Source organism: Lysinibacillus sp. ZYM-1 (assembly GCF_001308875.1).
GTDB lineage: Bacteria > Bacillota > Bacilli > Bacillales_A > Planococcaceae > Lysinibacillus.
The window spans coordinates 614-115,956 of sequence record NZ_KQ465117.1 but is presented as its reverse complement, the minus strand read 5'-3'; the positions used below and the strand labels follow the sequence as shown (position 1 = coordinate 115,956).

Genomic DNA, 115,343 nt, shown 5'->3' with positions numbered 1-115,343 from the left:
TACGGGGCAGTGCTTGCAGGAATGCTATATCTTGCACCTACTACCGCTTCAGCAGAAGATATTTCGAAGCACTGGGCCTACCATGAAATGAACTATCTAATTACGAACGATTTAATGAAGGGTGATGAATTCGGCAACTATCGTCCAAATGATGCTGTTACTCGTGCTGAATTTGCAGCATTTCTAGTCAGAACAATTAACTTGCCAGTTGCTTCTAGTCATGCAACCTTCTCAGATGTCAAGAAAGGCGACTGGTATTACGGAGTCATCGAGCAAGCAAGCTATCATGGATTGATTAAAGGTGACGAGCAGGGCAAATTCAACCCGAACGCTCATATTAATCGTCAGGAAATGGCGGCTATGTTAAAAAGAGCCCTCAATTACCAAAACATCAACACATCTTCCTCCCCTATTAACTTTAGTGACAATGCTCGTATTGCCAAATGGGCCTATGCTGATGTACAAGCTGTTGTCACAACAGGGCTACTTGTCGGGAAGCCAAATAATCAATTTGCACCTCTCGCCCAAACAACACGTGCTGAAGCAGCGACCGTACTCTATCGTTTAATCCACTTGGAAGCACCCGAGACTGGTGGGAAGCAATACTCAACGACGAACTACTCACAAGATTACGCTTCCGTGGTTAATAAACAAGCTACCAATAATCCAAAGGTCGATGGTGCTGGCATTTTTACGGCTAGCGACGCACTAGTGTCATACTATGTACACCCTAAGAGCTTTATGCAAGATAGCCCATCTTTTTATCAATTTTTAAAATTATCTACGGTAGTCAATAATTTGAATGCCAAGGAACTGAACGATAAAGTGCTTGCTAATAAAGGAAGCTTGGCAAGTATGGCTGATGCCTTTATTCAGGCGGGTGTCGATAACAATGTCAATGCTATTTACTTGTTATCACATGCTTTACATGAAACAGCTAATGGTAGCTCTGCACTTATTAAAGGGATTGAGGTTGGCTTAGATACGAATGGAAAACCATTGATGGTGACCCCTGAAAATCGAGATAGTTTAACGACTATTCAGAAAACTTATAATGCATATGGTATTGGTGCTATTGATGCTGATGCCAATAAATATGGTGCTGAACGTGCTTATACAAATGGTTGGTTTACTGTACAGGATGCTATTATTGGCGGCGCACAATTTGTAAAGGATCAGTATATTAGTAAAGGCCAAGACACGTTGTATAAAATGCGCTGGAATCCTGAGAACCCAACCGTCCATCAATATGCTACACATGTCATGTGGGCAGTGATTCAGGCGAAGAAGATTTATGATATTTACGAATTAATTGGGGCAGTTACAACAACGAAATTAGTATTTGATGTTCCTGCTTATCAAGGTCAGCCTTCCGCTCCATCTTTACCTAGCGCTACGAAGCAATATGCTTTAGATCCATATTTGGCTGGGGCAACTGGAAAGGCTACAACTAATCTCAATATGAGAACGTATCCAAATACAGCTGATGCTGCATCCATTATTACGAATTTACCAAAGGACACATCCTTTAAAGTACTTGGCGAAAATGGTGGCTGGTTCAAAGTCAGTGTCAATGGACAGGAAGGCTGGGTGTTTGATGATTATGTTCAGCTTGAAAATGGTTTACAGATTGTCGATATGAACATCACGCTTAATGTTCGAAGTGAACCATCTACTACTGCTGCTATTTTAGGTACCGTTAAACCAAATGGCTTTATTATCGGTGCTGTAGATGATAAAGGTGAATTCATTAAAAATGGTGCCTGGTATCAGGTTATCTATAACGGAAAAACTGGCTGGGTGCATAGCGATTATATTGTAAAAAAATGATTACCCTGCGAAGATCCAAAAAAGAGTGCGACATTGTTTCGCACTCTTTTTTGTTGTATTTTTTCGCACCTACATAAAACGCTATATAATAGAAGAAACTCGGAATTTCCGGTTATGAACACCTCTATTGCCTCATGAAATTCAGGACATTTTTTAGTTCATTCTGCTGTTGATTTGTTTCCATATAAGTCATAGCATCTACCTGCCTATGACGATGGATATCCTTTTTATTTACCCTATACCAATAGGTAAACTCTTATCGAAAATTTCCTGTCAATATTGCTTTTATGGTATGATAGATTGCAGTGAAAAAGGAATTACAGAAAGGTTTGAACACTATATGAGGCATGTAACGATTATGGGCGTACCCTTTTTACATATAAGTCAGCAAGGGTTTGTAGATCTACTCGTTAATCGTATTGAACAGCAAGAAAAGACTTTCGTTGTCACAGCCAATCCTGAAGTTGTTATGCAGGCGAATGAAAATCCTACTGTGAAGAATTATTTAGAACAGGCAACCTACATTTGTGCGGATGGCATCGGTGTTGTGAAGGCTGCACAAATACTGGGGGATTCGCTTCCAGAACGTGTGACAGGCTATGATACAATGGTAAAACTTTTGGAGGCTGGACAGCAAAAACGCTTTAAAATTTATTTATTGGGCGCACAAAAAGAAACAATCGAAAAGACTATCGCCAATATTCATAAGAATTATCCAAATGTTGAAGTCGTAGGCTATCATGATGGATTCTTCGACTGGAATAACAATCATATTGCCAATGATATTGCAGCATTACAACCTGATCTGGTGTTTGTGGCTTTAGGCGTACCGAGACAGGAAAAATGGATTACTGAAAACCTGGATAAGTTTTCAAAAGGTGTATTTATCGGTGTAGGTGGTTCCTTCGATGTCATCGCTGGTACTGTGAAGCGTGCGCCAGTCATTTGGCAAAAGTTAAACCTTGAGTGGCTCTATCGATTGTTACGCCAACCAAGTCGATTTATAAGAATGCTCGTTCTTCCTCGCTTTGCTTTAAAGGTTTTCGCATTAAAGCTTAAAGGACAGGGCAAAACAACATGAGTCAATCAACATTTGTCAAAAGTACACTCGTCTTAACAGTTGCGACATTACTTTCAAAAGTAATCGGTAGTATTTTCCGTATACCGCTTCAAAATATTGCTGGTGATGAAGTACTTGGTATTTTTAGTCTTGTCTACCCTGTCTATATGGTGGCGTTGTATTTATCTGTTGCTGGTATCCCTATCGCTATTTCTAAGCTGATTGCGGAAGCTAACACGAGTCATGATACTGCCAAAATTAAGAAAATTTATGTGACCGCAAGAATCCTTGCCCTATCCTTTGGCGTCATTAGTTTTACAATCATTTACGGCTTTTCAGCACAGATAGCGAATGCACTTGGTGGACCATCAACAGAAATTGCGTTAATTATTGTGGCAATGACGTTACTTGTAGCTCCTTATATGGCTGTCTATCGAGGATTTTTCCAAGGCTTTGGAGATATGCGACCTACTGCCATCTCTCAGGTGATTGAGCAGTTAGTCCGTGTTGCTTTGATTTTAATTGTTGCATATTTCCTTGTTGCGATGGATTATTCGAATGATATTGTAGCTGGTGGAATTATGGCTGGTTCTGTTTTAGGAGCACTCGGATCACTTTGCTATTTACTCTATAAATATTTCCGTTCTTCGGTAAAAGTGAAAAGCAAGGAGAAATACTCCAGTAAGGATTTCTCAACATATAGTAAGACGATATTAAAGATCTCCATTCCGATTGCGATTGGTTCTATTACAATGGCACTTTTTAACTTTGTGGATTCCTTTACAGTCACATACGGGTTGAGAAATGCAGGAGCTGATGCAAGTGAAATTAGCTTCCTTTACGGGATCTATGGTCGAGGACTGACATTGGTTCAAATTACGACTGTTTTTGCTTCTTCGATTATTTTACCACTTGTGCCACTGATTACTACTAAGATTGCCGAACGTAAAATGGATGAAACACGCAGTATTATTGAGCAAACACATCGTATGACTCATCTCATATCATGGCCAGCTGCTATTGGACTGCTAGCCTTAACCTTGCCTTTAAATCTAGCTCTTTTCAAAGACTTAGAGGGGAGCTTAATGTTAGCCATGATTAACCTTAGCTCAGTCTTTACTTCACTGACGCTTCTTGGGACAGGCGTTTTACAGGGGATGAATGCTGCCAAAACAGGCGCCCTCATTATTTTGAGTGGTGTTGTTCTGAAGGTGTTTGCGAACATCTTCTTCATTCAAGCATTCGGTTTAGATGGTGCTGCCTATGCAACATTGTTGGTGTACTTTGTGTTATTTATTGTGAATACTGTCTTTATATATCGTAGGATTCGCTTTACTGTTCTTGGAAAAAATACGGTGAAAATGATTGTGTCTTCGATCGTAATGGGAGCAGCTGTTGGTTTACCAACGCTTTGGCTTGATTTTACACATTGGTCTCGTATGTGGGCAATGGGCTATCTGACTATTGCTATCATCGTTGGAGGAGCTATTTACTTCCTTTTACTATGGGTAATGAAAGCTATTCATAAACAAGATTTAAAGAAAATCCCTGTTATCGGAAAAAGATTTTCATAAATAAGAAAGGTAGGACACTTATGTCGAAACAGAAATGGCTTTGGGGAATCATTGTTCTTCTACTCGTCGTTTCCTCCACAGGTATAATGATGAGGTGGAACGCGGAGCAATCCAATGATGCTTATGAAGTTGTGATTCCCTATGATGAAATACAAACTGCAGATAAAAACAGTGATCTAACAATGGATGAAATCCTTTCCTCCTTAAAGGAAGCCGGACTCACAACTGTTAGTCTAGAGCCTTTAACGTTAAAGGAAATGGAAAAACAAAATTTGATTACTGTTTATAAAGAAAACGACTTAGCAGCACAATTATTGTTCACACCTTATAAAGATGCTGTTGATATTACAAAGAGTGGTTATTATATCCGAGTGCCTGATCATACAAACTATCAAAAACTCATCAAGGATAGCGTTGAGCCAGAGGAAGTTCAAATAGGAGAAGAAGCTTTTTATTTCCTTCCTACTTCTAACCATAACTTTGATTTAAAAACACCGATCGGCTACGATCAACCTGCACTTGATATGATTAGTAAGCATGGACTAGGCTACATCTTTAAAGTGGAAAATGCAGATAATGAAGTGGCTAACGAAAAGTTGGTGAATCAATTACTGGCATTAAAAGACGGTTCGGCTGGTCGCTTACTTGGCCAAGGTGACGAAGCAATTGGCTTTGGACAAGAAGATGGCAACCAATTAGTGGAGAAATTAAGCGATGCGGGTTATTACTTCTACACAATTGAAAGTAACCCATTGAAAGGCGAAAGTAAAATCGCTCAAATGACAGATTACAATATGATTCGTTTGCATAGTATTAATGTCAACCGAGAGACAAAATTAAAGTTAAATGAAAGTATTGACCGTACAACAAGAGCCGTGAAAGAGCGTAACATCCGCTCTATTTTCTATCATATTAAAACAACTGGCAATGCCAAGGAAAATGTAGAGCAGACAATTGACTACTTAAACGGTGTTCATAAAAGAATGCCAGATCATTTCAAACCAGGCGAGCCAAAGCTCTTTGATAAGGTGGCAGTACCTGCTTGGGTAACAGCAGCTGTATTATTGGCGGGTATTTTATTTACTTTTATCATCTCAGAATTAGTAAAATGGATGCCGCTTCGTATCGCAGCAACTGGATTTATGACGGTGATTGCTATTGCGTACTTCCTATTGAAAAGTACCCTATTCTTACAAGTATTCGCATTAATTATTGCAGTCCTTGCACCAACCTATGCCGTTATTAAAACTGCGCAAGGTTCTACGAAGATGTCAAAAATACTTGTCCAATATTTGAAGGCAGTAGCAATCAGTCTTATCGGGATTGTCATTGTGATTGGCTTATTAAATGGGAATGCCTTTTTGACAGGATTTGCTGTATTTAAAGGGGTTAAGCTTGTTTATCTAATTCCAATCATGGGCGTCTTACTATTTACGGTAATAGAGATTAACCGATTAGCTGATCAAAACATTAAAAAATCGTTAACCAATACTGTCACATTATTAAATAAAGAATTAAAATATTGGCATGTGCTGTTACTAGTAGTTGTGGCGGGTGTCGGATTATTCTATATTAGCAGGACTGGAAACTCTGGGTCTGTTAGTGATTTTGAATTAGTGTTTAGACAATGGCTAGAAGATACATTTTATGTTCGACCAAGATTTAAAGAATTTATTATTGGTTTCCCATTCTTTATTTTAGCGTTATATGTAATGGGCATTAATCGCAAATGGGGTAGTATCTTACTTGTACCAGGTGTTATCGGCTTCTTATCAATCGTTAATACCTTTACACATTTACACATTCCAGTAGCTGTTTCTGTATTACGTACACTTTACAGTGTTACTCTTGGTTTTGTTATAGGACTTGTCTTTATCCTAATCTTCAAAGTAGGTTATCGTTGGGTCTCTAAAGCAATCGCGAGGTGGTCGTAATGCACGTTGTTTTATCTGGTTATTATGGATTCGATAATGTCGGCGATGATGCCATTCTACTATCCATTATTCAGTCTTTAAAGAAATGGCAGAGTGATATCGAGATCACTGTATTATCCAATAACCCAACTGCTACTGAGCAAACATACGGTGTGAAAGCCGTCAATCGTTGGAAAATGAAAGAAATTCGTCAATTGCTTAAAACAGCTGATGGCCTCATTAGTGGCGGCGGCAGTTTGATGCAGGATCAAACAGGCATGAAAACCATTCCTTACTATGCAGGCGTTATTCAAATTGCAAAATGGTTGAAGAAGCCAGTATTTGTTTACGCCCAAGGCATGGGGCCGATCAACCACTCTCTTAGTAAATTCATTGTGCGTAAAACCTTTAACAAGGTCGAGCAAATTACGGTTAGAGATAAAGCCTCACAAACTCTTTTAACAGAGATTGGTGTGCGTAAAGAGGCTAAGATCGTCCCAGATCCTGTTATGGGCCTAAACGGTGGCGACTTTCATTGTAATTGGTTAGATCAGGAATCCCTAACTGCCGAAAGCTATATTTCTGTCAGTGTTCGTGATTGGCCATCTACAGTAGCGTATAAAGAAAAAATTGCACATAGTCTAGACCAATTAGTACGTCAGGGTGAGCAAATCGTTTTCTTACCAATGCATGGTGAGCATGATTTAAAAACTTCACAGGAAGTTGCATCACTGATGAAGGAAAAAAGTTTAATCGCTCCTTCCGATTTATCTATAGAGGAGAAAATTGCGGTGATTGGACAATCTCAAATATTAATTGGGATGCGACTACATTCCCTCATCTTTTCTGCAATTTACGCTACACCTTTTATCGCGATTTCGTATGATCCAAAAATCGATGCTTTTGCTGAAATTGTTGATCAACCGGTTATTGGACATGTCGAGATAGATGATTGGAACGGTGTTACATTGTTTGAACGAGCTATCGCGATCCTTGAATCTTATACGACCGTTCAAGAGAATATGCGTCAGGCTGTACTACCTTTACAACATGAAGCAACAGCAACCGCTAAATTAGCGATTGAGGTTTTCTCACAATAAACATAAAAAATGATGAATTTCAATAAATATTGAAATTCATCATTTTTTTCCGGCTTCTAATAATTTTAAAATGGACTGTGCTTGCTGCATATGCATCGCCAAAACATATTGACTTGCCTGCATTAGAATTTGAGCTTTCACCATATTCATCATCTCTTTTGCGATATCTGCATCGCGAATCCGTGACTCAGCTGCTTGTAAATTTTCTGCGGTGTTCACATTGGCATTGTAGGCATGTTCCAAACGATTTTGATAGGCCCCAAGGCGAGAACGTTCATTGGATACGCGTTTCAGAGCGTCCTCCATAGAAGATATAGCTTTATCCGCATCCTCACGAGTAGCAATTGAGACATCCTTCAGACCGAGTGCTTCTGAACCTACGCCATTGATAAACAGCTCAATGCTCTGCCCTGCATTGGCCCCTGCCTGTATTTTAATCCCATTTGTTTCATAATCACCATTAAGTAGTGTCTTTGTATTAAATTCCGTATCAGTTGAAATACGTTGAATTTCCTTCTTTAATTCTTGGAATTCCAGATCAAGTTGTTTCCGATCCTCATCCGTTAATGTATCATTGGCTGCCTCCACAGCTAGTTCACGCATACGCTGAATCATCGCATGTGTCTCGTTCAATGCCCCTTCTGCTGTTTGCACTAAAGAGATACCGTCTTGTATATTCTTGGCCGCCATATTCAACCCACGAATTTGAGCACGCATTTTTTCAGAAATGGCTAGACCTGCTGGATCGTCTGCTGCACTATTGATTCGATACCCTGTAGAAATTCGTAACATTGCTTTACTCATTGCCCCGTAATGTCGGTTCATATTATTCAGGATCGACATTCCCGTTGCTGACCACTTACCTAGCATTTACTCACCACCTTCTTGCCACTTATATCGGTTCTTTCCCAATCTTTTCAACGTTTCTCTCGGAAATAGTTTCCAAAATTTCAGGATTTATTAACAATTTGCCGACAAACAAATCTTAATCTTAAACTTTTGGCCTACTTATTATAATTATAATAAAAGCACCCCTTTCTCGTTTTAGGAAAAGTAGGTGCTTAATAGGCATGCCATCTATTCAATTTTGAAACCCTCCAAGTTGATGGTTCTTTTGCTGTAGTAGGTCAAAAAAGAGTGTTTTATTGTTTTCTAATAATGCCTGATCGATTAAATTATCAAAATTCCTGTCCTCTATCTCTGCAATAAGCTGATCAATTTCGCCTATGGTTACTGTAGAAACAAGCGGAATTTGTTGCTTCGGTGTAGCGCTTTCAAGAATTGGTGATAGATGTTCATGAACGTTCGTAATAAGCAGTAGTTGATAAAGTGGTAATCGAATAAAACGATTGCCCTTTTGGAAAACAAAAACCTCAGATAAATTTTCAATTTGTTGTGTCTTCATGTTGATAATCATCTCTTTACCTTCTATGGGAATGAAATGGAAAATCTCATTCTCTTTTAAAATAGAGAAATATTGATAAGCAAATACGAGACGCAATTTGTCCCCAGTGATTTTTGTATAAAACGGCTTCATGTATTGAACTTGCATCATCCTTCATCCCTCCTTAGTTATCTGATTATTCAGATTTTAACACAAATTAAAAGTCTTGTTAACTATCTTTGTTTCAATTTTTTTCTTTCTGATCATTCAGCTTATCATTGCCGCATTTTAATCGTATAATGGAAGGACAGTCTTTTTTCCTTTACTACATTTAATCAATGTTAAACATAGCCATACATGAAGAAAGGAGTGAGGTTATGGCATTGTCAATATCGCAATTGGCTAAAGAGCATCAAACATTCGTGCTAACTAAATTAAAAGAAGCTGAACATGATTTACATCCTTCCTCTACGGAAGATGAGGAACTAGTACGTCGTGCTGTCTTTTCTGTTAGAAATAAATCCATTATTTTTGAACGTTTTAATGGAGCAAGTTCTATATTATATGCAACTGTTCAGGATGTCAGACCCGCTTCTGTTGAAATTGATTTCTCCAAGGAAGAGCTACACTGTAACTGTCCTCAACAAAAATGGTGCCGTCATCAGGTGGGTGCTTTACTTGCTCTCTACCAGTATTTTGATTCAGTTCAAAATTGGTCGAGTGCTTGGCGTGCTCAAAAATCTGTCCAGTTAAAATCATTAGCTGATGAGCGTAGCCCACAAAGTTGGTCAATGATGGTTGAAGAAGTAATGAAAAGATTATTGCCAGCAGGGCGCGTTTTAGAAGGCTATGGCCTTTCTGCGATAAGGACAGATGCATTGGAACGTCTTCGTCGACATATGCCTTTTGAGCGTGAATGGCAACCACTTTATAAACTATTTATGGAGTTAGCCATTTTTAATTCTATCTGGCGACATTTGAATGAAACACCTGGCCATTCGTTAGATTCACCTTATATGAAGTACTTTATTGATCAAAGCAGCCAATCTTTTGAGAGTATTCTTACTGAGCTAACTAATCGATCTCGACTTTTTGCGACAGATCCATTTTATGATGCCCTCCAAGAGGAAGTAAGGAAATTTTTATTAGAACGACATGGGCTATTTCCAAATCGCCTTCGCCTGTACATGCTGCTTTGGGCAGTGCTTTTTTACGAGAAGCCTCGGCGTGAGCAGGAATTAGATTATTTAAATAATCTCGAAAATCCTTCGGCAGAAATCTCTTTAGAATCATTAAGGTTATTATTTTATGTGCTATTACAAAAAGAGGACTTGCTGCTTGAAAGTTTGACACATATTAATTTGCAACAAATGCAGGATTTATTTGAACTGGCTACTTTTGCTCAGCGTGCTGGTGAATCACATGCGCTGGCTATTATTTTACGAACAATCTTGCCAATGACAGAAGCATTTTTGCAGGAAGTTGTGCCAGTTGTACAACGAGCCCAGTATGTACGTCAATTTCAGCTTTTATTTGATGAAATACAGCTTACCGAGGGAGAGGAAGCCATCCTATACAGTGCCTTTGGTGTCTATGGCCTTCAACCATTCTCATCGTTTCTAATAAAAAAAGGGCGTTTTCGAGAATGGGCTGCGCTTCATCAATTAAATCCTTCCTCACTATCTTATTTAGAGATGTGTGGATTAAAGGATGTGTTACAGGTTGAACCCGCTACGGTTTTACCTTTATATCATGTTTATGCAATGGCGGAAATTGCCCAAAAATCACGCATGAATTATAAACAGGCTGTGCGCATTTGGAAAAGTATGCGTAGTGCCGCAAAACGCGCTGGTAAAACAGCTTATTTTGAAACATATATGCAAACAATTCGTGCAGAATACAAACGACTTCGTGCGTTACAGGAAGAAATCGAGAAAGGAAACTTAGTATGATGACAATAAATGCTCCTTCCCCTTTTTCTAAATCACAAAAGCTTCGTATTGATGTAGCTCGGGAAGGATATTTTATATTGCAGGGCCAAACTACAAATGGTACAACAATCGACGTAGATACATTAATATCTTCATTGTTCTTTACTTATGAAGCAAATGTCTATGGCTTACTAACAAATCGGGCTGATTTTACAATTGAGGTTTCTACTGCTGAGCTTCTTGATATTTTTTCATCAACTTATCAACATCCCTTTATCAGTTGGGTTGGTGCAAATGAAGACAGTAAGGAGTGGTTGGAAAAAGTATTGGCTTTACAGGAATATTGGCAGGAGCCGTCTCTTTGGTCACACGCTGTCCTAGCAGAGGATTTTTCCTCGCTAGCCTTCCCTATTAATGATATAGATTCTGCTTTATTAGAAACTGGGGTGCAGCAAAAGCTTGCACAAGTTGGGCTTATATTTTCTGATTTGCCAAAGCTATTGCCCTTTTTCCTTCGTGGTGGCTGGCCATTGGATCAAACTCGCCAAGTTGGTACCATTACGGTGTCATTACGATTAAGTGAGCCAGAAGAAGATTCCGATGTTTGGCTATTAGAAACAGTCCTTAGCACCGCTACGACTAAAAATTACTGGACACCTGCTATTCGAAAGCAATCATTACCGATAGAAGATGCACTACCCACAAAATGGCGAATGTTTGCAACTGATATTGAGCAGCAACAACGACAAATAGTAGATCTTCTATCCAACGATGCAATTAGTAGTGAAACTTTTATTCGTGTGACACTCGAAGACGTAGAAGTACGATCTTTTTTACGTGAGGACCTCGCCAGATTACAGGCACTTGGTTTTGATGTTGTGCTTCCTGCATGGCTAAAGGATTTAAAACAATCCAAATTCCGTGTACGTGTCACGACTAGCAATGTAGCCACAAGAAAAGTTGCTGGGTTAGATGATATTTTAACGTTTAAGTGGCAGTTTTCAATGAACGGACAGACGATTTCACCTGAGCAATTTAAAAAGTTGGTGGAAGAAAAACGTGAGTTTATTCGTATAGGTACAGAATGGTTCCGAGTAGACGCTAGTTGGATGCAAGAAATGCGAGCTCTGATGCAGCAAGCAGAAGATGAAAGCTGGACTGTACGAGAACTACTATTCAAGGAATTGCCTGAAGATTTATCTGCACCTCTTGAAGAAGAGGATGCTGACGATGCACTTAGAGATGATCCTCTCTTTGCATTGGAGATACAACACTCGTTAAAGGCATATATGGAACAGCTCTTAGACAAAAAAGGTTTACCTGCAGTACCGATTCCAGAGACTTTACAAACAGAATTACGCCCTTACCAAATTGAGGGCTTTGAATGGCTAGTCTTTATGCGTCAACAAGGTTTCGGTGCGTGCCTAGCCGATGATATGGGTCTTGGAAAAACCGTTCAACTGATATCCTATTTACTTCATATATATGAAGCAGTAGCTGATTACACTAAACCATCCATTATTATTTGTCCAACCTCAGTGCTTGGTAACTGGCAGAAAGAGCTTGCTCGATTCGCTCCTTCTCTGATTGTCCATACGCATTATCAGACGAACCGTGCAAAGGATGATGATTTTAAACAGCTTGTAGAAATCGACAAACCACATGTGATTTTATCAACCTATGGTACTGTGTCACAGGATACTGAATTTTTACAGGACATTGACTGGGCTACAGTGGTACTAGATGAAGCACAAAATATTAAAAACATGCAAACTTTACAATCAAAAGCCATTCGTAAATTACTGGGTGATCATCACATTGCCCTGACTGGGACACCTGTAGAAAATCGTCTATCTGAGCTTTGGGCTATTTTTGATTTTATTCATAAGGGCTATTTAGGAAGCTTTGGTCGATTTAATGAAGAATTTATTTTGCCCATTGAACGAGATGAATCTGAATCCCATAAACAAAAGCTACGAGCAAAAATCCAACCATTCTTATTACGTCGTACAAAACGTGATCCACATTTACAGCTTAACTTACCGGATAAGCTAGAATCGAACGAGTATTGCCCATTAACAGCCGAGCAAGCTTCTCTCTATGAAGGCTACATTTTAGAGACGCTTGATCAGCTAGAGCAGTTAACAGGCTTTCAAAAAAAGGGACGCGTCTTAAAAATGCTCAGTAAGCTAAAGCAACTATGTAATCATCCTGCCTTATATTTAAAGGAACCTTTCGAGGATGCCGAAACAATGCTTGCTCGTTCGGCAAAGTTAGAGCGCATTGTGCAAATGACAGCAGATATTGTGGACAATGGCGAGCAATGTCTGATCTTTACACAGTATATTGGAATGGGACAATTGCTACAGCATTGTTTAAGTGAATTATACAATGTAGAAGCACCGTTTTTAACTGGTGCCATGCCTAAGCAGCAACGAGACCGCTTAGTAGAGGCATTTCAGGCAGGAGATTTCCCTATATTTATTCTCTCCTTAAAAGCAGGGGGTACAGGGCTTAATTTAACAGCTGCTAATCATGTCTTACATGCAGATCGCTGGTGGAATCCTGCTGTCGAAAATCAAGCAACAGATCGTGCTTATCGCATCGGCCAAACACAATTTGTGCAAGTCCATAAATTTGTAACACTTGGCACGATTGAAGAAAAGATAGATAAAATGCTCGTGCAGAAATCAGCACTATCAGAAGAACTCATTCAATCAAGTCAGTGGTTGACTGAATTAGAGGATCAAGAACTTCGTGATCTCATTACATTAGACATATATTAATGACAAGCGCCAAGGGCAAAAGTTTCTTGGCGCTTTTTCAGTGGAACTTTGTTTACTTCTCTTCCCTACTTACTTCATTTTCATATTTAGTTGTATTAAAACTTATATTGCTGTGCGGTCTTCAGCAACTTTTTGTTAAAAGTTGGTCCACATCACTCCTTTCTGTTGCTACGGTGCAAGGAATATAAGGAGAATGGCGGATCAGACAATAACTTTTCTTGCGCCGTATGTAGCAAGCTATGGTAATACAAAGTCTTTTAAGTCTTCCTGTTCATTTGATGGAGGTGGCGTTACAATAGAAACTTCGTCACTATCCCTTTGTTTAAGTTGATAAAATCGAACATCTTCGACCACTACCTCTGTCATAAAAATCTTTGTGTTTTCTTCATTTACAAATGACCTTGTTTGAATACGGCCGTTTGCACCGATTAATGAGCCTTTACCGCAGTATTTGACAATATGTTCTGCAAGCCTTCCCCAAACTGTACAGAAAATAAAGTCCGTGTCTACCTCTCCACGATTATTTTTGAAATTGCGATTAATGGCGAGGGAAAAATGAGTCTGCACACGATTTCCAGATAAGTAGCGTAACACTGGATCTTTCGTAAACCTTCCAACCAGTCCGACTTGATTCATTCATTCACCTCCTTTGCTTTGGATTGCTCTCATCTTACAAAACGATTACCGTATTAGCAAAAGTGGAAAATGATAATTTCCATTGATTCTTAAACATAAACTAGGTAAATTAGCTGTTTTATTTTTCTATTTTTTCTTATTTTTTTAGCTGAATGCTTTAAGCAGTAATGGCAAATGCTATTTCATGAAATCATCAATTTCGCATTTTTAGAAATTAACTAGCAGGTGCGCACGACCAACAACCGTAGCCGCATGTGTTATACTAAAAGAATGACAGACTTAGGAGGAATATACATAATGAAAACATTTAAAATGCTTTCCTTTGACCTTGTCACAAAAGATGGCGTGCAACCATTCCCTTTAGTCGATGGCATAATTATTAATCAGGAGAATAGCCATCAATCTTGGGTACTTGAATTGTTTTTGGAAAAACAGTATCGCTCAACCTTTGATGAGCTCTTAGCGAATGCTACTGTCTTTAATGTACGTGCCGTAATTTCATTTCCAGATAATGAACCCGCTCCTTTCCAGGTAATCGTACATACTGTTCAAGAAATCGGTGACCATGTTTCAGTACTTTTAAAAGGTACACTCAAAATAAAACGCTCTAAATATGCTGAACAATTGCTTTCTGAGCTACTAGCTGAAGGTGTTTCTTTAGAAAATTTACTGGAACGCTTTACAAAAGATATGAAGCAGCGACCAAAATTGAAGAATGACTGACGATGCAAATTTCTGCATCGTTTTTTTATTGAACAATAAACATTTATCGTGAATAGTATGAATTATTATATCCAAATATTTTTCACATTACATAATTTACATTTTTGTTTGCTCTGCTTCTGAAGTTATTTTTCCACTCATGAAAAAAAGAGTGTTTTCCATTTAGGAAACACTCTTTTTAATATTATCGGTTGTTCATACCGTCACGATACTTTTCAGTGTCATTGACTTTTTCATCAACAATACCATTATTATTGTTTACGTTGTTGTCATTACGTTCAACACCGTTTACGCCATTTGCATTTGGTACGTTGTCATAGCCGTTTGTGCCGTTTATATCGGCATTTGATCCAGGTGTTGTTGCTTCAGGCAATGTTGTATTTTCGTTAACAGTACCTCGATCAACACCATTTACATTATTACGATCGTATGCATCATCACGATCATTTGGATCTAATGCATCCTCGACACGATCAACACCATTACGAACGTCTGTCTCGGCGTCTCTCACAGGGTGATCTTCAACTGCACGATCTCCCCAGTTACATCCTCCAAGGAATACAGTAGCCAGAATAATGGTTAAAAATGACATTTTCCACATAGTAAAAAACCTCCTTTCTTGGTACTATGTCATCAAATACATCATGTGTATTTGTGATCCTACATAGATTGCCCGGGAAAGGAGGGAACTATCCGATTTTTGTTCAAACTATTTTTGTTTTTCTTTTAATAACTGTTCAATATATGCTGCTTCTGCTTTACAGTCATAGCTATAGTTTGTGCCTAGCTCTTTTTGCAATGCCTCGATTGTTTCGATTTGTTGCGCTGTTGGTTCTTCATTTAAAATTTTGGCAATGACCTCATCAATTTTTTGTGCCATCTCTTCATGAAACTCTGCACTCATCAATGTTTCGGCTGGGATTTTTTCGATCCATGCTGCATTCTCCTGGAAATAAGTCTGCCAGCTTGCAATGAAGTCTTCCATGGAAAAGCGCTCTTCATCCCAACTAATACTTGCTAAGTATGTTTCAAAAGATGTTGAAATCGAACGAGTAATGCTAATTTTAATACCTGAAGACAATTCCTTATACATCTTAATAATCCTCCTACGTTTGTAAAACCTAAAAATCACATCTATTTCAATTCACAATCGCTTATTCGCCATCGCAATTTAAGAACCTACTAGTCTCAATTTTTGACTTGACTTTATATATTTTATATCTTTTGGTCTATAAATGCAAATTAAGCTTGTTTTGGCTGTTCTGGTCCAATTGCAAATAAAATATCGGCTTCACATACAAGTTCTCCATCTACAGTTGCTACACCATGACCTTTCCCCATTGCACCACGAAGCTTTACAAATTCTACTTCTAATTTAAGTTGGTCGCCAGGTACTACTTGACGCTTAAAACGACAGTTATCAACACCTGTTAAAAATGCTAAACGGCCCTTAAATTCTTCGGCATTTAAAAGAGCTACTCCGCCTACTTGCGCTAATGCCTCTACAATTAATACACCTGGCATCACTGGATATCCTGGGAAGTGTCCATTAAAAAAGTCCTCATTTATAGAAACATTCTTTAAGCCTACTGCACGTTTTCCTTCTTCTAATTCAATGATGCGATCTACAAATAAAAATGGATAACGGTGTGGTAAAATTGCTTGAATTTGTTCTGCTGTTAACATGTCATTTCCCCCTCAAAATAAAGTATGTATACACAAAGTAAGGTAAAGAATAATATTATTCTTTACCATTCATTATATCGAATATATGTTGCCATGTTTCTCTTTTGAAAATATCCATAGCATTTCCTTCTCCAATAACACTGAAGCCAAACATTGAGCCTAATGCTGCGGCAGCAACAACTAAGACGAGAACAATGACAATGCGTAACCAAATCGGAATCAGTCGGATTTGCACCCATCGAACATCGCGCTGCTCTCCATTTGAGCGGCGTTCTTTCTCTTCTGGTTGCGTATCGGTTTCTTGTGTCGGCACAGAACGTCGACGTGAATCGTTTGTCATAAATTGTACTCCTCTTCATTCCTTGCGTTTTAGGATGACTTCCTATCGGATACCATTAATGAGGCCCAGCATTTGATCTGCTAATGTAACCGTTCTTGCATTGAATTGATAGGAACGTTGTGTTTGAATAAGTTCTGTCATTTCCTTCGATAGGTTAACATTCGACATTTCTAAAGTACCACTTTGCATGCCAATTTGCTGACGATTAGCACCGACTAGCTGCGTTAGTACTTCTGCTTGTGTAAAGCCAAGCTCAGCAAGGTCATCTGGTAAACCAACGTAAGAACCAGAAACATGTTCCATTAATTGTGGCTTTTGGAACTCTGTAACAGCTAAATCCGTACGAATGATATCGCCATTTGGATAAGATGCTTCTAGTATACCACCATCTCGTACTGAAAATCTTTGCACATTATCTGGTAATGTAACAGCCTGTCCAGCAGCATTTGCTACAGGATATCCCTCTGCCGTTACTAGCATAACTGTTCCGTTATTTAACGGCGATAAATAAAAGTCACCTTGTCGAGTATACACTGTTTCAGTTCCATTTTCACCATTTGGCATTAAAATATTGAAATATTGTTTTGCTTTTGTAAAAGCTAAGTCCAAATCCCGATTAGTGGTCTGTAATGAACCTTGCTTTTGATTGGATTTAATTTGTCCAAGCATTGCGCCTGATCCATAACGAATACCAACAGGTGTTTGACGCTCAGCACGATCCTGTTTATCATTATTAAACTGTTGATAAAGTAATTCATTGAAAGAAGCTTCCTTCGCTTTAAAGCCCGTTGTATTACTATTGGCAATGTTATTACTAATCGTATCAAGTTTATTTTGTAATTGGCCCATTGTGTTGGTTGCTGTGATCATTGTACGTAGCATTTATAAAACGCCTCCTGTTCGCCTCGTTAAATTTTCCCGATTTCGTTAACAGCCTTTTCCATGCTGCGATCATAAGCTTGTAATACTTTTTGATTGGCTTCAAATGCTCGGTAGGCTGTCATTAAATCTGTCATTGTGCGACCAGAATCTACGTTTGAACCCTCTAAAAAGTTTTGACGTAGTGTAAAGGAAACACCGTTCGCTCCATAGGCTGATGGCAAGTTTTCACCATTTTCTGTACGGATAAGACCGTTATCCTGTTTCTGTAGCATGTTCGGATTGGCAGCATACGATACGCCTACACGCGCTACTTGCTGATTATTAATGTAAATGGCGCCACTTTCATCGAGGCGAAAATCATCATTAGGTAACTGGATTCGTTGTCCAGTATCATTTAATACATACAGACCTTGACCATTTACTAAATAACCTTGGCCATCCAAAGTAAAATTACCATTACGTGTATAAGCTTCTCCACCATCAGGATGTGCTAGTCTGAAGAAAATGGAGCCAGTAACGCCATCTTCATTTTGTGGTAAGTCTCCGTCAATCAATGCCATATCTGTTGTAAAATCAGTGTTATAGATTTGGCCTTGTATGTAATTTGGTAATGTTTCTTGTAAATATGTCCCAGTATTTAATGCACCTACTTGACTCATATATTCAGCACCAGCTTGTTGATTGGCAGGAGCATTTGTTTTCCCAATGCTAGACATCAACATATCTGGAAACGAACGAATAGTAGATTGGTCCGCCTTAAATCCTGGTGTATTCGCATTCGCTAAATTATTGGATAGTAATTCTGTTCTTCTTTGTTGCGTGATCATACCGGTTGCAACTGTATAAAACCCTTTAAACAAAGAAATCACCTCATTTTATTTTTATAAGGAAGCTGGCACACGATCAATATTTTCAAGCATAATACCTGTACCAATAGCTACACAATCCATTGGTCTCTCAGCAATGAAGACCGGTACCTTTAATTCTTCAATTAATAGCTGGTCCATGCCATGTAAAAGCGCACCGCCACCAGTAATAATTACACCACGATCAATGATATCAGCCGACAGCTCAGGTGGTGTTTTTTCTAAAACATTTTTTGCAGACTGAACGATCATAGCTACAGATTCGTGTAATGCTCGTTCGATTTCTTCAGAATGAATTGAAATTGTACGTGGTAAACCTGTCACCATGTCACGACCTCGGATATCCATCGTATCATTACGACTACCTTTGAAAACTGTTCCGATTGTCATTTTAATAGCTTCTGCTGTACGTTCACCAATTAGCAATTTATATTCTTTTTTAATATATTGCAAAATATCGTTATCAAACACATCTCCTGCAACTTTAATGGATTCACTTGTGACAATGTCACCCATTGATAGAACGGCAATATCTGTTGTTCCACCACCAATATCAACTACCATATTACCACTTGGTTGGAAGATATCCATACCTGCACCAATTGCTGCCACTTTCGGTTCTTCTTCTAAATATACTTTTTTACCGCCCGATTTTTCTGCCGCTTCACGGATAGCCTTTTGCTCAACACTTGTAATGTTCGTTGGACAGCAAATTAAAATACGTGGCTTTGCTAAAAATCCTTTGACATTTAATTTATTGATGAAATGTCTTAACATCGCTTCTGTCACATCAAAATCTGCAATAACTCCATCTCTAAGTGGGCGAATTGCTGTGATATTACCTGGCGTTCTTCCTACCATTTGGCGAGCTTCTTCCCCTACCGCTAATACTTTGTTTGTCTTTTTATCAATCGCCACTACAGATGGTTCATTTAGGACGATCCCTTTCCCTTTAACGTGGATTAATACGTTCGCAGTTCCTAAGTCAATGCCAATATCTTTCGAAAACATACTATAATTTCTCCTTCCCGCCAGTTCCAACTACATAACGTTCATTTTATCTCTTTATCTAGAATATTTTATCATATTCTATTGGTAATTTCACCTAAATTTAGTGAATATGACTGTATTCTTTTCGCGTTCTGAACGGCTATAATATAGAATTACTATGCCTTAGAAAATCGTATTATACGCTTATCCACACAACAAAAAAGAACGAATCAGTCTTGACTCGCTCTTTCTTTCCACTTGTTTTTCGTTGCTTCTCCTCCGCGAATATGACGTACGGCCTTATGGTAGGCGAGTATTTCCTTCACTTGGTCAGCTAATCCTTCATGAATTGTTGGTAATCGCTCTGTTAAATCTTTGTGCACCGTACTTTTTGAATAACCAGTCATTTTCGCGAGGACACGCACAGTCTCACGCGTCTCAATCAGTAATTCACCGAGGCGTATGCAGCGCTTCCGAATGTGCTCATGCACGTTCTTCGTCCTTTCCACACAATTTCACAAAATGCTTTGGCAATCAGATGCACATTTGCGCATTTCTTCACCTTATGTAAGGACAAAGCTATTCAGAACACGTTTTGCATTTTCCTAATAAAATGCTGATTTTTATGCGTTACTAGCTTTTCGATTTAAAAAGCTAGTAATTTTTTCGGATTCATATATTTTCCGTCTTCAACTACTTCGAAATGCATGTGGACGCCAGCCGCTTGATTCCACTCGTTATCAGTCGCTTTTCCTAAAGCTTGACCTTGAGTAATTTCATCGCCTTCTTTAACAGCGATGTCTTTTACAGAGCTATAGTGAGTTTGCATTCCATTTGGATGCTCGATGACAATTTTATTGCCTGTAAACGCGTCTAGTTTTACTTCTAGTACTTTACCACTCATAGCAGCTAGTACTTCAAATTCTTCACCATTCATAGCAATAGAGATACCAGAAGACGTTGTAAATGTTTGATTAAATACCATTAGTGCATTTTCACGAGATTCTTCATTCGCTTCTAGCTCGTAAAACTCTTGTAGGATTTGTACTTTACCAAGACTCTCTTCTTTGAATGGATACTTCATGTTTTCAGTGCGGGCATTTGTTTCTACTACAGGACCTGAATCAACTTCCGCTAAATCTGGTAAAGGAGCCTCTTCTACTTTAGATACGAGACTATTGTAACCAAATAACAATCCTGCTAGAACTAGTGCACCACCTGTGTAAACTACTGGCCAAAACCATGGTTTCTTTTGTAATTGACCATTTTCCTTCTGATTTGGATTTTGGTTTTGAGAAGCTTTATTATTTTTATCCTCTCTCATTTTCATCACCTCTAGTTGCAGTGTGAACAACTAGAAGTTATTTTAAACATGCATCTATTTTTTTTATTTCAATATCCTGATAATAATAGTGTAAAATTTCGGCAGCTGTTTTCCCTTCATTTGCCATGGCTTCTGCTCCATATTGGCTCATTCCCACTCCGTGACCATATCCTTGCGTTTTTACATGTACCTTTCTTGTAGTAGCATTATAGGCAATTGTAAAATCAGTAGATGGTATTCCAAGTAGCGTTCGAACTTCTCTTCCTGTCCAGACATTATTCCCTAACTGTAGACGCTCTACCCGTCCTGAGCCATTGTAAAATAGTTGTATACGATTAAAATCGCTAGCTTGCCATTGTACAGGCCATAGTTTATTCCATTGGGCTAGTGACCACTCTTGCTCTGCCTCATACTTTGGAGAGGTTTGATCTGATATACTTGAAACACTTTGCAAATATGGAATATCACTACCACTATATCCATAGGCACTTTCTGTTTGGCCATTGCTTGTTGAATGAAACATGGCTGTAATTAAGTCATTATTATAAAGAAGAACTTGTCCCTTCGTTTCATTTATTGCTTCGACAATTTTCTTTTCATTTCCCAGGAAATTGCTAGCCCAATTCGCTTTTCTTTGACTTTCATCATAAAAAACTTGCTTTGCTACAGTTGGTGCAATCGTTTTTTTACCGTAATTTGTCGTTTTCAACGCATATGTGCGTGCTGCAATCGCCTGAGCTTTCAATGCCTCCTTTTTAAAAGAAACAGGCATTTCTGCTGCAACTACACCTGTTATATACGTCTCTAAAGGGATTTTTTCCTTTTGTCCCTCCACTTCTATAAATATTTCGCAAGCTTTTACTTCTGATGTTGGAGGCTGCACATCCCCCCGTCTTTCGCTAATCCCTATAACAGGAAGCAAATACAATGCTCCAATTAAACAAAGGACACCTATACTAATCATCCATTTTTTCATAAGGAATAATATGCTAGGTTTCATTTAGTTATGAGAAATAAAAAACCCTCTGCTAATATAAGCAAAGGGTTTTGAAATAAAATTAGTTTGCAGGTAATTCAACAGTTGCATCTTCGATCGTCACAACTTCTTCCTCAGTAATACGCTCAATATTTGCACCAAGAGAAGCTAATTTGCCATGGAAATCAACATATCCACGATCTAAATGGTGAAGCTTTGTAACACGTGTTATACCTTCTGATACAAGACCTGCTAAAATCAGTGCAGCCGCAGCTCGTAAATCCGTTGCCATTACTTCAGCTCCCTGAAGTTCTACTGGCCCCTCAATAAACACAGAGCGTCCCTCTATTTTAGCACCTGCATTCATGCGTCGGAACTCCTCAACATGCATAAAACGATTTTCAAATACTGTTTCTGTAATGATACTCGTACCTTCTGCAGTTAGCATTAACGCCATCATTTGTGATTGCATATCTGTTGGGAAGCCTGGATGTGGCATAGTTTTGATATCCACAGCTTTTAATGTTTGAGGAACACGTACTCGAATACCTTCATCCAATTCTGTAATTTCTACACCCATTTCACGCATTTTCGCAATTAAGGCAGTCATATGTTCAGGAACTGCGTTTTCAATGACCACGTCTCCCTTAGTAATAGCTGCTGCAACCATAAATGTACCAGCTTCAATACGGTCGGGAATAATATGATGCTCTACTCCATATAATGTATCGACTCCTTCGATACGAATCGTATTTGTACCAGCACCTATTACACGTCCACCCATACTATTAATAAAGTTTGCAAGATCAACAATTTCAGGTTCTTTCGCAGCATTCTCAATCACAGTTGTCCCTTCTGCTAGAGAAGCTGCTGTCATGATATTTTCAGTTGCCCCCACACTTGGGAAGTCTAAATATACATTGGCTCCTTTTAAGCGACCCTCAGTCTTTGCCTCTACATAACCATGACCAAATGAAATCTTTGCACCCATTGCTTCAAAGCCTTTTAAGTGTAATTCAATCGGGCGAGAACCGATTGCACAGCCTCCTGGTAACGCAACACGAGCATAACCATTACGCGCAAGTAATGACCCCATTACTAAAATGGATGCACGCATTTTACTAACAAATTCAAATTGTGCTTCACTAGAAAGTTCTTTTGTGGCATCTATATATACGGCATTATCTTCAGGTATATATGTAACTGCTGCGTTTAAACTTTTAAGTACTTCGTTTATTGTAAAGACGTCTGCTAAGTTAGGGACTTCTTTAATTACATTCTCTCCCTTTGAAGCAAGTAAAGCTGCCGCAAGGATTGGTAACACTGCATTTTTTGCGCCCTCTACACGTACTTTTCCCTGTAGTTTATGGCCGCCAGTCACTATTATTTTATCCACCCTATGTCCCTCCGAATTCAATCTATTAACCTACCGAATTTTTATTTTAATAAAGAAGTATAATGTCATAATCAGTAAACAAACAACTCTATAGTACAACTTTTCTAACGCTCATTCAAGCGTCCAAATCACTATTTTAAGCCATTATTAGTTATTTTGCTATTTATTTATTGTACGCTTTCAAATTTTTTTTGTGAATGACCAATAACCCGTTCACATCTAATACATACCCAAAGATATATGAACAAAAAACAACTTTTCAAAGTTTTTTTATACATAGTTCAAAGGGCCACACAAAGGGTATTATAAAGTCCTTTGAAGTATGTAGGAGCATATGATCTTATTCAATATAGAAGCTATTCGGTTATGTCAGTGTTTAAAACAAATATGGAAGTTTGCCAGACCAGTTAGATATTTGTAAAAAGAAATTGGATACACCAGTGCCTATCGCAATACTCAATAAAATATAAATAAGCTGAACTTGAAAAACTCTATTTTTTTTAAATAATTTTTCTATCATAAAAGCTTGTAATGCGTAAAATGTAATAGCTATAAAAAATATATGCGATAAAATACCTAATAAAGCTTCTTGTCCAATCGCTTCATAAAGTTCCATGCTTCCCCTCCATCTGTCCTATAATTCAAGCACTTTAAAAAACGGGCAGATGCTATATCTGCCCGTTAAAAATGAATTAGATATTACCCTCATGAACGTTGATACGATTCAACGCACGTTTTAATGCTAGGTCAGCACGTTTGAAATCAATGTTGTCTTGTTTACCTTGAAGACGTCCTTCAGCACGTTTAACGGCTTCTTTTGCACGTTGAACATCGATATTTTCAGCAATTTCAGCAGAAGGCGCTAAAATTGAGATCTTTTCTGGACGAACTTCAATGAAACCACCGCTAACAGCAACAATATCAGTAGAACCGTCTTCTTTTTTTAGCTTCACTGCACCAATTGCAAGTGGAGCAACCATTGGAATATGGCCTGCAAGAACACCGATTTCTCCTGAAGTTGTTTTAGCGATTACCATTGATACTTCAGAATCGTATACTGGGCCGTCGGGAGTGACAATATTGACTAGAACTGTCTTCATATTTTTTCCTCCTCGTCCCTAGTATTAAACCTCTACGCCCATGCTTTTCGCTTTTTCAACTACTTCATCAATTGAACCAACTAGACGGAAAGCATCTTCTGGTAGGTGATCCCATTTGCCATCAAGGATTTCCTTGAATGAGCGAACAGTTTCTTTTACAGGTACATAAGAACCTTTTTGACCAGTGAATTGTTCCGCTACGTGGAAGTTTTGTGATAAGAAGAATTGAATACGACGAGCACGTTCTACTGTTTGTTTATCTTCATCAGATAACTCATCCATACCTAAGATTGCAATGATATCTTGTAATTCACGGTAACGTTGGATTGTACGTTGTACACCAGTAGCAATTGCGTAGTGCTCAGCGCCTACGATTTCAGGTGATAATGCACGTGAAGTCGAAGCTAATGGGTCAACCGCAGGGTAGATACCCATTTCTGATAATTTACGCTCAAGGTTAGTAGTTGCATCTAAGTGGGCGAAAGTTGTAGCTGGAGCCGGGTCAGTATAGTCATCGGCTGGTACATAGATCGCTTGGATAGAAGTTACAGATCCTTTGTTCGTAGATGTGATACGCTCTTGTAGTTTACCCATTTCAGTTGCAAGTGTTGGCTGGTAACCTACCGCAGAAGGCATACGACCTAATAGGGCAGAAACCTCAGAACCTGCTTGTGTGAAACGGAAGATATTGTCGATGAATAAAAGTACGTCAGCACCTTGCTCATCACGGAAGTATTCTGCCATTGTAAGACCAGTTAAAGCTACACGCATACGTGCACCTGGTGGTTCATTCATTTGACCGAATACCATCGCTGTTTGCTTGATAACGCCTGAATCGCTCATCTCGAAGAATAAGTCGTTCCCTTCACGAGTACGCTCACCTACACCGGCGAATACAGAGATACCTGAGTGCTCTTGTGCGATGTTATTGATTAATTCTTGGATTAATACTGTTTTACCTACACCGGCACCACCGAAGAGACCGATTTTACCACCTTTGATATATGGTGCTAGTAAGTCTACTACTTTGATACCTGTTTCAAGAATTTCAACTGTAGTTGAAAGTTCATCGAAAGATGGTGCTTCGCGGTGAATTGAATCACGACGAGCGTCAGCTGGAATCTCTTCACCTAAGTCGATTACTTCTCCAAGTACGTTGAATACACGACCTAAAGTAACTTCACCAACTGGTACTGAGATAGCTTTTCCTGAGTCTGTTACTTCTGCTCCACGTTGTAAGCCATCAGTAGATGACATTGCAATTGTACGAACAGAATCATCACCTAAATGAAGCGCAACTTCTAATGCAAGAATTGTTGGTTCTTCATTAGGACGTTCAATCTTAACTGTTAGTGAGTTATAGATTGCTGGTAATTGGCCATTGTTAAATTTTACGTCAACAACTGGACCCATTACTTGAATAACATGTCCTTTATTCATTACTGTGTATCCTCCTATCGTATTCTTATACGACGTTGGGAAGCTGAGCCTATTCTAAGGCTGCAGCTCCACCAACGATTTCTGTAATTTCTTGTGTAATCGCCGCTTGACGCGCACGGTTATATTGCAATGAAAGGTCTGAAATAAGATCAGATGCGTTATCAGTTGCATTTTTCATAGCCGTCATACGAGAAGCATGTTCACTTGCTTTTCCATCTAATAATGCGCCGTAAACTAAGCTTTCCGCGTATTGTGGAAGTAACACTTCAAGAATTGCTTCACCAGATGGCTCAAATTCGTAAGAAGCATTACTGCTAGCAGGTGCAAGATCAGTTAATGGAAGAAGTTTTTTCTCTGTCACTTCGTTAGCAATAGCGCTGACAAAGTGATTATAGTACATATAAAGTTCATCATACGTACCGTCAATGAACATACCAACAGCATTACGAGCGATTTCTTTAATATCAGCAAATGTAGGTTGATCCGGAAGACCGACAACATCGCTGACGACATTATGATCACGTTTCACAAAGTAGTCACGCACAACACGACCTACTGCTAAAATCACGTATTCGTCTTTAGATTTATGACGCTCGTCAATTGTACGTTGTACTTGACGTAGGATACTTGAGTTGTAAGCACCTGCAAGACCACGGTCAGAACCAATGACTAAGTAAGCTGTTTTCTTTACAGGACGAGCAGTTAACATTGGATGTCCACTGTCTTTTGTTCCTGAAGCGATCGCGCCTACTACGTCCTGGATTTTTTCCATGTAGGGAACGTACGCTTTAGCGTTTTGCTCTGCACGACGTAACTTAGAAGAAGAAACCATCTGCATCGCTTTCGTAATTTGTTTCGTACTCTTTGTAGAATTAATACGACCTTTTATTTCGCGTAAGTTTACCACTGGTATTTCACCACCTTTTGTTTTTTAATCAAGTGACTAGCTCGAACTTATTCTGATTTAGCGAAAGTTTTTTTGAACTCTGTTAAAGCTGCTACGTAATCCGCATCAGGAGCAAGCTCTTTTGTAGTACGAACGTGATCTAAAACGTTTGTGTGGTTTGTATCTAACCAGCTTAAGAATTCACCTTCAAAGCGAACGATATCTTGTACTGGAATATCATCTAAGTGACCTTTAGTTAATGCATAAAGGATCGCAACTTGTTTTTCAACTTTAAGTGGTTTGTTTAGGTCTTGTTTAAGAACTTCAACCGTACGTTTACCACGCTCAAGTTTAGCCAACGTGATTTTATCTAAATCAGAACCGAATTGAGCAAATGATTCCAGTTCTCGGAATGCAGCTAAGTCAAGACGTAGTGTACCCGCAACTTTTTTCATCGCTTTAATTTGAGCAGATCCACCTACACGTGATACAGAAAGACCCGCGTTAATCGCTGGACGTACACCTGAGTTGAATAAGTCAGATTGTAAGAAGATTTGACCATCAGTAATTGAGATTACGTTAGTTGGGATGTATGCAGAGATATCCCCAGCTTGTGTCTCAACGAATGGAAGAGCTGTAATAGAACCATTTTGATATGTTTCATTTAACTTCGCAGCACGTTCAAGTAAGCGGCTGTGTAAGTAGAAAACGTCACCAGGGTATGCTTCACGACCTGGAGGACGGCGTAGAAGAAGTGAAAGTTCACGGTAAGCTGATGCTTGTTTAGAAAGATCATCATACACGATTAAAACGTGCTTACCTTGTAACATGAATTCTTCTGCCATAGAAACACCAGCAAATGGTGCTAAGTATAGTAATGGAGCTGGTTGAGATGCAGCAGCAGTTACAACGATTGTATAATCTAATGCACCGTGCTTACGTAACGTTTCAACTACACCACGTACAGTTGATTCTTTTTGACCGATAGCAACATAGATACAAATCATATTTTCACCATCTTGGTTTAAGATTGTATCGATTGCTACAGATGTTTTACCTACTTGACGGTCACCAATGATTAACTCACGTTGACCACGACCGATTGGTACTAGAGCGTCAATCGCTTTGATACCAGTTTGTAGTGGTTCGTGTACTGATTTACGAGCCATTACACCGAAAGCAGGACTTTCGATTGGACGAGATTTTGTTGTGTTGATTGGACCTTGTCCATCCACTGGTTGACCAAGTGGGTTTACAACACGGCCAATTAGTTCTTCACCAACTGGTACTTCCATGATACGACCTGTACGACGAACTTCATCGCCTTCTTTGATGTCTGTGTATGGACCTAAGATTACGATACCAACGTTACCTTCTTCTAGGTTTTGAGCCATACCCATAACACCGTTAGAGAACTCTAGAAGCTCTCCAGCCATGGCGTTGTCGAGGCCATGAGCAAGTGCGATACCGTCACCAATACGGATAACTGTACCAACTTCGCTTACTTTAAGTTCAGATTCATAATTCTCAATCTGTTGTTTAATCAGACTGCTGATTTCTTCAGCCTTGATGCCCATGTATGTCACCTCTCACATTTCTAAATTATTAACCGATTAATTCACGTTTTAGGCGCTCAAGTTTGTTTGCTACTGAGCTATCATAAATATGATTACCGATTTGAACACGAATACCACCAAGAAGTGATGGATCAATTTCGTTTGTAATGTTTAATGATTGTTTCCCTACAAGTTTCGCAAATGTTGTAGAAATATTAGCGCTTTCTTCAGCAGAAAGTGCACGAGTAGAGAATACTGTTGCATCTGCAGTACCTTGTGCTTGTGCAGCAAGCTCAGCATACGCGTTCGCAATAAGCTTCACTTCGTTTACACGTTTTTTCTCAACAAGTAGTTGAACTGTATGTGTAACCTCTGGAGTTGCACTTGCAAAGATTTCAGCTACCATTTGTTTCTTACGTTCGATAGAGAACTTAGGAGCAGTTAAAAGTGTTAAAAAATCCGGAGATTCTTTAACAACCTTTGTTAGCTCGTTTAAGTCTGCTCCAACTTCAGCAAGAATGTTTTTTTGTTGCGCTAATTCAAAAAGCGCTTGAGCGTAACGTTTTGCTACAGTTGAATTACTCATCGAGCTTCCCCTGCCTTCGCAATCGTCTCTTCAATTAGAGCACGGTTGTCTGCCTCAGAAATCTCTTTGCTAAGGACTTTAGATGCTGCAAGTACAGATAATGAAACGACTTCATCACGTACAGCTGCAATAGCTTTTTCTTTTTCAGACTCAATTTCACGTAAAGCCGATTCTTTCAAGCGGTTTGCTTCATTACGAGCTGCAGTAAGAATTTCTTCTTTTTGTAGTTCGCCCTGCTTCTTAGCGCCTTCAACAATCGATTGTGCTTCCGTACGAGCTTCTTTAAGAAGGCTCTTTTGTTCTTCTAAAAATTGGTGCGATTCTTTGCGCGCTTTTTCAGCTGCTTCGATTTCACTCGCTACTAATTCTTCACGTTGTTGCATCATGCCCATAAGTGGACCCCAAGCGACTTTCTTAAGTAAGAACATTAATACTAAAAAGATAACTAATGTTGCGATGATGTCTCCGTTATTGAACTTACCAGTGCTAGCACCTAGTACAAGATAATCTAAAAACACGATTGTTTCACTCCCTTCAAGAGCTTTAACTTCAACTTAATTTAGTGACTTAAAAAACTACCTATTTTAAAAAGCTATATTTACACATAGCTTTTATCCGTTCCAAAATGAAGGGCGAAGTTTCATCTGGAGAATCCTGCTTCGCCACTAGTAAAATTCAGTGTTCAACTGAATTATTTATTCATTACGATGAATGCTACTACTACTGCGATGATCGGTAGGGCCTCAACTAATGCAACCCCGATGAACATTGTAGTTTGAAGAACGCCACGAGCTTCTGGTTGACGAGCGATACCTTCTACTGTTTTTGATACGATAAGACCGTTACCGATACCTGCACCAAGTGCACCTAAACCGATTGCGATTGCTGCTGCTAATAAACCTAATGAACCTGTCATTTGAAAATTTCCTCCTTGGAATTGTTTGTATTTTTGGTTCAAGCATAAGTTATATGCTTTATATTAATGGTCATCGCTCACTTTATGAGCCATGTAAACCATTGTTAACATTGTGAAGATAAAGGCTTGGATAAAGCCGATGAAAATTGAGAAACCTTGCCATGCCATCATTGGAACGATTGCCCCGATGAATCCCACAGCACCTGATGATGCTAAACCTGCAAGTAAGCCAAGTAAAATCTCACCTGCGTAAATGTTACCGTAAAGACGTAAACCTAGTGTTAATGTGTTTGCAAATTCCTCTACTAATTTAAGTGGGAACATGAAAGACATTGGTTTAAAGAATGTACCAGCATAATGACCTGTACCCTTCATTTTAACACCATAGAAATGCGATAAAACTAAAATCATTGTTGCCAACGTCATCGTCACAGTTGGGTCAGCTGTTGGTGATTTCCACCATAGCTCGTGACCATAAACGATTGAGAATGGAAGACCTAATAAGTTAGATACTGCGATAAACATAATTAGCGTAATACCTAGTACGTGGAATCGACCACCAGTTTTCCAGTCCATGTTGCTTTTGATAATATTCTTAACGAAATCCATAATCCATTCCATGAAGTTTTGCATACCAGTTGGTTTTAGCTTTAGGCTTCTAGTTGAGATAAAGGCAATTAAAAATACGATAATTGCAGCAACTAGTAACATCATAACTGTCGATTTATTAAATGTTAAAAAACCGACTTCTAGTAATGGAGCTTCATGAGTCATTGTTATTTTTCACCTCTCTTTCTAATTTAAAGCACATTAGCGGTTCCTTACATGTGACACAATTCTCTCGACAAAGAGAAAAACGTACGGAATCATTAGCCCTATGACCGTGCTAATTAAGTGAAAATAGTTTGGCAACGAAATGGCTATTGCGACTGCCGCAACACCTGATCCAAAGCGAAGTGCTGTACCAAGTGAGCCTATTTTCTTCCCTTCACTAATGGACCTGTCAAACTTCTCCATACGGCGAACTAGAATCCAAAAATTATACGTACCAAAGAATGCACCGACTGCGATGCCCGCAAATACAGTTTGATAGGAAGTGAATCCCCAGCCTAATGCGCAGAGTGCAAGCAAAAAAAATAACGCCCTCTTCTGCACAGCAAAAATGTGATGCAAATCTAGCATTGGTTATAATCTCCTGAATCAAATTTTCGAGTATTGAAAGCGTTTGCTGACCACCGTGTGAAATCAGAAAAGAGCAGTGAAAGGCACTACTCACAGCGGAATAGTAATGGGAGAGTCATTTCAATTACAGGTGTAAATGCCCAAAAAATAACTTACACCCCTTACCAACTCGGTAAAAACCGAAACGCGCAAAACGTTGCAAATCGACAGTTTTATTTTGAACTGTCAATTTAGTAGAAAGTTGATATAACAAGTGTTTCAACGTCCTATTTATGAACAGAAACCCTTATCATTCTTACCCTTTGTAAGCATACAATAGGTGATATTTGAAGTCAATTGGTAATAGAGAAAAACTTCACAACCTCTATACTCTTGTCAAATTGTTGACAAATTTGTGTATGAAATTTCATAGTTTCAAATGTTCTTATTTTCTTGACGCATAAAAAAAGCTAATTTACGACATAATTATGCTCATAAATTAGCTTACCCAATCTAACAGGTACATTAGACTTATTTTTAAAATTAAATATAGTACATTAATTAGTTTTTTGTAAAAAACCTAGCAATGCCTCTACAATTCGTTTAGATGCATGTCCATCTCCATATGGATTTGAAGCTTGTGCCATTGCTTCATATGCATTTTTGTCTGTTAACAATTCCTTAGCCAGAGCATAAATTGTATCCTCGTCAGTTCCCGCTAACTTTAACGTTCCAGCTGCAATTCCTTCTGGGCGTTCTGTTGTGTCTCTAAGAACAAGAACAGGCTTCCCTAATGATGGTGCTTCTTCTTGGACGCCACCTGAGTCCGTTAAGATCATATAAGAACTCGCCGCAAAGTTATGGAAATCAAACACTTCAAGAGGCTCTATTAAATGCACTCGTTCATTGTCACCCAAGATTTCATTCGCGATTTCTCTTACTGCAGGATTCATATGCACAGGATACACCACCTGAACATCGTCATGCTCGGATAAAATTCTTGTGATAGCTTTGAACATATGGCGCATTGGCTCACCAAGATTTTCGCGACGATGCGCCGTTAATAAAATCATGCGGTCTTCGCCTATCTTGTCTAATACTGGATGCGTATAATGTTCGCTAACAGTTGTTGCTAATGCATCAATCGCTGTATTACCTGTAACAAAAATTGTCTCAGAATTTTTATTTTCATCTAAAAGATTCTTTTTAGATACTTCTGTTGGAGCAAAGTGTAAATCCGCCATTACACCCGTTAATTGGCGATTCATTTCCTCTGGGTATGGTGAATACTTATTCCATGTTCGCAGTCCTGCTTCCACATGACCAATTGCAATTTGGTTATAGAACGCCGCTAAGCTCGCAATGAAAGTCGTCGCTGTATCACCATGTACTAAAACGATATCTGGCTGTGCTTCTTTCATTACTTTATCTAAGCCTTGTAATGCGCTTGTCGTAACATCAATTAATGTTTGACGATCTTTCATAATATTTAAATCATAGTTCGGTGTGATTTTAAATGTTTCTAGTACTTGATCTAGCATTTGGCGATGTTGCGCTGTTACTGTCACAATAGATTCTATTTGCTCAGGATATTTTTGTAACTCCAAAACAAGCGGAGCCATTTTAATTGCTTCTGGTCTTGTACCAAAAATCGTCATTACTTTCCATTTTTTTATCAAAACGATCTGCACCGTCCTTTTTGTTATTGTATGAAAAGGACAACCACACCCGTTGAAGTCCATCAAGAGGAGTACTTACCTAAACATACTATGAAACGCCCTTCAAATTTGAAGGACGCTTTCATAAATTATTAGTTTCCTAAATGAGGAAACTTCATGTAACCATTTTTTATTTCGTGCCGAAAAGGCGGTCTCCGGCATCTCCTAGACCTGGTACAATATAGCCATGATCGTTTAGTTTTTCATCCAAAGCAGCAATATAAATATCAACGTCTGAATGTTCTTCTTGAATAGCTTTGACACCCTCTGGTGCAGCAATTAAACACATGAATTTAATGTTTTTAGCTCCACGTTTTTTCAATGAGTTAATAGCTTCCACTGCTGAACCACCAGTTGCTAGCATTGGATCTACAATGATGAAATCACGTTCTTCCACATCTGCTGGAAGCTTTGCGTAATATTCAACTGGTTTTAATGTTTCAGGGTCTCGATAAAGCCCAATATGGCCAACTTTAGCTGCTGGGATAAGCTTTAATACGCCATCTACCATGCCAATTCCTGCACGTAGAATCGGTACAATTGCAAGCTTTTTACCAGAAAGTACTTTTGTTTTAGCAATTGTTACAGGTGTTTCAATTTCAATTTCTTCCACTGGCATATCACGTGTAATTTCAAATGCCATAAGTGTTGCTACTTCGTCTACTAGCTCACGGAATTCTTTTGTACCTGTATTCTTGTCGCGAATATAAGTTAATTTGTGTTGGATTAGTGGATGATCAAATACATAGACTTTGCTCAAAGGGAATCTCTCCTAACCGTTCGGATTTCATTTTTATCTCAACTAGTATAACAGAAAAAAGGAGTCGCCTCAAAAATAAATTTAGGACGACTCTTTTTATTCTATTTTTTTATTCAAAGTAAGTTATTGATCAAGAATCTTATCTAGCTGTTCCATTGGCATCGGCTTAAAATAGAAGTACCCTTGTCCTACTGTACAGCCTAATGCACGTAGTATTTCAACCTGTTCTTCCGTTTCAATCCCCTCTGCCACGGAGGTCATTCCCAAATTTAAAGCCAGCTGGATTATCGAGCGTACAATAGCAAGCGTCGCGGCATCTTCTATGGCATTGATAAAGCTTCGATCAATTTTTAATTCAGTGAATGGTAATTGTTGCAGATAGCTCAATGAAGAAAATCCTGTTCCGAAATCGTCCACTGATGTTTTAAAGCCATGGCTTTTTAATTCTTGAATAATTTTATAGGCAGATTGGAAATCTACTAAGCCTATATTTTCTGTTACCTCTAGAATAATATTGCTTGGATCTATATTATACTTTCGAACAAGTTTTAATGTGTCTTGAACAAAATGCGTATAGTAGAAATGATCCGGCGAGATATTGACTGCTATTTTCACTAATTTCTTGCCTAATCTTTGACGTTCCGCAAGCCACGAAAGTACAGTCTCTAAAACTAGAACATCTATTTCTCGAACCTTTCCCGCACTTTCCGCTACTGGAATAAAGATTGCTGGAGACACAAAGCCTAGTTTTGGTGATACCCAACGTGCAAGAGCTTCAATACTTTGTATCTCTCCATTACGTAAATCTACTTTTGGCTGTAAATGGACTGTAATCTCTTTATTTTTGATTGCTTGAGACAAATGATTTAATACAGTCATTTTCTGTAAAAGAACGTCATTTTTTTCTGTCGTGAATATTTCAGTATGTGTACCTGGTTTATCGGTAGCAAAGGATAGTGCATTATCCGCAAATCGTATAGCATCATTGACCTTTATGTCATCTTTATAAGAAGCAATTCCTGTTTTCATAGTGATATAGATTTGCTTTCCTCCTATTATAAAGGGCTGCCGAATTGTCTCTTTAATGCGTATTTCATAGTCATTTAAATTTTCATTAAATGTTATCGTGGACAGAATAAGACTAGAGCTTGTAAATCTAGCAATATATTCATGATTTTCTGGTTTGTCTTGCTCCAGTCGTTTAGCTAGTTGCCTTAATAGTTCATCACCAAATTCACGTCCATACAGTTCAACCACTTGATGAAATTCGCTTGGTTTCAAAATTTTGATATAACCACTTTGTCCTCGTTCAGCCTCTTTTTCGAGAATATTGACAAAGCTATGACGATTCGGTAAACCTGTTGTGATATCGGTATAGGCTAAATCCCATATTTTTTTCTGTGTTCTTGCGTACGTAAAGGCCAGTGCAACAAGTGCGCTAATTTTACGAAACATATTTTTGAAAAATGTTGTTTGGTCATTATATGCATTTTGACAGTAGATCGAAAATAGCCCTATTACTTGCCGTTGTTGATTGCGTATGGGTATAAACAATCCGTATGGTTTTTGAGATAAGGCTGCAAATTGTTTATGTTTATCAGGAATATTTGCCTCATCCAAATTTTCAATGAAAATAGGGATTTCTGATTGCATAACCTTGGTAAAAAAATCGTTACTTTCACAGCATCTCGGAACATCTTTTGATCTGCAATCACCTGTAAAAACCTGCAATAGACTGCTCTCTGTTTTGATGAGGACCATACTTGAGATGTTCGGCATAAAAAACTCATCAAGCCCACGGCAAATAATTTGCATCTTCTGTTCAAAGGAGCTATCTCTCTCAATTGCCTTATACATATCATTTTCTAAGCGCATCAAGAAGTCTTCTGTATGATAATACGTAACATCCTTCATAAGGACTAACACAAATTGTGTTACGTTTGCATCATTCCTAAATGGTAGTGCTTGTATTTCTGCCCAAAACTGGGGTTTATCGATCCCTTTATGATGGAGCTTCGCTTGTACTATTATGCCGTTATGTATTTTTTCTTTAATCATTTCAATGGTTGTCTTTTTTTCGTCTGATAGCCATGAAAAATAATTAGTTTTTAGGATTTGTGACCTTGAAGCATTTGTAAGGCTACAAAAAGAATCATTACATTCTAATATGTAATGATGATTTGTTGCATCAAAAATTACGTAGCTTTCTTTAGAATTATCCCCTAATTTGCGAATACTGTTCAATAATACATCATTATCTATATCTAACGATTTAGTGACCATCCAACCCCTCCGTCTCTATCACTTCATCCCAATTCCATTGTACATAAAATTTAATTAAATTTTCACTTTTATTGAAAAAAACTTCTTTTCCAGGACACTATCTGTCCTCAGCCAACTATAATATACCCCTTTATACTGATTATATGTAAATTTATTCAAAAATAAGAGGATTATTCTACTCAATTAGAAAAAAGATGTATTTTATAGTTTCGCCCGATATTTTCAAAATAAAAAAACTGTATTTAAAGTGAAAAGTCCACTTTAAACACAGTCCTAGTATGATATTATGCGTACAATGGATGTCTATCAGTTAATGCTTTTACGCGATCTTTTGCTTCCGCTTTAACTGTTTCATCTTCAGGGTTTTTAAGAACTGCTGCAATAATTGCACCAACTTCTTTCATATCTTCTTCTTTAAAGCCGCGAGAAGTAACTGCTGGTGTACCAATACGAATACCCGAAGTAACAAATGGAGATTCCGTATCGTAAGGGATTGTATTTTTGTTAGTTGTAATGCCCACTTCGTCTAGTGCATGTTCTGCTACTTTACCTGTTAGACCAAGAGATTTAACGTTCAATAGTAATAAGTGGTTATCTGTACCGCCAGATACAATTTCAACACCCTCAGCAATAAGTACTTCTGCTAAAGCTTTCGCATTTGATTTAATTTGTTTTGCATAGTCTTTAAATTCAGGTTGTAATACTTCGCCAAATGCTACTGCTTTAGCAGCGATGACATGCATTAATGGTCCACCCTGAATTCCTGGGAATACTGATTTGTTTAATTTTTGCTCCCACTCTTTTGAAGCAAGAATTAATCCACCACGTGGTCCACGTAATGTTTTATGTGTAGTTGAGGTAACAAAGTCTGCATATGGAACTGGAGATGGATGTTCACCAACAGCTACAAGACCAGCAATATGTGCCATATCCACCATGAAGTATGCACCTACTTCATCTGCGATTTCGCGGAATTTAGAGAAGTCAATTTCACGTGGGTATGCAGAAGCACCAGCAACAATAAGTTTTGGCTTATGTTCTAATGCTTTTTGACGTACATCCTCATAATCGATAACTTGTGATTCTTTTGTTACACCGTATTCCACAAAATTATAAAGAATACCAGAGAAGTTTACAGGAGATCCATGTGTTAAGTGACCACCATGAGAAAGGTTCATACCAAGAACCGTATCCCCTGGTTCTAAAATTGTGTGGTATACAGCCATATTCGCTTGTGCACCAGAGTGTGGTTGCACGTTCGCGTATTCTGCACCAAAAATCTCTTTCACACGATCACGTGCGATATCTTCAACTACGTCTACATGTTCACAGCCACCATAGTAACGTTTTCCAGGATAACCTTCTGCGTATTTATTTGTCAGTACTGAGCCTTGCGCTTCCATAACTGCTTCGGATACAAAATTTTCAGATGCAATCAATTCGATATTTGCTTGTTGACGTTTTTTTTCTGCAAGAATTCCTTCTAATATTGCTTTGTCTTGTACTGCTAATTTTTCATATGCCATTAGAAAAAGCCTCCTAGTATCCTTAATTATTTATATACAGCACGTTCTCCGCCAATTAGCTTTGGACGTGTTGTTGCAATCGTCACAACCGCTTCTCCCACCATTTTCACTGATGTGCGTACTGGGACAGCCACTGCTTTCAAATGCATGCCAATTAATGTTTGTCCAATATCAATACCTGCATGTGCCTGAATTGTTTCAACAACCACTGGGTTAGCAAATTGTGTATAGGCATAAGCGGACATAGAACCACCTGCCGTACGTACTGGAACTACTGCTACTGGATCGTAGCCAAAGCGTTCAGCTGTTGATGCCTCCATCGTAATAGCACGGTTAATATGCTCACAACCTTGGAACGCTAGATGTAGTTGGTGTTTTGCTACAAATGCTTGTAACGGCTCGAAAATCGCTTCCGCTATTTCCAATGCACCTGCTGTGCCAATTTTCTGACCAATCACTTCAGATGTGGAGCATCCTACGACAAAAATTGTATGAGGTCGTAATGTTACCTGCTCTTCAAATTCACTGAGTAACTGAGTCAAATGCGTTCGTATTTCTTTTACAACCATTAAGCTCAGCTCCTTCATATATATCCATTAAAAATCATGCCATATATGACATTCGTAATGAATGCCATATATGGAATAAATCTTTTATTGCTCAAGTTCAGTAATTTTTTCTATGCGTCGTGTATGACGACCACCTTCAAACTCTGTTTCTAGCCATGTTTGGACAATTTCACGTGCAAGGCCTGGACCGATGACACGTTCACCCATAGCTAAAATATTGGAGTCATTATGGCATCGCGTTGCCTTCGCACTAAATACATCATGTACTAATGCACAACGAATACCCTTCACCTTATTAGCGGCAATCGACATACCAATTCCTGTGCCACAAATTAAAATGCCTTTATCAAATTCTCCGTTCGCTACACCATCAGAAACTGGCTTTGCGTAATCCGGATAGTCTACTGAATCCGCAGATTGTGGACCAAAATCTTCGTAGCTAATATGAAGCTCATCTAGTAGCTGCATGATCTCACGACGTAAGTTGTTGCCTCCGTGATCAGAAGAAATTGCTATTCTCACTGGGTTCCCTCTTTTCGAATTATAGTCAACCTTAGTGTACCACTTCTTTCTGAAGAATAACACGATTTTTCTTGTATTTTTATGCTGATTTCTCCTAAAAGACGAACATTTATTGTTAACAAGCTAAAAATCATTCACTTTTAAGTTATTTTTTCTGTGGATAGTGTGAATATCATGTTAATAAATTCGGATAACGGTCTTTTGTTGTAATATTCTATCTACTAAAGTTTTTTTCACATTTTATATACAGTGGACAAACTATATCACTATTTCTTCCAAAAATAAAAAAACTGTCTATAAATCCGATTTTTCATCGCATTTATAAACAGCCTTTCAGGACTAAGCCTGTCGATCAAATTGTTGAATCACTTTATGCAAAGCTTCTGATTGCTTTTTTAAACTTTGTGCTAGGTGCTCTACCTGTTCAATAGCATAGGCTTGCTCTTCAGCCGCACTACGAACTTCTTGTGCACCCGCTGATGTTTCTTCTGCAATTGCAGCCACTTCTTGTGATTGACGAGCAGTTGTCTCAATATTGTGCATCTGCTGTTCAATTAGTGAAGATATCTCTACAATCGCTGTTGCCATTTCATGTACATTAGATGACATACCTTCTACAGCTGTCGTTGTTTCAGATACTCGATCTGCTTCCTTCGTTGCAAAGGCTACCTGTTCATTCATTTGTTTAACTACGACCTCAACATTTTGCTGCATAGACTGGATCAGAGCAGTAATCCCTTGGACAGCTTTTGCACTTTCATCTGCTAAACCACGAACTTCCTCCGCAACTACAGCGAAGCCTTTTCCATGTTCTCCCGCACGAGCTGCTTCAATGGATGCATTTAATGCTAGCAAATTGGTTTGTGCAGCAATATCACCCACTAAGCTTATAATACGCTCCACTTGGCCTGCATTTTCTTCTAATACATGAATGCTTTTTAATGCCTCATTGTTACCAGTAGCTATTTGCTGAATACTATTTACTAAGGTTTCGATTGCATTTGTTGTTGTTGATAAATTATGTAGAATCTCTTTAGATTGCGATGCCGATGCCTCTGCTCTACTATTTACTTCTGTTGCAAGAGCTCGTACATCCTCAATTGCTTCAGCAGTATCTTGTACAGCAGTCGCAGATGCTTCGGCCCCTGCAGAAATATGCTTAACTGTAGTAGCAATACCTTCTGCTTTTCGAGTGGCAACTCCCGCTTCATCTGAGAGCTGAATGATCGATTGATTGGTCTGTTGGAAATTTTGATCGATACTTTCCACCATTTGACGTAAATTTAGCACCATTTGTTGGAATGCCTCTGCAACCGAACGAATCTCATCGTTTGTTTTAGGCATTTGAACATCCTGTCCAATTTTCCCCTCTGCCACCAGTGATGCAGAATGCTCAAGTTGCTGTAAAGGTTTAATCAAGATCACACTGAAAATAGCAGCTAATATGCCTGACCATGTGATTCCTAATGCATAAGTCACCACTTGAAACACTTTTCCATTAATACTCGGGAAGAAAGTCGGTTGTAAAAATTCAATGAATATAAAACTGATACTGTAAGTAATTAATGCTAGCACGCTCACAAATAACACCAATTTAAGTCGTAAACCAAATTGTTTTTTCATAGGGCTCCTCAATTCTTTTCTAGTTTTTTTATTAATTGATCAACCAATTCCTTTAATTCCGCAAATGTTGCTTCGTATATTGCCCGATTACCACCGTAAGGATCTACTACATTTTCCAGGCTGCCTTCATTCGTATACTCCTTCAATGTGAATACTTTATGATCAGTTCCTGGGAAACTCGAAATTACAGTGTCTTTGTGAGCAGTAGTCATTGTTAGAACTAAATCTGCCCATCCCATTTCCGCAACGGATAATTGAGTTGCAAAATGCTGATGAGACATTTGTGCTTCATTTAACACTTGTTGCGCATGTGCTGACATTTGAGCATTAGGCATTGCATAGATACCCGCTGAACGCACTTCTAAATTGTCTATTCGTTTATGTTTTAATATGACTTCTGCCATCGGACTGCGACAAGTATTGCCTGTACAAACAAATAATATTTTCACACTTATCACCCTCCACTATCTGAATTATTGCTGAATAGCTAGGATACTCATCATAATAAATATAACCCCAGCAACTAATTGAATTTTATTCCCAAAAAAGACTTGGCTTCTACGCGCAATGACTAATGACCCATAAGCGCAAATTAAGGCACTCAAGCCTGCACTCATAATGAAAATTGTTTTTTCTAAGTTTAGCATACCAAAAGAAACACTAACTGAAAAGGTATCTAGGCTTGCAGTCACAGCTAAAAGTACAGGTGAAATTGTTACTTTTTCATCTCGTTGAGAGAATAATAGTAAATGCATGCCAATACAAAATAACAAAATACTCGAAATCCAGTGTCCCCATTCTAATAGAAAACGAACTAAATAATTTCCTAATTCAAATCCTAATAAAGGAAAAAGCATATGCAATGCAGCTGTCCATAGTGATAAAAATAAGCGATATCTAACATTCGGTAGCAATACATATAGACCAATAACATCAACGGACGTTAATATACCTGCAAGAATTCCCTGCAAGAATGCACTCCTTCGCTCCCTAATATTTTATCATTTTATGCTCGAAAATACATTATTATCATAATTGTCCACTTAAGATTTTCGTTTTACAAATGCGATCAATGAACATAAAAAAGGACAAAAGACATGTAAATTTTCCAATGTCTTTTGTCACTTAATTTAATCTACAATGAATACCATTTACCCCCAGAGGCTTTTTCAAGTCTATTCATAATAGCTGCCCCCACACCTTCCGTGGAAGTTGTCGTTGCTAAAATAACGGTAGCTGTTGTTTTATCACATGCTCTAAGTGCATTGTATAACGCAGCACCCATTTCTTCTTTACTACCCGCTTCACCTACTGAAAAGTAAAAATCAGCTTTAATATGTTGAAAATTTGCAGGTGCAAGAAGTGCTACCACATGTCCTTGCTGTTGTAGTTGTTGAACAGCTTCACTTACTTTCTCATCATGACAATTGATTAAGTATACAGGCGCATTTGGTGCATAATGTGTATATTTCATGCCTGGAGCCTTTGGTGTCGTTTCTAGCTTCTGCTCTATTTTTGTTGGTTGAATAACTGGACCTATTTTAGCTTCAAGCATTTCCTTCGTAATGCCACCTGGACGTAAAATCACTGGAGGTTCATGTGTCACATCCAATACTGTGGACTCAAGCCCAATACCTGTAGATCCTCCATCCAAAATATAAGGTATGTACCCTCCCAAATCATCTAAAACATGGATAGCTTCTGTTGGACTCGGTTTACCGCTCCGATTAGCACTTGGCGCGGCAAGTGGTTTTTCGAGCTGCTGCAATAAGGTAAGTGCTACTGGATGGTCTGGCATTCGGATGCCGACAGTCGATAATCCAGCCGTTACACTTCGAGCCAATACATTTGGTTTTGCAGGCATCACAAGCGTTAACGGTCCTGGCCAAAATAAATCCATGCATTGTTTTGCTACATCAGAAATATGTTCTATATAGATCGTTACTTCCTCTTTTGTACCAACATGAACAATCAAAGGGTTATCTGAAGGACGACCTTTCGCTTCAAATATCTTCTTAACTGCCACATCATTTGTTGCAACTGCACCTAGTCCATAAACCGTTTCTGTCGGAAATGCTACTACCTCTCCTGCATTTAAGATATCCACAGCTTGTGTATAATTAATCTGACTATTCACATTACTGTCCACAACCTTGCAAACGGTTTCCATGATTAAAACCTACCTTCAATTATTGGTTCTTACTGAATTATCCACATATTGTTTATAACTTATTAAAAAATGTGTATAAGTTATCTGAATTTGTGAACAATTCATTCAAAAAGTCCTTTAATCCATTCCCAAATAAAGAATGTTACTTGCTCTTTTTCTTCTGGCTCTTCTACTTTCACTTCTTCTTTTTCAGGCTCACAAATGGACGGGAATATACTGCACCACCAGTTATCCCCTCGCGCATCACCAATTTTAACAACAATCGATTGATACACATTTTGTGGATATAATACTGCTCCTTGTCTTTTCGGTGGAAATAAGTTATCCCCAACTACTACCTGTGTATCCATCTGTGGATAATTTTCACTTATTTTTGTTTCAATTTGTTGTTTTAACGTAAGGATTTGCTCATTCCCTGCAATTCCAGTAGCTACTACTTGCATAAAGTATGGTTTTAAATCTTCAGCAAGCTGCTCTTTCTCTTGCTGATCTTGTATTGTATTACTATTAGCAATTACACGAATTCGAAAATCCTTTTCTTGTTCTTGATTAGTAGCTTCTTTTGCAAGACCTACTAATGATGGAATATATAAAATACATAGCTGTAAAGTAATGGCCACTAATACTAATCTAGCAAATGCCAGAAAGATATTTTGTTTAGGTAATCTAATAATCTTGTATTCATTTAACATATAAATCCCTCCTTGCTCAACATTGTTGGCAAGATAAAGAAACTTTATACATGAATCTCACAAAAAATCATTCGAGGTTTTCCATTAATATCTTTTTCTATCGAAATGGTAGCCTGTGGAAAACTATCTTGAAAGAACTTAGCTACTTTTTCACCTTGTGTATAACCGATTTCTAGCCCAATCAAAGCTGGTCTATTCATATAGGCTGGCAATTGCTCAGCTAATTTTCTATATAAAATAAGACCATCTTCTTCCGCAAATAGCGCGCTATGCGGTTCATGCTCTAGTACAACATCTGACATTGCTTGTGCCTCATCAAAAGCGATATATGGAGGGTTCGATAAAACAATATCAAATTTCTCACCTGTAAGTGGAGCTGTTAAATCGCCCAATCTAAAATCAATATCTGCCTCTAATCGCTGTGCATTTTTTTGTGCTGTCGTAAATGCATCTTTGGATAAATCAGTAGCTATGACTGTTAACATCGGACATTCCAGCTTCATTGAAATGGCAATGGCACCACTGCCAGTACCAATATCCGCTAACTTCAAAGTTTGATGTTGAAATAGTTTATTCATACGATTGATTGTGCCCTGGATCAGTTCTTCTGTTTCTGGTCGTGGAATTAATACAGACTCATCGACAATAAAGGAACGGCCGTAAAATTCCTCACTTCCCACACAATACTGGACTGGGCGGCCATTTGCATGCTCATCTATGAGGGCTTTAAATCTTACTTGCTGTTCCTCTGTTAATTCATCCTGTAAATGTAGCATAACCTCTGAATAACTTGTACCAAGTATATGTTGCATAACAATACGTGCTGCAGTTTGCTCCCGACCATTATCCACCAAAAAAGAAGAAGCCCACTCAAGGGCCTCCATCACATTTTTATAGGTCATCATTTAAACGCTCTAACTTCGATGCTTGTTCTTCTAAAATAAGCGTATCGATAATTTCGTCCAATCTACCTTCGACGATTTGGTCTAGCTTTTGAATCGTTAATCCAATACGGTGGTCCGTTACACGGTTTTGTGGATAATTATATGTGCGAATTCGCTCAGAGCGATCCCCAGAGCCTACAGCAGACTTACGTGTAGCATCAATCTCTTTTTGCGCTTCTTGCATATACATATCTGCAACACGAGCACGTAAAATTTTCATTGCTTTTTCACGGTTTTTAATTTGTGAACGCTCATCCTGCATGGAAACAACGACACCTGTTGGTAAATGGGTCATACGAACCGCAGACATTGTTGTATTAACGGATTGACCACCCGCACCAGAAGATGCGAATGTATCTACACGAATATCTTTTTCATGAATTTCAACGTCTACTTCTTCTACCTCAGGTAAACATGCTACTGTTGCTGTAGATGTATGGATACGTCCTTGCGATTCTGTAGCAGGTACACGTTGTACACGGTGTGCGCCATTTTCAAATTTGAATTTTGAATAAGCACCTTGACCGTTAATCATAAAGATAACTTCTTTATAGCCCCCCATTGGGTTTGGAGTGGCTTCCATAATATCAATTTTCCAGCCTTGTGTTTCCGCATAACGAGAGTACATTCTGAATAAATCGCCAGCAAAAATATTTGCCTCGTCTCCACCCGCTGCTCCACGAATTTCCATAATAACGTTTTTATTATCGTTAGGGTCTTTGGGAATTAATAAAATACGTAAACGTTCTTCTAGCTCTTCCTGCTGTTCTTTTAATAGGTTAAATTCTTCCTTCACCATTTCGTGCATATCAGAATCTTTTTCACTATCTAACATTTCTCGTGTATCTACTAATTGCTCTTTGACACTTTTATATTCACGATAAGTCTCCACAGTTTCCTGGATATCTGATTGTTCCTTAGAATATTCACGTAACTTCTTACTGTCATTAACAATATCCGGATCGCTTAAAAGCTCTGTTAGCCTTTCATAGCGATCCTCCACTGCTTGTAATCGATCAAACATGGATTTCACCTCTATTTAGTTTCTTAAAATGCTCCCACTATTCAAGAGCTACTTTCATCAAAAATACGCTAAAGCGTAATGGTTATTTACAATGTTTATGTCCACTACTTAGTATAAAAAACTTTTCGCATATACGCTACTTTTTCTTAGCGCTTCCTACTGTGTTCTTCCATTATAGCGAAGGGTGAGCATGACATTTACGGCACACTGGATAATAAGAGTCGTTTCCACCGATTTGAATTTGATCTCCCGTATACACAGGTTGTCCATTTTCATCTACTCGTAAATTCATGGTTGCTTTTTTATGGCAGAACCAACAAATGGTTTTCATCTCTTCAATTTTATCGGCATATGTAAGCATATATTGGCTGCCTTCAAATAGTTCGTTTTGAAAATCATTTTTCAAGCCAAAGCCCATTACTGGAATATCTAATTCATCCACAATATTAGCTAGTTGTAGCACATGGGCTTTTTTTAAAAATTGAACTTCATCCACAAGTACACAGTATGGTTTAACGGCATTGTTTTGAACAAGTTCAAGAATATTTGTATCTTCATAAACAGGAATGGCTTGCTGTCGTAAACCTACTCGACTGGAAACAAAACCAACCTCATCACGTGTATCTAAACCTGATGTAAACATCATTACAGGCTTTTGCTGTTCTTCATAATTATGGGCAACTTTTAAAATCTCTATTGATTTTCCACTATTCATTGCACCATGTTTAAAATATAGCTGTGCCATACTGTCTTCTCCCTTTCTTTTTGTCGATCTGGATTTTGAAAAGACTTGCATCAACGTGTATTATCTGAAAAAAATACCTGCCAAGCACATGCTTGGCAGGTATTAAACTAACATTAGTTTTTAAGACCGTATTTTTTGTTGAAACGATCCACGCGACCATCAGCAGACGCGAATTTTTGACGGCCAGTATAGAATGGGTGACATTCGTTGCAGAACTCGACAACGATGTTTTCTTTTACTGAACCAGTTTTGAAAGTATTCCCACAAGAGCAAGTTACTGTTGCTTCTTTGTAGTTTGGATGAATTCCTTGTTTCATATTCGTTTTCTCCTCTCGCCCTGAACCATCTGGAACAGAGTATTATCGAACTGTACCTTACATAGCCCGAATATGAGTGAAACCATCAGCTATATATGTACACGTTGCATACCTACGAAGTATAGCATATTCAATTTATTATTTTCAAGAAAAAAATATCAAAAGAGAAATATCCATCGTTTTATCCACGAACTTCACGATAATCATCGTCTACTAATCCTATTTTTTCATTTCGTTCTTTGAAACGTATATTATGGGACGAAACATACGCTACTTTTGGTGCGTCCGGCTCTATAAATAACTTTGCACTATTTAATGCTAGTACGCCATCCGTAAAGGCACCTGCTATTAATCTTACTTTACTTGGATGGTCAATAAAATCACCTGCACCATAGATACCTTCTATATTCGTTTCCCTTTTTTCATTGACGATTGCCACTCCATCTTGTATATCTAATCCCCATTCTTCTAGTGCACCATAATCACATTTTAAGCCATGGTTCACAATCACAGCATCTACCTCAATTCGCTCGATTGCATCTGTCTCTTTATTCACAATCGATACAGACTGTATTAAATCGCCATCACTATGTAATTGTACTACTTCATATGGTGTTTTTACACTAACAGAGGATTCTTTCATTCGTGACACATTTTTTTCATGGCCACCAAAATCTTCCCGACGATGAACGACTGTAACACTCGCTGCAATTGGTTCTAATTCATTTGCCCAATCGACAGCTGAATTACCGCCACCTGAAATTAAGACATGTTTATGACGGAAAATCTCCACTTCCTGTACCGTGTAGTGTAAATTAGTTACTTCATAACGGTCTGCGCCTTCTATTTCAAGTTTTTGCATCGAAAGAACGCCATATCCAACCGCTAAAATGACTGTTTTGGAATAATGCTTTTCTCCGGTTGAGGAAGTTAATATAAATGTTCCGTCCTGTTGTTTTTCTAATTTTTCCACCTTTTGATTTAAGACAATTGTCGGATCGAATGTTTGAGCTTGTTCAACAAGTTGTTTAATGAGCTGTCCCCCTAAAATAGGTGTTACTCCGCCCACATCCCAAATCATTTTTTCGGGATAAATTAACATACGGCCGCCAAGTTGAGAGCTGTATTCGATAATTTTCGTTTTTAAATCACGCATTCCACTGTAAAAAGCTGTATAGAGACCTGCTGGACCACCGCCAACAATCGTTACATCATAGAGTTCTTGTGTCATTTTTCAGATTCCATTCCCTTCATTTTGATTCGATAATTCTCAGAGATGACTTTATTATTTATTCCTTTAATCGTGCCAATAAATACAAGAAATAAGGAGCGCCTATAACGGCTACAACAATCCCGGCTGGAATCTCTGAAGGCTCTAGGATAGAACGTCCTATTGTATCAGCCATTAATACTAGGAAACCGCCTAAAAGTGCTGCAGCAGGGAGTAAAAATTGATGCTTTGCACCAACAAGCTGTCGAGCCAAATGTGGTGCAATGAGCCCTACGAAACCAATGCCGCCACTTACAGAAACACTAGCGCCAGCTAGACCAACAGCAGCGGCCAATAGCCAACGACGTTCTTTTTCAATCGAGGCACCTAACCCCACAGCTGTTAATTCGCCTAAATTCAAAACGTTTAGTACCCGCGATTTCGCATACGCAAATGGTAACAAGATCACTAACCATGGTAACAATGAGAGAACAAATCTCCAATTCGAACCCCAAATGCTCCCTGCCAGCCATGTTGCCACAAATTGATAATTTTCAGGCGATAGACGTAGTGTTAGCACAATCATTGCCGAGCTAATACCTGCTGCTACAGCTACCCCTGTTAAGATTAAACGCATCGGCGTAATACCTTCATGTCGTTTATAAGAAAGGGAATAAATCAGAACTGCTGTTAAGCCTGCCCCCACAAAGGCAAGTACAGGCAGTAAATAGACAGGTGCTGCCTTCGTAGTTGGAAAAAATGAAATATACAGCATGACTGCAAGACCAGCACCCGCATTAATCCCTAAGATACCTGGGTCTGCTAAAGCATTCTTAGAAACACCTTGTAAAATAGCTCCTGATACAGCTAAGCCCATGCCTACTAATACAGCAATGACGATTCTAGGAAGCCTAAATTCAAATAAAATTAATTGTTGTTGCGCATCCCCTTGTCCAAAAAGAGTCTGAAAAACCTCCATTGGCGTTAGTTTAATTACCCCAGTATTCATACTAATGACAAAGGTAATAAAGATTAAAACAAGCAGTGTAGCAATAATGATAAAATTTTTCCTTCTTGTCTTCTGCTGACTTGGCGTTAAATAGCTGTTACTCATAGTTCTTTTCCTCCTTTACGCGCTAAATATAGGAAGAAAGGAACACCAATAAAGGCAATTAAAGCACCAATCGGCGTTTCATAAGGTGGGTTAATAATACGTGCTACTAAATCCGCTAACACAACAAGCAATGCCCCATATACCAAAGAACAAGCGATAATCCAGCGATAATCATGACCAACTATGTATCTCGTTAAATGAGGGATTATTAAGCCTACAAAACCAACTGCTCCCACAACAGAAACTGCTGCACCAGCTAAAATTAACACAATAATCATTCCCCATACTTTTACAACAGCCGTACGTTGTCCGAGTCCAACAGCAATTTCTTCCCCTAAACTCAGCACAGTGATTGAACGTGATAAAATAAGAGCTCCTATCATCGCAATAAGTATCCAGGGTGATAGTATTTGTAGATGACTCCACTTTGTTCCTGAAACACCACCTGCATACCAAAAGGCTAGGTCTTGACCAATGCGATAATAAAGGGCAATTCCTTCTCCTAGTGCTCCAAGCAATGCACTAACAGCTGCACCAGCCAAAACGAGCCGCATAGGTGTTAAGCCACCTTTAGACAGTGATCCAATACCATAAACAATGGCAACACCAAGGCCTGCGCCTACAAAGGACCATAAAATTAAATACATATAAGGCAAACCTGGGAAAAAGGCAAAGCACACTGCCAACATAAATGCCGCTCCAGAATTTAATCCTAATAATCCTGAGTCTGCTAATGGGTTACGTGTCATTCCCTGCATAATCGCCCCTGCTACTGCAAAGCTTGCTCCTACTAAAGCTGCACCAAGTACTCGTGGTAAGCGGATATCATGAATAATTTGATGCGTTGTTAATTCTGGTGAAAAATGGGTAACTGCTGTCCAAACAGTACCCAATGAAATATCTGCTGCACCAAAAGAAATCGATAAGCCAATGGCTAAAATTAATCCAATTACTCCTACAATTAAAGCTACTACTCCACGGATCGGATGAGATCGTTTCTGTAGCTCCTCTATATCGTTGAGCTCTCCTACTCCTGTCGATGTAGTCATTTTATTTCCTCCTTATAAACTTCCCAATAAACATACTCGCTAGATGTTATTTCTTCATGTCGTATAGCTGATATGATAGGCAGATTGGATTTTTACTATATGGACAAACAGCCATTTCAGCATCAATATTGAAAACGCTTTGTAAATTTTCCTTTGTCATCACTTCTTCTGGACTTCCATTCACAATTAAATTTCCGTCTCTCATGGCCATGATAAAGTGTGAGAATCGTGATGCATGATTCAAATCATGCAATACCATAATTATTGTTCGACCTTCTTCTTTATTTAACTTTTGTAGCAGCAATAAAATATCTAGCTGATGGGCTAAATCCAAATACGTGGTTGGTTCATCCAGTACTAAAATATCTGTGCCTTGAGCCAATGCCATCGCTATCCACACCCTTTGGCGTTGACCACCTGACAATGCTTCAATTGGTCGATCACTAAATTCCCTTAATCCCGTCACATCAATAGCCCAATGGATATACTCATAGTCTTCTTTGCGCAATGTTCCAAACCCTACTTGGTGAGGAAAGCGACCATATGACACCAACTCAAAAACAGTTAATCCTCCTGGAGCTGTTGCCGTTTGAGGTAAAATAGCCATTCTTTTGGCTACTTCTTTGGTCTTTAATTGATGGATTGCTTTGCCATCTAAATAGACTGCCCCGCTTTGCGTATGTAGTACACGAGCTACCGCCTTTAATAAAGTAGATTTGCCACAACCATTGGGACCGATAATTGTGGAAATTTGTCCTTTTGGAATTTCCACACTTAAATCATTGACAATGAGCGTCGAGGAATAACCAATCGCCACACGATCTATTTCAAGTACTGACATGTTTAACTTCCTTTCATTTTTGAGAGTGCTTTTTATCAACCTTATATTTGTAAACCAAATTGAGCTGTGTACAAACCATAATAAGCATGTTTTCGTTCCATTAATTGCTCATGTGTTCCCTCTTCAATAATGCCTTTTTTCGATACCACAACAATTCTGTCTGCATCCTTAATCGTAGCTAATCGATGGGCAATAACCAATGTTGTACGTCCGATGGAAAGTTCGTTTAATGCTTGTTGAATAGCTTGCTCTGTTTCCGTATCCAATGCGGATGTTGCTTCATCTAGAATTAATATTTTTGGGTTTTTTAAGAAAATACGTGCAATGGATAATCTTTGTTTTTGGCCACCTGATAACTTCACGCCACGCTCACCAATTAATGTATCCATGCCCTCTGGTAGTGCTGTGATGACATCGGTCAGCTGTGCACGCTGAGCTGCATACCAAATATCTTCTTCACTGGCATTTAAATTTCCGTAAGCGATATTATCACGAATGGTGCCATCAAATAAAAAGACATCTTGTTGAACAATACCAATATGGGCGCGCAATGATTGCAATTTAAAATCACGGATATCAACACCATCAATCTTAATGGAACCTTCATTGACATCATAAAAACGAGGCAACAAACTGCAAATTGTAGATTTCCCCGCACCAGATGGTCCCACTAGGGCAACTGTTTCACCAGAACGAACCTTTAAATTAATTTGATGTAAGGCACGATTCGTATCTGAGTAGCCAAACGATACATTCGTGAATGTAATTTCTCCATTAACTTGATCGATGGCTTTGGCCTCAGGGCGATCTGCTATTTCAGGCTCTGTTTCAAGGAATTCAATATAGCGTCTAAATCCTGCCATACCTTTCGGATAACTTTCTATAAACATATTAATTTTATTAATTGGACCTAACAGAATACCTGACAGTAAAATAAACGCGATAAAATCGCCATTTGATAGATGGCCATTTAGCACAAAGTAAGCTCCAACAAATAATGTAAATAATGATAAAACCTTCGTCAGAATACCTGAAATTGCTTCATTCCAAGCCATGACCTTATAAGAGAACAGTTTGGTCATACGGAATCTTTCATTGTTTACCTTAAAGCGTTTAATCTCATGTTCCTCATTTGTAAAAGCCTGCACAACGCGAATACCACTGACATTGTTTTCAACACGAGCATTAAAATCAGCAATATCCCCAAACATCTGACGGAATGCCTTAGACATTAATTTCCCGAAAATAATCGTCAAAACTAGGATGATAGGTACAAGCAGGAAAATAAGTATTGTAAAGGTTGGATCAATATAGAACATGACACCGAATGTCCCTATAATTGTCATTGCAGCAATAAAGATATCTTCTGGACCATGATGGGCAAGCTCACCGATATCCATTAAATCGTTTGTTAATCGGGAAACAAGATGTCCTGTTTTATTATTATCAAAATATCTAAAGGACAGTTTTTGTACATGGCTAAAAGATTCCTTTCTCATATCCGTTTCAATATTAATCCCTAGCATATGTCCCCAGTATGATACGATAAAATGAAGAATAGAGTTAAAAATATATAAGACAAACAGCAATAAACTTGCCATAATAATCCACTTCATTTCGCCATCTGGCAGAATATCGTCAATTACTTTATTTAAAACAATCGGAAACGCTAATTCGATTAATGCTACTAAAATGGCGCAGCTAAAATCTAAAATAAATAAGCGTTTATAAGGTTTGTAATATGAGAAAAAGCGCTGTAATAACATGGTTGCAGCCTCCTATTGCAATATCATTCTTCATATCTACTATTGAAGCTATCTGCTTATATAGATAGCTCACAGTTATTGTTGAGCCTTCATAAATTCAACTATTTTGTCAGCTAGTTCTTCAGCTTGATGTAAGCCTGAAAGCGGATCAGAAGCAAAATAATATTCAGAAGATAGCTCTATTATTTGATTATTTTTAACGACATCTAAATTTGTCCATGTTGCTGGTAACTTCCCATCTTTGTTAAAGAAGTTAATCATGAAGTTGTAGTCACCTACATAGTCACCTACCACCTCATAGGAAATCTCATAACGTCCACCACTTACTTCCTTTGTATCGTATAACCCCTGCACCTTTTCTTGAGGTTTCATGCCCAAAATTTGATAGAGTGCTCTACCACCCGATACGCTTGAATTTCCAACAATTGTTGCATTTTTTTCAAACATTTCAAAAATAGTAAATGTTGCTCCGTCTGGAATCACCTCACTAATTTTTTCCTTGGCTTTGGCTATACGATCTTCAAATTCTTTTGTAAATGTTTCAGCCCCTTCTTGTCTTCCTAAATAATTACCCATCGCCTTAATTTCCTCAGCTGCTGTTTGATGAGCATCTTCGGCAAAGACAATTGTCGGTGCAATTTTTTCGTATTTCCCTACATCTTCTGGATTCCATGTAATGATTAAATCTGGTTTTAATTCCAGAACTTTTTCTAATGACACCTTACCATCAGTACCGATATTAGTTATTTCTCCATCCTTGTAGTGTTGCTTTAAAAATGCAGCATAATCAAGGTTAGCCGTTACGCCTCCTACTGGTACAACATCTAATGCTAAAATTTGGCCAAGATACCAATCAGTTACGATTCTCTCTGCCTTCATAGGAATCTCAACTTCACGTCCACTATCATCAATGACAGTTCTAGTTTGTTCGATAGCTGGTGAAGTTTGTTCATCCCTTTTTGATGTGTTTGTATTTTCATTGCATGCTGCTAGTAAAATGAAAAGACTTAAAAAAAAAGGTAGTTTTATATGGTGAATCCTCTTTTGCATCTTGATCTCATTTTCTCCATTCTCAAACCGTTTTGCTTGCGCGAGCTGATTCTTATTGTATTGAAAATGATTCTCATTTGTAATGGCAATTTCGGACATATGGGATGCATATTTCAGCCTAAAACTACTTGGTGCCATATTCGTTGCCTTTTTAAAGGCACGACTAAAATAGTATTCATCTTCAAAACCAAGTGAAATGGCAATTTCTTTTATTCCATATTGATTTTCTAGCAAGTATTGTTGTGCTTGCTCTATTCTTAATTGCTGTAAATAAATTTGTGGTCCTACCCCATAACGGGCTTTAAAGATACGTAATAGATGCCGTGTACTGATATGAAGCATGTCTGCTAGTGTTTGTATAGTTAATGGTTGTTGAAGATGTTGTTTGATATGTAACCGTGCTACTTCTGCCTTATCCAGTTCATGTGGGCTACCCTGCCCATTAGCTAATTCTTGAAACACACGATAAATAAACTCATACAAAGAGGCTTTGACTGAAAAATGCTCTTGTATAGAGCCAGACAACCATTTGCTATACATATCTTGAAGAATGTTGTGAATTGCTATCGGATTTGCAGGCACACAAGAGAAATTTGTTTGAAATGGTTGATATTGCATCTGTAGATGCTGCATAAAGGCATCTTTATACATGACATCTCCTTCATAACGAATGAGGAAATAGCTAACACTATATTGTGCAGTAATTTGTAGACATTGAGATTTACCAATGTGAAATATACTGAAGCGTTGCACATGATACGGCTGTTCATCAATGATAATCTGCGCCTCGCCTGCTGTTACAATAAGAAATGAGCTATCAGTTAATACCTTTGAAACTTGAATATCTGATTTATTAATGTAATCGATATGCTTCAATTGAATGTATGCATTTTGCCAAAGAAGCATATAGGCATCATAATTCATCCTGATCTCCTTCAAAAAGATATTTATTAATTCCATTATATTGATAATGATTATCAATTTCAATAAACTTTTGTTAAAGAAAAAAACAAAAGAAATAAAAATACCTGCTAAGCCCATGCCTAGCAGGTATTAATCCATTATTTGTTTTTTAAAAAAAATTTTGGTTGAAATGATCTACTTGACGATCAGCAGACTCGAATTTTTGTGATTAGTAGAGAAAAGATATTATCTTCTTTTCTGACTTAGACGAATAAGTTATCTACAAATGCACACCTAACATGCCAAACTTTTTAGTTTATAACAAAAAACCTAAATAATCTCCTATTGCAGAATCAATAATAAAGGAGAAGATAATTGCAGAGAGTTAGTACAATACAATATTTTTCTCCCCGCAATTTGTGCAAAATTTCACTAATAATCACCATTCCCTATGTATTATAACAAAATTATACAATACATTTTTGTAAAATAGTAGGGTTTTTACCAAATGGCTCTATTTATACTTACATCCTTTCAGTAAAATAGTATTAGGTAAATTTACCTTTCTATACCACAAAAAAAGAATCACCATTAACTAATTCAAGTTAATGGTGATTCTTTTTAATTCCCTATTCGTGAAGAATAAGCAAGGAATGCAAAATTAATAATCGCTCTCGTTATAGGAGCCCTTTACCTTTTGTTGCTTTTTTCATATCTTCGTTCAGTTTTTCGAAGAATTCTTCATTAGATTTTGTTGTACGAAGCTTTTTCAAGAAGCGTTCTGCAAAATCAGGAGCGTCTGAAAATGTTTTACGAATCGCCCATAGTTTTTCAAGTTGTTCAGGCTCAAGCAGTAACTCTTCTTTACGCGTACCCGAACGACGAATATCAAGCGCAGGGAAAATTCGGCGCTCCGCCAATTGGCGATCTAGATGAAGCTCTAAATTACCTGTCCCCTTAAATTCTTCGTAGATAACCTCGTCCATACGAGATCCGGTATCCACTAAAGCAGTTGCTAAAATCGTTAAGCTGCCACCCTCTTCAATATTTCGAGCTGACCCGAAGAAACGCTTAGGTCTATGGAAAGCAGCAGGATCGATCCCCCCTGAAAGCGTTCGTCCACTTGGAGGAATAACTAGGTTATATGCACGCGCTAAACGTGTGATGGAGTCCATTAAAATAATAACATCACGCTTATGTTCCACTAAGCGACGTGCACGCTCTAAGACGATTTCAGCCACTTTGACATGATTTTCTGGAACTTCATCAAACGTTGAGCTGACAACATCTGCATTTACAGATCGCTCAATATCTGTCACTTCCTCAGGACGCTCATCAATCAGTAAGACAATTAACTCGGCTTCTGGATGGTTTGTTGTTATGGCATTTGCAATTTCTTTTAATAAAGATGTTTTCCCTGCCTTTGGAGGTGCAACGATTAAACCACGTTGACCAAAACCAACTGGCGCTACTAAATCCATAATACGTGTTGATAAATTACTCTGAGTTGTTTCAAGCTTAATTTGTCTGTTAGGATATAACGGTGTTAATGCAGGGAAATGTACACGTTCCTTTGCTACTTCAGGATCTTCGCCATTGACGGCATCTACTTGTAATAAGCCGTAATAACGTTCATTTTCCTTCGGTGGACGCACCTTTCCAGTTACCTTGTCCCCATTTCGAAGATCAAAGCGACGAATTTGAGATGCGGAAATATAAATATCTTCTTTACTTGGAGAGTAGTTAATTGGTCGAAGGAAGCCAAAGCCCTCCTGCGAAACAATTTCAAGTACGCCTTCCATAAAGAAATAGCCCTCTTGCTCTGAACGCGTTTTCAAAATAGCAAATATTAATTCTTTTTTCGTTAGCTTGCTATAATATGAAATTTTATATTGGCGTGCAAGGGCGTAAAGCTCTTTTAACGTCATGTTTTCTAATTGAGCGATTGTCAATGCAGACATATGCACAACTCCAGTCTTTTTCAAAATATAATGCAATTGCAATTATTGGGGTTATCGTTGAAGATTTTTTTGAACGGCTCCGTCCACACAATATGGTTACCTTAGCTGGTCAATATCAAGTACACTTTCCACCATATAATGAAGCATTGCCTTACAAACTATGGGATGGTTTATTTTTAAGAAGAAGGTACCTAGCACAATAGATGTACTAGGTATATTTTAGAAGAAAATATCATTAATATCTAGGTTTTTTCTCAAGAGCGTGACGGCCTTCAACAAAACGAACCGTACCAGATTTTGCACGCATAACTACTGAGTGTGTTAAAGCGTAAGCACCTTTATATTGAACACCCTTTAAAAGCTCACAATCTGTTACAGCTGTTGCTGCAAAAATAGCATCGTCACCTTTTACTAGGTCGTCTAAATAAAGAACTTTATCAACATCTACACCCATCTTATTACAGCGTTCTAATTGATCCTCATCTTCTGGTACTAGTTTTGCTTGGAAGTCTCCACCAAGGCATTTCAAGGCTACTGCCGAAATAACACCCTCTGGTGCGCCACCTGTTCCAAACATAATATCAATACCTGTTTCATCAAAAGCAGTATTAATCGCTGCGCCAACATCGCCATCTTGAATAAACTTAATACGCGCACCTGCTTCGCGAATTTCATCAACAATTGCTTGGTGACGTGGTCGATCTAATAGAGTAGCTACTACATCAGAGATATCTTTATTTTTAGCTTTGGCTACTTGTAACAAGTTATAAGTTACAGAAGCATTGATATCTACTTTACCAGCCGCTTCAGGCCCTACAGCAATTTTCTCCATGTACATATCTGGCGCATTTAACAGATTCCCTTTATCTGCAATAGCAAGGACTGTCATGGCACCATTCGTACCTTTTGCTACAATATTTGTACCTTCTAAAGGATCCACTGCGATATCTACTTTTGGACCACCATTTCGTAAGCCAAGTTCTTCACCAATATATAGCATTGGTGCTTCATCCATTTCACCTTCACCAATTACTACTGTAGCATGCATTGGAATTGTATCGAACATTTTGCGCATCGCTGTTGTTGCTGCATCATCTGCCTCAATTTTCAAACCGCGTCCCATCCATTTCCCGGATGCGATTGCTGCTGCTTCTGTTACTCGTACTACTTCCATCGATAAACTACGTTCCATTGTTGCTTTGCCTCCCGTTATCGGCATTTTTTCGTACCGAAACATTCAAATTACCTCTATTGTAACATAATTGGTTGAAAACTTTTAGCTCTCATTATTCCTTTGTCTCAGCAACGCGTGCCATGATTGTTTCACGTCGAATATCAGCGCCTAAATCACGTAATTTCTCAATAAGTGAGCTATAGCCACGTTCGATATGATAGATATCTTGGACTTCTGTTTCACCTTCTGCTAGTAGTCCAGCTAATACTAAAGCTGCACCTGCACGTAAATCTGTAGCTGTTACCGTTGAGCCATGTAATCTGCTCGGCCCTTTAATAATAGCCGTATTTCCTTCTACACGGGCATCAGCATTCATACGGCGAAGTTCATCAATATGTTTAAATCGAGCTGTATAAATAGTATCTGTTACTTTTGAGGAACCGAATGCTTGTGACATTAACACAGCAAGTGGTTGCTGAATATCAGTTGGGAAACCAGGATACACCAATGTTTTTACATCCACAGACTGCAATGTTGAAAGGTCTGTTTTTGGTACATAAATGCTTTCTTCGCCAATTTCAATCTTCACACCCATTTCACGAAGCTTCGCAATGATTGCTTCTAAATGCAGTGGAATTACATTATCAATAGTAATACCATCGCCAACTGCTGCAGCCATTATCATAAATGTGGCTGCTTCAATGCGATCCGGTATAATCGTATGCTCAGTACCATGCAGTTCTTCTACACCTTCTATACGAATGACACTTGTACCTGCCCCTTTAATATTGGCACCCATATTTGTTAGAAGTGTTGCTACATCAATAATTTCAGGTTCCTTCGCTGCATTTTCTATGACTGTACGACCTTTTGCAAGAACAGCAGCTAACATGATATTAATCGTTGCACCGACACTTGCGACATCTAAATAAATTTTTGCCCCAATCAACTCATCTGCTCGTAAATAAATAGCGCCATGTTCATTCGTAATTTTAGCGCCCAATGCTTCAAAGCCTTTAATATGCTGGTCAATTGGTCGAGGACCCAGGAAACAGCCGCCAGGTAAACCAATAACAGCTTTCTTGAAACGTCCTAGCATTGCGCCCATTAAATAATATGAAGCGCGCAACTTTTTAACGTTGCCGTTTGGTAATGGTAATGCAATCATGTCCGTTGGATCGATTGTCATTTTACCATCCTCAAACGATACTTCCCCTCCAATTTCTTCTAATAAAGCCTTTAAAGTCCATGCATCTGAGATTTCAGGTATCCCTCCAATAGTCACTGGAGAGTTCGCCAAAATTGATGCAGGAATTAAGGCGACTGCACTATTTTTTGCACCACTAACTTTAATTGTACCTTGTAGACGATTTTCGCCAGTAATTTTATAAACATCCATTTTGCGTTCTCCCTCATGATTGGAAAGTAGTATTTTTTGCAATTGGCTCACTGTATAATCTTATTATTCGCCTTTTCTCTTATTCCAATCCGCTAAAAATCCTTCTATTCCTTTTTCCGTTAATGGATGGTGGAAAAGTTGTTTTAATACTTTAAATGGAGTTGTTGAAATATGTGCGCCAGCTAAAGCTGCTGCCGTAACGTGCTGCGGATGACGAACAGAGGCAGCAATAATTTGCGTGTCAATATTATGAATTGTAAAAATGTCTGCAATTGTTTCAATTAGCTCTACACCATTTTGACCAATATCATCTAAACGGCCGATAAATGGTGATACGTATGTAGCACCTGCACGCGCAGCCATCAATGCTTGGTTTGCACTAAAGATTAATGTTACGTTTGTTTTAATTCCTTTGTTGGCAAAGAAACGACAAGCTTCTAATCCAGCTGGTGTCATTGGTAGTTTCACTGTAATATTAGGAGCAATAGCAGCTAATTCTAAACCTTCTTTAATCATACCTTCAGCATCTAGTGCAATAACTTCTCCGCTGACTGAGCCATCAACAAGCTCTGCGATTTCACGAAGACGATCATGGAAAGAAACATTCTCTTCTTTAGCCACTAATGATGGGTTCGTTGTCACTCCTGATAAAATACCCCATGCATGTGCCTCTTTAATCTCATCAAAGTTCGCTGTATCTATAAAAAACTTCATAATATTTCCTCCTGATCATTTTTCTTATATTATTAAATATTTTCCAAAATTTCATTATTTCAAAAACAAGAGAAGGTCGATTGAAAGCATCAACACTTCTCTTATTATGTGTATTTATCTATGCTTTTGTAACATATTAAATGCAAAAATTATGCTTTTTGTGCACTACCAAATTCACGGATTTTACCAACAACTGTTGTTTTAATCGCTTCACGTGCAGGACCGAGGAATTTACGAGGATCGTAAACAACTTTGTCGTTTTCAAGAACCTCACGGATAATTTTTGTTGCTTCAATTTGATTTTCAGTATTAACGTTGATTTTTGCTGTGCCTAATGAAATAGAGCGTTGGATATCTTTTGTTGGGATTCCTGTACCACCATGTAATACTAGAGGAAGATCTGCTAATTTAGAGATTTCTTCCATTTCTTTGAAGCCTAGGTTTGGTTCTCCTTTGTAAGGACCATGTACAGAGCCAAGTGCTGGTGCTAAGCAGTCGATATCTGTTAGTTCAACCATTTTACGGCATTCTTCTGGATTAGCGTAAATAATACCACCGATTACACCATCTTCATCTCCACCAACAGTTCCTAATTCTGCTTCTACAGAAACGCCTTTAGCATGTGCGTATTCTACTACTTCTGAAGTAATTTTCACATTTTCTTCGAATGAATGATGTGAAGCATCAATCATCACCGAAGTAAAGCCTGCATCAATCGCTTCTTTACATTTTGCAAAGCTAGAACCATGGTCAAGATGGATAGCTACAGGAACTGTTGTACCATAAGATTCCATTAAACCTTTTACCATTTGAACAACGGCGATAAATCCGCCCATATATTTCCCTGCGCCTTCAGAAACACCAAGAATTACTGGAGATTTTTCTTCTTCCGCTGCTTGTAAAATCGCTTGCGTCCATTCTAGGTTGTTAATGTTGAATTGACCAACAGCATAACCTTCTGCTTTTGCTTTAATTAACATCTCTTTCATAGATACTAATGCCATACTAAAAATCCTCCTCATGGGACTATTCTTTCTACATAAATATGCTACTCAATCATAGCAAAAATAATAGCCCCTGAAAAGCAGGGGCTATTATTTTCTACACGAAAGCGTAGTGCAACGTAGCGACAGTGGCTGCCGGAGTGCAGTGCAACGTAACGAAGGCTACTTGCTTCTTTTAGGCATAAACAAAACAGGCCGTGTAATCACTGCCTGTTCTTTAAACTTGTAAAGCTTTATTTACCTCATCACGTACTTCAAAAATATCAAAAGGCTTCGTAAAGTATCGAATCGCTCCTAAATTTAAAGCTTCTTGCACAACATCCAGCTCGCCATATGCTGTCATCATAAATACAGGAAGCTTTGGAAACTTTTCTTTTAAACGTCTTAAAATTTCGATACCATCCATTCCGGGTATCTTCATATCTAATAATACGCAATCCATTTCTTGTTCATCTGCATACTTTAATGCCTCTAAACCATTGGCTGCTAAATATGTAACATATCCTTCCTTTTTCAGCACTTCATTTAAAAGTAAACGAATCCCCTGCTGATCATCGACAATTAGTAATCGTTTCACGTTCCATTCCGCCCTTTTTTATTTTTTATTCTTACACAAAAACATTCTTTATTATGTATAATTCTACTTTTTTAGCTTAATACCTTCTAGTATTATAAATTATCTGCTTTTGCTTTCTACCTTTTTCACCCCTATAATATTGATAGAGGTGGGATCATGTCAAAAATTCTAACAACGCAATTAAGTGGATTATTACAAAGAATTACACAAAATGAAGAGGTTGCTATCGAGGAGACTGCAAGGCTATTGGCACAAGCTGCAATTGGCGAAGGTAATGTTTATTTCGCTTGCTTTGGCGAAATGCAAACAGTGGAATTAAATGCACTGCAAGCGGTTGAACCTTTCAGCAAGTTAGTACCTTGGACTTCAGACACAAGCTTAACAGAAGCTGATCGCGTTTGCATTTTTACTCGTAGTGCTCATGATGAAGAGGCATTAGCCTTAGCTCAGACATTAAATACACAATTTATTCCCTTCGCTGCTGTTGCTAGTGAAGCAGCCAGTGTAGAAAACCCTCTTGCGGATTTAGCCTATACGTATGTTTCTACACGCATTAAAGGTGGTTTATTGCCAAATGATTTAGGTCAACGAATTGTTGTACCACATGCACTTGCAGGGCTTTTTGTTTATGAAGCGGTCAAAATTGCTTATGATGAAATGCTTGGCTTTGATGAGGAAGAATTGTAATAATCCATAAAAAAGAGTTGTCTCATATTTGGAGACAACTCTTTTTGTTTATTTAAATGTTGCGCCGATAAAGTCACGGAATAATGGTTGAGGACGATTTGGACGTGACACTAACTCTGGGTGGAATTGACATGCTACAAAGAAATTATTCTCTGGTAGCTCAATAATTTCAACCAGCTTACCATCCGGGCTTGTACCAGAGAAGACAAGGCCTGCTGCTTCCATTGCCTCACGATATTCATTGTTAAATTCATAGCGATGACGGTGACGCTCATAAACAAGCTCTTTACCATACGCTTTGCTTGCCTTAGAACCATCTTTTAATTTACATGGGTATAATCCTAAACGTAATGTTCCGCCAATATCCACACTATCATTTTGATCTGGTAAGAAGTCGATAATTGGGTATTCTGTGTTTGCGTCAAGCTCTGTAGAATGAGCACCTTTTAAACCAAGTACATTACGTGCATATTCAATTGTCGCAAGTTGCATACCTAAGCAAATTCCTAAGAACGGTACATTATTTTCACGTGCATATTGTGTTGCTAAAATTTTCCCATCAACACCACGATCACCGAAGCCACCTGGTACTAGAATCGCATCAGCACCTTTTAATAATGTAACTACATTATCAGCATTAACGTGTTCTGCATTAATCCAGTCAATTTCAATATCAGAATTATAAACATAACCTGCATGCTTTAATGCTTCTACCACTGAAATGTAAGCATCTTGTAGTTCTACATATTTCCCTACTAACGCTACTTTTCTTTTGTTTGGTAAGTTTTTCACTTTTTCTACAAGTTCACGCCATTCATCCATATCTGCTTCTGGCGCATCCATGCCAAAATGATCAAGAACGATATCATCTATATCTTGTGCATGTAGGTTTAATGGTACTTCATATAAATGCTCCGCATCACGGGATTCAATAATTTCATGTGGTTGAACATCACAGAATAATGCTAGTTTCTCTTTCATATCTTGCGGTACCTCTTGCTCAGTACGCACAACGATAATATTTGGTTGGATACCTAAAGAACGTAACTCTTTTACTGAGTGCTGAGTTGGTTTTGTTTTTAGTTCACCAGCTGCTTTAATATAAGGAATTAGCGTACAGTGGATATACATTACATTGTTATGACCTAAATTAGTTTTCATTTGACGGATAGCTTCAAGGAAAGGTAATGATTCAATATCCCCTACTGTCCCACCAACTTCTGTAATAACAACATCTGCATTTGTTTCACGACCAGCACGTTGAATACGATCTTTAATTTCATTTGTAATATGCGGAATTACTTGTACTGTACCACCGTTGTAATCGCCACGACGTTCTTTCTGTAATACAGATTGGTACACACGACCTGAAGTTACTGTAGAATGCTTTCCTAGGTTAATATCAATAAAACGTTCATAGTGCCCTAGATCTAAGTCGGCCTCAGCACCATCATCTGTTACAAAAACCTCACCATGTTGGTAAGGACTCATTGTACCTGGGTCGATATTGATATATGGGTCAAATTTTTGAATCGTAACTTCTAAACCGCGGTTTTTTAATAAACGGCCTAGAGATGCTGCAACAATCCCTTTTCCAAGTGATGATACAACCCCACCTGTTACAAAAATATACTTCGTCATGAAAAAATTCCTCCTTATGAATTGCTAGATAAGTTGTTTTGTTAGGGATCAGAACATCTGCCATTCAAACACCCTAAAAAAAGAAAAGCCGAGAATGTCTACAAAATTGTAGTCGATTCGAAGCTGTCATCGTTTCTATCTCTTTTCCACTTTCCTTTAAACCTTAAAACACTAACATATATTCAGTCACCGTTTACTATACATCATGAATAATTTAAAACATTTATATTCATATCAGCACAAAAAGTATGGGAGAACTAGACTGAATAAAGTTAACAACAAAAAAACGCTCCTCCTGCATAGGTCTGCAGGGGGAGCGTATTATATACACGGTCTTTCTCCTTCTTTTAAGGAGCCCAAGTAAAAGATTAAACGTAACCGTGATAGAAGTCAAGAATTTTTACACCAAGCTTAAAAGTAAGAAAATTCTAAGAGTACAGTTTTAAATATCTTCCTCTTCTTCTTCTTCGAACTCTTCTTCCTCTTCATCAATGAATTCTTCATCGATTTCTTCATCAATATCTTCTAAATCTTCTTCTTCTTCAAAATCAATATCTTCTTTATCTTCGTCTTCTTCATCAATATCTTCTTCTTCCACGAATTCTTCATAATCCTCATCGAAGTCGATATCCTCTTCATCCAAATCGATATCTTCTTCAAGATCCTCATCTTCATCCGAAGTAGCTTTAGATTTTTTCTTTTGAGTCTTAACAGAAGGTGCTGTTTCTTCCTCAATCTGCTCTACTTTAAACCATTCACGTAAGCCCCAGCCAGTTTCTTGATTGTATAAGAAGCGGCCATCTACATTAATGTCTGTGTAAAATTGTAGTAGACGGGATTTCACTTCTTCATTACTGTAGCCCACAAGTTCTTGAATTATTTTTAACAAATCATTAAAAGATACTGAGGCACGTTTTTCATTTAAAATTGCATAAGCTAAGTTAATTAACGATTCTTCTGTTAATTGTTCCTTTGTCATTTCACGAAAATTCAATTCGTGCACTTCCTTTCCCTCATCACAATGGACGTTTTAAAATTACATGGTGCTTTATTTTCCAAGCGCAGCAAAAATGGCCACGCAAAAGGTACTTTCCATACAATAAGCATAATACCCATTATATACAAAGTTTTAGCCCCTTTGCTAGCTTCAATTACTGTTTTTTATATTACGCATTTTTTTTATTCCAAGATAAAACAAATAGACAGATAATAGTAGTAAAGGAATAGCGCCAATTTGCTTATTATACAGGAAAATGGCTCCCAATACTAAAGCTAATATAATTATGTAGTGAATAACTGATTTCATCCTCTACCGCGCCTCCCCTTTTTTTTACATTTCTATTATAACGAAAAAAAAAAGAAGTGCCTAATCCTAAGACTAGACACTAGAAACTAGAGTAGCTTGTTGCATAAATTAGAAAAAAATGTTAGTAAACTAGATGAATTGTATACCTTCGTTTACATATTACGGCGGTATTGTCCTCCTACTTCATATAAAGCTTTGGTAATTTGACCCAAACTAGCCACTTTCACTGTTTCCATTAATTCAGCAAAGATATTTCCATTGTGAACAGCTACTTCTTGTAATCGGGCAATTGCTGCTTCACTCTCATTTTCATTCGTCTTCCAAAATGCTTGTAAATTGTGGATTTGTGTTTCCTTCTCTTTCGTTGATGCACGGGCAATTTCCATATTATCAATGTCAGCATCTGAAGCCGGGTTTGGGTTCAAATAAGTATTAACACCAATAATCGGTAACTCCCCTGAATGTTTTAACATTTCATAGTGCATGGATTCCTCTTGAATTTTCCCTCGTTGATATTGTGTTTCCATGGCTCCTAACACACCACCACGATCATTGATGCGATCAAATTCCTCGAGGACTGCTTCCTCTACAAGATCTGTCAGTTCTTCCACAATAAATGCACCTTGTAACGGATTTTCGTTTTTCGCTAAGCCATGCTCTTTCGTAATAATCATTTGAATAGCCATTGCACGGCGTACAGATTCCTCAGTAGGCGTAGTAATCGCCTCATCATAGGCATTTGTATGCAAGGAGTTACAATTATCCTGTAGCGCCATCAATGCCTGTAATGTTGTACGAATATCATTAAAATCAATCTCCTGTGCATGTAGACTACGACCTGATGTTTGAATATGATATTTTAGCTTTTGGGCACGCTCATTTGCACCATATTTATCACGCATCACAATCGCCCAAATACGGCGAGCTACTCGCCCGATTACCGTATACTCTGGATCTAGTCCGTTAGAGAAGAAGAACGATAAGTTAGGCGCGAAGTCATTAATATTCATGCCACGGCTTAAATAATACTCTACATACGTAAAACCATTCGCTAATGTGAAGGCTAATTGGGAAATTGGATTTGCTCCAGCCTCCGCAATATGATAGCCAGAAATTGAAACGGAGTAGTAGTTACGCACCTTATGGTCGATAAAGTATTGTTGGATATCCCCCATCATACGTAAGGCAAATTCTGTAGAAAAAATACATGTATTTTGCCCTTGATCTTCTTTCAGAATATCTGCTTGCACGGTTCCACGTACAACCTGTAATGTTTTCTCACGTGTCTCTGTAAATTCTTCAACTGTCAAAGTACGTCCTAACTCATGCTCACGTAATTTTATTTGCTGATCAATCGCTGTATTCATAAACATGGCCAAGATAATAGGTGCTGGGCCATTGATTGTCATAGATACTGACGTGGAAGGTGCACATAAATCAAAGCCTGCATACAGTTTTTTCATATCTTCTAGTGTACAAATAGATACACCCGATTCTCCAACTTTACCATAAATATCCGGTCGGTAATCTGGGTCTTCCCCGTATAATGTTACTGAATCAAACGCAGTGGATAAACGTTTCGCATCATCATCCTTAGATAAGTAGTGGAAGCGTTTATTTGTACGTTCCGGCGTCCCTTCACCAGCAAATTGGCGTTTAGGATCTTCACCTTCCCGTTTGAATTGGAATACACCCGCTGTATACGGGAATTCTCCTGGGACATTTTCTTTATAAACCCAGCGTAAAATTTCACCGTAGTCCTCAAACTTCGGCAATGCAACCTTTGGAATTTTCGTACCAGAAAGACTTGTTGTCTTTAAAATTGTGCGAATCTCTTTATCACGAACTTTTGTCACAAATTCATCACCAGCATACGCTTCTTTTAAAGCTTGCCAATTGTCTAATATACGCTTGGATTCTGCTGTCAATTCGTCTCTAACGCCTTCAGCTAACGAACTGAGCGATGCGACAAGTGCATCATCTGGTGCTTTTTCTTTAACCATAGCGATAGCACCTTCTAATTGGAATAGACGACGAGCAAATGCCACCTGCTGTTCTGCTTTTTTATGATAACCACGAACTGTATCAGTAAGTTCCCGTAAATAATAACGACGATCATTTGGAATAATTACATCTTGCTTTTGCGTTTTAGCAAATTGCTCATAGCTCGTTTCCCAATTACTACCTGTTTTTTGGTTAATGATTTGAACTAGTGCTGCAAATAATGCATTAGTTCCTTTGTCATTAAATTGACTAGCAATGGTACCATAAACTGGCATATTATCAAGAGAGTCATCCCATAGCTCTCGCGAACGTTGATATTGTTTTTGTACCTGACGTAACGCATCCTCAGAGCCTTTACGCTCAAATTTATTGATAGCAATGACATCTGCAAAATCAATCATGTCAATTTTTTCTAGTTGTGTTGGTGCACCGAATTCACTTGTCATGACATACATCGATAAATCAGTATATTTTGTAATTTCGGCATCGCCCTGACCAATACCACTTGTTTCTACGATAATTAAATCATAGCCTGCTACACGTACTACATCTATTACGTCACCAATTGATGCGGATAATTCCGTGCGAGAACCTCGTGTTGCTAAGCTACGCATATAGACGCGGTTGTTAAAGATGGCATTCATACGAATTCGATCCCCAAGTAATGCCCCACCGGTTTTTTGCTTTGTTGGATCGACGGAAAGAATCGCCACACGTTTATCTGGGAATTCTTTCAAGAAACGACGGATTAGTTCATCGGTTAAAGAAGATTTACCTGCTCCACCTGTTCCGGTAATTCCCATTACAGGCGTACCTTTTGAAAACTTCCGTGCTTCCTCCAGCATTTTTTTCGTTTCTTCATCTTCATTTGACTCGGCAGCTGTTATTAAGTTCGCTAACATTTCAGGATTCGCTGTCGTTAGAGTCTCTAATTTCTCTAAATAGCTACCTGTAGCAGTCGGAAAATCTGTTCCTTTAATTTGCTCATTAATCATTCCCTGAAGCCCTAAAACGCGGCCATCCTCAGGCGAGAAAATTCCTGCAATGCCGTAAGAATGAAGCTCTTTTATTTCACGTGGTAGAATAACTCCACCACCACCACCATAAATTTTTATATGTGGTGCCCCTTTTTCACGCAGTAAATCATACATATATTTAAAGTATTCCATATGCCCACCTTGATAAGAAGAAACAGCAATACCTTGTGCATCCTCTTGTATCGCAGCATTTACGACTTCTTCAACTGAACGGTTATGACCTAAATGAATTACCTCTACACCGCTCGATTGCAAAATGCGTCGCATAATATTGACCGAAGCATCATGTCCATCAAAAAGACTCGATGCTGTCACAAAACGTACGTGATTTTTTGGACGATATACTTCTACCTTTGTCATATGAAATCCCCACTTTCTCCCCTTAATGAATTGAAAAAAGTCGGCAATTGCAATGTCGTTGTATGCAATTACCGACAACCCCTAACGAAATATTAGAACCCCTTTATGCCTGAAATGAACAATGTGATTTGCATGTCAATAAACTCATCAATTGAATGCTGACGATGTAATGCCCATTTGCGGAATGCCCAACTTTGTCCAGAAACAACTAAGTTATTGGCTGCTAAATGGATTTGCTTTTCTGTCATCGTTATTTCACCAGACTGTACACAGCGCTTCAGCAATCTTTCAAACGTAGCAACCATTTCAAACTCTTTACTAAAGACATAGCGTTGTGCTTCTTTTGACAATGATTTTGTTTCTTGATACATGATTGTTAGCTCATCAACCATGCTATCAATTTGAAGGAAATATTCCCGAATCATTTCCTTCAACTCTTCGATTGTTCCTGCTTTAATCTCGTAACTTGAAAGTCGCTCCATTGCATGATGATAGATACTATCACATACGAGGTAAAGAACATCTTCTTTTGTTCGGATGTACTCATATAAGGTACCGATACTAAAACCTGCAGCTTTTGCGATTTCTCTCGTTGTGGCCCGATGGAAGCCTTTTTCTTTGAATAACTTAATAGCTCCCTGAATCATTTGCTCACGACGAATGGCGATTAAATTTTCATCTTTTACAGTTGACTGTACTTGGGGCCTTTTATCTTTTTCTGTCATCAATTATTTAGTTAACATACGCGAGATAACTAGACGTTGAATCTCTTGCGTACCTTCATAAATTTGTGTGATTTTCGCATCACGCATAAAGCGTTCTACTGGATAATCTTTCGTATAACCATAACCACCAAATACTTGAACCGCCTCAGTCGTTACACTCATCGCAGTATCGCCTGCCATTAATTTCGCCATTGCAGATGCCTTACCATATGGTAGGTTATTAGACTCTAACCAAGCAGCTTGGTATGTAAGAAGTCGAGATGCCTCAATTTGAGTTGCCATATCCGCTAATTTAAAGGACACACCTTGATTTGCAGTGATTGGTTTACCAAATTGTACACGTTCTTTCGCATAGTCAACTGCTGCATCAAGTGCTCCTTGTGCAATTCCTACAGCTTGAGCCGCAATGCCATTACGCCCACCATCTAGTGTCGTCATCGCAATCTTAAAGCCTTCCCCCTCAGTTCCTAGCAGGTTTTCTTTTGGAACACGACAGTTTTCGAAAATAATTTCTGTAGTAGGTGATGAACGAATTCCTAATTTTTTCTCTTTCTTACCCACAGAAAAACCTTCAAATCCAGCTTCCACGATAAATGCTGATGTACCGTTTTTTGCTTCAGGATCAGTTACTGCAAATACAATATATGTATCTGCTACTCCACCATTTGTAATAAAGATTTTTGAGCCATTTAAAATATAATCATCGCCATCACGTTTTGCGTAAGTTTTCATGCCACCCGCATCTGAACCTGATCCTGGTTCTGTTAAACCGTATGCACCAATATGCTTTCCTTCAGCCATTGGACGAAGGTACTTTTGTTTCTGTTCTTCTGAACCGAACTTATAAAGCGGCCAGCCTGCTAGTGATGTGTGCGCAGATAACGTTACCCCTGTTGATGCACATACACGTGATAATTCCTCAACAGCAATGACATATGCAAGATAATCAAATCCAGCACCACCATATTCCTCTGGCCATGGAATACCTGTTAATCCAAGCTCCGCCATTTTATCGAAAATCCCACGGTCAAATTCTTCATTTTCGTCACGTTCTGCCGCTGTTGGAGCCACTTCATTAATAGCGAAATCTCGAATCATTTCACGTAATTGTTCATGCTCTTCTGTTAACTGAAAGTTCATTGTCCATTTCCCCTTTTTATTAGACTCTGTTCTGTGTAATTGTAGGTTAATTTGAGTGGTTTTAGCGCTTTGTAAAGTGGTTCTCACACTTTAATGGACGATTTCCACCCTCTTTAGAGCAGTTTACTCGCTTTATGTAGTAACCTACAAATTTAAGCCATCCCCATAGCTACATACAATAACCTTAGGTTTTATTTCAGTAAATGTTTACTAATAACTAGTCTTTGAATTTCACTTGTTCCTTCATATATTTCTGTTACCTTGGCATCGCGGAAATACCGCTCTACTGGGTAATCTTCTGTATAGCCATAGCCACCAAACACTTGAACGGCTTCTATTGCTGTTTGTACAGCTGTTCGTGATGCAAATAGCTTCGCCATTGAAGCTTCTGCGCCGCATGGTAAACCTTTCGCACGTAGATCTGCTGCATGGTAGACTAGCAGTTTTGACGATTCCACTGCTGTTGCCATGTCAGCTAGCTTAAAACCAACTCCTTGTTGTGCAACAATCGGTTTGCCGAATTGAATACGTTCTTTTGCATATGAAGTAGCTGCCTCAAGGGCTGCTTCAGCAATTCCTAAAGCCTGTGCCGCAATACCAATGCGTCCAACATCTAAGTTGGCCATCGCTATTTTGAAGCCTTCTCCTTCTTCCCCTAAAAGGTTGCTGGCTGGAATTCGACAATTATCGAATGTTAGTTGAACAGTACGTGAACCATGTAAGCCCATTTTATGTTCGTCTTTTCCAATGATTAAACCAGGCGTTCCCTTTTCAACGATAAAAGCAGAAATACCTCGTGTTTTTTCAGCTGGATTCGTTGATGCGAATACAATATATACATCAGCCTCTCCACCATTTGTAATAAATACTTTGGAGCCATTGATGACATATTCTTCACCATCTCGCACCGCTTTTGATTGAAGCGATCCTGCATCTGAACCGGCACCAGGTTCTGTTAAACAAAAGGCCCCTAAATATTCACCCGCTGCAAGTTTAGGCACATAACGTTTCTTTTGTTCTTCATTCCCAAAGTAAATGATTGGATTTGTTCCAACCGAAGTGTGCACTGATAAAATAACACCCATTACAGCACTTACTTTCGATAATTCATTAATCGCAATAATATACGATGTAAAATCCATGCCAGAGCCACCAAGCTCTTCAGGTGTTGTGATACCCATTAAGCCAAGTTCACCCATTTGCTGAAGTAGCTCACGTGGGAACTCCCCTGCTTCCATTCGCTCTACCCATGGTTGAATTTTTTCCTGGGCAAAATTACGAACCATATCGCGCATCATAATTTGTTCATCTGTAAACTGTAAATGCATCTATTATGTCACCCCTCTAAGTTGTCCTTTTGCATCTCGATAACCCCATCCCCATAGGATTACTCGTAAACGTAAAAACCTCTTCCTGATTTTTTCCCTAGCCAACCAGCTGCTACATATTTACGAAGCAGTGGACAAGGTCGATATTTACTATCTCCTAAACCTTCATGTAAAATCTCCATAATAGAGAGACAAGTATCTAAGCCAATAAAGTCCGCCAATGTTAACGGCCCCATCGGATGGTTCATACCAAGCTTCATGACATCGTCAATCGCTTCTTTCGACGCTACTCCTTCGTATAAAGCGTAAATTGCTTCATTGATCATAGGAAGTAAAATTCGGTTTGAAATAAATCCTGGGAAGTCATTAACCTCAACTGGTGTTTTCGATAATTTGACAGTCATCTCTTCTACCGCTTTGTACACTTCATCCGTTGTTGCTAAACCTCGAATAATTTCTACAAGCTTCATGACAGGCACCGGATTCATAAAATGCATGCCAATGACTTGCTCTGGTCGATTTGTTACAGCAGCAATTTCTGTAATAGGCAGTGAAGATGTATTTGTAGCTAAAATTGCATGTGCCTGTGCAATAGTATCGAGTTGTTTAAAAATGGTTTGCTTCACTTCCATATTTTCTACAGCTGCTTCAATGATAATATCTACATCACTAGCATCTTGTAAATCTAGCGACATAGTGATGCGGCCTAAAATTGCAGTTTTTTCATCTTCTGTTTTACGACCTTTTTCAACATCACGTGATAAGTTTTTCGTAATAACCCCTATTCCACGTTCGTAAAACTCTTGTTTAATGTCATTCAATTTCACTTCTAAGCCTGCTTGTGCGCAAACCTGCGCAATGCCAGAGCCCATTTGCCCTGCGCCAATGACCATTACCTTTTGAATTCCCATCAGTTCAGTCCCCCTGTTTTCGGTACTTCAATCATAATTGCATCGCCTTGCCCACCACCTGAACAAATAGCTGCAATGCCGATGCCACCGCCTCTACGCTTTAGTTCGTGTGCAAGCGTTAAAATAATACGTGCACCAGAGGCACCGATTGGATGTCCTAGAGCAACTGCACCGCCATTAACATTAATCTTTTCTGCATCTAGATCTGCTAATTGCTTACTCACTAAAGCGACTGCAGCAAAGGCTTCATTAATTTCAATCAAATCAATATCTACTAATGATTTGTTAGTCTTTTTCAATAGCTTATTAATGACTAGACCTGGCGTTTGCGGGAAATTTTCTGGCTCAATCGCAAGCTCTTCATGGCCTATAATAATTGCCAATGGCTCTCTACCCTCACGTGTCGCGCGTTCCTCGTTCATTATTACGAGTGCACATGCACCGTCGTTTACACCAGGTGCATTACCTGCTGTAATGGTACCGTCCTTATCAAAGGCTGGCTTAAGGTTTGCCAGTACTTCTAAAGAAGTACCTGCTCTTGGCGCCTCATCTGTATCGACAACAAGTGGCTCACCTTTTCGTTGTGGAATCTCAACAGGAACGATTTCTTCTGCAAAATATCCATTGTCAATCGCCGCTAGTGCTCGTTCATGGCTACGAACTGACCAAGCGTCCTGCTCCTCACGACTTAGTGAGAATTCTTTAGCTGTTAAATTACCATAGCTACCCATATGTGGTTTTGCTGGATTAAAGGCACATGTTAATCCATCATAAAGCATGCCATCAACCATTGTTGAATCACCCATTCGTAAGCCTGTTCGACCATTTAACAGATAATATGGTGCATTGGACATGGACTCCATTCCACCAGCAACAATAACTTCTTCGTCCCCTAACCGAATCAGTTGATCTGCCAATGTCACTGCACGCATCCCTGACGCACAAACTTTATTGATTGTTTCTGTTTTTACCCCTATTGGCAAATTAGCTTTTATTGCAGCCTGTCGAGAAGGAATTTGCCCCTGTCCCCCTTGTAAAACCGAGCCTAAAATTACCTCATTGACATCATCAAAGCCAATATTGGCTTTCTCTAATGCACCTTTAATAGCAATGGCACCTAAATCACTTGCATGTAATGCTGATAATGAACCACCAAATTTACCAAATGCCGTTCTTGCTCCTGCTAAAATTACAGCTCTATTCAAGTAAAACACCCCTTTTGTTTTACGTTCTCGATGAAGTAGTGGAGCATTTTATTGACTGAACGCTCGCTCGACTTCTATCGATGAAAAATGGGAGTTTTCATTTCAACTCCCATTTCCATTTAATCTTATTCTACAAAACAATTTTTTATTGTGCAATTTATATTTTTCAGATAACTAAAATATTTCTACAATAACAATCATTTTTCTGCGCTTATTTCAGTATTCTCGTTTTGATTCAAATTTTCTACTGACACAACTACTTCTTCAAGTGTTTCTTCTACTGCTTCTTCAGAAGAGTTGTCACCCGCTTTTATTTTTTCCCCAAACACTGAACGCTCTAATAACTCTGCAACATCGAATGTTCCAATGGAATCTTCTACTTCTTTTGCCTTTGTACCATCCTCCAACATTGTTAAGCAGTATGGACAACCAGATGAAATAACTGAAGCATTGGTTGCTAATGCCTGTTCTGTCCGAGCTACGTTAATGCGATTGCCGACATGCTCTTCCATCCACATGAGACCGCCACCTGCACCACAGCACATTGCTGATTCGCGATTACGTTCCATTTCGACTAACTTCACGCCAGGAATACCACGTAGAATTTCTCGCGGCGCATCATAGACATCATTGTAACGACCTAAGTAACATGAATCATGGAAAACAATTGTTTCATGAACCTCGTAATTTAATGCTAGACGGTTCTCTTCAATTAACTGATTTAATAATTCAGTATGATGATATACTTCGCCTTTCCAACCAAAATCTTGGTATTCATTTTTAAAGATATTGTATGCATGAGGATCAATTGTAACAATTTTTTTCACATCATTTTTAACAAACTCATCAATATTTGCCGTAGCTAGTTCTTGGAACAAGAATTCATTTCCTAAACGACGAGGTGTGTCCCCAGAGTTCTTCTCTTTATTTCCTAAGATTGCAAACTTTACGCCAGCTTCGTTTAATAGACGACAGAATGCTAAAGCAATTTTTTGAGAGCGGTTATCAAATGCGCCCATTGAACCAACCCAGAATAGATATTCCATTTCCTCGCCAGACTTTTTCAACTCTTTTACGGTAGGAATTTGGATCGTTGGATCTAGATCACGCCAATTTTCTTTTTCTTTACGATTTAAGCCCCAAGGATTTCCTTGTCTCTCGATATTCGTCATAGCACGTTGCGCATCAGGATTTACTTTCCCCTCTGTCATTGTTAAATAACGACGAAGGTCAATTATTTTATCAACATGCTCGTTCATTACAGGGCATTGATCCTCACAGTTACGACAAGTCGTACATGCCCAAATCTCTTCCTCCGTAATCACATCACCGATTAAAGATGGACTGTAGATATCTTCAATCACAGCCCCTTTAGCACCAGCTGCCATCGCAAGCTGATTACCCTTTGTATTAGCAAAGAATTGATAAGGCACCCAAGGCTTTTGCTTTGTTTCAACAGCACCTGTAAATGTTAAATGATCTCGTAATTTCACGATTAAATCCATAGGAGACAGCATTTTTCCTGTCCCTGTTGCTGGACACATATTTGTACAGCGTCCACATTCTACACAAGAATACAGATCAAGCATTTGCTTTTGTGTGAAGTCCTGTATGCGTCCCACCCCAATAGAAGGCATATCCTCTTCACTTTCTGCATTTTCTCCAGCCTCTTCTAAAGCTTCAAAATCAATTGGTGTCAATGTCCCTGTACGGTCTAAGCGATTCATGTAAACATTAATCGGACTTACAATTAAATGGAAATGTTTAGATTGTGGTACATACACAAGGAATGTTAAAAGAATTAATAAATGGGCCCACCACATGACATAAAATACACCAGCAGCTACCGATGCAGGTAAGAAGCCAAGAATAGCAGCAATACTTGAAGCAACTGGCTCCGTATATGTTAATCCCTCACCATGCCAAATTAAACCCATACCATTAGCGATTAACGTCGATACCATTAAGCCACCAATGAAAATTAATACAAGACCGTTTTTCCACCCACGTTTTAAACGTACTAGTTTTTCAACATAGCGTCGGTAAAAGGCCCACACAACCGCTATCAAAATCATTAAAACTACAAGTTCCTGGAAGAATGTAAAGACACCATAGAAAATACCTAGTGGTAGATGTGAACCTGGCGCTAATCCTTTCCAAATTAAATCAATGGCCCCTAGCTGCACCATTAAAAATCCATAGAAAAACATAACGTGAATTAAACCACTCTTTGGATCTTTTAATAGCTTATTTTGACCAAATACATTGACCATAATATAGCGAAGTCGTTCTTTAACACTTTCATCAAACTCAACCTTTTTCCCCAACTGCACATACTTATAGCGTGTTTTCAACAGATAGAAGAACAATCCTACTGCATAAAGTACAACCACGACTGTTAAGACAATGTTAGCAATTAATAATGGACTCATGGTTGGTCCCCCCTTTAGTTTGTCGTAATTTTCTCTCTTTGTGGTAAATTTGCTAGCTCATACGAAAATGTGCGTCACTTTATCATTATATTCCTATTCTAATAAATGAGTGAGCATTCAGTCAACATAAAACGGAAATATTTCTGATAATTTTATATTCTTACATTTTACAAGAAAAAAAGCCACCCTGAATTTTTTCAAAGTAGCATTTTTTACTTTCCATAGAAAACTAAATTTTTATTTTTTAAAGACATTACCACTACGAATATATTCAACATCTGCTACATTTAATCGAGCATTCACAACGCGTGCAGCTGCAAATAAATAATCTGATAATCGATTTAAATATTTTTGTACAACCTTTGGCACATCTTCAACCTCTTTCATAAGTGTCACCATTTCACGTTCTGCTCGACGTGCAACAGTGCGAGCAATGTGTAAAGTGGCAGCTGCTGGTGCTCCTCCTGGCAAAATAAAACGTTGTAATGGTGGCGCTTCATCCGACAGTGCATCAATACGAGCTTCCAGCACCTCAATTGGTTGTTCTGTTAGCTTATAATGCCGTTCTTTCATCACGTTTGCAAGATCACCGCCGGCATCGAACAGCTCATGTTGAATCGTTTCTAGATCCGTTAAAATATCCTTGAAAAGCGCTTGATCTAATTCACTTACAGCTTTCCCAATAAAAGAATTTAATTCATCAATAGCCCCATATGTCTCAACACGTAAACTATCTTTATCAACGCGTCCTCCTATAAGACTCGTTTTACCCGTATCCCCTGTTTTTGTATAAAGCTTCATCTCTCTCATCTCCTAAAATTGATTTTTATAATTCCTAATAGCTTGAACCGTAGTTTCAAAAACACCCTTCGCAATCATTTTACCAACTTCCGTAATGGGACCACCATACAACATTTCTTTCCCCTTTTGAGTTGCTGCAATTAAAAGACTATCTGTAGCAGTACCTGTAGCAATAGTTCCACTTCGCTCATCACGGATATTTTCTGATTGTAAAGCTTTCGTTTTTGCCTCTGTAGCTGTCATCATGGCCTGAAAAAATGCTTCATCCGATAAACAGCCATTGATAATTACCCACGTATTAATAGTACCAATATATGGTTCATCTTGCCTTTCGTGCACACGTGATACATCGACCGCATTGCCCACTCCAGCTGTAACAGCTACTATCACACTGCCAAAAGGTGCATAAAACTCATTGATTGCTACAAGAGCTGTTGGCACCGCCGTCAACATGACAACAGTATTCGTAGGCGAAAAATCCCCTCTTTGCAAAAATTCATTGACTTCTCTCTTGACATCACTGATCACATAATCACCAGGCACAGAGCGATTTAATAAACAATTATGCCATCCAATACCAGGGTTATGGACAGCAGAGGATACCGTTTTTAAAGGAATCTCTGATTGAAGATGAATAAAGTGTTCCGTTATCATGAAATGTTCTTTTTTTATGACAGCTCGCTGCTGATAGTCGATTGCTGCAGGCATCATCGTAATTTGTGGTTTAGGAATTTCTGGATGAGCATATGTAGCCACTCGAGCTTGATAAATTTCTTCAATTTGAGAAGCAATTAATACCTCATGAGGTGCCCCAAAAGCTCTCATTTGTCCGCTTTCCATGAGTAATAATTCATCACAATAGAGAGAAGCTAAATTCATATCATGTAATACCATCACCACTGTTAAACCACACTCCACTGCTTCCTTCCGTACCATATCTAAAATTTGACGTTGATGGGCAATGTCTAAATGATTTGTTGGCTCATCTAGCAATAAAACTTCTGCAGTTTGAGCAAGCGCCTGTGCTACAAAAACTCTTTGCTGTTCGCCACCCGATAAAAATTCCATTGGCGTATGCTCATAACGTTTTACGCCTGTTTGTAACATTGCGTGTTGGACTGCCTGTTCATCACGCTCAGACCAGCTTGAAAAAAAACCTGTTTGATGCGGATAACGACCAAGTGAAACAGCTTCCCTTACAGTATTTGAGAAAGCATTCGCATGAAGCTGTGGTAAAACAGCCATTTTTTTTGCCAAAGCACGAGCATTGTAGGAAAGGATATTTTGTCCATCAATTGCAATCGTGCCAGTAGTTGCTGGTAGGATCCCACTCATTACCTTGAGTAATGTAGATTTCCCGCTGCCATTAGGCCCTAAAATACCAAGTATCTTTCCTTTTTTAACAGTAAAACTTATATCCTTGACAATCGGTACGTCTTCATAACCACCTGATAGATGTTCAACAACAATCACGCCCGTACCCCCTTGCCTCTACGTTGCTTATAAAAAATATAGGAAAAAACAGGCGCGCCTATAAATGCAGTTATTACACCAATCGGCAGTTCCCTTGGCAAGATGATTGTTCTTGCTACTAAATCACAAATTATAAGTAATGTTGCGCCATTCAAAAAAGATAATGGCAGTAAATGGCGGTGATCAGAACCCCAAATCATTCTTGTCATATGTGGTACAACCAACCCTACAAAGCCAATTGTACCTGAAACAGCTACGGCTGCTCCCGTTAGTATAGACCCACCGGCTAAAATCAAATACTTACTGCGCTTGACATTGACACCTAAATGCTTCGCTCTTTCTTCCCCATATAACAAAACATTGAGCTCTCGTCTCTGTGTCCATATCATAAGCGAGCCAACAATGACAAATGGGATAATCATTTGAACATAAGGCCAACCACGCATAGACACCGAACCAAGTAGCCAGCCAATTACTTGGCGTAGCTCCTCACCGGATAAGGCAATCATTAAAGAAATTAGCGAACCTAAAAATGAACTAAAAATAACGCCAGTCAAAATGAGTGTTTCCATCTTTAAAGACCGGTCTACTATCCTAGCAAAGCTCATGACAACAACCATCGTGATGATTGCGCCTACCATGCTAAAAGTTGGTAAGGCATACAAACCTACAACAGGTATAGAGATATTAAAAAATATTGTCATGACAGCACCTACAGAAGCACCCGATGAAACACCTAGCGTATATGGATCTGCTAGTGGATTTTTTAATAGACCTTGGAAAGCTGCTCCCGCAATAGCCAGAGATGCACCTACTAGCCCCGCTAAGAGCACACGGGGCAAGCGAATTTTCCAAAAGATATTGGCGGCTGTTTCATCAACTGCCTGATTCCACAATACTTCTAATGGAATATGAACTGAGCCTATAGCTACGCCACACCAGATACTAATGATAAGAAGCGTACATGTTAATACATAGGCTGTTACTACTTTTTTCACTTAAATACCTCTGGGTAGATGGCTTTTGCTAACTCCTCTAGACCATCTGCCAAGCGAGGTCCTTGACGGCTTGTCGTACTTTCATCTACTTGCGCAATTGCTTTATTTTTCACTGCATTAATTGTATCGAAACCAGCACGCTGTGGTATTTTTGTTAAAATATCAGGTACATAATTATATGTCACCACGATCACATCTGGATTTTTTGCGATAATTTGTTCTGCACCAATTTCATACCAATTATCACCATCTACTGCTACATTTTCTGCATGGATCATCTCCAGCATAGCGTTCATAAATGTGCCTTGACCAGCAGTATAGATATTGGGTTCATCAGAAGCTTCTACAAACACTTTCTTGGATTCAACATCCTTCACTTTCGCCTGAACCTCTTCCACTTTCGCCTTCATGTCAGCAATGATTTTCTCTGCCTCTGGTAGTTTCCCTGTGGCGCTACCTAACTGTTCAATCGTTGTATAAGTTTCATTAAAATCTTGTGCATTTTTTACAACAAATACTTTCATTCCTGCCGACTCAAGCTGTTCTATGGCTGATTCTGAAAGTGACATACTAGATTCGTGTGCAAAAACGATATCAGGCTTTAGGGCAATAATTTGTTCAATATTGTACTCCATGCCACCAACCTTAACCTTTTCAGCTACCTCAGGTGGATAATCGTCGTTGTTTGTAACCCCTACTATTTCATCCTTTAAACCTAGGCCAAATAATATTTCTGTATTACTTGGAATAAGTGACACTATTTTCTCAGGAGGAGCTTCTAGTGTAATGTCCTTCCCAATGGCATCAGTTATAGTCATTGGAAATGTTGCTTCATCCACCTGTGATGTTTCTTGTTGAGTTTGCTGCCCAGTAGCTGCGGGCTTGTCATTTTTCGCCCCTTGGCCACAAGCTGCTAGCAAGCTTATTGCTAAAAATACTAATACCCCTATTTTCAAAAATTTCTTCATGTGAATCCTCCTTCGTTGATCCGTGCGTCCATGGTCAAAAATACGCTTCCATTAAAATAAGACCCCTCATCTTCGAATGATGAGGGGTCAAAATCGCACCAAAAAACTGATACAAAATCCACCACCCTATCCTCGTAGGCTGTCATGTCTATACTATAAAGGCAGGTCTCCTGGCTTGTGCTCATTACGTTTTTTCAGACCTTCCCGAAATCTTCAGTGGCATTATTTGAAAAAACTCACACATACAGTGGCGGGACCGCATCGGAATTGCACCGATTTCCCTTTTCACTTTACGTAAGTAAAGAACCTTTATAATATTCAGTTGATTTTATTATACATGAAAACAAAGGAAGTCGCCTCCATTCAAGACGACTCCTAAGGTTGTTATACAATTTCGGAATAATACTGTACAGTTTTCATTGGAGCACCCATCGATCGCAATGACCATGTTTGCTCTAAATAAACATCCGCTAGTTTTTCATATTTCCCACCAAATCTTTGTGCCCATTCAACAGCTATAACACTTTCATATAGATGAGCCATTTTTTTCGCAACATCTTTTGCTTCAAACGTTTTTGTTGCTTCATCTAAAGCACTAAAAGTTTGTAATGATGCTGCTAGTTTAGTTAATTGATCTTGAACGATTCGCACAAATGGATTGTCTGTTAAACTTTCTAACCGATCCTTCATCTCTTGAACAAACAACTCATGCGCACGGAATTTATCAACTAAGCGAATAAGCTCCAAGGCTAGTATATTAGCCGTGCCTTCCCATACCGTCAATACTTGTGCATCTCTCAGTAAACGAGGTGTCACAAAGTCTTCAATATAACCATTACCACCATGCAACTCTATTGCTTCACTTGCATAATGGACCGCCTGCTCCGCCGTTTCTTTTTTCATAATCGCAATATATAAACGATTCATTATAATATCTTGTTGTGTCCCCTGACCACTCGTCACTTTATCATATAATTGAATAAGATCAAAAATTGTGGCTACTTCTACATGTAGCTTAGCGGCAAATTTACCCAATGTATCCTGGATCATTGGGAATTGAGTTAAAGGTTTACCAAAGGCATAGCGATTTGACACATAATGCTTCGCCTCTAAGAAGCCACGGCGCATAATACCAATGGATGCCACTGCATTACAAATTCTTGATAAATTAAGCGCCTCCAACATATAATAGATTCCTTTATTTTGTTCACCAACCACATAAGCTAGTGCCCCATCAAACTCTACCTCACCAGATGGAACTGCTTTCACACCTAATTTATCTTTTAGTCGTCGAATCCGAAGATGATTAGCCGATCCATCTTCATTACGCCATGGAACTGCAAATAAAGTTAATCCTTTAGAGCCTACTTGTGCACCTTCTACTCTTGCCAATACCATTGCTACCCCACACATCCCCGCATTGGATGCGAAATACTTTTCTCCAAAGAGGCGGTACTCATTCCCCTCCATTCTTGCTTCTACTACATTTGCGCCTACATCTGAGCCTCCTTGCCGTTCTGTTAAAAATGTCGCCCCCTCATATAGCTCCATATCACCCGTTGCACAAACATGCGGTAAGAAACGCTGCTTAACTTCTTCCTCTGCATAATGGTCTAATAAATAAGCAGTGGCCATCGTCAATGTTACAGGGCAATAAAAACCGGGCTCTGCATGTGACAGTAAATAACCTTGTGCAAAACTATAAACATAATTCCCCTTTTGACCTAGTTGAGGAATATCCTTATGCACATAACCAACAATGCCTGTATTATAGGTCTCCTCGATTGTTTTTTTGTAGCCATCATTGACCCACACCTCTGAGACCTCTTCGCCATAAGCATTATACCTTTGAAGGCGGGGCTCCCCTTGTCGATCGGTATGTTTCGCCCTCACGTCTATAGCACCCGCACATAGCTCACCAAAGTCCGTCAATTCTCGATGCGCATAAGATGAAAACTCTTTATCCAACATCATTTCCAACACTTTTTGAAGCGTTTCATCATCTGTAAAGAAATTGGTTGTGCGTGATACTTCATGTTGTAAAACCTTCATGCTATCTCACCTCTTGTCCCTTCAAGGATTGTTTTAAAATTTTGCCTGACGCATTACGTGGTAGCGCTTCCATTTTTTCGAAAATACGCGGTATTTTATACTTAGCAAGCTGCCCCTCTAAATAATCTTTTAGAGCATCTTCATCAATATCCTGTTTAGCAGAATAAACAGCCTTCACTGTCTCTCCCCACTGTGGATGTGGAACACCAATCACTGCCACTTCAAATATCCCCTCAAAGCTTAAAATGCAATCTTCTATTTCTTTCGGATAAATATTGACACCACCCGAAATGATCACATCTTTTTTTCGATCAACAATCCAAATAAAGCCGTCTTCATCCTTTCGAGCTAGATCTCCTGTTTTTAACCAGCCGTCTATAAAGGCCGCATTAGTTGCCATTTCATCCCTGTAGTACCCGAGCATATTGCCCTCGCCTAATAAAACAATTTCCCCCACTTCTCCTGCTAGTACATCTTCGCCATTGTCGTTAACAATACGTATCTCTGTACCTAAAGGCGCACGCTGACCAATACTCCCGGCCTTTGCTTCATGCTCCTTGCCAAATAGCAATGATCCACTTGGCCCCGCCTCTGTTAATCCATAAACACATGTTAAATTATTTGTGCGGAATGCCTGTTGAATGAAACGAACTTCGCTTTCGGATAAAGGTGCTCCACCGTATACCCACCACTTCATGGAGGTCAAATCGGCTGATTGCAATCTTGGCATCTGTGCTGTTAATAAATATGCAACAGGTGCTCCAAAGAAATGGGTCGTTTTTTCCTGTTCAATGGAATCAATAAATAAGTCTGGTGTAAAAGTTGGTGTTAACACAATCGTAGAGCCTACAAGTACACCTGCCATTAAAAATAAATGCAATGGGGCCGAATGGGTTAATGGCATCATCAGCAAGATACGGCTTTCAGGCTTGACTTCCATTTCAACTGCAATCATTTGTGCCACCGTTATAATATTGCGATAGCTAAACAACACGCCCTTTGGTTTCCCAGTCGTCCCTGATGTGTACAAAATAGTCGAAGCATCATCCTCATGCAACTGGCAATCAATCATTTGTGCACCGGCATTTTGAATCATTGTTTCATAATGAAGCCAGCCTGTTATTTGTTGTCCTGTTTTAATTTTTAACGGGATTGCTATATGCTCGACTGTTGCAAAAATGGCTTCATGAACAATAATTGCCTTCGCTTCAGCATGTTGCGCCACATATTCTACTTCCTGTAATGTAAATTTAGCATTGACTGGAACGACAATAGCGCCAATACGCTGTATAGCAAAATAGCTAACAACAAACTCTACAACGTTAGGCATAAAAATCAGAACCTTATCTCCCTGCCTTACTCCCTTCTTTAGCAAAGCATGACTAAAACAGGACACTTGCTCATCTAAATCATGATAGGTTATTCTTCTGCCATGACAAATAACGGCTTCTTTTTTCGGATACTTACGGGCATTACGTGCTAATAAATCGGAACTATTCATCGTGCATCTCTCCCTTTAAAGTCGTTAATTTTTCATTAAACATGCCATGCATTTGTTGTAATTCATTTCTCATTTGCGTAAGCTCAGCTATTTTACTATCAATCTCTTGAATTTTTTGCTCCCCGTATTCAACTGTTCGCTCCAACTGTTGAATCCCTGAGCGATCAAAATCAAAAAGTAAAATCATTTCCTTGATTTCTTCCAGTGAAAAGCCGTAACGTTTCCCCCTGAAAATAAGCTTGAGCTTCGCTAATTCTTTTTTCGAAAAGGTTCGTTGATTGGTAGAAGAACGTTGGGGACAAAGAAGTCCAAGCTCCTCATAATAACGAATTGTGCGTGTAGACACATCAAACTCCTTAGCCACCTCCTGAATCGTCTTCAAAACCGTCTCCCCCTCCCTAATTGGCAACAGTATACCATTGACGTTAACGTAAACTTCAACAAAATTTTCTAAATTAACAGAAAAATTAGGTTTGAAACAGAAAATCTCAGTACCTATCCGTTGCCTTCATACTTCTAACCGTCACTTTTAAAATTTCATCGTTCATTTTCCGCTCTCTATCCATTTAAAAAGCCCCTAACACATTTCATGTTAGGGGCTAAAATTAATTATTACATTTTTTCTGGTGCTGACACGCCGATTAAGCGTAGCGCATTGGCAATTGTTGTACGAACAGCAGTAATTAATGCTAAGCGAGCTTCTGTTAACTCTTTGTTTGAAGCATCTAATACTTTTTCTGCATTATAGAAACTATGGAAAGTAGCTGCTGTTTCTTGAATATAATTTGCGATACGATGTGGTGTACGGTGCTTCGCCGCTTCAGCTACCACTTGCGGGAAATCGCCTATTTTTTTCAGTAAATCAATCTCTTTTTCAGCTGTAAGCAGGTTAAGATTTTCTGTTGAAGCAGCAAAACCTTGTTCATTTGCTGAACGTAAGATTGATGAAATACGTGCATGCGCATATTGTGCATAGTACACTGGGTTTTCATTGGATTGTGATACTGCAAGGTCAAGGTCAAAGTCCATATGAGAATCGCCTGCTGTCTTCACGAAGAAGTAACGAACTGCATCTAGGCCAACTTCTTCTACAAGCTCCCGCATTGTTACTGCATTCCCTGTACGTTTAGACATTTTAAATTTTTCACCGTTTTTATAAAGCTGAACCATTTGAATAACTGCTACTTCTAATGTATCACGATCATAGCCTAGTGCTTGAATTGCTGCTTTCATACGAGGAATATAACCGTGGTGGTCAGCTCCCCAAATATTGATTAATTTATCAAAGCCACGGACAATTTTATCCTCATGGTAAGCAATATCTGGCGTTAAATATGTGAACGAACCATCGTTTTTAATTAACACACGGTCTTTATCATCACCAAATGTTGTGGAGCGGAACCAAGTGGCACCATCCTCTTCAAACACATGACCATTTGTTTTTAATTTATCTAATGCTACTTCGATTTTCCCGTTTTCATATAGAGACGTCTCAGAATACCAGACATCAAAGTTTACACGGAAGTTTGCTAGGTCTGTTTTTAATTTATCTAATTCTAACGCTAAACCATGCTGACGGAAGAATGCAAAACGGTCTTCATCTGATTTTGCTAGTATTGCATCACCATGCTCTTTCGCTAGCTTACCAGCAATTTCAATAATATCTGGGCCATGGTAGCCGTCCTCTGGCATTTCAGCATCCAATCCTAAGGCTTGCTTATAACGTGCTTCTAATGAGTAAGCTAGGTTATTAATTTGGTTTCCTGCATCATTAATATAGTACTCACGAGAGACACTATAACCAGCCATATCTAACACATTACACAGCGAATCTCCGACAGATGCGCCGCGTGCATGCCCTAAATGAAGGTCTCCTGTAGGATTCGCAGAAACAAACTCCACTTGAATTTTCTCGCCTGCACCTGTATTTGAACGACCATAGTTAGCACCTTGCTCAAGAACCTGTGTAACTACCCCTGTTAGGAAATCTTTACGTACTGTGATATTCATGAAACCAGGACCAGCAATATCAATCTTTTCAATATCTGTTCCTGCTGTATCCAGGTTTTCTAAAATAGCTTCCGCAATAGCACGAGGCGGCTTCTTAGCTAATTTCGTTAATTGCATTGCAATGTTTGTTGCATAGTCACCATTTGCCTTATCCTTTGGTGTTTCCAAGTGAATCGTTAATTCTGTGTCAGCCTCAACTAAGCCTGCTTTTTCAACGGCTTGAGCTAACGCTGCTCTAATAGCTTGTTGTACTTGTTCTACTGCGTTCATCATTGTACCTCCGTAAATGTAATATCTAATGTATAATTGCCAACGGATTGCCCACCCATTAGTAAGTCGTACTGTACATGGAAATCTCCGCCTACTGCCTGTTTAGTAAACGTCATTTTTTGTGTGTCTATAACGAGTGGCATGGAGCCAAACTCACTTTCATAATGCCCCTTTTGTTGTTCAATTATGTTCAATGGTAACCGCATATTGACAGCTCCAGCACGCATAATTAGTGCCTTCTCATGACCTAACTTCATAGTAGTGCGGATGGTTTTATCCTCCTGCACCTCATCATATTTCAAATACAAGCTTCCTGCTTTTTCAAGTAGCTGCCCTTTGAGCCACATTTCATAACTTTCGGACTCTCCATCACTTGGACGAATCTTAGAAATGAGCTTAATGTTCACTTGCGATCTTACTTCGTTCGCCATAACGGACGCTCCTTTTTAGTCTTTTACTATAACCTTTTTATTATAGGATGAATACCGTTGTTTTTTCAAGATAGAAGTCAACTTGAGCACATACACTAAAGTTAATTAGAGAAATTAAAAATCCTCCCTTAATAAAGAGAGGACTTTCTCGTTCTATCTATACCATTTTTTAATAATCAATTGTTGAACCGTTAGTAATAAAGCACTGACAGTCCAATATATTGGAATAATCGCTGGATTAAACAAACTAAAAATTAGGATCATGATTGGATTAATGAACACCATAATCTTCAGATTCATTGGTTGGCTTTTATCTAATGAGAGACAACTTTGAATGAAATAGATTAAACAAGCAATCATTGAAATGCCAATATCCACTGTACCCAAATTCATCCAAAGGAAATTTTCACTTGCGATTACCGTATCTAACTTTATCGCATAGTACAATGAAAATATTACAGGTAATTGAACGATAATTGGTAAACAACCCAATAAAGAACTTTTCAATGAATCTGAAGTTAATTCTTGAATTTTATGTTGAACCATTATTTTTTCAGATTCATCATTACTATTCTTATATTTAGCAGTAAGTACATCTAGTTCAGGCTTAATGGATGTCATTAATTCTTTGGAATTTTTTTGGTGCTTTGCCGATTTAATAAAAAGCGGCATAAGCATCAATCGCACCGCAATCGTGATGCCAATAACACCAATAGCATAGCTTCCTGTAAAAGAATGAATGAAATGAATTACATAAATTATTGGCTGCGTTAAAAAAGTAAACAATGAGTTCTCCTCCTAGTTTTAAAGTTTAAATGAAACTAGGAGACACACTTTCTTCCTCATTGTTTTCTGAAGTTCTAATACATAGAACAAACCACGTTAACATAGGTGGAGTCCAAGTATTAGTGATGTCATAGTCAATTTCAATCTCTTCATCTTGTACTTCTTGAAAAGTTATTTTATGAACGAAATATAGATGTAAATTAACATATAGAACCATTAAAAAGAAAGAAGCTAATAGCCAAAAATATTCCATTGTACTCATAAAGATAAATAGATCATTAATGAGAAGCGACCAAATCACAATACCCCTCCTTCCCTTTTTATATAAAAAAATTATATTCGTATTGTGATTATTGAGTCAAATGAATCCACATGACCTAACATTTATATTATTCTTATTTCAAAAAAGTGGTAATAAAGATAGTAGGTTTAAATATGAAGTAGTTAATAATAGCTGAATATTCCGATAAATAAAAGGATCATCGTTCAGGTTTATTGCTCCCACATTATTTGTGGATTACACCTAAAAATTTAATACCAGTTAGATTCTCAGTTAGTGTCCATAGTTGCTCTGCATATTCCGCATTAACAGCCCACGGTCTAACTCCTGATGGATCTGAATTTTCAGCAGAGACAGCTTCCGCTATGTCCACATTTTCGCAATAAACGCCGCCTTTCCATCAAGTTGACTATTTACCGCACACCATACAATGGTAGCTGCTCCTTCTGTTATGCTTTTAAATTCTCCATCATAATTTAAGCTGTGCAGTTAGCAAACTTTAAAAAGAAAATGGGGCTAGCTTAAAGCTAACCCCATCCAATCATTTTAATTATGTTACCCAACCAAATATGGATGGATGCGAGGAAATCATGATTGACTAATTAACCATTTGATATCATATCCCCTTGTATTGGCTCCTTACCGTCTTTAAACAGAATACGAATTGACTTTCCATATTTACTTTCAAGAGTATCCATTACCTGGAAATGAATATGAGGTTCTGATGAATTACCAGAGTTACCACATTTCCCAATAAGTTGCCCTTCTGTTACGAATTCTCCTGGTTTTACTAAAATTGAATTCTGTTTAAAATGTGCAATCATACTAAATTCATTATCTACATGTTCAATCACCACATAGTTTCCTGCTGGATTGTGTTCTACCATTTCACCAGGCACATTATCTTTTATTCCATCTACAACTTTTACGACTTTGCCATCTGCTGGTGCTATAATAGCTTCATCAAAAGCATAAAAATTCTCATTTTGTATTGGGCTGTTTAGATAAGATTCTCCATCTCGAACCTTTACTAAATCGTAAGCATAACGCTGATTTTCATATAAATAGTGGTAATTAATAAATTCATTCGTACCACCCCAAAAAATAAACCACTCACCTATAATCGGCATTATGTATTTATTTTTTGTATATAGTTCGTCTGTTTTTGGGAAAGTACTAAAAGGCTTTAAATAAAAGCGCTGTATGCGATTGAATTGATCAAAAGAAGCTAAAACTGCTTTCTCACGTTTATCATCTAACCATACATATTGTGTTAAATTTTGTACCATCGTCTTCGTTTCTAATTGATAATTTTTAACACCATTATTAAAGGATGCGCTTAAATCCATGAATTGGTCTAAAGTGACCATCTTCTTAAACTCGTTTGATGTAGCATCATATACTTTTTCGTAACCTTCTCTTAACCAAATCTCTATGATTTTTTCTGGTCTACTTAAATCCTCCACAATACCAACCCCCAATAATGTATAAATAAAACAATTCAGTTATATTTACGTATATTTATTATGAAAAGTTTCATAGATAATTTTTGTATTCCAACTGTAATCATTTTAGAAAGTAAATCTGTTTTTTTGATGAATTCTCTCATTTGGACATATACAAAAAACACCTACCATAGCAGGTGTTCTAAAATTGAAGCTGCGCTTATGATCTAAATTGTATACTACAAATGCTGCGTTTAAACTTTTGGTTCTTCTAGTAATTTATTTAAAATTCAAAGTGGGGCTAGCTCATGGCTAAACCCCACTCAAACTACTTCATATCAACCTTTATAAAGCTCTACTTATTTTACCCAGCCTAAAATGGAGTGAATGCACGTTACAGCATAGAGAGTTAACTAAACATTGATAAATCAACGTTTCATGACATTTCAAATGATACTGTACTAAGCAAGATAATGCATGAAAAAGCATGTTTTTGGGGCTGATTGGGGCTAAAAGTGGGGCTGATTAAATTAATAATGGCGGTTAGTGTGTAGGGCTAGATAAGTGTAATTTGGGGCCAAAAAAAAAACGGTGAGCGTGTGTACAGGAATGTGTGATGTATTAAGCCAAACTAATAATAGCATCCCCTTATTTTCATTAGCCTTGTTGGGGCAAAAAAAGAAGTAACGTTTTGAGTTTGAGCTCAAGCCGTTACTTCTTTTAATTTATCTTAAAATTCGATTTACAACTACTTGTAAATTATTTTGGAAATTTGTATCATTCTGTCTTGAGTATTCAAGCAACTCTGCTACTTCTCTTGTTTGGTTTGCGGCATTAGATAAACCTTCTTGGCCATTCGTTATTACATAAATTAAATTCTGAATTCGTGCCTTAAAACTGCTTTCAGTTATACCCAACTTGTTGCAAATACCTTGAATTGTTGGATAAATCAATCCTTGACCTTGAAAGTGATAGTAGTAATAAACAACAATGTCATCTGTTAATAGCCATCTGTGCATAAACCAAACCCCCAATACTTTGATAAGGTTATACTAACACTTTCCCGTATGAAAATCAACTCAAAAAGCCTTATATATCAATATTCTTTTTTTCATTTTCCGTTACTTTTTATAACAATTATATATAAAATAAAAACATCCATAACAAAACTTCTATGGATGCCTTCATAACCTACTTAACAATTTGTAAATGCTGCTTCATAAGATAATCAATTATTTTCTTTAGACTTATATTCATCAATCTTGGAAAGTAGTTTTTCCACATCTTCTTCCAGGTCCAGTACATGCATTTTTCGGTGGCATGAAGGATCTAATGCAACGGTATTGTAAATGGTATCTTCTCCGCCTTTGCTTAGCCAAATAACATGATGGCTTTCTAAATATGGTCTACCTTTTTTGTCTTCAAAAGGAGCCGGGTTCCCACACAAATCACAACAACCGCTTGCACGACGCTTTACATATTCAGAAACATACGGATCACGGTCATATGTCTTAGAAGTAGTATAACGTTGGCCAAGACGATCAGCATTCTTTGCGCGATTGAATAAATCTTGATCACTTAATTTTTTTGCATCTTTTTCTTTTTCTTCTTCCTTTTCTTTTAATAATTCCTCCGGGATTATATACGTATTTCCTACAATTCGGAGTGGAAACAACCAAACCGTTCTTCCTGCTTGAACCTCAGTATAAGGATCTTGAACAAGTTCCACTTGCCCTTTAAAAACATGTTCTCCTGATTTAAAAGCCTCGAATAAGTACACTCGAATACCGTTAGATCTAGATTCGTTAAGTGTTTTATTTTGGCCAAATTCGATGTCCTGATCTCCCTCTTGGCCCATCCCTGTATAAAGAAGAATTTCATCTCCATTATTATTAATGATCCATTTATCTTCGTAGATCCCTTTTGTGTGATCTGAGAAGATAACCAGTGTATTTGTTGAGTGTGAGCGCCTCATGCCACCTTGTGTTGAACACTTAAAAGCTTTAGCAATTTCCTGATTATGATAAATTTTACCGATTTCTAAGTTCTCTATTCCACGGTGACGATCTTCTATCCACACCTTTACTTCTTCAGTATTATAGCGTTTCGATTTACCAATTTGAGTAAATGGCAGGCCTTCCTTTTCCATTCTGTGCAAAGTAGTTCGTGAAATTTTGAACATTTCTTGAAGTTGCTTTGAATCAATAAGTTTCTCCATTATTATCCCCCTTAATATTGTTTCAGTATTTGTTTCATTTCGTTTCTTTAATCAATCATAATATGTTTCAGCATTTGTTTCAATTTTTATTTTCTAAAAATTAATAATTATTTTTCATCCCACAAAAAAACACCTGCCGTAGCATGTGCTTTGTAATTACAACAAAAGTGTGGCGATTGAACCATCATCAAAAGGACTGCTCAAAATTGAGCAAGCCCCTTCTATGTGTTAAAATGCTATTTAGAATATGTTTCATTAGTCGATGTTGGCGCATCGGCTTTTTTATTTTCCTCGTTTGTAGCTGCCTTAATCGATCCCTTTAATCCACCTTTAATTACCGTTTCATATAATTCGTCGGCATTAATGTTAAGGGTTTTAACTTCTTCTGACATTTCTTTAAACAAAGGATGGAATCCCATATCAATCAAACGTACTGTATCTCTTATTTCATCAATTGCAAGATAAGCCATTCCTCGGTCTTTATCCCAACCTTTGTGAACAATATCGTCAATGCGTTCTAATAATCTCGCTACTGCCCCTTGTATAACCTCTAATTGAATCATTTGCGCCGATAACCCATAAACACTGTTACTACTTTCTTGTACTACTTTTTCTAATGTGTGATGTTGCTGCATGTTCTCATTCCCCTTTTCATCTATGTTTTATTTAGTTGCTACTGCATTCAATAATAATTGCTTGTTATGATCAGACATTACACGCCATTCTTTTGCTGTAACTTTCATTTCCCCTCCCCCTTTCTAAATGTCGGCTATTTCTAGTCCATTCACCGACTAACCTTTGATGGTCATCTGATATTTTTTATTCTTTATAGTGTAACTTTAAACTATAATGAATAAATTATCAATACTTATTATTCATTTATGAATAAAATTATTTATTATAGTGTATAAATAAGCTATAATAAAGAAAAACAGGGGGAATAATATGTCTAATACAATAAAAAATGAAATTAAGAGTTATATTTCATCATCTGGATGGACACTAACTGAAATAGTAAATAAAATGAATGAAAATTTACCGGATGATAAAAAAACGACTGTGCAAAACATTTCAAATAAACTCACACGTGGTACCATTAAATACAGTGAAGTAAAAGAAATTGCAGATATAATTGGTATGAATATAGTATGGAATAAAAAAGAGGACGCCCAATAATTCGGGTGTCCCTGTTTTTAAGCGTTCATTTCCATTTTGCAGATGATAGTAATTGTTTTTCTTTTTGGTCATAATAAATGGACCACATTCGTCAGTTGCTGATATCTTCGTATATTTAGCCAGGTTTTAATTAGTCAAACAATAAAAACAACTTTTACTAAGGGATTTTACCTACTTTACATTTCTCCTTAGTAATTCATTTTTCACTTCTGAATTTAAAATAATTTTAAAAAATTGCAGGTGGCTACTCTATGTATATTAAAAATTTAGTTATAAAAAACTTCGGTCCTATAAAAGAATATGAAATTGAATTTAATAAGAGTGGTATCAATTTAATATGTGGAGAGAATGTTAGTGGAAAATCACAAATTTTCGGAGCACTTTTATATATTCAATATGGTAAATCAGTTATAAAGAATAATTCTCGAATTGTAAATATTGAGAGTAATGTCAAACTTATAACCGAGCACGATAATACGATACAAACAATCGAAAACATATATTCTAAAGGAAAATATCACTCAAACTTCCAAGTGAATTCTAATACATTATTAGGTCGAGACAATAAATTTATCTCATATTATCACAAATACTCACCTGTATTTTTTAATGATATACATATGGATCGTATAGAAATTGAAGAAGATGATATTAAATTCATTTCAGAACTTTTGGAACCTTTTCCCGACGAACTCAGTACTTGGTTAAATATTGTTGAAAACTACCTTAATCCAACGAATCAGGTAAGCAAAACTAAAAAAAAGATTGTTGTGCCTTCAGGTGGTGCTGCACAGCTTCTTAAATTAATTTCAGCAATAAGCTTACATCGTAATTTAGAGTATAAAACACCACTTGTACTTGATGAAATACTATCATTCGATAATTTTCTCCAGGAATTAATTCTATCCATTCTTAAAAGTTACTCTAGATTTAATCAAATAATAATATTCGGTTCTTTTGATTTTTTTTATGAGCAAAATGTTATTGCTGAAATTACTAGAACTGAAAAAATATTTTCGCCAATAGCTTATAACTATAAAATCCCAAATATTTCACTTAGGAATCCTATTAGCGAACATAAGAACAATGATATTAATAAAGAAGGTCAACTAATAGTTCAATATATTCAAAACAATATCCTAAAAGATGAAGAGTACAGATTCGTTGAATTCAAGGAAATTAAAGGGCAAAATCCAGTTGATTCGATTCTTAGTTTGGTTGACCAATATGTAGTTGCTTATTTAAATGAAAATTCAAAAAGAGCTGGTAGAATTATATGGGGAATAAGTGATAAAGAAAGAAGAGTAGTAGGTGTAAAACTAACTTATCAACAAAGAGATGAACTACGTAGATCCATTACTGAAAAATTAGGAAAAATACAACCCCAAATTCCACCAAGTATATACAGGATTGATCTACCCTCATTACATGATAATAATTTAAACATTATTAATGAATTATATATAGTTGAAGTAAATATTCAACCTTATAGAAGTGAATATCTTTATTCAACTGCTAAAGGTGATGTTTTTATAAAAACAGATGGGGGAAAAAAGAAACTTACAGCACTTGAAATTCAACAAGAAAGAAAATTAAGAAAATAAGTTATAGCAAGACAAATTAATGTACTATAGATTCATTTTAAGTAGAAATATTATTTATAATAATAGAGGCCATCTCTAAACTAGTAATATGTTTTCGGATGGCTCTTTATCAATATTCTAATACTTTTAATTCATCTTTAACTATTTAATTACCTTATGAGTAATTTATACAAATCATCTGAATGAAGTTTTTTTAATTCTTCTTCTGAAAGTTGGGAGAAATGAGAGTGAAAAGTAGCATGCATTGTAGACATTTCAATCATTTTTTCTGCTTTTTGTTTAGTAACAACATCATTTGGTATACTAATAGTTCCATTATTCAAACCAACATAGATTGAATTATTTTTCATGTTATTCATTTCGTTTATATACTGATTAAGTTTCCTATTATCAGTTAAATCAATATCTTCATTTGAAAATAAGTCTGAAGTAAAGTGTGAAACTTGAATTTTTTCTTTATGATCTCTCATACGTTTCATTAAATGTTGGACATCATACTGACTTCCGTGAACCACCTTATACATATAAGTATTTATCATTGGTAATTTTCCTAACTCTTCAAAAGACAAATGAGCTAATGTATAAGCGCGAGTGTACCTTTCGTTCTCATAAAGTAATTTTGCTTCTACAAGTAGGTCAAAACCATTTTTATAACAGCTACAAAACAGTTTGTATAACAAAGTATAGTCCAATTTCATAGTTAACTTCTTCTCCTTCCGATTTACCAACATCTTATTATAAATGGAATTGATTGTCATAATAAAAACACCTACCAAAGTAAGTGTTTTATGGATACCTTATATCACTGGATCAATCCCATTCATTTCTAATTGACCTTTATAAATTGCTCTATCAGTATCTGCTAATAGAAGCTCTGTTTGTAGCCTCGATATTTCGGCTTGTAGTTCTGTGTATTTTTGCTCCCAATCAACCGTTGTAGAACCATGTTGTGCGAGTATCTGAGCCCTTTTAATAGCGTATAATGACTTGTTCCCCTCACATGATGCATAAGCGTCCTGTAAAGCCTGCGAGAGCTGTAATGCCTGTGCTATTTTGGGATTGGCTTGTGCTTTCATTTCCATTCTCGCTTGAATTTCTTGAAGGTATTTTCGATGCGCTTCTTTTTCATTCATCCTTCACACCGCCTTAATATGTGAAATCCACATACTTTTTAGCTGTTTCTTGTGATAAATCCTTTGCAAAATCACGAATCTGTCCAGCGTACCTTAATCCTTCTGTGCGGTGTATTTCAGCTTCATTTCTCGCTTCATCGGCTTGCTGTTGTAATGAAGCAGCCTTTTCAAATAAAGCATCTGCATCTTTTCGTGCGTTCGTTGATATTTCCATCCACACATCTAATAAACGTACTGTATCGGCTTCAATTTCTTTTAATGACTCATTTAATTTTGTAATACGACTTTCTTGTAATTCAATTTCTTTAGACAGCTTTTGTACAGATTCTCGATTTTCCGATAAAACAAGTAAAGCATTTGCATCCCCTTCATATGCAGCAGAAATTTTCACTTCTATTTCATTTCGTTTTTTTCTTAATTCAGCAATGGCCTTCCCCACTTCGGCCACTTCCTCCAGGTACTGCTTTTTGTGGCCTTGAATTTTATCCATTAATTTTTGTCTTTCTTCAATTTTCATCATATTAAAATTCCTCTTTTCTTTAATAGTTTTTTAGTTTTACGGTGTGAACGTGCTAGATCGCGCTCAAGTCGTTCTAGTTGTTCATCTAACTCTGCTAACTTAACTTCTTCTTTCCAATAATCTGTCGCTGCCAATTCCACATTCGTTTTCCATTCGATACTTTTAAGCAACGGATGATTGGCATCTGTTGTAACGAAAGTGTTTTTATCACGTGGCGTGTTGGTCAAGCAAATTTCATAGACTGCACCATGATTAATCATAATTGTCTCCCCTGGATCAATTGCCCATGATGCTTTGCCTTCAGTTCTTACATCTCGTAAGCTTGCTAACTTCCTAAAAATGTAGCTGCATTGACGTAATTTCCTTTGCTTCACGTAACGATAAATACGTTCACCATCTTTAGTTGTCGGAATAAATTTGAATAATAGTAATGGCCCTTTTTGAACAATAATTAGTTGACCATTCTCTTCGTTTTTCGTAGTTGTAATAGTTTGCTTCGGTTTATGCTCTAACGTAAACGCAACGTTTTCAGCATATTGAACTGTGCTAGGCTCAACATGAAAATACTCCACATTCTCACCTTTTCTATTCCAATGAACAGCTTCGAAATCAGCAGCTAGTCCATAAATTACTTTCTCCATGTAATGCCTCCCTCAAATCCTGTCTCCGAATCGTTTTTCAAATTCGCTCAATTCTCTTTTTACTTCCTTTGGTATGCTCAATTGCATTTGAGAAGAAATATCTAATCCTAGGTCACGTGCTGCCGCTCTACATTCTTTGAAAATCATACTTCTCGTTCTAACTAAACTTGCATAACAGTCATTAGGAACAACCTGTTTCCCAATATCGGTTTCAATAACCGTAGTAGGTTTGATTTTTTTAAGCCCCTTTAACACTTCAAAATATTGATATTTTGAGTCCAAATAACGCGCTAAATTGTCCACATCTAACTCACTAAACATATTTAATTCAACTAATCGAACAGATATTTCATTGAACTCTCGCTTTTGAGCAACTGTTAAATATGATGGTGCCTTGATATTCTCTGTTGGCCCTAACATGCGTCGTTCCTGCTCTGTTCGCTGTTTTACCTCTTGCTTTGTAAAATGTTTTCGCCCGCTTCGTACCAATAAATCTATAGGTTGTCGTGGTCTTGCCATATAATCACCTCACTTTCACTTAAAAAATTTTCATTTAGGGATTTTTCTGCGCGGAAAACGGACATCCGGTGTAGGGCACTTTCACTAAGTAAAGCGAAATGGAGGGGGGCTATCCCATTGTGAAAAATAAATAGCCTAATAACCTACACATTTCCTTTGCCTTGCGTTATATAATTGCCATGCTTTATCGAACGAAAGTAAACATAACTCACTCGCATTTTGTGAATATAGATAATCGTACAATTCGTTATATGAATTGGAATCTGGAAATGATGGATCTTGCTCATTATCTCGAGCCAGGTCACCTATTGGATTATCTTCATTGATAAATTGTTGTATCCATGTTTTAAATATCATGGTCTTTCCTCCATCTATTGAAATCTTACTTAATTTAATTTTTTGTTGGGCTTCCACAATTAAATCCCCTTACACTTCCTACTACCTCCCTGTTTCCTCCCTTAATTCCTACCTATAAAAACCTTATGTACCAAGGCTTCAAAGGGTGAGGTAGGAAAAGTAGGAGAAGTAAGCAGAAAAATAAGCTATATATATAAAATCATCACAATAGCAAAGTAAAGGAAATAATCATGTCATTCTTATGCGACATGTATATTTACTTCCTACTTTTCCTACCTTTCCTACTAATACATATAAACCATTGATACGACTGGATTTAAGAAAGTAGGAAAGTTTTGAATATGATTAGATATTTCCCTACCTTTTCCTACCTTTTATTAGTTAAGTGTGAAATTCTTCTGAAAAATCAAACCCTAATTCCTCTATGGTTTTTTGTTGGATAGGTACGCCACTAAAATTCCTACCTTTATGTTTCACTTGTTTATAATCAACCGTCTTTCCTTTGCTAACCTGCGGGACCGTTATTCCCCTACGCAACCATTCACTACGAATAGTCTTCTCTTCTGATTTTAAAAACTCTTTTAAATAAGCTGGTAACAAATATAATGAACCATTTTTAAATATCGCTTTAATAACACTTCTAGGTTCGAAATAATTATTAAAAATTGCTCCACGATCTGAATCTAAATCCTGCAGCATCATTTCAAGTAATTGCTTCGGCTTGTCCACTGCTTTATTCTCTGCATTTAATTCGTCGAATAAATCGGCTAATATTTTTAAATCAATGTTACAATTGAAGAAATTATTTAGTAAATCTGCAGTAAATACAATAGCTGCGTAATATCGTGCAATGCGTGAGATAACCTCATTTCCATAGGCTTTCTGCTGGAACCTTTCATTGTAACTATTATCAAAATAGGGAATTGCAGTTTCTTTTTGTTCATGCCATTTCTTTAAAAACTCTAAACCTATGGAACCGTAATAGTTTTCAATAGCTTTATAGAGATCATTGAAAAACTGATAGTTCTCGCCTTCAAATGGTAATCCTGTGATAGGCAATATCCTTGCTGCCACACCTCCAGCACGTTCAGCATAAGCATTAAGTGAATCCTCTCCTGTGGAAAGCATTAGGTTACCCCACGTAAATTCACGTTGAGAACCACTGATAGAACCACGCCCTTTTGAACGACCACCGCTAAAATTGTAAATAAAGCCCTGTAGCTGCTTTTCGTCTGCTTTTCTCGTATCATCTAGAATTAGAGGAAAACTATTTAAAAACGACGCTTTTCTCTCTGCCGCCACTTTGGTTAGATTCCACTCAGAAACTAAATGCTCTGTTCCCCACACACTCACACAAGCCCTTAATACTGTTGTTTTTCCTTGTGAAGTTACACCCGATAAATCAACTATGAATGGCTTCATTTTTAGATCTTGTAGCAAAACAGATGTAAATGATGCCACTACCATTAATAATGCTCTAGGATGCCTCTGAATGGGTTTAAGTACATGCTCTATCCAATCCTCAATAGTACCTGATGTTTGAAAGGCTTCTAGTAGCTGCTTCTCTCCAATATCAGGAGGTAAAACCGTTACACCAGCCGCTGTTAATGGGTGAATGAAAGTATTTTTAATATGTCCTAGCCTTTCGACTAGATGCTCATGATCTAAATTGTTTACCATGTTCAATCTATCGAAATAGGTGATTAAGTGTTTTGCATTGTTATCAGTTACTGCAAGCGACTTATACGAAAGTTTTAGTAGCTCTTTTTTAATTGCAAGATCTCCCGCTGGTATAACCTCTTTATATACTTTTCCTTTGTCCGACCAGGATAGCTCATGATATAACTGTGGGTGCTCCACGTTCATAAACGAGCGTGTAATAATCGGAGTTTGACGACATATTAAAACTTCTAATTCCTCGATTTCACCGTTACGGTCTTTCTTTTCAATAATTTGATACAAGCAGCCATTTTTAGAAATATAACCTTTAGGAAAAACAAACGAATCATTTACTTGTATTTGTAGTTCATGCTTCTTTTTATAATCCGAAACAGTATCCTTCTTAGTAGAAATAGCCCTTATAAGTGTTTTCTCACCGTAAAGTAGCTCCCCTCTACGCTCGTCCCACTTATCACGCATCAAACCAGACTGTCTAAACATACGATCCATTTTCCAAAAATCTTTATCACACCAAAATGCAAGGGCATCACATAAGGATAAATCTGTGGATGAATGATCATTATTTATAATTAAATCACCACGGTACATCGCTAGGATTCTTTCACCTTGTTTCGACTTAAACATGCGTTGCCATGTTACAGAATCTTCTTCTGTATTTGTTACACCTTGCGGAATAATTACATTTGCATATGCTGCCATTTCCTCACGGGTGAAATAAGTTTCTAAAAGTTCGGCTACTTCGTCCGTTCGTTCCTGAATCTCATTTTCGTTTTCTCTTTCTCCAGTGAAAGTAAAGAAACGACCATGAGAATAAATTTCTATACCATACTTTGAGCTCTTTTTACCTGTTCCTTTTATCCAATCAGGCATTTTACCTTCCACAATTAAATGGACTCCAGTCTTACTTGGTGAAAACTCTGTATATGAATCTAGTGAATCTATTACACTAGTCGCAACTTCGTTAAATACCCCGTTTTCATAACATTTATCTATATCAATACCAATGTATTGATCTTGCTGACTAAACATAAAACCAATACCGTCATATCTTCCCGTACGTGCTGCTGTTACTGCCTCCACAAATGAACTCCAAGTATTAGCATCATTTGAACGTGCTTCACTTCCATTCACGTTATAAGGAACTTTTGTATTTTTCCCTTTGCGTGATTCTAATCTCCACACGATCCAATTGTTAAGCTGCTGGAGCTCGATTGGAATGTCATTGTAAGAATCTGTTTTCATTTGTGGAAGTATAAAATCGTTTTGTTCCTCTTCATAAATTTGTTGTTGGCCCTGCTGCATTTGTTATCACCTTCTTTCAAAAACACATCTTGATGTCTATCCCTACACATTACCGCCAGGCTATTTGTGTTTAGTTTATATATCCCAACTATCTACAATTTCTAAAATTGCTTTAATCGTAGGTTCATATATGTAGAATCTTTTGCGTGACTTCCTACGTTGATACTGCCTAACCATTGGATTTGATAAAATTTCGTCTTCTAAGAATCTTTTCGAGAATCCCGTCATTTTAACGAGCCTATCCACATCGACGAATAGGATTGTTTCACGAACACATTGATCTAATTGTTCACGAATATATTTCTCGATTTCTGTTTTGTCGAGTTGAATAGATACTTCGGTTTGCATCATTGATTAGTAACCACCTTCCCATTAAGTAAATCATGATTTACACCGATTTCAAAAAAAATAACTTCAATTTGAGTTTCTAATTCTCGTGAAATTGCAAATGCTGATTCTAATGTGGGAATGACTCTTTTATTTTCAATATTTGATATTGTAACCCTGTTCAAACCACTTCTTCTTGCAAGTTCAGAAATTGAAATTCCTCGTCGTAACCTTAATTCTTTAAGTTTGTTGTCAACCATGAATTGCACCTCCTGAATATACTGTAAACCATATTTGCCAAAAGCGCAAGTCATGGTTTACAATATAATTAAATTAAATTATTTTATTAGGAGGATAAATCTTTGACTACATTCGGCAATTATTTAAAAGAGTTACGAGGGGAAAAGTCTTTGCGCGAAATGGAACGTATTACAGGAATTAGTCATACGTATTTAAGTACCCTTGAAAAAGGGTACGATCCAAGAAGCGGAAAAGAAAGAAAACCAACACCTGAAATTATCAGGCAACTTTCAGATTCATTTGATTTAGATTATTTTAAGTTAATGGTTTTAGCTGGGTATATGAATGAAGAAGAAGCTAATTCTAGAAAAGCAATAATAGCTGATTCTAAATCAAGTATTGATAAAACAAACAAATTGTTAGTGAACATGGAGAAACAAGATTATATAGAAAGGCTTCATGTTAAATTAGAAAACATTTTTGATTTTAGTGAACATTTATACCTTGATGAAGCATCTTTGACTCAAGAAGAAAGACAACAAGCCTTAGATCTATTACGTGCTTTATTTAGAAACAAAGAAAAGGATTATCCATCTGAGGAAGTATTAGAAAAAGAATATGAAAAATTTAAAATACGTCAAGCTAATCTTTTAGATGATTAAATAACTATTTTTCACACTTACCTATCCCTACACATTACCGCCAGCAATGAAAGGAATGGTATAAGTGGAATACTTTAAATCGGCTAAAGAGCCTGAAATATATCACTATTTCAATGCGAATAAAGAAAAATTATGGATGTTTCGGCATAAATATTATGACGCTGCTGGAAAACGTCGAGAGAAGAAAAAAAGTGGCTTTAAAACAGAAAAAGCAGCATTGAAAGCCCTCCTGGAAGTAAAGGCTTCAACGCTGCGTGGTGAAACGAAGTATATAGAAAATGATAACTTAACAGTTGGCCAGTGGCTAGATATTTGGTACGAAACTAACCATAAAAAGTGGAAGCCCGCCACTGTAACTCAACGTGAATCATTTATTCGTCTTCAATTAAAACCGCTTTTAGGATCTGTGAAATTAAAGAAACTAGATAAAATTATTTATCAAAAAAATTTCTTGAATAAGCTAGAAGGCAAGTACAAGCCTTCCACAATACGTTCATTTCATGTAATTATGAGAACAGCAATTAACGCTGCTATTGAAGAAGAAATTTTATTGCGGAATAAACTTTCTGGGGCTGCTTTACCTACTAAAAGAGAAGGTATAAGTGAGGATAACTATTTATCGCCTGATCAGTTAAATTTGTTTTTACAAACTGTAGAGGAAAATGAGGATATTACACACTCTACGCTTTTTCATTTACTCGCTTATACAGGTATGCGAAAAGGTGAAGCTCTAGGACTCCAGTGGAAGAACATTGATTTCAAAAATCGTACAATCGAAGTTATCAGACATCGTGGAGCACACGGTGTAGGCTCTACTAAGACCAAAAATAGCGAGCGAACGATAAAAGTTGATGAAATAGTCATTGCACAATTAGAAGCTTATAAAAAGGCTCTAAAACCTATTTTATTTAAATATGGTCAAAAGCTTGAATCGTCTACATTTATATTTTTATCAATTGGCTCCTGTAAGCCATTAGCACCAACAGGGGTAAACGCTAACTTTAACCGTATGATTTCGCTTGCTGGATTATCTAAGACAACCGTTCACGGTTTACGGCATACACATGCCACAATTCTCTTAAACAAAAGTATACCGGTAAAAGCTATTGCCGAACGTTTAGGAAATACTCCTGAAATGATCCACACTGTTTATGGTCATATTCTAAAGGAGCTTGAAGATAAAACTGTAAACGTCTTTAGCGAGACTTTACAACAAAGTGGGGCTAAAAGTGGGGCTAGTTATTAGCACTCCCCCACTTCAACCCTTGTCATTACTGACTTTCTACCTCGTTTTCTATTTCACCCAGCCTAAAATCATTTCTCGTAATAACTTTGAGGCTGTATTTGCTGTCATTTCAGATGAGTCGTAGATTGGTGCTACTTCCACTAGATCAAAACCTACAACATTTACGCCACTTGCTGCAATCGCGTGGATTGAAGCTAGTAATTCTTTCGAAGTAATACCGCCGCAATCTACTGTACCAGTACCTGGTGCATGTGCTGGATCTAACACATCAATATCAATCGTTACGTAAACATTACGTCCAGCCAATGTTGGAAGGACCTCTTTTAACGGTTCTAGTACTTCAAATTTAGAAATGTGCATACCGTTTTCCTTGGCCCATTCAAATTCCTCTTTCATTCCTGAACGAATACCAAATGAATAAACATTCTTAGGGCCGATATGTTCTGCAATTTTACGAATCGGTGTAGAGTGAGAAAGTGGCTCTCCCTCATACTCCACACGTAAATCTGTGTGGGCATCAAAATGAATGATAGCAAGATCATCATATTTAGTAGATACTGCTTTCATCACAGGCCAAGACACTAGGTGTTCTCCTCCCATACCAACTGGGATCTTGGCATCAGCTAATAATTTTTCAATAAATTTTTCAATTTCATCTAATGAACGTTGTGCATTCCCAAATGGTAGTGGAATATCCCCTGCGTCGAAATACTTTACTTCCTCAAGCTCACGATCTAGATATGGGCTGTATTCTTCAAGACCGATCGAGACCTCACGGATACGTTGTGGACCGAATCGTGAACCTGGACGGTAACTCACTGTCCAATCCATTGGCATGCCATAAATAACTGCCTGAGCATCCTCATATGTTGGATGACTTTTTATAAAAACATTCCCTGAATACGCTTCATCAAATCTCATTGCTAGACCTCCGTTATGAATAAAATATTATTTTTAATAACCACTTATCTTTAAATCCCTCTATGATGACTTACAGGATTGTAATGAAACCTGTATCCTTTCATCCTCGTATACATTATTGGAACGTCTAGCAAATTTCGATTAAAATCTACAATATGTGATTTCCTTGTCGAATGCCAGCATTTCAAGTAGTACAAAAAAAGTATAGATGTTTTTGAATAAAGTGCAATAGTTTTTAGGTAGAATTTCGATTAAAGATGAATGTTCGAACACATACTAAAGCTAAGTTCGAAGTTGTGAGAAAACGAGGTGAAGTCGGATGAAACGAAAAAGCTATCATCGAAAGCAAAAGCGTGTAAAGCGTACACGGAAATCTCTTACTTATTTTGTCGCCTTTGCATCTGCAATTGTCGTAGCATTTGTAGCACTACGCATCTATGTTCAAGTGGCTGGTGCACCGCCTTTAACCGTACCGAAAGCCTCTATTTTCTTAGATGAAAATGAGAACCAAATTGGGGACCACTTTACAAATCAACGACGTTATTGGGTTGGTCTCGATGAGATGTCACCTTTTTTAAAAGAAGCAGTAGTAGCTGTTGAAGATAAAGATTTTTATAAACATGGTGGTTTTGATTATTCGCGTATTGCTGGCGCCATTTTAGTAGATATTAAAGCAGGTGGAAAGGTGCAAGGAGCAAGTACAATTACTCAACAATATGCACGTAATCTTTACCTTTCCCACGAGAAATCTTGGACACGTAAATTAAATGAAGCTCTATATGCTTATAGATTAGAAGTTTTTTATGATAAGGATGAAATATTGGAGGGTTATTTAAATACTGTCTATTACGGTCATGGTATGTACGGTGTTGAAGCAGCCAGTCGATTTTACTTTGGAAAATCTGCTAGTGATTTAACGCTTGCAGAAGCAGCTATGTTAACAGGTGTACCAAAGGGACCAAGTATTTATTCGCCAATCGCTAATTTGGACAAAGCCACAAATCGCCAACACGTTATTTTAAAACTAATGGCAGATCAAGGAGCCATTTCACAAGATGAAAAAACACGTGCGGAGAATGAACAGCTTGTCTTGAAAAATGACAGTTGGGTAGCAACCAAATCTGTCGCCCCTTATTTCCTAGATGTTGCATGGCAAGAGGCTAGTGAAATTCTAAAATCAAAAAATCTCGACATCAGTGAAGGTGGCTGGACGATTCAAACGACACTAAATCTCGAACATCAAAAAGCAGCCGAAGAAGCCGTATCAAAAAACATGCCTGCTAACGATCTCCAAACAGCCTTTGTTAGTATGGAATCCAAAACAGGTGCTGTAACTGCATTAGTCGGTGGTCGTGACTATTCAGTAAGTTCATTTAACCGCGTGACACAGGCAAAACGTCAACCTGGTTCTACTATTAAACCTATTTTATATGCAGCAGCATTAGAAAATGGTTACACACCACTTACTTTTTTAGATGTAGGTGAAACTACGTTTACCTATGATAACGGACGGGGAACATATGCTCCTAAAAATGTCAACGGACAGTTTGCTGACCACGACATGTCTCTGGCACAAGCAATTGCTATCTCAGATAATATTTATGCTGTGAAGACATTAGAGGACATTGGATTCAAGGAATTTCACGATATGGCCAACCGTTTTAATGTAGGGATTGGTGCTAAGGATAATTTATCAATCGCACTTGGTACTATCGAAACTACGTTATACGAAATGACAAATTCTTACAATATTTTAGCGTCACAAGGGCAACAAACGATCCCAACAACAATTGTGTCCGTAAAAAATGCTAATGGAGACGTCATTTACGAAAATAAGGATGTTACGAAAAAAACCGAGACGGCTATTTCCAAAGAGAATGCATTTATCTTAACAGAAATGATGACTGGTATTTTTGATCCTGTATTCAGTGATTATTCGCCTGCAACAGGAATTAGCATTCGCTCACGTATGACACACACATATGCAGCAAAATCAGGCTCTACTAATAGTGACCAATGGCTGATCGGTTTTACACCAAATCTAACTGCTGGTGTATGGAATGGCTATGATCAAGGGAAAAACCTTACGACAAAAGAAGATACTGCAGCAACAAAACAAATATGGATTGACTTTATGGAAACAGTTAATAAAGGGACAAAAAATGAAGATTTCAAAAAACCTAAAGGTGTAGAAGGCGTTGTCATTGATATCGAAACAGGTAAATTAGCGACTGATGCTTGTCCTAAACAACGTCTTGTCTATATAGAATCTAAGGATGTACCAACTGAGAAATGTACAAACTTCGACATTCTTGACAGTAATACATGGGGAGAATTTTGGAATATGTTACCATTCTCGCTATTTAAAGGAGAAGAAAAAAATAAACAATAATCCGGCAACCTTTTTAACCATCATACGTTTTATGTAATGAAGGCTCTCGACAAAGTAACAGATATACGAAAAATAGGAAAAGCTTTCTCTTCCCCGGAGACGTGTCCGTGGGAACAGAAAGCTTTTCTTTTTATGGTTCGCGGAGTATGAGCATCATGGGGCATTTGGCTTGGGTTGTTCAAATGCCGCATAGCGCTCATCACTTTCGCGATACCAAGTGTCCTAGCTTACTAAAATGTAAGCTCTGCCTCAAGTGTACTTTGTTTCAAACCCACTTTCAACCTAATATCGAAAACGATTGCAAAATGTCACAGTTTGTTCAATCATTATTGGTCTATTCGACAAATAAGTCTTGACGCAGTTGCTCCTCACTACGCGCCCATAGTTCTGGATTAAGTTGTTCTAGGAAAGTAGCTAACACTTTTTTAGATGGCGTATCCATATGCTCTACGATGATATGACGCTTCATGGATTTATCCATTTTATTCACATGATCAGCTAAAATTTTATAACCACGGCGCTTTTCACGGTTAACCACCATTTCACAAGCAGTAATGCCAGCATAGTAAGGACCATCCTCTTTATGATCAATTGTCACCCATACTAGCCAATATGGTTTTCCACCCTCTGAATCAGCACGATCCGTTGTAAATTTAATACCTCGTTCAACATCGCTACGTGCATGCATAGCACCGATTTCAACAGATGCTGTACCCTCATCGACATCTATAATGACTGGCGATACATTCTCTAAGGAAAGCGAGCCAACCCCAAACCCTTTATGTCCATCGGTTGGATCATTTTTTATAATGGTAAAGCCCATTTTTTGTTTTGGTTTTTCTCCATTTGCCATATTTAAAAACCCTCCATTCTGCTATTATAAAGGGAAGCATATAGTCACAATAAACATCACGCATATGCCTCAACGTAAGTAAGAAGTTTATACTTTCTTATAAACTAACTATACAACATTATTCTATAAAGGAGGCAATATTATGCCATACGTAACAGTTAAAATGCTTGAAGGCCGTACAGAGGAACAAAAACGTGCCCTTGTTAAAGAAGTCACAGAAGCCGTTTCTCGTACAGTTAATGCACCTGCAGAAAATGTAACAGTTTTTATCGAAGAAATGTCTAAAAACCATTACGGCGTTGCAGGCGTTCGTTTGAGTGATAAATAAGATGAAATCGGGTAGAGCCGCCTAACGCTCTACCCATTTTTAAACTTATCAGTGACTCGTAATTTCTTTGCTAGGATGTGATCTACGAAAGTGAATAGACTTAGGCTCGCTTTACTCATAGGTGTGCTCATCATTGGCTTGTTACTGATTTTTATCAATCCTATTCAAAATGCTATGATTGCACACATGAGTGACCAATTAAACGCAGCTGAGTACAGCATAGATGCTATTGAAAAGAACAATCAGGTTGATGCTGATTTTGAGTTCGAAGCCGTGCAATCATTATCCATCTCCGAGGTCCTCCAAGCTCAAATAAAGGCTAGCAATATGCCTGTTATCGGCAGTATTGCCGTGCCAAGTGTACATATGCAGCTCCCTATTTTGAAGGGTGTTGGCAATGCTGTACTTGCTATTGGGGCAGGTACGATGAAGCCTAATCAGCAGCTCGGTCATGGAAACTATGCTTTAGCTGGTCATTATTTTGAAGAGAAAGATATTTTATTCAGTCCCCTTTATCAAGCACAGGTTGGTGACATCATTTATGTAACAGATATGTATAATGTCTATGAATATAGATTAGCGACAAAAAAAATCATTGCCGCAACAGATGTTTATATCATCGATGATATCCCCAACCAAACGGTATTAACTTTGATTACTTGTGCGGAAAAAGGTTCCAAACGACTAGCCTTACAAGCAGACTTTGTTCAAAGCTATTCTTTAGAAAATGCAAAAGGAACCTTTTAAAATTCACACAAAAGGCGCCATCTCTATGAGATGGCGCTTTGATGATTATACATTTGTTGAACGGCGACGCATGAACCATATTGACCCAGCTACAAGAAGTAAACCAACAAATACAAGAGTTGCTTGATTGGCTCCATCTGTTTGCGGTAATTTACTTTGTGCTCTTAACTGTGCTTCTAAACGTTCTGCATCCGCTTTGATTTTATTTATATCAATAGCTTGAGCCACCTTAGTCTGTTCATCTTTTGATAGCTTACTATAGTTATTAAGGAAATCCTTATAAGCATCTAATGTATTTTTAGTTGCATTTGATGGATTATATGGTGGCAATTGTTTCCCTTGATCAATAACATTTTGTACAGACGTACCATCATTACCAGAAGTCGAAGGATTGTTTGGACCTGTTGTTGGGTTACTTGGGTCCACCGGTTTATTTGGATCAACCGGCTTCCCTGGATCTGGATTTGGTTTATTTGGATCAACCGGCTTCCCTGGATCTGGATTTGGTTTGTTTGGATCAATCGGCTTCTCCGGATCTGGATTTGGTTTGTTTGGATCAACCGGCTTCTCCGGATCTGGATTTGGTTTGTTTGGATCAACCGGCTTCTCCGGATCTGGATTTGGTTTGTTTGGATCAACCGGCTTCTCCGGATCTGGATTTGGTTTGTTTGGATCAACCGGCTGTCCTGGCTCTGGTGTTGGGTTATCAGGATCTGTTGTAGGAGGTGTTACAGGTGGTGTAGGCTGAATTTTAGCCTCACATGTATTACCTACTATAACTGTACCAATAATTGTTTTCCCGTTCTCTTTTACAATATATTTACCTGGCTTAATTAATGAATTACTAATTGTAATTTGACCTTTATTGTCTGTTGTGAACTCTGTTGAATTATTATTTTCTACTGCTAAACCATCTTCACCTATCAAGGTCACTTTGACGCCTACACGTGGCTGACCGTACATATTGTTAATAGATAATGTAAAATCTGGACAAGCTGGTGCGATAGATAACTCAGTTTTACAAGTTTGTTTATAAGAAACTAAAATTTCTCCTAAATAAACTTTGTGGTCATAAACATCATACTTACCTGCTGGGACGTCTTTAGAAGCAAATGCAATGCTACCATCCACTTCTATCACTGTCGGAATAATATTGCCTAATTTATCTTTAATAACAATATCCTTACTCGCTTTCACCAGCATATTATTTTCATCTTTCAACATTACTGTAAAGCGCTCGCAGGCTGGTATTTGTTGAATCTCAGCTTGACAATTAATATTGCTGGAGAAGTCACCGATTTTATTGCCATCCTTATCAAATACATCGTAAGTACCTGGCTCTAAATTTTTCAGCTCTACTTTTCCATCTTTTGTTTTTTCAGTAGCGATTGTCTTACCTGCTACATCTTTAATCGTTACTTCTGTTTCATCAGCTACTAGCTCCCCATCAACATCTTTGACAGTTAAATCGAATGTTTCACATTTTGGTGCTTGTGTTACTTCATCCTGACAGTTGCCATTTTGATAAGTTACGTTTACCTCACCTAAATATTGTGTGCCTTCATAGAGTTTATACTTACCTGCTGGTGTAGTTTTATCAATTACAAACTGTCCATTACTATCAGTTGTTTCAGTAACTATAACCTTATTATTTGTATCTTTTAATGTAACTGTTACATTTGGACGAGGCTTATTATTCTCATCCAGAATAGTAATCGTAAATTTTGAGCATGCATTGATTGGCTTAATTTCACCATGACATTCATCTTTACCATATTTTACGGTAACCATGCCCAATATATTGTTATTTGAATCCATAACTGTATACGTACCAGCTTGAACCGTCATACCTGGACCAGTTGTTCCTGGACGTTTTATTGCAGTTATTTCCCCCGAACTATTTGTATTTCCTATATTAATTTCTAATCCATTGCTATTTACTAATCTGATTTCTTTATTTGCAACAGCATTGCCATCAACATCTTTCACTGTCAATGTAAATGCTGGACATGCATTTGTTGAATCGATTTGTTCATTATTTACAAGTTCAATGATTTTTGTATTATTTGCAGCTAACTTTGTATCAGTATTTGTGTCTAATCTAATTGAATAGTTCTCCATTAGATCATAGCCTGTTGGTGCCCCTTTTTCTCTAACAATATAGTTCGCATAGTTAACATCTTCAAATATTACATTACCATCTGTGTCAGATGTTGCTGTCGTTACAATATAAGGAGATCCCTTGACCATTTTGACTAATTCAAACTCTACATCTGATAATGGTTTTTTTACACCAGTTAATGTATTTAAGCCGACCTTATTAAATTTTAAACTTCCTTTTGTTAACGAGAAATCTGCATCAGATGCACTGAATCTAAAGCTACCATTATATTTCGCATCTTTTTCTTGATTGTCTGCAGTTTCAAATCCAAAGTCAATTTTTGCAGCATTACTATATGGTTCTCCCGCTTTACCAAGCACTAATGTTTGATATTGAATCTGATAGCCCTCTTTGTTTAATTCACCAAAGTCAATTTCAAACCCACCTGTTGCTGGGAATGTTACAGTAAACCCTAAATCAGCTGGCACTAACCATGTACCACCTGGGACAGAAGTACCTGAGCTTGCATTCACAGTATATTTCTTTATTTTAATTGTATCTTTCAATAATAGCTGATTTTCTGATGGCACATCACTTACTTTAGTAGTACCTAGTGTAGAAAGTGAACGATTAATATTGAGTGTCCATGTTAATCTTTCTGTAGTAGAATTACTACCTGGTTCACCTTTTGTAATTAATTCATTTGCATAACTTGGTGTAACAGATGTGGCTGGTAAATTATAAGTTTTAGGACTTCCACCTACATTTGTCGTAAAGGAAGCTGTATTTGTATACGGTTTTGTTTTATCATTTTTAGTATTAGATTCAATACCAATGATTTTGTCAGAGTCCTTTGTTTGATATTTCATGATATATACTTTATCGTTCGCAGCTCCTAAATCGCTAGCAAAAGTAACAGTAAAGCTTTTATTATTTGGAGCAACAAACAATGTATATAAGTTAGGATCTAAGTCTGCACCTTCAGTACCAATTTCATCATTATTAGGCGTAGTTAATGTAAATTCTTTTATAACGAATGTACCTGGGACGATTTCATGACCTTCGCCAATTGTATCCTCTAGTACAGCATTATTAATATTTTGTTTATTAATGTTTAGCTTAATATCCCAATTGAAAACTTGCTCGATATAATCATATGCACCTTGTTTACGTCCATTATTAACAGAGTTACTGTCTGGTCGGTAGTACGCTGATTTTGTAATAGAATATGATTTATCAGTAGTCCAATTGGCCGCAGCTGTATTCCCGTAACCTTGTTCATAGATTGAACCATCTGGAAAAATTTCGTAAGCTGTTTTATAGGTAATAACTGCAGTTTCTCCTTTTGCCACTGTACCACCAGTTAATGTAAAGCCATTGGCATCAATCGCAATAGTCTGCCCTGTCATATTCGATATAGTAATATCAGCAGCATTTATTAAACCGTCATTATTTATATCAACTAATTTATGAGGCGCATTGTAAGAACCTTCCGTAAATGTATCCTCAAGTGTTAATCCTGTGATATCTGTTCCATCAAAAGACTTATTATCTGCTTTTATAGTAACTGTCCATGTAATTTCTTTTTTATTTGTATCTACTGTTCTCGATTTTGTTAAGATGTCCTCTGTCAAAGTATGTGTGGCCGTTTTTTCTTGAGATACAGTGCCACTAATAACTTTGTTTGTCATCGTTGTTACGGAATTATTACTATAAAAATCATCTGTCAACTTTGCATCATATGTGATGCGATATGCTTTTGTAACATCATTATTAAACATTAATTTAAAGCCATTTGTTACATCATCGACAGTATAGTTAGTTGCATCAATTTCGGTACCCATTCCAGTGGCTGTACCTGTATCATTCACTGTCATTTCATATACTTTAATAGTAGATGTATCAATGACATGACCCGTTGGCAATGTATCTTCTATCCAAGCATCTGCTTCGTCAATAGCTGCTTGATTATAGTTATATCGAACTTCCCATGAAGATACATAATTATTGCTTGTTTTTGAGCTATCCTTACTTTTTTCTAGCGCCTTACCGTACGTAGTAGATACTGTTTTACTGTCCGAATCTCCAAAAGTAGGGTCAATTAATGTAACTGAGTTTGCAAATGTTTTTTGCCCCTCCTGCTCAGCGATTGATAAGTTTACTTTTGTTTGATACGTCAATTTGTAAGCATATCTGCCATTCAATTTAATATCTTCAAAGTTGAGATACGATTCTAGTGCACCTGCAGCTGTTGTTGCTACACCATTTAATCCGACTTCATACGTCTCAAGTGTAACGGAATTTGACACAATTTCATGTCCAGTACCTGGTGTATCTTGTACTACTGCGTTTGTAAGATTTTTTCCTGCTCTGTTAATCCATACTTCCCAATCAATAATACGCTCACCACTATTGATTGTTACGCCCTTAGACTGTTTTGATACCATCTTATCACCGCTAGTAGATGGAAGGAATGTAAGCTTCACATTGTCTGTTCCTTTACCTGCAGTTGGAATTACCAAGTCCTGCTCTAAACTATTACCAGAAAGATTAAAGCCTGATGTAAAGTTCATTTCAAATCCAACATTAGTAGAGCCAGCAATATCATCAGATGGATCTTCTGTGATTGTAACAGTTACTAAATTCCCTGTTGTACTCCACTCAAACGCAGGAGAATTGGGTGTTGCACCTCTATTACCATTAAATGCACTATTAAAATCAATTAATGAAGCAGGTAATGGATAAGTAAAAAAATCTCCCGCCTTTACATCCTCTGGAAAATCTACTTCAAATATAAATTTCCCTTGAGCTTGTTGGTTTTGCGCCAGCTCTGTAGAAAATTCTGGTGGAACAACATCAGCACCATTAATCTTTAATTCAAATACATTTAATCTTGCTGATTCTGATAAATCTGTTGGAGTAGCATTAAATGGTTTTACCATTGGAGGAGTTTGTTCTTCCATGTTTGTTACATCCTCTGCTGGAATATCCACCTCCTCTTCTACCCCATCTTCTGGTAATGTTTCATCACTGTTCTCATCAGTAGTAGTCTCTTCTGTTGTAGTTGTTGGTATTACGGGTGTCTCACTGTTATCAGTGCCCCCCTCTTCTACTGTAACTGGTGATGTTAAGGACGTCTCATCTGTAGAATTTGTATCAGCGTCATTTCCCTCAGTTGATGTTACTGGCAGTATTGATTCACCCTCTGCTGCAAACACTGAAATTGGCGAAAGTACTGGTTGAAATACAAGTAGCAATATAATAATCGCTAGGTTAAATTTCTTCATGTTTCTCTCCTTTTCTAAGTATAGAGAGATACCTGGTGCTGTTTGTTGACGACGACTACATCCTTTCAGTGATTAGGAAAGGAATGCTACAAACAATAGGCTGTTCTCTCTTTCCTTTCATTAACTTGCCGTCATTGTGAATAAAAGCCAATTAGTATTCTAATATAGGTCATAAGAATTAACAATGGTTAGCTTTTATTCCATTTCAAATCCTATTACATTACTTTAGTGATACCCTCAATAATAGTCCTCACCCCCCTTTAGTTTTTTTGATACATTATAACTATTAGCACTGAACAATTTCTAAACATTCCTCTAAACATAAGAAAAAAGCAGTAAACATCGCTCTTTTTGAACGTGTTTACTGCTTTGCTATTTCATATTTTATTTTCCTTCTTTTCTCAGCAAAGTTAGGATTCGCTGTTTACTGCTTGAATGCGTAGAATCATCTTCTAAAAAATCTAAAGGAAAATAGATTTTATGGTCTCGTTTCATCCGCCCTGAAATGGAATCAACAATAATCGATTCACGTGAAAGCTCGCGTAGCTCACCGTTTTGCATTTCTAAGAAAATCGGCACGCGCACTTCCTCCTCACCGGGTCTGTAAAAATCATAGGGCAGATCTGCCGTTGTATCATGAACAAGATAGTAGTCGGGATTTAAGTCTGCCTCCTTGAAAAGTTCTTGTAGTTTTTGATATTTATCAAGCTCCACCCCAGGATCTAAATCAATGTACTGGAATAGCTTACGATTCACAAAACGACGACTTAAATCACTTAGGATAGTATCTTCCTCTTGCATCCATAGCTGAAAATATGTAAAAAGAATACTCTCATCTAAGGCAAGATAATCCTCTAGTGTAATAGCGTTACGGAAAAATGCTAGGAAGTGAGTAGGTTCATGTTTAAATGTATAACCTTCCAAGCTTAATTGTTTTACTCGTTTCAAAATATTATTTAATATAACCTCTGCACTACGTGACACAGGATGGAAGTATATTTGCAAGTACATTTGATAGCGACTCATAATATAGTCTTCTACTGCATGCATCCCTGTTGCTTTGATGACAACTTGGTTTTTTCGAGGACGCATCACTCTTAAAATCCTCTCCATATCAAAGTGTCCATAGCTAACCCCAGTGAAATAAGCATCGCGCTGTAAGTAATCCATACGATCCGCATCAATTTGACTTGAAATTAAACTGATAACTTGTTTATTTGGATACGTCTTTTCTATTACTTGTGATACCTTTTCAGGAAAATCATCCGCCACTTTTTTCAACACAGCATTCACTTCAGTGTTCCCCAATAAAATTTGTCTTGTATAGTATTCATGATCAAGCTCAAAGACATTTTCAAAGGCATGTGAAAATGGTCCATGTCCTAAATCGTGTAAAAGGGCTGCACATAACACTAAAAGTCGTTCACCTTCATCCCAATCTGGACGGCCTACAAAGATATCATCCACTATACGGCGTACAATTTCATATACACCAAGTGAATGACTAAAGCGGCTGTGTTCCGCTCCATGGAAGACTAAAAATGTGGTACCAAGCTGACGAATTCTACGTAAACGCTGAAATTCTTTTGTACCCACTAAATCCCATATCACTTGATCCCGAACATGTACATAACGGTGAACAGGGTCTTTAAATACCTTTTCTTCTTGTAATTTAGCGTTTGCATATGTCATTTGTATAGCACCCCCATTTTGTTATAGTTCTATTATATGCGATAACTTTGGGACTAGCATACTTATTCACTTTTTTCTATAGATACTAACAACCTTTTTCAATTATGTTCACAATTACTCTAAATTTCTATTGGTCTAATATTCATAAAAAAACAAAAAGCTTTCTCCAACAAGTGATATGCTCCCTATTAGGTAGACAGATTAAAAAATAAAATCTGTTTATTTAAGGGGAGCATTTTTTTGGGGCGAAGTAAACATCCAATCGAGTTAAAATTACATATCCTTCAATTGTTCGAAGAAGGTCACTTTACTATCTGGGAATTGTGCGAAAGGTTTTCAATACATCCTCAAACTTTATATAGCTGGAAAATGAAATATGAGGCAAGTGGACGTGATGGATTACAGGAAGCTACTTCATGTAAATTCTATTCAAAAGAGTTAAAATTAGCGGCTGTAGAAGACTACATTCAACGGAAATATTCACTGATGGAAGTGTTAGCGAAATATGAGATTAGTAGTACCTCAGTTTTAAAAAGATGGTTAAAAAAGTATACTAGTCATAGTGAATTAAAAGATTCAGGTAAAGGGATGGGTCAAGCTATGATAGAAGGAAGAAAGACAACTTTTGAGGAACGTATTGAGATTGTCGAGTACTGTTTGAAGCACCAGAAAAATTATCAGTTGGCAGCGCACACCTATGGTGTTTCGTATCAACAGGTGTATCAATGGACGAAGAAATTTGAAACTAACGGTGAAGAGGGATTACGTGATCGCCGTGGTCGCACAAAAGATGAAGTCGAATTAACCGTTGAGGAGAAATTGAAATTAGAGATTCAACGTATTGAACGTGAAAATGAACGTTTACGTGCAGAAAATCTATTTTTAAAAAAGTTAGAGGAAATCGAAAGG

107 protein-coding genes and 1 riboswitch (1 of these 108 cut by a window edge) are annotated in these 115,343 nt (G+C 37.8%); of the genes, 18 read left to right on the top strand and 89 right to left on the bottom strand.

The window, feature by feature from the left end:
* From AO843_RS11730 to csaB, 5 genes are all read left to right on the top strand, one after another.
* Positions 1 to 1,830: the 3' portion of an S-layer homology domain-containing protein gene (locus AO843_RS11730; protein ID WP_054611284.1), read on the top strand. The gene continues 21 nt to the left of window position 1, outside the view; only the last 1,830 of its 1,851 coding nucleotides appear in the window; the start codon falls outside the window, past its left edge; its stop codon occupies positions 1,828 to 1,830.
* Between the two features lie 340 nt (positions 1,831 to 2,170).
* Positions 2,171 to 2,911, top strand: a complete 741-nt coding sequence (locus AO843_RS11725) for a WecB/TagA/CpsF family glycosyltransferase (protein WP_231630127.1) — start codon at positions 2,171 to 2,173, stop codon at positions 2,909 to 2,911.
* Positions 2,908 to 4,464 (top strand): putative polysaccharide biosynthesis protein, encoded by a 1,557-nt coding sequence (locus AO843_RS11720; protein WP_054611282.1) that lies wholly within the window; start codon positions 2,908 to 2,910, stop codon positions 4,462 to 4,464. The genes AO843_RS11725 and AO843_RS11720 overlap by 4 nt, the downstream gene beginning before the upstream one ends.
* Before the next feature lie 20 nt (positions 4,465 to 4,484).
* Positions 4,485 to 6,398: a DUF5693 family protein gene (locus tag AO843_RS11715; RefSeq protein ID WP_054611281.1), complete on the top strand. Its 1,914-nt coding sequence runs from the start codon at positions 4,485 to 4,487 to the stop codon at positions 6,396 to 6,398.
* Positions 6,398 to 7,477, top strand: coding sequence for a polysaccharide pyruvyl transferase CsaB (gene csaB, locus AO843_RS11710; RefSeq protein WP_054611280.1), 1,080 nt, complete (start codon positions 6,398 to 6,400; stop codon positions 7,475 to 7,477). The genes AO843_RS11715 and csaB overlap by 1 nt, the downstream gene beginning before the upstream one ends.
* 39 nt (positions 7,478 to 7,516) lie before the next feature.
* Here csaB and AO843_RS11705 read toward each other — a convergent pair whose 3' ends face one another.
* Together AO843_RS11705 and AO843_RS11700 are read right to left on the bottom strand one after the other, a co-directional pair.
* Positions 7,517 to 8,347, bottom strand: coding sequence for a flagellin N-terminal helical domain-containing protein (locus AO843_RS11705; protein WP_054611279.1), 831 nt, complete (start codon positions 8,345 to 8,347; stop codon positions 7,517 to 7,519).
* A gap of 211 nt (positions 8,348 to 8,558) precedes the next feature.
* Positions 8,559 to 9,032 (bottom strand): hypothetical protein, encoded by a 474-nt coding sequence (locus AO843_RS11700; protein WP_054611278.1) that lies wholly within the window; start codon positions 9,030 to 9,032, stop codon positions 8,559 to 8,561.
* A gap of 206 nt (positions 9,033 to 9,238) precedes the next feature.
* On the opposite strand from AO843_RS11700, the gene AO843_RS11695 reads away from it, so the two are divergent.
* Complete coding sequence (locus tag AO843_RS11695; protein ID WP_054611277.1) at positions 9,239 to 10,813, top strand: hypothetical protein; 1,575 nt, start codon at positions 9,239 to 9,241, stop codon at positions 10,811 to 10,813.
* On the top strand, positions 10,810 to 13,578 hold the full coding sequence (locus AO843_RS11690) for a DEAD/DEAH box helicase (RefSeq protein ID WP_082389446.1): 2,769 nt from the start codon (positions 10,810 to 10,812) through the stop codon (positions 13,576 to 13,578). The genes AO843_RS11695 and AO843_RS11690 overlap by 4 nt, the downstream gene beginning before the upstream one ends.
* A 237-nt stretch (positions 13,579 to 13,815) precedes the next feature.
* Here AO843_RS11690 and AO843_RS11685 read toward each other — a convergent pair whose 3' ends face one another.
* Positions 13,816 to 14,214 (bottom strand): single-stranded DNA-binding protein, encoded by a 399-nt coding sequence (locus AO843_RS11685; RefSeq protein ID WP_054611276.1) that lies wholly within the window; start codon positions 14,212 to 14,214, stop codon positions 13,816 to 13,818.
* A 297-nt stretch (positions 14,215 to 14,511) separates the two neighbouring features.
* On the opposite strand from AO843_RS11685, the gene AO843_RS11680 reads away from it, so the two are divergent.
* Positions 14,512 to 14,937, top strand: a complete 426-nt coding sequence (locus AO843_RS11680; RefSeq protein WP_054611275.1) for a YwpF family protein — start codon at positions 14,512 to 14,514, stop codon at positions 14,935 to 14,937.
* 184 nt (positions 14,938 to 15,121) lie between these two features.
* On the opposite strand, the gene AO843_RS11675 is transcribed toward AO843_RS11680, so the two are convergent.
* The 43 genes from AO843_RS11675 to rho all read right to left on the bottom strand — a co-directional run bounded on the left by AO843_RS11675 (position 15,122) and on the right by rho (position 55,829).
* Positions 15,122 to 15,538: a hypothetical protein gene (locus AO843_RS11675; RefSeq protein WP_054611274.1), complete on the bottom strand. Its 417-nt coding sequence runs from the start codon at positions 15,536 to 15,538 to the stop codon at positions 15,122 to 15,124.
* Positions 15,539 to 15,646: 108 nt separating this feature from the next.
* Entirely contained in the window at positions 15,647 to 16,030 is a 384-nt protein-coding gene (locus AO843_RS11670) for a hypothetical protein (protein WP_054611273.1), read from the bottom strand.
* Between the two features lie 149 nt (positions 16,031 to 16,179).
* Positions 16,180 to 16,623 carry a 3-hydroxyacyl-ACP dehydratase FabZ gene (gene fabZ / locus AO843_RS11665; RefSeq protein WP_016991806.1) on the bottom strand — a complete coding sequence of 148 codons (444 nt, stop codon included), beginning with the start codon at positions 16,621 to 16,623 and terminating at the stop codon, positions 16,180 to 16,182.
* Between the two features lie 55 nt (positions 16,624 to 16,678).
* Entirely contained in the window at positions 16,679 to 16,963 is a 285-nt protein-coding gene (locus tag AO843_RS11660; protein WP_054611272.1) for a DNA-directed RNA polymerase subunit beta, read from the bottom strand.
* A gap of 42 nt (positions 16,964 to 17,005) precedes the next feature.
* Positions 17,006 to 17,845 (bottom strand): flagellar hook-basal body protein, encoded by an 840-nt coding sequence (locus tag AO843_RS11655; protein ID WP_054611271.1) that lies wholly within the window; start codon positions 17,843 to 17,845, stop codon positions 17,006 to 17,008.
* Positions 17,846 to 17,871: 26 nt separating this feature from the next.
* Positions 17,872 to 18,705, bottom strand: coding sequence for a flagellar hook-basal body protein (locus AO843_RS11650; RefSeq protein WP_054611270.1), 834 nt, complete (start codon positions 18,703 to 18,705; stop codon positions 17,872 to 17,874).
* Positions 18,706 to 18,726: 21 nt separating this feature from the next.
* Positions 18,727 to 19,722, bottom strand: a complete 996-nt coding sequence (locus tag AO843_RS11645) for a rod shape-determining protein (RefSeq protein WP_008180529.1) — start codon at positions 19,720 to 19,722, stop codon at positions 18,727 to 18,729.
* 209 nt (positions 19,723 to 19,931) lie between these two features.
* On the bottom strand, positions 19,932 to 20,192 hold the full coding sequence (locus AO843_RS11640; protein ID WP_025114760.1) for a sporulation transcriptional regulator SpoIIID: 261 nt from the start codon (positions 20,190 to 20,192) through the stop codon (positions 19,932 to 19,934).
* Between the two features lie 155 nt (positions 20,193 to 20,347).
* Positions 20,348 to 21,025, bottom strand: coding sequence for a M23 family metallopeptidase (locus AO843_RS11635; protein ID WP_054611269.1), 678 nt, complete (start codon positions 21,023 to 21,025; stop codon positions 20,348 to 20,350).
* Between the two features lie 37 nt (positions 21,026 to 21,062).
* Entirely contained in the window at positions 21,063 to 22,001 is a 939-nt protein-coding gene (spoIID, locus tag AO843_RS11630) for a stage II sporulation protein D (protein WP_054611298.1), read from the bottom strand.
* A gap of 82 nt (positions 22,002 to 22,083) precedes the next feature.
* A complete protein-coding gene (murA, locus tag AO843_RS11625; RefSeq protein WP_054611268.1) occupies positions 22,084 to 23,397 on the bottom strand; it encodes a UDP-N-acetylglucosamine 1-carboxyvinyltransferase in 1,314 nt (437 codons plus the stop codon).
* A gap of 376 nt (positions 23,398 to 23,773) precedes the next feature.
* On the bottom strand, positions 23,774 to 24,013 hold the full coding sequence (locus AO843_RS11620; RefSeq protein WP_054611267.1) for a DUF1146 family protein: 240 nt from the start codon (positions 24,011 to 24,013) through the stop codon (positions 23,774 to 23,776).
* A gap of 76 nt (positions 24,014 to 24,089) precedes the next feature.
* Positions 24,090 to 24,497 (bottom strand): F0F1 ATP synthase subunit epsilon, encoded by a 408-nt coding sequence (locus AO843_RS11615; RefSeq protein ID WP_054611266.1) that lies wholly within the window; start codon positions 24,495 to 24,497, stop codon positions 24,090 to 24,092.
* Positions 24,498 to 24,521: 24 nt separating this feature from the next.
* A complete protein-coding gene (gene atpD, locus AO843_RS11610) occupies positions 24,522 to 25,937 on the bottom strand; it encodes a F0F1 ATP synthase subunit beta (RefSeq protein ID WP_054611265.1) in 1,416 nt (471 codons plus the stop codon).
* 49 nt (positions 25,938 to 25,986) lie between these two features.
* Positions 25,987 to 26,844: an ATP synthase F1 subunit gamma gene (gene atpG / locus AO843_RS11605; RefSeq protein ID WP_054611264.1), complete on the bottom strand. Its 858-nt coding sequence runs from the start codon at positions 26,842 to 26,844 to the stop codon at positions 25,987 to 25,989.
* 47 nt (positions 26,845 to 26,891) lie between these two features.
* Positions 26,892 to 28,400: a F0F1 ATP synthase subunit alpha gene (gene atpA, locus AO843_RS11600; RefSeq protein WP_054611263.1), complete on the bottom strand. Its 1,509-nt coding sequence runs from the start codon at positions 28,398 to 28,400 to the stop codon at positions 26,892 to 26,894.
* A gap of 28 nt (positions 28,401 to 28,428) precedes the next feature.
* Positions 28,429 to 28,965 carry a F0F1 ATP synthase subunit delta gene (locus tag AO843_RS11595; protein ID WP_054611262.1) on the bottom strand — a complete coding sequence of 179 codons (537 nt, stop codon included), beginning with the start codon at positions 28,963 to 28,965 and terminating at the stop codon, positions 28,429 to 28,431.
* Positions 28,962 to 29,483, bottom strand: coding sequence for a F0F1 ATP synthase subunit B (gene atpF / locus AO843_RS11590; RefSeq protein WP_054611261.1), 522 nt, complete (start codon positions 29,481 to 29,483; stop codon positions 28,962 to 28,964). Before atpF ends, AO843_RS11595 begins: the two co-directional genes overlap by 4 nt.
* Positions 29,484 to 29,656: 173 nt before the next feature.
* Entirely contained in the window at positions 29,657 to 29,881 is a 225-nt protein-coding gene (gene atpE, locus AO843_RS11585; protein ID WP_004269474.1) for a F0F1 ATP synthase subunit C, read from the bottom strand.
* Between the two features lie 63 nt (positions 29,882 to 29,944).
* Positions 29,945 to 30,655, bottom strand: a complete 711-nt coding sequence (gene atpB, locus AO843_RS11580) for a F0F1 ATP synthase subunit A (RefSeq protein WP_054611260.1) — start codon at positions 30,653 to 30,655, stop codon at positions 29,945 to 29,947.
* 36 nt (positions 30,656 to 30,691) lie between these two features.
* Entirely contained in the window at positions 30,692 to 31,063 is a 372-nt protein-coding gene (locus AO843_RS11575; RefSeq protein ID WP_054611259.1) for an ATP synthase subunit I, read from the bottom strand.
* 536 nt (positions 31,064 to 31,599) lie between these two features.
* Entirely contained in the window at positions 31,600 to 32,721 is a 1,122-nt protein-coding gene (gene wecB / locus AO843_RS11570) for a non-hydrolyzing UDP-N-acetylglucosamine 2-epimerase (RefSeq protein ID WP_054611258.1), read from the bottom strand.
* A gap of 169 nt (positions 32,722 to 32,890) precedes the next feature.
* Positions 32,891 to 33,520 (bottom strand): uracil phosphoribosyltransferase, encoded by a 630-nt coding sequence (gene upp, locus AO843_RS11565; protein WP_008180557.1) that lies wholly within the window; start codon positions 33,518 to 33,520, stop codon positions 32,891 to 32,893.
* Between the two features lie 123 nt (positions 33,521 to 33,643).
* Positions 33,644 to 35,803: a bifunctional diguanylate cyclase/phosphodiesterase gene (locus AO843_RS11560; RefSeq protein ID WP_054611257.1), complete on the bottom strand. Its 2,160-nt coding sequence runs from the start codon at positions 35,801 to 35,803 to the stop codon at positions 33,644 to 33,646.
* Positions 35,804 to 36,087: 284 nt separating this feature from the next.
* Positions 36,088 to 37,329 carry a serine hydroxymethyltransferase gene (gene glyA / locus AO843_RS11555; protein ID WP_054611256.1) on the bottom strand — a complete coding sequence of 414 codons (1,242 nt, stop codon included), beginning with the start codon at positions 37,327 to 37,329 and terminating at the stop codon, positions 36,088 to 36,090.
* A gap of 26 nt (positions 37,330 to 37,355) precedes the next feature.
* The gene (locus tag AO843_RS11550) at positions 37,356 to 37,898 is read right to left on the bottom strand and encodes a TIGR01440 family protein (protein ID WP_054611255.1); all 543 of its coding nucleotides are present in this window, start codon (positions 37,896 to 37,898) and stop codon (positions 37,356 to 37,358) included.
* 84 nt (positions 37,899 to 37,982) lie between these two features.
* A complete protein-coding gene (gene rpiB, locus AO843_RS11545) occupies positions 37,983 to 38,420 on the bottom strand; it encodes a ribose 5-phosphate isomerase B (RefSeq protein WP_031418505.1) in 438 nt (145 codons plus the stop codon).
* Positions 38,421 to 38,759: 339 nt separating this feature from the next.
* Positions 38,760 to 40,043, bottom strand: a complete 1,284-nt coding sequence (locus AO843_RS11540; protein ID WP_054611254.1) for a methyl-accepting chemotaxis protein — start codon at positions 40,041 to 40,043, stop codon at positions 38,760 to 38,762.
* Between the two features lie 8 nt (positions 40,044 to 40,051).
* Positions 40,052 to 40,492 carry a low molecular weight protein arginine phosphatase gene (locus AO843_RS11535; protein ID WP_054611253.1) on the bottom strand — a complete coding sequence of 147 codons (441 nt, stop codon included), beginning with the start codon at positions 40,490 to 40,492 and terminating at the stop codon, positions 40,052 to 40,054.
* Positions 40,493 to 40,516: 24 nt separating this feature from the next.
* Entirely contained in the window at positions 40,517 to 41,014 is a 498-nt protein-coding gene (locus tag AO843_RS11530; protein ID WP_054611252.1) for a manganese efflux pump MntP, read from the bottom strand.
* 164 nt (positions 41,015 to 41,178) lie between these two features.
* Complete coding sequence (locus AO843_RS11525; protein WP_054611251.1) at positions 41,179 to 42,213, bottom strand: L-threonylcarbamoyladenylate synthase; 1,035 nt, start codon at positions 42,211 to 42,213, stop codon at positions 41,179 to 41,181.
* Between the two features lie 101 nt (positions 42,214 to 42,314).
* Positions 42,315 to 42,905, bottom strand: coding sequence for a stage II sporulation protein R (locus AO843_RS11520; RefSeq protein WP_054611250.1), 591 nt, complete (start codon positions 42,903 to 42,905; stop codon positions 42,315 to 42,317).
* A gap of 44 nt (positions 42,906 to 42,949) precedes the next feature.
* The gene (gene prmC / locus AO843_RS11515) at positions 42,950 to 43,810 is read right to left on the bottom strand and encodes a peptide chain release factor N(5)-glutamine methyltransferase (RefSeq protein WP_054611249.1); all 861 of its coding nucleotides are present in this window, start codon (positions 43,808 to 43,810) and stop codon (positions 42,950 to 42,952) included.
* Positions 43,797 to 44,873: a peptide chain release factor 1 gene (prfA, locus tag AO843_RS11510; RefSeq protein ID WP_054611248.1), complete on the bottom strand. Its 1,077-nt coding sequence runs from the start codon at positions 44,871 to 44,873 to the stop codon at positions 43,797 to 43,799. The genes prmC and prfA overlap by 14 nt, the downstream gene beginning before the upstream one ends.
* A gap of 172 nt (positions 44,874 to 45,045) precedes the next feature.
* The gene (locus tag AO843_RS11505; protein ID WP_054611247.1) at positions 45,046 to 45,618 is read right to left on the bottom strand and encodes a thymidine kinase; all 573 of its coding nucleotides are present in this window, start codon (positions 45,616 to 45,618) and stop codon (positions 45,046 to 45,048) included.
* A 113-nt stretch (positions 45,619 to 45,731) separates the two neighbouring features.
* A complete protein-coding gene (rpmE, locus tag AO843_RS11500) occupies positions 45,732 to 45,935 on the bottom strand; it encodes a 50S ribosomal protein L31 (protein ID WP_054611246.1) in 204 nt (67 codons plus the stop codon).
* Between the two features lie 181 nt (positions 45,936 to 46,116).
* Positions 46,117 to 47,166: an NAD(P)/FAD-dependent oxidoreductase gene (locus tag AO843_RS11495; RefSeq protein ID WP_054611245.1), complete on the bottom strand. Its 1,050-nt coding sequence runs from the start codon at positions 47,164 to 47,166 to the stop codon at positions 46,117 to 46,119.
* Between the two features lie 58 nt (positions 47,167 to 47,224).
* A complete protein-coding gene (locus AO843_RS11490; RefSeq protein WP_054611244.1) occupies positions 47,225 to 48,259 on the bottom strand; it encodes a FecCD family ABC transporter permease in 1,035 nt (344 codons plus the stop codon).
* Positions 48,256 to 49,308, bottom strand: coding sequence for a FecCD family ABC transporter permease (locus AO843_RS11485; protein ID WP_054611243.1), 1,053 nt, complete (start codon positions 49,306 to 49,308; stop codon positions 48,256 to 48,258). The genes AO843_RS11490 and AO843_RS11485 overlap by 4 nt, the downstream gene beginning before the upstream one ends.
* A gap of 46 nt (positions 49,309 to 49,354) precedes the next feature.
* Positions 49,355 to 50,149: an ABC transporter ATP-binding protein gene (locus tag AO843_RS11480; RefSeq protein WP_054611242.1), complete on the bottom strand. Its 795-nt coding sequence runs from the start codon at positions 50,147 to 50,149 to the stop codon at positions 49,355 to 49,357.
* Positions 50,150 to 50,190: 41 nt separating this feature from the next.
* Complete coding sequence (locus AO843_RS11475) at positions 50,191 to 51,915, bottom strand: ABC transporter ATP-binding protein (RefSeq protein ID WP_054611241.1); 1,725 nt, start codon at positions 51,913 to 51,915, stop codon at positions 50,191 to 50,193.
* 75 nt (positions 51,916 to 51,990) lie between these two features.
* Positions 51,991 to 53,889 (bottom strand): AraC family transcriptional regulator, encoded by a 1,899-nt coding sequence (locus AO843_RS11470; RefSeq protein WP_054611240.1) that lies wholly within the window; start codon positions 53,887 to 53,889, stop codon positions 51,991 to 51,993.
* A 656-nt stretch (positions 53,890 to 54,545) separates the two neighbouring features.
* Entirely contained in the window at positions 54,546 to 55,829 is a 1,284-nt protein-coding gene (gene rho / locus AO843_RS11465) for a transcription termination factor Rho (protein WP_054611239.1), read from the bottom strand.
* On the opposite strand from rho, the gene AO843_RS24530 reads away from it, so the two are divergent.
* The gene (locus AO843_RS24530; protein WP_156313959.1) at positions 55,820 to 56,032 is read left to right on the top strand and encodes a hypothetical protein; all 213 of its coding nucleotides are present in this window, start codon (positions 55,820 to 55,822) and stop codon (positions 56,030 to 56,032) included. The genes rho and AO843_RS24530 overlap by 10 nt on opposite strands.
* Positions 56,033 to 56,064: 32 nt before the next feature.
* Here AO843_RS24530 and glpX read toward each other — a convergent pair whose 3' ends face one another.
* The 5 genes from glpX to AO843_RS11440 all read right to left on the bottom strand — a co-directional run bounded on the left by glpX (position 56,065) and on the right by AO843_RS11440 (position 60,697).
* Positions 56,065 to 57,021 carry a class II fructose-bisphosphatase gene (gene glpX / locus AO843_RS11460; RefSeq protein ID WP_054611238.1) on the bottom strand — a complete coding sequence of 319 codons (957 nt, stop codon included), beginning with the start codon at positions 57,019 to 57,021 and terminating at the stop codon, positions 56,065 to 56,067.
* Between the two features lie 94 nt (positions 57,022 to 57,115).
* Complete coding sequence (locus AO843_RS11455; RefSeq protein WP_054611237.1) at positions 57,116 to 58,402, bottom strand: UDP-N-acetylglucosamine 1-carboxyvinyltransferase; 1,287 nt, start codon at positions 58,400 to 58,402, stop codon at positions 57,116 to 57,118.
* A 63-nt stretch (positions 58,403 to 58,465) separates the two neighbouring features.
* Complete coding sequence (fsa, locus tag AO843_RS11450; protein ID WP_054611236.1) at positions 58,466 to 59,116, bottom strand: fructose-6-phosphate aldolase; 651 nt, start codon at positions 59,114 to 59,116, stop codon at positions 58,466 to 58,468.
* A gap of 149 nt (positions 59,117 to 59,265) precedes the next feature.
* Complete coding sequence (locus tag AO843_RS11445) at positions 59,266 to 60,120, bottom strand: class II fructose-bisphosphate aldolase (RefSeq protein WP_054611235.1); 855 nt, start codon at positions 60,118 to 60,120, stop codon at positions 59,266 to 59,268.
* 217 nt (positions 60,121 to 60,337) lie between these two features.
* Positions 60,338 to 60,697 carry a response regulator gene (locus AO843_RS11440; RefSeq protein ID WP_054611234.1) on the bottom strand — a complete coding sequence of 120 codons (360 nt, stop codon included), beginning with the start codon at positions 60,695 to 60,697 and terminating at the stop codon, positions 60,338 to 60,340.
* 156 nt (positions 60,698 to 60,853) lie between these two features.
* Between AO843_RS11440 and AO843_RS11435 the strand changes: the two genes are divergently transcribed.
* Positions 60,854 to 61,384 carry a DUF2529 family protein gene (locus AO843_RS11435; protein WP_054611233.1) on the top strand — a complete coding sequence of 177 codons (531 nt, stop codon included), beginning with the start codon at positions 60,854 to 60,856 and terminating at the stop codon, positions 61,382 to 61,384.
* 48 nt (positions 61,385 to 61,432) lie between these two features.
* Here AO843_RS11435 and AO843_RS11430 read toward each other — a convergent pair whose 3' ends face one another.
* The 25 genes from AO843_RS11430 to AO843_RS11315 form a co-directional block, all read right to left on the bottom strand.
* Positions 61,433 to 63,025 carry a CTP synthase gene (locus AO843_RS11430; RefSeq protein WP_054611232.1) on the bottom strand — a complete coding sequence of 531 codons (1,593 nt, stop codon included), beginning with the start codon at positions 63,023 to 63,025 and terminating at the stop codon, positions 61,433 to 61,435.
* Positions 63,026 to 63,467: 442 nt separating this feature from the next.
* Positions 63,468 to 64,019 carry a DNA-directed RNA polymerase subunit delta gene (rpoE, locus tag AO843_RS11425; RefSeq protein ID WP_197278914.1) on the bottom strand — a complete coding sequence of 184 codons (552 nt, stop codon included), beginning with the start codon at positions 64,017 to 64,019 and terminating at the stop codon, positions 63,468 to 63,470.
* A 464-nt stretch (positions 64,020 to 64,483) separates the two neighbouring features.
* Positions 64,484 to 67,732, bottom strand: coding sequence for a fused isobutyryl-CoA mutase/GTPase IcmF (icmF, locus tag AO843_RS11420; RefSeq protein ID WP_054611230.1), 3,249 nt, complete (start codon positions 67,730 to 67,732; stop codon positions 64,484 to 64,486).
* A gap of 92 nt (positions 67,733 to 67,824) precedes the next feature.
* Positions 67,825 to 68,457: a TetR/AcrR family transcriptional regulator gene (locus AO843_RS11415; RefSeq protein WP_054611297.1), complete on the bottom strand. Its 633-nt coding sequence runs from the start codon at positions 68,455 to 68,457 to the stop codon at positions 67,825 to 67,827.
* Positions 68,458 to 68,460: 3 nt separating this feature from the next.
* Positions 68,461 to 69,597, bottom strand: a complete 1,137-nt coding sequence (locus AO843_RS11410) for an acyl-CoA dehydrogenase (RefSeq protein ID WP_054611229.1) — start codon at positions 69,595 to 69,597, stop codon at positions 68,461 to 68,463.
* 191 nt (positions 69,598 to 69,788) lie between these two features.
* On the bottom strand, positions 69,789 to 70,925 hold the full coding sequence (locus tag AO843_RS11405) for an acyl-CoA dehydrogenase (RefSeq protein ID WP_054611228.1): 1,137 nt from the start codon (positions 70,923 to 70,925) through the stop codon (positions 69,789 to 69,791).
* Positions 70,926 to 70,984: 59 nt separating this feature from the next.
* The gene (locus AO843_RS11400) at positions 70,985 to 71,836 is read right to left on the bottom strand and encodes a 3-hydroxybutyryl-CoA dehydrogenase (protein ID WP_054611227.1); all 852 of its coding nucleotides are present in this window, start codon (positions 71,834 to 71,836) and stop codon (positions 70,985 to 70,987) included.
* Entirely contained in the window at positions 71,836 to 73,041 is a 1,206-nt protein-coding gene (locus AO843_RS11395) for an acetyl-CoA C-acetyltransferase (RefSeq protein ID WP_054611226.1), read from the bottom strand. The genes AO843_RS11400 and AO843_RS11395 overlap by 1 nt, the downstream gene beginning before the upstream one ends.
* A 197-nt stretch (positions 73,042 to 73,238) precedes the next feature.
* Positions 73,239 to 75,473: a heterodisulfide reductase-related iron-sulfur binding cluster gene (locus AO843_RS11390; protein ID WP_054611225.1), complete on the bottom strand. Its 2,235-nt coding sequence runs from the start codon at positions 75,471 to 75,473 to the stop codon at positions 73,239 to 73,241.
* A gap of 237 nt (positions 75,474 to 75,710) precedes the next feature.
* Positions 75,711 to 76,274 carry a cob(I)yrinic acid a,c-diamide adenosyltransferase gene (locus AO843_RS11385; protein ID WP_004231536.1) on the bottom strand — a complete coding sequence of 188 codons (564 nt, stop codon included), beginning with the start codon at positions 76,272 to 76,274 and terminating at the stop codon, positions 75,711 to 75,713.
* A 12-nt stretch (positions 76,275 to 76,286) separates the two neighbouring features.
* The gene (locus tag AO843_RS11380; protein WP_054611224.1) at positions 76,287 to 77,747 is read right to left on the bottom strand and encodes an adenosylcobinamide amidohydrolase; all 1,461 of its coding nucleotides are present in this window, start codon (positions 77,745 to 77,747) and stop codon (positions 76,287 to 76,289) included.
* Complete coding sequence (locus tag AO843_RS11375) at positions 77,744 to 78,745, bottom strand: FecCD family ABC transporter permease (protein ID WP_054611223.1); 1,002 nt, start codon at positions 78,743 to 78,745, stop codon at positions 77,744 to 77,746. The genes AO843_RS11380 and AO843_RS11375 overlap by 4 nt, the downstream gene beginning before the upstream one ends.
* Positions 78,742 to 79,713, bottom strand: coding sequence for an ABC transporter substrate-binding protein (locus AO843_RS11370; RefSeq protein ID WP_054611222.1), 972 nt, complete (start codon positions 79,711 to 79,713; stop codon positions 78,742 to 78,744). The genes AO843_RS11375 and AO843_RS11370 overlap by 4 nt, the downstream gene beginning before the upstream one ends.
* Before the next feature lie 142 nt (positions 79,714 to 79,855).
* Positions 79,856 to 80,039, bottom strand: a riboswitch (cobalamin riboswitch).
* A gap of 58 nt (positions 80,040 to 80,097) precedes the next feature.
* Entirely contained in the window at positions 80,098 to 81,765 is a 1,668-nt protein-coding gene (locus AO843_RS11365; protein ID WP_054611221.1) for an acyl-CoA dehydrogenase family protein, read from the bottom strand.
* Position 81,766: 1 nt separating this feature from the next.
* Positions 81,767 to 83,266 (bottom strand): class I adenylate-forming enzyme family protein, encoded by a 1,500-nt coding sequence (locus AO843_RS11360; protein ID WP_054611220.1) that lies wholly within the window; start codon positions 83,264 to 83,266, stop codon positions 81,767 to 81,769.
* Positions 83,259 to 83,648 carry a MerR family transcriptional regulator gene (locus AO843_RS11355; protein WP_054611219.1) on the bottom strand — a complete coding sequence of 130 codons (390 nt, stop codon included), beginning with the start codon at positions 83,646 to 83,648 and terminating at the stop codon, positions 83,259 to 83,261. Before AO843_RS11355 ends, AO843_RS11360 begins: the two co-directional genes overlap by 8 nt.
* Positions 83,649 to 83,878: 230 nt before the next feature.
* Positions 83,879 to 85,546, bottom strand: coding sequence for an arginine--tRNA ligase (gene argS / locus AO843_RS11350; protein WP_054611218.1), 1,668 nt, complete (start codon positions 85,544 to 85,546; stop codon positions 83,879 to 83,881).
* Complete coding sequence (locus AO843_RS11345; RefSeq protein ID WP_054611217.1) at positions 85,546 to 85,977, bottom strand: YwiB family protein; 432 nt, start codon at positions 85,975 to 85,977, stop codon at positions 85,546 to 85,548. The genes argS and AO843_RS11345 overlap by 1 nt, the downstream gene beginning before the upstream one ends.
* A gap of 153 nt (positions 85,978 to 86,130) precedes the next feature.
* Positions 86,131 to 86,763: a membrane protein insertase YidC gene (gene yidC / locus AO843_RS11340; RefSeq protein WP_054611216.1), complete on the bottom strand. Its 633-nt coding sequence runs from the start codon at positions 86,761 to 86,763 to the stop codon at positions 86,131 to 86,133.
* Between the two features lie 25 nt (positions 86,764 to 86,788).
* Positions 86,789 to 87,064, bottom strand: a complete 276-nt coding sequence (locus AO843_RS11335) for a hypothetical protein (protein WP_054611215.1) — start codon at positions 87,062 to 87,064, stop codon at positions 86,789 to 86,791.
* Between the two features lie 205 nt (positions 87,065 to 87,269).
* A complete protein-coding gene (locus tag AO843_RS25115; RefSeq protein ID WP_231630126.1) occupies positions 87,270 to 87,416 on the bottom strand; it encodes a hypothetical protein in 147 nt (48 codons plus the stop codon).
* A 229-nt stretch (positions 87,417 to 87,645) separates the two neighbouring features.
* Positions 87,646 to 88,509: a M23 family metallopeptidase gene (locus AO843_RS25490; protein WP_304438284.1), complete on the bottom strand. Its 864-nt coding sequence runs from the start codon at positions 88,507 to 88,509 to the stop codon at positions 87,646 to 87,648.
* A 704-nt stretch (positions 88,510 to 89,213) separates the two neighbouring features.
* Positions 89,214 to 89,507 (bottom strand): hypothetical protein, encoded by a 294-nt coding sequence (locus AO843_RS11325; RefSeq protein ID WP_054611214.1) that lies wholly within the window; start codon positions 89,505 to 89,507, stop codon positions 89,214 to 89,216.
* 209 nt (positions 89,508 to 89,716) lie between these two features.
* Positions 89,717 to 90,706 carry a helix-turn-helix domain-containing protein gene (locus AO843_RS11320; protein ID WP_082389445.1) on the bottom strand — a complete coding sequence of 330 codons (990 nt, stop codon included), beginning with the start codon at positions 90,704 to 90,706 and terminating at the stop codon, positions 89,717 to 89,719.
* A gap of 236 nt (positions 90,707 to 90,942) precedes the next feature.
* Complete coding sequence (locus AO843_RS11315) at positions 90,943 to 91,341, bottom strand: hypothetical protein (RefSeq protein ID WP_054611213.1); 399 nt, start codon at positions 91,339 to 91,341, stop codon at positions 90,943 to 90,945.
* Between the two features lie 310 nt (positions 91,342 to 91,651).
* On the opposite strand from AO843_RS11315, the gene AO843_RS11310 reads away from it, so the two are divergent.
* Together AO843_RS11310 and AO843_RS24010 are read left to right on the top strand one after the other, a co-directional pair.
* Entirely contained in the window at positions 91,652 to 91,882 is a 231-nt protein-coding gene (locus tag AO843_RS11310; RefSeq protein WP_054611212.1) for a hypothetical protein, read from the top strand.
* Positions 91,883 to 92,133: 251 nt separating this feature from the next.
* The gene (locus AO843_RS24010) at positions 92,134 to 93,486 is read left to right on the top strand and encodes an ATP-binding protein (RefSeq protein WP_082389444.1); all 1,353 of its coding nucleotides are present in this window, start codon (positions 92,134 to 92,136) and stop codon (positions 93,484 to 93,486) included.
* Between the two features lie 149 nt (positions 93,487 to 93,635).
* Here AO843_RS24010 and AO843_RS11300 read toward each other — a convergent pair whose 3' ends face one another.
* The 9 genes from AO843_RS11300 to AO843_RS11260 form a co-directional block, all read right to left on the bottom strand.
* Entirely contained in the window at positions 93,636 to 94,184 is a 549-nt protein-coding gene (locus AO843_RS11300) for an AbiV family abortive infection protein (protein WP_197278913.1), read from the bottom strand.
* A gap of 99 nt (positions 94,185 to 94,283) precedes the next feature.
* The gene (locus AO843_RS11295) at positions 94,284 to 94,619 is read right to left on the bottom strand and encodes a hypothetical protein (protein WP_054611210.1); all 336 of its coding nucleotides are present in this window, start codon (positions 94,617 to 94,619) and stop codon (positions 94,284 to 94,286) included.
* Positions 94,620 to 94,632: 13 nt separating this feature from the next.
* Positions 94,633 to 95,139: a hypothetical protein gene (locus AO843_RS11290; RefSeq protein ID WP_054611209.1), complete on the bottom strand. Its 507-nt coding sequence runs from the start codon at positions 95,137 to 95,139 to the stop codon at positions 94,633 to 94,635.
* Positions 95,136 to 95,780 carry an HK97 family phage prohead protease gene (locus AO843_RS11285; RefSeq protein ID WP_054611208.1) on the bottom strand — a complete coding sequence of 215 codons (645 nt, stop codon included), beginning with the start codon at positions 95,778 to 95,780 and terminating at the stop codon, positions 95,136 to 95,138. Before AO843_RS11285 ends, AO843_RS11290 begins: the two co-directional genes overlap by 4 nt.
* Before the next feature lie 12 nt (positions 95,781 to 95,792).
* Positions 95,793 to 96,299 carry a phage terminase small subunit P27 family gene (locus tag AO843_RS11280; RefSeq protein ID WP_054611207.1) on the bottom strand — a complete coding sequence of 169 codons (507 nt, stop codon included), beginning with the start codon at positions 96,297 to 96,299 and terminating at the stop codon, positions 95,793 to 95,795.
* A 135-nt stretch (positions 96,300 to 96,434) separates the two neighbouring features.
* Positions 96,435 to 96,713, bottom strand: a complete 279-nt coding sequence (locus AO843_RS11275) for a sterile alpha motif-like domain-containing protein (protein ID WP_054611206.1) — start codon at positions 96,711 to 96,713, stop codon at positions 96,435 to 96,437.
* Positions 96,714 to 97,037: 324 nt separating this feature from the next.
* A complete protein-coding gene (locus AO843_RS11270; protein WP_054611205.1) occupies positions 97,038 to 99,638 on the bottom strand; it encodes a phage NrS-1 polymerase family protein in 2,601 nt (866 codons plus the stop codon).
* 75 nt (positions 99,639 to 99,713) lie between these two features.
* Positions 99,714 to 99,989, bottom strand: coding sequence for a hypothetical protein (locus tag AO843_RS11265; RefSeq protein ID WP_054611204.1), 276 nt, complete (start codon positions 99,987 to 99,989; stop codon positions 99,714 to 99,716).
* Positions 99,986 to 100,225 carry a helix-turn-helix transcriptional regulator gene (locus AO843_RS11260; protein WP_054611203.1) on the bottom strand — a complete coding sequence of 80 codons (240 nt, stop codon included), beginning with the start codon at positions 100,223 to 100,225 and terminating at the stop codon, positions 99,986 to 99,988. The genes AO843_RS11265 and AO843_RS11260 overlap by 4 nt, the downstream gene beginning before the upstream one ends.
* A gap of 102 nt (positions 100,226 to 100,327) precedes the next feature.
* Between AO843_RS11260 and AO843_RS11255 the strand changes: the two genes are divergently transcribed.
* On the top strand, positions 100,328 to 100,867 hold the full coding sequence (locus AO843_RS11255; RefSeq protein ID WP_054611202.1) for a helix-turn-helix domain-containing protein: 540 nt from the start codon (positions 100,328 to 100,330) through the stop codon (positions 100,865 to 100,867).
* 64 nt (positions 100,868 to 100,931) lie between these two features.
* Positions 100,932 to 102,113 (top strand): site-specific integrase, encoded by a 1,182-nt coding sequence (locus tag AO843_RS11250; RefSeq protein ID WP_054611201.1) that lies wholly within the window; start codon positions 100,932 to 100,934, stop codon positions 102,111 to 102,113.
* Between the two features lie 48 nt (positions 102,114 to 102,161).
* Here AO843_RS11250 and speB read toward each other — a convergent pair whose 3' ends face one another.
* Complete coding sequence (speB, locus tag AO843_RS11245) at positions 102,162 to 103,034, bottom strand: agmatinase (RefSeq protein ID WP_054611200.1); 873 nt, start codon at positions 103,032 to 103,034, stop codon at positions 102,162 to 102,164.
* A gap of 319 nt (positions 103,035 to 103,353) precedes the next feature.
* On the opposite strand from speB, the gene AO843_RS11240 reads away from it, so the two are divergent.
* Positions 103,354 to 105,426 carry a transglycosylase domain-containing protein gene (locus AO843_RS11240; protein ID WP_054611199.1) on the top strand — a complete coding sequence of 691 codons (2,073 nt, stop codon included), beginning with the start codon at positions 103,354 to 103,356 and terminating at the stop codon, positions 105,424 to 105,426.
* A gap of 334 nt (positions 105,427 to 105,760) precedes the next feature.
* On the opposite strand, the gene AO843_RS11235 is transcribed toward AO843_RS11240, so the two are convergent.
* Positions 105,761 to 106,279 carry a YwhD family protein gene (locus tag AO843_RS11235; protein WP_054611198.1) on the bottom strand — a complete coding sequence of 173 codons (519 nt, stop codon included), beginning with the start codon at positions 106,277 to 106,279 and terminating at the stop codon, positions 105,761 to 105,763.
* A gap of 142 nt (positions 106,280 to 106,421) precedes the next feature.
* Here AO843_RS11235 and AO843_RS11230 point away from each other — a divergent pair, with 142 nt between their 5' ends.
* Together AO843_RS11230 and AO843_RS11225 are read left to right on the top strand one after the other, a co-directional pair.
* Complete coding sequence (locus AO843_RS11230) at positions 106,422 to 106,607, top strand: 2-hydroxymuconate tautomerase (protein ID WP_012292709.1); 186 nt, start codon at positions 106,422 to 106,424, stop codon at positions 106,605 to 106,607.
* 90 nt (positions 106,608 to 106,697) lie between these two features.
* Entirely contained in the window at positions 106,698 to 107,354 is a 657-nt protein-coding gene (locus AO843_RS11225) for a class A sortase (RefSeq protein WP_054611197.1), read from the top strand.
* A gap of 45 nt (positions 107,355 to 107,399) precedes the next feature.
* Here AO843_RS11225 and AO843_RS11220 read toward each other — a convergent pair whose 3' ends face one another.
* Entirely contained in the window at positions 107,400 to 112,742 is a 5,343-nt protein-coding gene (locus tag AO843_RS11220; RefSeq protein WP_054611196.1) for a collagen binding domain-containing protein, read from the bottom strand.
* Between the two features lie 384 nt (positions 112,743 to 113,126).
* Positions 113,127 to 114,434, bottom strand: coding sequence for an HD domain-containing protein (locus tag AO843_RS11215; protein ID WP_054611195.1), 1,308 nt, complete (start codon positions 114,432 to 114,434; stop codon positions 113,127 to 113,129).
* Between the two features lie 240 nt (positions 114,435 to 114,674).
* Between AO843_RS11215 and AO843_RS11210 the strand changes: the two genes are divergently transcribed.
* A partial coding sequence (locus AO843_RS11210) for a helix-turn-helix domain-containing protein (RefSeq protein WP_197278912.1) occupies positions 114,675 to 115,343 on the top strand: 669 nt, incomplete at its 3' end.

What these genes read in the sequence shown, in the direction of transcription:
- AO843_RS11670 (WP_054611273.1), bottom strand. Translation starts at nt 16,030, where the DNA reads ATGTATAAGGAATTGTCTTCAGGTATTAAAATTAGCATTACTCGTTCG.
- AO843_RS11475 (WP_054611241.1), bottom strand. Translation starts at nt 51,915, where the DNA reads ATGTTATTACAGCGCTTTTTCTCATATTACAAACCTTATAAACGCTTA.
- speB (WP_054611200.1), bottom strand. Translation starts at nt 103,034, where the DNA reads ATGAGATTTGATGAAGCGTATTCAGGGAATGTTTTTATAAAAAGTCAT.
- AO843_RS11235 (WP_054611198.1), bottom strand. Translation starts at nt 106,279, where the DNA reads ATGGCAAATGGAGAAAAACCAAAACAAAAAATGGGCTTTACCATTATA.
- AO843_RS11725 (WP_231630127.1), top strand. Translation starts at nt 2,171, where the DNA reads ATGAGGCATGTAACGATTATGGGCGTACCCTTTTTACATATAAGTCAG.
- AO843_RS11720 (WP_054611282.1), top strand. Translation starts at nt 2,908, where the DNA reads ATGAGTCAATCAACATTTGTCAAAAGTACACTCGTCTTAACAGTTGCG.
- AO843_RS11320 (WP_082389445.1), bottom strand. Translation starts at nt 90,706, where the DNA reads ATGGAGAAACTTATTGATTCAAAGCAACTTCAAGAAATGTTCAAAATT.
- AO843_RS11390 (WP_054611225.1), bottom strand. Translation starts at nt 75,473, where the DNA reads ATGAGTCCATTATTAATTGCTAACATTGTCTTAACAGTCGTGGTTGTA.
- prmC (WP_054611249.1), bottom strand. Translation starts at nt 43,810, where the DNA reads ATGATGACCTATAAAAATGTGATGGAGGCCCTTGAGTGGGCTTCTTCT.
- AO843_RS11315 (WP_054611213.1), bottom strand. Translation starts at nt 91,341, where the DNA reads ATGCAGCAACATCACACATTAGAAAAAGTAGTACAAGAAAGTAGTAAC.
- AO843_RS11595 (WP_054611262.1), bottom strand. Translation starts at nt 28,965, where the DNA reads ATGAGTAATTCAACTGTAGCAAAACGTTACGCTCAAGCGCTTTTTGAA.
- AO843_RS11685 (WP_054611276.1), bottom strand. Translation starts at nt 14,214, where the DNA reads ATGAATCAAGTCGGACTGGTTGGAAGGTTTACGAAAGATCCAGTGTTA.
- AO843_RS11540 (WP_054611254.1), bottom strand. Translation starts at nt 40,043, where the DNA reads ATGAAAAAACAATTTGGTTTACGACTTAAATTGGTGTTATTTGTGAGC.
- AO843_RS11455 (WP_054611237.1), bottom strand. Translation starts at nt 58,402, where the DNA reads ATGGATGTTTATAAAATTACTGGCGAAAATCGTCTACAAGGTACAATT.
- AO843_RS11215 (WP_054611195.1), bottom strand. Translation starts at nt 114,434, where the DNA reads ATGACATATGCAAACGCTAAATTACAAGAAGAAAAGGTATTTAAAGAC.
- AO843_RS11615 (WP_054611266.1), bottom strand. Translation starts at nt 24,497, where the DNA reads ATGAAGACAGTTCTAGTCAATATTGTCACTCCCGACGGCCCAGTATAC.
- AO843_RS11365 (WP_054611221.1), bottom strand. Translation starts at nt 81,765, where the DNA reads ATGAAGGTTTTACAACATGAAGTATCACGCACAACCAATTTCTTTACA.
- AO843_RS11690 (WP_082389446.1), top strand. Translation starts at nt 10,810, where the DNA reads ATGATGACAATAAATGCTCCTTCCCCTTTTTCTAAATCACAAAAGCTT.
- atpD (WP_054611265.1), bottom strand. Translation starts at nt 25,937, where the DNA reads ATGAATAAAGGACATGTTATTCAAGTAATGGGTCCAGTTGTTGACGTA.
- AO843_RS11370 (WP_054611222.1), bottom strand. Translation starts at nt 79,713, where the DNA reads ATGAAGAAATTTTTGAAAATAGGGGTATTAGTATTTTTAGCAATAAGC.
- atpA (WP_054611263.1), bottom strand. Translation starts at nt 28,400, where the DNA reads ATGGGCATCAAGGCTGAAGAAATCAGCAGTCTGATTAAACAACAGATT.
- prfA (WP_054611248.1), bottom strand. Translation starts at nt 44,873, where the DNA reads ATGTTTGATCGATTACAAGCAGTGGAGGATCGCTATGAAAGGCTAACA.
- argS (WP_054611218.1), bottom strand. Translation starts at nt 85,546, where the DNA reads ATGAACGCAGTAGAACAAGTACAACAAGCTATTAGAGCAGCGTTAGCT.
- AO843_RS11260 (WP_054611203.1), bottom strand. Translation starts at nt 100,225, where the DNA reads ATGGTTGACAACAAACTTAAAGAATTAAGGTTACGACGAGGAATTTCA.
- AO843_RS11655 (WP_054611271.1), bottom strand. Translation starts at nt 17,845, where the DNA reads ATGCTACGTACAATGATCACAGCAACCAACACAATGGGCCAATTACAA.
- AO843_RS11385 (WP_004231536.1), bottom strand. Translation starts at nt 76,274, where the DNA reads ATGAAGCTTTATACAAAAACAGGGGATACGGGTAAAACGAGTCTTATA.
- AO843_RS11325 (WP_054611214.1), bottom strand. Translation starts at nt 89,507, where the DNA reads ATGCACAGATGGCTATTAACAGATGACATTGTTGTTTATTACTACTAT.
- AO843_RS11405 (WP_054611228.1), bottom strand. Translation starts at nt 70,925, where the DNA reads ATGCATTTACAGTTTACAGATGAACAAATTATGATGCGCGATATGGTT.
- AO843_RS11620 (WP_054611267.1), bottom strand. Translation starts at nt 24,013, where the DNA reads ATGGAACTTTATGAAGCGATTGGACAAGAAGCTTTATTAGGTATTTTA.
- AO843_RS11715 (WP_054611281.1), top strand. Translation starts at nt 4,485, where the DNA reads ATGTCGAAACAGAAATGGCTTTGGGGAATCATTGTTCTTCTACTCGTC.
- atpE (WP_004269474.1), bottom strand. Translation starts at nt 29,881, where the DNA reads ATGACAGGTTCATTAGGTTTATTAGCAGCAGCAATCGCAATCGGTTTA.
- AO843_RS11445 (WP_054611235.1), bottom strand. Translation starts at nt 60,120, where the DNA reads ATGGCATTAGTATCTATGAAAGAGATGTTAATTAAAGCAAAAGCAGAA.
- AO843_RS11705 (WP_054611279.1), bottom strand. Translation starts at nt 8,347, where the DNA reads ATGCTAGGTAAGTGGTCAGCAACGGGAATGTCGATCCTGAATAATATG.
- icmF (WP_054611230.1), bottom strand. Translation starts at nt 67,732, where the DNA reads ATGACAAAGGTAGAAGTATATCGTCCAAAAAATCACGTACGTTTTGTG.
- AO843_RS11675 (WP_054611274.1), bottom strand. Translation starts at nt 15,538, where the DNA reads ATGTGGAAAATGTCATTTTTAACCATTATTCTGGCTACTGTATTCCTT.
- glyA (WP_054611256.1), bottom strand. Translation starts at nt 37,329, where the DNA reads ATGGCATATGAAAAATTAGCAGTACAAGACAAAGCAATATTAGAAGGA.
- AO843_RS11285 (WP_054611208.1), bottom strand. Translation starts at nt 95,780, where the DNA reads ATGGAGAAAGTAATTTATGGACTAGCTGCTGATTTCGAAGCTGTTCAT.
- fsa (WP_054611236.1), bottom strand. Translation starts at nt 59,116, where the DNA reads ATGAAGTTTTTTATAGATACAGCGAACTTTGATGAGATTAAAGAGGCA.
- AO843_RS11345 (WP_054611217.1), bottom strand. Translation starts at nt 85,977, where the DNA reads ATGGCGAACGAAGTAAGATCGCAAGTGAACATTAAGCTCATTTCTAAG.
- AO843_RS11560 (WP_054611257.1), bottom strand. Translation starts at nt 35,803, where the DNA reads ATGGTCACTAAATCGTTAGATATAGATAATGATGTATTATTGAACAGT.
- spoIID (WP_054611298.1), bottom strand. Translation starts at nt 22,001, where the DNA reads ATGAAAAAATGGATGATTAGTATAGGTGTCCTTTGTTTAATTGGAGCA.
- AO843_RS11240 (WP_054611199.1), top strand. Translation starts at nt 103,354, where the DNA reads ATGAAACGAAAAAGCTATCATCGAAAGCAAAAGCGTGTAAAGCGTACA.
- AO843_RS24530 (WP_156313959.1), top strand. Translation starts at nt 55,820, where the DNA reads ATGCAGACATATGCACAACTCCAGTCTTTTTCAAAATATAATGCAATT.
- AO843_RS11300 (WP_197278913.1), bottom strand. Translation starts at nt 94,184, where the DNA reads ATGAAATTGGACTATACTTTGTTATACAAACTGTTTTGTAGCTGTTAT.
- AO843_RS11220 (WP_054611196.1), bottom strand. Translation starts at nt 112,742, where the DNA reads ATGAAGAAATTTAACCTAGCGATTATTATATTGCTACTTGTATTTCAA.
- AO843_RS11295 (WP_054611210.1), bottom strand. Translation starts at nt 94,619, where the DNA reads ATGAATGAAAAAGAAGCGCATCGAAAATACCTTCAAGAAATTCAAGCG.
- AO843_RS11430 (WP_054611232.1), bottom strand. Translation starts at nt 63,025, where the DNA reads ATGACGAAGTATATTTTTGTAACAGGTGGGGTTGTATCATCACTTGGA.
- AO843_RS11230 (WP_012292709.1), top strand. Translation starts at nt 106,422, where the DNA reads ATGCCATACGTAACAGTTAAAATGCTTGAAGGCCGTACAGAGGAACAA.
- glpX (WP_054611238.1), bottom strand. Translation starts at nt 57,021, where the DNA reads ATGGAACGTAGTTTATCGATGGAAGTAGTACGAGTAACAGAAGCAGCA.
- AO843_RS11550 (WP_054611255.1), bottom strand. Translation starts at nt 37,898, where the DNA reads ATGGTTGTAAAAGAAATACGAACGCATTTGACTCAGTTACTCAGTGAA.
- AO843_RS11270 (WP_054611205.1), bottom strand. Translation starts at nt 99,638, where the DNA reads ATGCAGCAGGGCCAACAACAAATTTATGAAGAGGAACAAAACGATTTT.
- AO843_RS24010 (WP_082389444.1), top strand. Translation starts at nt 92,134, where the DNA reads ATGTATATTAAAAATTTAGTTATAAAAAACTTCGGTCCTATAAAAGAA.
- AO843_RS11520 (WP_054611250.1), bottom strand. Translation starts at nt 42,905, where the DNA reads ATGTTAAATGAATACAAGATTATTAGATTACCTAAACAAAATATCTTT.
- rho (WP_054611239.1), bottom strand. Translation starts at nt 55,829, where the DNA reads ATGTCTGCATTGACAATCGCTCAATTAGAAAACATGACGTTAAAAGAG.
- AO843_RS11360 (WP_054611220.1), bottom strand. Translation starts at nt 83,266, where the DNA reads ATGAATAGTTCCGATTTATTAGCACGTAATGCCCGTAAGTATCCGAAA.
- AO843_RS11680 (WP_054611275.1), top strand. Translation starts at nt 14,512, where the DNA reads ATGAAAACATTTAAAATGCTTTCCTTTGACCTTGTCACAAAAGATGGC.
- AO843_RS11415 (WP_054611297.1), bottom strand. Translation starts at nt 68,457, where the DNA reads ATGACAGAAAAAGATAAAAGGCCCCAAGTACAGTCAACTGTAAAAGAT.
- AO843_RS11525 (WP_054611251.1), bottom strand. Translation starts at nt 42,213, where the DNA reads ATGGAAACCGTTTGCAAGGTTGTGGACAGTAATGTGAATAGTCAGATT.
- fabZ (WP_016991806.1), bottom strand. Translation starts at nt 16,623, where the DNA reads ATGTTAACAGCAGAACAAATTCAAGCAATTTTACCACACCGTTATCCA.
- AO843_RS11490 (WP_054611244.1), bottom strand. Translation starts at nt 48,259, where the DNA reads ATGAGTAACAGCTATTTAACGCCAAGTCAGCAGAAGACAAGAAGGAAA.
- AO843_RS11470 (WP_054611240.1), bottom strand. Translation starts at nt 53,889, where the DNA reads ATGAATTATGATGCCTATATGCTTCTTTGGCAAAATGCATACATTCAA.
- AO843_RS11645 (WP_008180529.1), bottom strand. Translation starts at nt 19,722, where the DNA reads ATGTTTTCGAAAGATATTGGCATTGACTTAGGAACTGCGAACGTATTA.
- AO843_RS11505 (WP_054611247.1), bottom strand. Translation starts at nt 45,618, where the DNA reads ATGGCACAGCTATATTTTAAACATGGTGCAATGAATAGTGGAAAATCA.
- AO843_RS11410 (WP_054611229.1), bottom strand. Translation starts at nt 69,597, where the DNA reads ATGAACTTTCAGTTAACAGAAGAGCATGAACAATTACGTGAAATGATT.
- AO843_RS11400 (WP_054611227.1), bottom strand. Translation starts at nt 71,836, where the DNA reads ATGGGAATTCAAAAGGTAATGGTCATTGGCGCAGGGCAAATGGGCTCT.
- AO843_RS11485 (WP_054611243.1), bottom strand. Translation starts at nt 49,308, where the DNA reads ATGACTACATCGACAGGAGTAGGAGAGCTCAACGATATAGAGGAGCTA.
- AO843_RS11635 (WP_054611269.1), bottom strand. Translation starts at nt 21,025, where the DNA reads ATGAGAGAGGATAAAAATAATAAAGCTTCTCAAAACCAAAATCCAAAT.
- AO843_RS11700 (WP_054611278.1), bottom strand. Translation starts at nt 9,032, where the DNA reads ATGATGCAAGTTCAATACATGAAGCCGTTTTATACAAAAATCACTGGG.
- atpB (WP_054611260.1), bottom strand. Translation starts at nt 30,655, where the DNA reads ATGACTCATGAAGCTCCATTACTAGAAGTCGGTTTTTTAACATTTAAT.
- AO843_RS11495 (WP_054611245.1), bottom strand. Translation starts at nt 47,166, where the DNA reads ATGACACAAGAACTCTATGATGTAACGATTGTTGGCGGTGGTCCAGCA.
- csaB (WP_054611280.1), top strand. Translation starts at nt 6,398, where the DNA reads ATGCACGTTGTTTTATCTGGTTATTATGGATTCGATAATGTCGGCGAT.
- AO843_RS11660 (WP_054611272.1), bottom strand. Translation starts at nt 16,963, where the DNA reads ATGACAAACGATTCACGTCGACGTTCTGTGCCGACACAAGAAACCGAT.
- AO843_RS11265 (WP_054611204.1), bottom strand. Translation starts at nt 99,989, where the DNA reads ATGATGCAAACCGAAGTATCTATTCAACTCGACAAAACAGAAATCGAG.
- AO843_RS11310 (WP_054611212.1), top strand. Translation starts at nt 91,652, where the DNA reads ATGTCTAATACAATAAAAAATGAAATTAAGAGTTATATTTCATCATCT.
- AO843_RS11695 (WP_054611277.1), top strand. Translation starts at nt 9,239, where the DNA reads ATGGCATTGTCAATATCGCAATTGGCTAAAGAGCATCAAACATTCGTG.
- AO843_RS11575 (WP_054611259.1), bottom strand. Translation starts at nt 31,063, where the DNA reads ATGCTAGATTTGCATCACATTTTTGCTGTGCAGAAGAGGGCGTTATTT.
- AO843_RS11480 (WP_054611242.1), bottom strand. Translation starts at nt 50,149, where the DNA reads ATGTCAGTACTTGAAATAGATCGTGTGGCGATTGGTTATTCCTCGACG.
- AO843_RS11290 (WP_054611209.1), bottom strand. Translation starts at nt 95,139, where the DNA reads ATGATGAAAATTGAAGAAAGACAAAAATTAATGGATAAAATTCAAGGC.
- AO843_RS11280 (WP_054611207.1), bottom strand. Translation starts at nt 96,299, where the DNA reads ATGGCAAGACCACGACAACCTATAGATTTATTGGTACGAAGCGGGCGA.
- rpmE (WP_054611246.1), bottom strand. Translation starts at nt 45,935, where the DNA reads ATGAAACAAGGAATTCATCCAAACTACAAAGAAGCAACAGTAACTTGC.
- AO843_RS11435 (WP_054611233.1), top strand. Translation starts at nt 60,854, where the DNA reads ATGTCAAAAATTCTAACAACGCAATTAAGTGGATTATTACAAAGAATT.